Origin of the sequence: Streptomyces mobaraensis (assembly GCF_020099395.1) — a bacterium.
In the GTDB taxonomy this organism is placed as follows: domain Bacteria; phylum Actinomycetota; class Actinomycetes; order Streptomycetales; family Streptomycetaceae; genus Streptomyces.
This window is the reverse complement of sequence record NZ_CP083590.1, coordinates 6,167,725-6,279,573: the sequence shown is the minus strand read 5'-3', so window position 1 is coordinate 6,279,573 and position 111,849 is coordinate 6,167,725. Positions and strand designations below refer to the sequence as shown.

General features: G+C 72.3%; 102 protein-coding genes, 9 tRNA genes and 3 pseudogenes (1 of these 114 only partly in view). 43 read left to right on the top strand and 71 right to left on the bottom strand.

Features of this window, described 5'->3' with window-relative positions; all coding sequences use genetic code 11:
- The 5 genes from ruvX to rpsD form a co-directional block, all read right to left on the bottom strand.
- Positions 1-251, bottom strand: the 5' portion of a protein-coding gene (gene ruvX, locus K7I03_RS27815) for a Holliday junction resolvase RuvX (RefSeq protein ID WP_185946195.1). The gene continues 220 nt to the left of window position 1, outside the view; 251 of the gene's 471 nt are visible here — the first part of the coding sequence; the start codon lies at positions 249-251; its stop codon lies beyond the left edge, outside the window.
- On the bottom strand, positions 248-2,917 hold the full coding sequence (alaS, locus tag K7I03_RS27810; RefSeq protein WP_185946178.1) for an alanine--tRNA ligase: 2,670 nt from the start codon (positions 2,915-2,917) through the stop codon (positions 248-250). The genes ruvX and alaS overlap by 4 nt, the downstream gene beginning before the upstream one ends.
- Positions 2,917-3,249, bottom strand: coding sequence for a DUF6167 family protein (locus K7I03_RS27805; protein ID WP_185946177.1), 333 nt, complete (start codon positions 3,247-3,249; stop codon positions 2,917-2,919). Before K7I03_RS27805 ends, alaS begins: the two co-directional genes overlap by 1 nt.
- Before the next feature lie 7 nt (positions 3,250-3,256).
- Entirely contained in the window at positions 3,257-3,703 is a 447-nt protein-coding gene (locus K7I03_RS27800) for a DUF948 domain-containing protein (RefSeq protein WP_185946176.1), read from the bottom strand.
- A 193-nt stretch (positions 3,704-3,896) separates the two neighbouring features.
- Positions 3,897-4,511, bottom strand: coding sequence for a 30S ribosomal protein S4 (rpsD, locus tag K7I03_RS27795; RefSeq protein ID WP_185946175.1), 615 nt, complete (start codon positions 4,509-4,511; stop codon positions 3,897-3,899).
- A 188-nt stretch (positions 4,512-4,699) separates the two neighbouring features.
- Here rpsD and K7I03_RS27790 point away from each other — a divergent pair, with 188 nt between their 5' ends.
- The gene (locus K7I03_RS27790) at positions 4,700-5,401 is read left to right on the top strand and encodes a DUF2470 domain-containing protein (RefSeq protein ID WP_185946174.1); all 702 of its coding nucleotides are present in this window, start codon (positions 4,700-4,702) and stop codon (positions 5,399-5,401) included.
- A 217-nt stretch (positions 5,402-5,618) separates the two neighbouring features.
- Here K7I03_RS27790 and K7I03_RS27785 read toward each other — a convergent pair whose 3' ends face one another.
- The 4 genes from K7I03_RS27785 to K7I03_RS27770 form a co-directional block, all read right to left on the bottom strand.
- Positions 5,619-6,968: a replication-associated recombination protein A gene (locus K7I03_RS27785; protein ID WP_185943552.1), complete on the bottom strand. Its 1,350-nt coding sequence runs from the start codon at positions 6,966-6,968 to the stop codon at positions 5,619-5,621.
- An 83-nt stretch (positions 6,969-7,051) separates the two neighbouring features.
- Complete coding sequence (locus K7I03_RS27780) at positions 7,052-7,711, bottom strand: vitamin K epoxide reductase family protein (RefSeq protein ID WP_185943553.1); 660 nt, start codon at positions 7,709-7,711, stop codon at positions 7,052-7,054.
- Positions 7,712-7,769: 58 nt separating this feature from the next.
- The gene (gene hisS / locus K7I03_RS27775) at positions 7,770-9,032 is read right to left on the bottom strand and encodes a histidine--tRNA ligase (RefSeq protein WP_185943554.1); all 1,263 of its coding nucleotides are present in this window, start codon (positions 9,030-9,032) and stop codon (positions 7,770-7,772) included.
- Positions 9,033-9,042: 10 nt separating this feature from the next.
- Positions 9,043-9,762 carry an MBL fold metallo-hydrolase gene (locus K7I03_RS27770; RefSeq protein ID WP_185943555.1) on the bottom strand — a complete coding sequence of 240 codons (720 nt, stop codon included), beginning with the start codon at positions 9,760-9,762 and terminating at the stop codon, positions 9,043-9,045.
- 191 nt (positions 9,763-9,953) lie between these two features.
- Between K7I03_RS27770 and K7I03_RS27765 the strand changes: the two genes are divergently transcribed.
- On the top strand, positions 9,954-10,820 hold the full coding sequence (locus tag K7I03_RS27765; protein WP_185943556.1) for a peptidylprolyl isomerase: 867 nt from the start codon (positions 9,954-9,956) through the stop codon (positions 10,818-10,820).
- Positions 10,821-11,062: 242 nt separating this feature from the next.
- The gene (locus tag K7I03_RS27760; RefSeq protein ID WP_185943557.1) at positions 11,063-12,292 is read left to right on the top strand and encodes a DUF349 domain-containing protein; all 1,230 of its coding nucleotides are present in this window, start codon (positions 11,063-11,065) and stop codon (positions 12,290-12,292) included.
- Positions 12,293-12,353: 61 nt separating this feature from the next.
- Here the strand turns inward: K7I03_RS27760 and K7I03_RS27755 are convergent, their stop codons facing one another.
- From K7I03_RS27755 to K7I03_RS27700, 12 genes are all read right to left on the bottom strand, one after another.
- Complete coding sequence (locus K7I03_RS27755) at positions 12,354-14,888, bottom strand: RelA/SpoT family protein (RefSeq protein ID WP_185943558.1); 2,535 nt, start codon at positions 14,886-14,888, stop codon at positions 12,354-12,356.
- A gap of 154 nt (positions 14,889-15,042) precedes the next feature.
- Positions 15,043-15,609, bottom strand: a complete 567-nt coding sequence (locus K7I03_RS27750; protein WP_185943559.1) for an adenine phosphoribosyltransferase — start codon at positions 15,607-15,609, stop codon at positions 15,043-15,045.
- Positions 15,606-16,727: a protein translocase subunit SecF gene (secF, locus tag K7I03_RS27745; protein WP_185943560.1), complete on the bottom strand. Its 1,122-nt coding sequence runs from the start codon at positions 16,725-16,727 to the stop codon at positions 15,606-15,608. The genes K7I03_RS27750 and secF overlap by 4 nt, the downstream gene beginning before the upstream one ends.
- A gap of 1 nt (position 16,728) precedes the next feature.
- Positions 16,729-18,537 (bottom strand): protein translocase subunit SecD, encoded by a 1,809-nt coding sequence (secD, locus tag K7I03_RS27740; protein ID WP_185943561.1) that lies wholly within the window; start codon positions 18,535-18,537, stop codon positions 16,729-16,731.
- A gap of 147 nt (positions 18,538-18,684) precedes the next feature.
- A complete protein-coding gene (yajC, locus tag K7I03_RS27735) occupies positions 18,685-19,221 on the bottom strand; it encodes a preprotein translocase subunit YajC (protein ID WP_185943562.1) in 537 nt (178 codons plus the stop codon).
- 164 nt (positions 19,222-19,385) lie between these two features.
- On the bottom strand, positions 19,386-20,465 hold the full coding sequence (ruvB, locus tag K7I03_RS27730; RefSeq protein WP_185943563.1) for a Holliday junction branch migration DNA helicase RuvB: 1,080 nt from the start codon (positions 20,463-20,465) through the stop codon (positions 19,386-19,388).
- 174 nt (positions 20,466-20,639) lie between these two features.
- Complete coding sequence (gene ruvA, locus K7I03_RS27725; protein ID WP_185943564.1) at positions 20,640-21,254, bottom strand: Holliday junction branch migration protein RuvA; 615 nt, start codon at positions 21,252-21,254, stop codon at positions 20,640-20,642.
- Positions 21,251-21,802: a crossover junction endodeoxyribonuclease RuvC gene (ruvC, locus tag K7I03_RS27720; RefSeq protein ID WP_185943565.1), complete on the bottom strand. Its 552-nt coding sequence runs from the start codon at positions 21,800-21,802 to the stop codon at positions 21,251-21,253. The genes ruvA and ruvC overlap by 4 nt, the downstream gene beginning before the upstream one ends.
- 250 nt (positions 21,803-22,052) lie before the next feature.
- Positions 22,053-22,805 carry a YebC/PmpR family DNA-binding transcriptional regulator gene (locus K7I03_RS27715; RefSeq protein ID WP_185943566.1) on the bottom strand — a complete coding sequence of 251 codons (753 nt, stop codon included), beginning with the start codon at positions 22,803-22,805 and terminating at the stop codon, positions 22,053-22,055.
- Between the two features lie 58 nt (positions 22,806-22,863).
- Complete coding sequence (gene pdxT / locus K7I03_RS27710; protein WP_185943567.1) at positions 22,864-23,457, bottom strand: pyridoxal 5'-phosphate synthase glutaminase subunit PdxT; 594 nt, start codon at positions 23,455-23,457, stop codon at positions 22,864-22,866.
- 81 nt (positions 23,458-23,538) lie between these two features.
- Positions 23,539-24,447: a pyridoxal 5'-phosphate synthase lyase subunit PdxS gene (gene pdxS / locus K7I03_RS27705; RefSeq protein WP_004942331.1), complete on the bottom strand. Its 909-nt coding sequence runs from the start codon at positions 24,445-24,447 to the stop codon at positions 23,539-23,541.
- Positions 24,448-24,616: 169 nt separating this feature from the next.
- Positions 24,617-25,171, bottom strand: coding sequence for a LemA family protein (locus K7I03_RS27700; protein ID WP_185943568.1), 555 nt, complete (start codon positions 25,169-25,171; stop codon positions 24,617-24,619).
- 278 nt (positions 25,172-25,449) lie between these two features.
- Between K7I03_RS27700 and K7I03_RS27695 the strand changes: the two genes are divergently transcribed.
- Complete coding sequence (locus K7I03_RS27695) at positions 25,450-26,145, top strand: VC0807 family protein (RefSeq protein WP_185943569.1); 696 nt, start codon at positions 25,450-25,452, stop codon at positions 26,143-26,145.
- Positions 26,146-26,887: 742 nt separating this feature from the next.
- On the opposite strand, the gene K7I03_RS27690 is transcribed toward K7I03_RS27695, so the two are convergent.
- The 3 genes and pseudogenes from K7I03_RS27690 to pgsA form a co-directional block, all read right to left on the bottom strand.
- Positions 26,888-28,387, bottom strand: coding sequence for a glycosyltransferase family 4 protein (locus tag K7I03_RS27690; RefSeq protein WP_185943570.1), 1,500 nt, complete (start codon positions 28,385-28,387; stop codon positions 26,888-26,890).
- A 431-nt stretch (positions 28,388-28,818) separates the two neighbouring features.
- Positions 28,819-29,715, bottom strand: a pseudogene (locus K7I03_RS27685) (phosphatidylinositol mannoside acyltransferase); the annotation flags it as partial.
- Positions 29,712-30,377, bottom strand: a complete 666-nt coding sequence (gene pgsA, locus K7I03_RS27680) for a phosphatidylinositol phosphate synthase (protein WP_185943571.1) — start codon at positions 30,375-30,377, stop codon at positions 29,712-29,714. The gene pgsA and the pseudogene K7I03_RS27685, both read right to left, overlap by 4 nt.
- Before the next feature lie 351 nt (positions 30,378-30,728).
- Here pgsA and K7I03_RS27675 point away from each other — a divergent pair, with 351 nt between their 5' ends.
- Both K7I03_RS27675 and K7I03_RS27670 read left to right on the top strand, forming a co-directional pair.
- Positions 30,729-32,942: an elongation factor G-like protein EF-G2 gene (locus K7I03_RS27675; protein WP_185943572.1), complete on the top strand. Its 2,214-nt coding sequence runs from the start codon at positions 30,729-30,731 to the stop codon at positions 32,940-32,942.
- Positions 32,943-33,125: 183 nt separating this feature from the next.
- Positions 33,126-34,775, top strand: a complete 1,650-nt coding sequence (locus K7I03_RS27670) for a hypothetical protein (RefSeq protein ID WP_185943573.1) — start codon at positions 33,126-33,128, stop codon at positions 34,773-34,775.
- 16 nt (positions 34,776-34,791) lie between these two features.
- On the opposite strand, the gene K7I03_RS27665 is transcribed toward K7I03_RS27670, so the two are convergent.
- From K7I03_RS27665 to K7I03_RS27640, 6 genes are all read right to left on the bottom strand, one after another.
- The gene (locus K7I03_RS27665) at positions 34,792-36,048 is read right to left on the bottom strand and encodes a YVTN family beta-propeller repeat protein (protein WP_445195088.1); all 1,257 of its coding nucleotides are present in this window, start codon (positions 36,046-36,048) and stop codon (positions 34,792-34,794) included.
- Positions 36,048-36,836, bottom strand: coding sequence for a polysaccharide deacetylase family protein (locus tag K7I03_RS27660; protein WP_224347243.1), 789 nt, complete (start codon positions 36,834-36,836; stop codon positions 36,048-36,050). The genes K7I03_RS27665 and K7I03_RS27660 overlap by 1 nt, the downstream gene beginning before the upstream one ends.
- A gap of 96 nt (positions 36,837-36,932) precedes the next feature.
- Positions 36,933-37,493: an HIT family protein gene (locus tag K7I03_RS27655; RefSeq protein WP_185943574.1), complete on the bottom strand. Its 561-nt coding sequence runs from the start codon at positions 37,491-37,493 to the stop codon at positions 36,933-36,935.
- Between the two features lie 68 nt (positions 37,494-37,561).
- Complete coding sequence (gene thrS, locus K7I03_RS27650; protein WP_185943575.1) at positions 37,562-39,538, bottom strand: threonine--tRNA ligase; 1,977 nt, start codon at positions 39,536-39,538, stop codon at positions 37,562-37,564.
- 81 nt (positions 39,539-39,619) lie between these two features.
- On the bottom strand, positions 39,620-40,786 hold the full coding sequence (locus K7I03_RS27645) for a hypothetical protein (protein ID WP_185943576.1): 1,167 nt from the start codon (positions 40,784-40,786) through the stop codon (positions 39,620-39,622).
- Positions 40,786-41,388, bottom strand: coding sequence for a DUF4365 domain-containing protein (locus K7I03_RS27640; protein ID WP_185943577.1), 603 nt, complete (start codon positions 41,386-41,388; stop codon positions 40,786-40,788). The genes K7I03_RS27645 and K7I03_RS27640 overlap by 1 nt, the downstream gene beginning before the upstream one ends.
- A 166-nt stretch (positions 41,389-41,554) precedes the next feature.
- Between K7I03_RS27640 and K7I03_RS27635 the strand changes: the two genes are divergently transcribed.
- Complete coding sequence (locus K7I03_RS27635; RefSeq protein ID WP_185943578.1) at positions 41,555-42,280, top strand: exonuclease domain-containing protein; 726 nt, start codon at positions 41,555-41,557, stop codon at positions 42,278-42,280.
- 41 nt (positions 42,281-42,321) lie between these two features.
- Here the strand turns inward: K7I03_RS27635 and K7I03_RS27630 are convergent.
- Positions 42,322-42,393 (bottom strand) — tRNA-Val (locus K7I03_RS27630).
- Between the two features lie 339 nt (positions 42,394-42,732).
- A tRNA-Val gene (locus K7I03_RS27625) sits at positions 42,733-42,804 on the bottom strand.
- A gap of 289 nt (positions 42,805-43,093) precedes the next feature.
- Here K7I03_RS27625 and K7I03_RS27620 point away from each other — a divergent pair.
- On the top strand, positions 43,094-43,507 hold the full coding sequence (locus K7I03_RS27620; RefSeq protein WP_004942301.1) for an SsgA family sporulation/cell division regulator: 414 nt from the start codon (positions 43,094-43,096) through the stop codon (positions 43,505-43,507).
- A gap of 233 nt (positions 43,508-43,740) precedes the next feature.
- Positions 43,741-44,310 (top strand): CGNR zinc finger domain-containing protein, encoded by a 570-nt coding sequence (locus tag K7I03_RS27615; RefSeq protein ID WP_185945900.1) that lies wholly within the window; start codon positions 43,741-43,743, stop codon positions 44,308-44,310.
- Positions 44,311-44,326: 16 nt separating this feature from the next.
- Here K7I03_RS27615 and K7I03_RS27610 read toward each other — a convergent pair whose 3' ends face one another.
- Both K7I03_RS27610 and K7I03_RS27605 read right to left on the bottom strand, forming a co-directional pair.
- Positions 44,327-44,524, bottom strand: a complete 198-nt coding sequence (locus K7I03_RS27610; protein WP_185945901.1) for a hypothetical protein — start codon at positions 44,522-44,524, stop codon at positions 44,327-44,329.
- A 59-nt stretch (positions 44,525-44,583) separates the two neighbouring features.
- The gene (locus K7I03_RS27605) at positions 44,584-45,024 is read right to left on the bottom strand and encodes a hypothetical protein (protein WP_185945899.1); all 441 of its coding nucleotides are present in this window, start codon (positions 45,022-45,024) and stop codon (positions 44,584-44,586) included.
- Between the two features lie 210 nt (positions 45,025-45,234).
- Here K7I03_RS27605 and K7I03_RS27600 point away from each other — a divergent pair, with 210 nt between their 5' ends.
- On the top strand, positions 45,235-45,771 hold the full coding sequence (locus K7I03_RS27600; RefSeq protein ID WP_185945898.1) for a DsbA family protein: 537 nt from the start codon (positions 45,235-45,237) through the stop codon (positions 45,769-45,771).
- Positions 45,772-45,800: 29 nt separating this feature from the next.
- Here K7I03_RS27600 and K7I03_RS27595 read toward each other — a convergent pair whose 3' ends face one another.
- The 3 genes from K7I03_RS27595 to K7I03_RS27585 all read right to left on the bottom strand — a co-directional run bounded on the left by K7I03_RS27595 (position 45,801) and on the right by K7I03_RS27585 (position 48,567).
- The gene (locus K7I03_RS27595) at positions 45,801-46,619 is read right to left on the bottom strand and encodes a GNAT family N-acetyltransferase (protein WP_185945897.1); all 819 of its coding nucleotides are present in this window, start codon (positions 46,617-46,619) and stop codon (positions 45,801-45,803) included.
- 62 nt (positions 46,620-46,681) lie between these two features.
- Positions 46,682-47,503 carry an aminotransferase class IV gene (locus K7I03_RS27590; RefSeq protein ID WP_185945896.1) on the bottom strand — a complete coding sequence of 274 codons (822 nt, stop codon included), beginning with the start codon at positions 47,501-47,503 and terminating at the stop codon, positions 46,682-46,684.
- Positions 47,500-48,567, bottom strand: a complete 1,068-nt coding sequence (locus K7I03_RS27585) for a chorismate-binding protein (protein ID WP_185945895.1) — start codon at positions 48,565-48,567, stop codon at positions 47,500-47,502. Before K7I03_RS27585 ends, K7I03_RS27590 begins: the two co-directional genes overlap by 4 nt.
- Before the next feature lie 172 nt (positions 48,568-48,739).
- On the opposite strand from K7I03_RS27585, the gene K7I03_RS27580 reads away from it, so the two are divergent.
- The 6 genes from K7I03_RS27580 (at position 48,740) to K7I03_RS27555 (ending at position 49,272) form a co-directional block, all read left to right on the top strand.
- Positions 48,740-48,812: transfer RNA gene (locus tag K7I03_RS27580), tRNA-Gly, on the top strand.
- Positions 48,813-48,845: 33 nt separating this feature from the next.
- Positions 48,846-48,919 (top strand) — tRNA-Cys (locus tag K7I03_RS27575).
- Between the two features lies 1 nt (position 48,920).
- A tRNA-Val gene (locus tag K7I03_RS27570) sits at positions 48,921-48,995 on the top strand.
- Between the two features lie 20 nt (positions 48,996-49,015).
- Positions 49,016-49,087 (top strand) — tRNA-Val (locus K7I03_RS27565).
- A gap of 16 nt (positions 49,088-49,103) precedes the next feature.
- Positions 49,104-49,178, top strand: a tRNA-Val gene (locus K7I03_RS27560).
- Positions 49,179-49,197: 19 nt separating this feature from the next.
- Positions 49,198-49,272 (top strand) — tRNA-Val (locus K7I03_RS27555).
- A 194-nt stretch (positions 49,273-49,466) separates the two neighbouring features.
- Here K7I03_RS27555 and K7I03_RS27550 read toward each other — a convergent pair.
- Positions 49,467-49,685: a hypothetical protein gene (locus tag K7I03_RS27550; RefSeq protein WP_185945894.1), complete on the bottom strand. Its 219-nt coding sequence runs from the start codon at positions 49,683-49,685 to the stop codon at positions 49,467-49,469.
- Between the two features lie 632 nt (positions 49,686-50,317).
- Between K7I03_RS27550 and K7I03_RS27545 the strand changes: the two genes are divergently transcribed.
- On the top strand, positions 50,318-51,577 hold the full coding sequence (locus K7I03_RS27545; protein WP_185945893.1) for a protein kinase domain-containing protein: 1,260 nt from the start codon (positions 50,318-50,320) through the stop codon (positions 51,575-51,577).
- A 24-nt stretch (positions 51,578-51,601) separates the two neighbouring features.
- Here the strand turns inward: K7I03_RS27545 and K7I03_RS27540 are convergent, their stop codons facing one another.
- The 5 genes from K7I03_RS27540 to cobT form a co-directional block, all read right to left on the bottom strand.
- Positions 51,602-53,323, bottom strand: coding sequence for a nuclear transport factor 2 family protein (locus K7I03_RS27540; protein ID WP_185945887.1), 1,722 nt, complete (start codon positions 53,321-53,323; stop codon positions 51,602-51,604).
- An 8-nt stretch (positions 53,324-53,331) separates the two neighbouring features.
- Positions 53,332-54,351 carry a terpene synthase family protein gene (locus K7I03_RS27535; RefSeq protein WP_185945886.1) on the bottom strand — a complete coding sequence of 340 codons (1,020 nt, stop codon included), beginning with the start codon at positions 54,349-54,351 and terminating at the stop codon, positions 53,332-53,334.
- 144 nt (positions 54,352-54,495) lie between these two features.
- The gene (locus tag K7I03_RS27530; RefSeq protein WP_185945885.1) at positions 54,496-55,320 is read right to left on the bottom strand and encodes a TrmH family RNA methyltransferase; all 825 of its coding nucleotides are present in this window, start codon (positions 55,318-55,320) and stop codon (positions 54,496-54,498) included.
- 44 nt (positions 55,321-55,364) lie between these two features.
- Complete coding sequence (gene cobA / locus K7I03_RS27525) at positions 55,365-56,630, bottom strand: uroporphyrinogen-III C-methyltransferase (RefSeq protein ID WP_185945884.1); 1,266 nt, start codon at positions 56,628-56,630, stop codon at positions 55,365-55,367.
- A 306-nt stretch (positions 56,631-56,936) separates the two neighbouring features.
- Positions 56,937-59,282: a nicotinate-nucleotide--dimethylbenzimidazole phosphoribosyltransferase gene (gene cobT / locus K7I03_RS34530; RefSeq protein ID WP_423229696.1), complete on the bottom strand. Its 2,346-nt coding sequence runs from the start codon at positions 59,280-59,282 to the stop codon at positions 56,937-56,939.
- 2,736 nt (positions 59,283-62,018) lie between these two features.
- Here cobT and K7I03_RS27515 point away from each other — a divergent pair.
- On the top strand, positions 62,019-62,654 hold the full coding sequence (locus tag K7I03_RS27515) for a hypothetical protein (RefSeq protein WP_224347760.1): 636 nt from the start codon (positions 62,019-62,021) through the stop codon (positions 62,652-62,654).
- A 215-nt stretch (positions 62,655-62,869) separates the two neighbouring features.
- Here K7I03_RS27515 and cbiE read toward each other — a convergent pair whose 3' ends face one another.
- The 5 genes from cbiE to K7I03_RS27490 all read right to left on the bottom strand — a co-directional run bounded on the left by cbiE (position 62,870) and on the right by K7I03_RS27490 (position 67,975).
- Positions 62,870-64,108: a precorrin-6y C5,15-methyltransferase (decarboxylating) subunit CbiE gene (gene cbiE, locus K7I03_RS27510; RefSeq protein ID WP_185945883.1), complete on the bottom strand. Its 1,239-nt coding sequence runs from the start codon at positions 64,106-64,108 to the stop codon at positions 62,870-62,872.
- A gap of 142 nt (positions 64,109-64,250) precedes the next feature.
- Positions 64,251-64,907, bottom strand: coding sequence for a GNAT family N-acetyltransferase (locus K7I03_RS27505; protein ID WP_185945882.1), 657 nt, complete (start codon positions 64,905-64,907; stop codon positions 64,251-64,253).
- A gap of 269 nt (positions 64,908-65,176) precedes the next feature.
- On the bottom strand, positions 65,177-66,046 hold the full coding sequence (locus K7I03_RS27500) for a MetQ/NlpA family ABC transporter substrate-binding protein (protein ID WP_185945881.1): 870 nt from the start codon (positions 66,044-66,046) through the stop codon (positions 65,177-65,179).
- 97 nt (positions 66,047-66,143) lie between these two features.
- Entirely contained in the window at positions 66,144-66,923 is a 780-nt protein-coding gene (locus K7I03_RS27495; RefSeq protein ID WP_185945880.1) for a methionine ABC transporter permease, read from the bottom strand.
- Positions 66,920-67,975 (bottom strand): methionine ABC transporter ATP-binding protein, encoded by a 1,056-nt coding sequence (locus K7I03_RS27490; RefSeq protein WP_185945879.1) that lies wholly within the window; start codon positions 67,973-67,975, stop codon positions 66,920-66,922. Before K7I03_RS27490 ends, K7I03_RS27495 begins: the two co-directional genes overlap by 4 nt.
- Positions 67,976-68,452: 477 nt before the next feature.
- Between K7I03_RS27490 and K7I03_RS27485 the strand changes: the two genes are divergently transcribed.
- Positions 68,453-68,812 carry a hypothetical protein gene (locus tag K7I03_RS27485; RefSeq protein WP_185945878.1) on the top strand — a complete coding sequence of 120 codons (360 nt, stop codon included), beginning with the start codon at positions 68,453-68,455 and terminating at the stop codon, positions 68,810-68,812.
- Between the two features lie 2 nt (positions 68,813-68,814).
- Positions 68,815-69,240 (top strand): hypothetical protein, encoded by a 426-nt coding sequence (locus K7I03_RS27480; RefSeq protein ID WP_185945877.1) that lies wholly within the window; start codon positions 68,815-68,817, stop codon positions 69,238-69,240.
- A gap of 118 nt (positions 69,241-69,358) precedes the next feature.
- Here K7I03_RS27480 and K7I03_RS27475 read toward each other — a convergent pair whose 3' ends face one another.
- The 3 genes from K7I03_RS27475 to K7I03_RS27465 all read right to left on the bottom strand — a co-directional run bounded on the left by K7I03_RS27475 (position 69,359) and on the right by K7I03_RS27465 (position 71,816).
- Complete coding sequence (locus K7I03_RS27475; RefSeq protein ID WP_185945876.1) at positions 69,359-69,865, bottom strand: GNAT family N-acetyltransferase; 507 nt, start codon at positions 69,863-69,865, stop codon at positions 69,359-69,361.
- Positions 69,866-69,950: 85 nt separating this feature from the next.
- Positions 69,951-70,511, bottom strand: a complete 561-nt coding sequence (locus tag K7I03_RS27470) for an RNA polymerase sigma factor (protein ID WP_185945875.1) — start codon at positions 70,509-70,511, stop codon at positions 69,951-69,953.
- 99 nt (positions 70,512-70,610) lie between these two features.
- Entirely contained in the window at positions 70,611-71,816 is a 1,206-nt protein-coding gene (locus tag K7I03_RS27465; RefSeq protein ID WP_185945874.1) for a glycerophosphodiester phosphodiesterase, read from the bottom strand.
- 257 nt (positions 71,817-72,073) lie between these two features.
- Here K7I03_RS27465 and K7I03_RS27460 point away from each other — a divergent pair, with 257 nt between their 5' ends.
- Positions 72,074-72,751: a lysophospholipid acyltransferase family protein gene (locus K7I03_RS27460; RefSeq protein WP_185945873.1), complete on the top strand. Its 678-nt coding sequence runs from the start codon at positions 72,074-72,076 to the stop codon at positions 72,749-72,751.
- Positions 72,752-72,781: 30 nt separating this feature from the next.
- On the opposite strand, the gene K7I03_RS27455 is transcribed toward K7I03_RS27460, so the two are convergent.
- The 5 genes from K7I03_RS27455 to K7I03_RS27435 all read right to left on the bottom strand — a co-directional run bounded on the left by K7I03_RS27455 (position 72,782) and on the right by K7I03_RS27435 (position 78,969).
- The gene (locus K7I03_RS27455) at positions 72,782-73,618 is read right to left on the bottom strand and encodes an alpha/beta fold hydrolase (protein WP_185945872.1); all 837 of its coding nucleotides are present in this window, start codon (positions 73,616-73,618) and stop codon (positions 72,782-72,784) included.
- 218 nt (positions 73,619-73,836) lie between these two features.
- A complete protein-coding gene (locus tag K7I03_RS27450) occupies positions 73,837-75,405 on the bottom strand; it encodes an MFS transporter (RefSeq protein ID WP_224347242.1) in 1,569 nt (522 codons plus the stop codon).
- On the bottom strand, positions 75,402-75,950 hold the full coding sequence (locus tag K7I03_RS27445; protein WP_185945871.1) for a TetR/AcrR family transcriptional regulator: 549 nt from the start codon (positions 75,948-75,950) through the stop codon (positions 75,402-75,404). Before K7I03_RS27445 ends, K7I03_RS27450 begins: the two co-directional genes overlap by 4 nt.
- 303 nt (positions 75,951-76,253) lie before the next feature.
- Entirely contained in the window at positions 76,254-77,690 is a 1,437-nt protein-coding gene (gene argH / locus K7I03_RS27440; protein ID WP_185945870.1) for an argininosuccinate lyase, read from the bottom strand.
- Between the two features lie 85 nt (positions 77,691-77,775).
- Positions 77,776-78,969 (bottom strand): argininosuccinate synthase, encoded by a 1,194-nt coding sequence (locus K7I03_RS27435; RefSeq protein ID WP_185945869.1) that lies wholly within the window; start codon positions 78,967-78,969, stop codon positions 77,776-77,778.
- 159 nt (positions 78,970-79,128) lie between these two features.
- On the opposite strand from K7I03_RS27435, the gene K7I03_RS27430 reads away from it, so the two are divergent.
- The 4 genes from K7I03_RS27430 to K7I03_RS27415 all read left to right on the top strand — a co-directional run bounded on the left by K7I03_RS27430 (position 79,129) and on the right by K7I03_RS27415 (position 82,342).
- Positions 79,129-79,719: a Uma2 family endonuclease gene (locus tag K7I03_RS27430; RefSeq protein WP_185945868.1), complete on the top strand. Its 591-nt coding sequence runs from the start codon at positions 79,129-79,131 to the stop codon at positions 79,717-79,719.
- 86 nt (positions 79,720-79,805) lie between these two features.
- Complete coding sequence (locus K7I03_RS27425; protein ID WP_185945867.1) at positions 79,806-81,212, top strand: HEAT repeat domain-containing protein; 1,407 nt, start codon at positions 79,806-79,808, stop codon at positions 81,210-81,212.
- Between the two features lie 128 nt (positions 81,213-81,340).
- Positions 81,341-81,414, top strand: a tRNA-Pro gene (locus K7I03_RS27420).
- A gap of 490 nt (positions 81,415-81,904) precedes the next feature.
- On the top strand, positions 81,905-82,342 hold the full coding sequence (locus K7I03_RS27415; RefSeq protein WP_185945866.1) for a hypothetical protein: 438 nt from the start codon (positions 81,905-81,907) through the stop codon (positions 82,340-82,342).
- Positions 82,343-82,492: 150 nt separating this feature from the next.
- Here K7I03_RS27415 and K7I03_RS33935 read toward each other — a convergent pair whose 3' ends face one another.
- Positions 82,493-82,621 (bottom strand): hypothetical protein, encoded by a 129-nt coding sequence (locus K7I03_RS33935; protein ID WP_260630454.1) that lies wholly within the window; start codon positions 82,619-82,621, stop codon positions 82,493-82,495.
- Positions 82,622-83,039: 418 nt separating this feature from the next.
- Here K7I03_RS33935 and K7I03_RS27410 point away from each other — a divergent pair, with 418 nt between their 5' ends.
- Both K7I03_RS27410 and K7I03_RS27405 read left to right on the top strand, forming a co-directional pair.
- Positions 83,040-85,328: a sensor histidine kinase gene (locus K7I03_RS27410; RefSeq protein WP_185945865.1), complete on the top strand. Its 2,289-nt coding sequence runs from the start codon at positions 83,040-83,042 to the stop codon at positions 85,326-85,328.
- Between the two features lie 69 nt (positions 85,329-85,397).
- On the top strand, positions 85,398-86,006 hold the full coding sequence (locus K7I03_RS27405; RefSeq protein ID WP_185945864.1) for a response regulator transcription factor: 609 nt from the start codon (positions 85,398-85,400) through the stop codon (positions 86,004-86,006).
- A 127-nt stretch (positions 86,007-86,133) separates the two neighbouring features.
- Here the strand turns inward: K7I03_RS27405 and K7I03_RS27400 are convergent, their stop codons facing one another.
- From K7I03_RS27400 to K7I03_RS27385, 4 genes are all read right to left on the bottom strand, one after another.
- On the bottom strand, positions 86,134-87,123 hold the full coding sequence (locus K7I03_RS27400) for a glycerophosphodiester phosphodiesterase family protein (RefSeq protein WP_185945863.1): 990 nt from the start codon (positions 87,121-87,123) through the stop codon (positions 86,134-86,136).
- Positions 87,124-87,450: 327 nt separating this feature from the next.
- Positions 87,451-88,182: an NADH oxidase gene (locus K7I03_RS27395; RefSeq protein WP_185945862.1), complete on the bottom strand. Its 732-nt coding sequence runs from the start codon at positions 88,180-88,182 to the stop codon at positions 87,451-87,453.
- 146 nt (positions 88,183-88,328) lie between these two features.
- Positions 88,329-89,591, bottom strand: coding sequence for an IS701 family transposase (locus tag K7I03_RS27390; protein ID WP_185945890.1), 1,263 nt, complete (start codon positions 89,589-89,591; stop codon positions 88,329-88,331).
- Positions 89,592-89,823: 232 nt separating this feature from the next.
- On the bottom strand, positions 89,824-90,159 hold the full coding sequence (locus K7I03_RS27385; protein ID WP_185945861.1) for a hypothetical protein: 336 nt from the start codon (positions 90,157-90,159) through the stop codon (positions 89,824-89,826).
- 137 nt (positions 90,160-90,296) lie between these two features.
- Between K7I03_RS27385 and K7I03_RS27380 the strand changes: the two genes are divergently transcribed.
- The 4 genes from K7I03_RS27380 to K7I03_RS27365 all read left to right on the top strand — a co-directional run bounded on the left by K7I03_RS27380 (position 90,297) and on the right by K7I03_RS27365 (position 92,158).
- Positions 90,297-91,118, top strand: a complete 822-nt coding sequence (locus tag K7I03_RS27380; protein ID WP_185945860.1) for a helix-turn-helix domain-containing protein — start codon at positions 90,297-90,299, stop codon at positions 91,116-91,118.
- Positions 91,115-91,303 (top strand): DUF397 domain-containing protein, encoded by a 189-nt coding sequence (locus K7I03_RS27375; RefSeq protein WP_185945859.1) that lies wholly within the window; start codon positions 91,115-91,117, stop codon positions 91,301-91,303. The genes K7I03_RS27380 and K7I03_RS27375 overlap by 4 nt, the downstream gene beginning before the upstream one ends.
- Before the next feature lie 65 nt (positions 91,304-91,368).
- Entirely contained in the window at positions 91,369-91,701 is a 333-nt protein-coding gene (locus K7I03_RS27370; RefSeq protein WP_185945858.1) for a glyoxalase superfamily protein, read from the top strand.
- 67 nt (positions 91,702-91,768) lie between these two features.
- Complete coding sequence (locus K7I03_RS27365; RefSeq protein WP_185945857.1) at positions 91,769-92,158, top strand: VOC family protein; 390 nt, start codon at positions 91,769-91,771, stop codon at positions 92,156-92,158.
- A 546-nt stretch (positions 92,159-92,704) separates the two neighbouring features.
- Here K7I03_RS27365 and K7I03_RS27360 read toward each other — a convergent pair.
- On the bottom strand, positions 92,705-93,271 hold the full coding sequence (locus K7I03_RS27360; protein WP_185945856.1) for a TetR/AcrR family transcriptional regulator: 567 nt from the start codon (positions 93,269-93,271) through the stop codon (positions 92,705-92,707).
- 87 nt (positions 93,272-93,358) lie between these two features.
- Here K7I03_RS27360 and K7I03_RS27355 point away from each other — a divergent pair, with 87 nt between their 5' ends.
- Together K7I03_RS27355 and K7I03_RS27350 are read left to right on the top strand one after the other, a co-directional pair.
- Positions 93,359-94,279, top strand: coding sequence for an NADP-dependent oxidoreductase (locus K7I03_RS27355; protein ID WP_185945855.1), 921 nt, complete (start codon positions 93,359-93,361; stop codon positions 94,277-94,279).
- 91 nt (positions 94,280-94,370) lie between these two features.
- Positions 94,371-94,543: pseudogene (locus K7I03_RS27350) on the top strand (IS5/IS1182 family transposase); the annotation flags it as partial.
- A 67-nt stretch (positions 94,544-94,610) separates the two neighbouring features.
- On the opposite strand, the gene K7I03_RS27345 reads toward K7I03_RS27350, so the two are convergent.
- Positions 94,611-95,894, bottom strand: a complete 1,284-nt coding sequence (locus K7I03_RS27345) for a NucA/NucB deoxyribonuclease domain-containing protein (protein WP_185945854.1) — start codon at positions 95,892-95,894, stop codon at positions 94,611-94,613.
- Between the two features lie 194 nt (positions 95,895-96,088).
- Here K7I03_RS27345 and K7I03_RS27340 point away from each other — a divergent pair, with 194 nt between their 5' ends.
- Positions 96,089-97,363 carry a hypothetical protein gene (locus K7I03_RS27340; RefSeq protein WP_221903643.1) on the top strand — a complete coding sequence of 425 codons (1,275 nt, stop codon included), beginning with the start codon at positions 96,089-96,091 and terminating at the stop codon, positions 97,361-97,363.
- 84 nt (positions 97,364-97,447) lie between these two features.
- Here K7I03_RS27340 and K7I03_RS27335 read toward each other — a convergent pair.
- Positions 97,448-97,589 (bottom strand): annotated as a pseudogene (locus K7I03_RS27335) (BtrH N-terminal domain-containing protein); the annotation flags it as partial.
- Positions 97,590-97,662: 73 nt separating this feature from the next.
- Here K7I03_RS27335 and K7I03_RS27330 point away from each other — a divergent pair.
- From K7I03_RS27330 to K7I03_RS27305, 6 genes are all read left to right on the top strand, one after another.
- On the top strand, positions 97,663-97,974 hold the full coding sequence (locus tag K7I03_RS27330) for a DUF6980 family protein (protein WP_398858048.1): 312 nt from the start codon (positions 97,663-97,665) through the stop codon (positions 97,972-97,974).
- Positions 97,975-98,054: 80 nt separating this feature from the next.
- The gene (locus K7I03_RS27325) at positions 98,055-98,639 is read left to right on the top strand and encodes an HAD domain-containing protein (protein ID WP_185945853.1); all 585 of its coding nucleotides are present in this window, start codon (positions 98,055-98,057) and stop codon (positions 98,637-98,639) included.
- Between the two features lie 23 nt (positions 98,640-98,662).
- Positions 98,663-99,001: a hypothetical protein gene (locus K7I03_RS27320; protein ID WP_185945852.1), complete on the top strand. Its 339-nt coding sequence runs from the start codon at positions 98,663-98,665 to the stop codon at positions 98,999-99,001.
- 217 nt (positions 99,002-99,218) lie between these two features.
- Entirely contained in the window at positions 99,219-99,857 is a 639-nt protein-coding gene (locus tag K7I03_RS27315) for a DUF3800 domain-containing protein (protein WP_185945851.1), read from the top strand.
- Between the two features lie 144 nt (positions 99,858-100,001).
- Positions 100,002-102,320 carry a hypothetical protein gene (locus tag K7I03_RS27310; protein ID WP_185945850.1) on the top strand — a complete coding sequence of 773 codons (2,319 nt, stop codon included), beginning with the start codon at positions 100,002-100,004 and terminating at the stop codon, positions 102,318-102,320.
- Between the two features lie 179 nt (positions 102,321-102,499).
- The gene (locus K7I03_RS27305; protein WP_185945849.1) at positions 102,500-103,585 is read left to right on the top strand and encodes a polyprenyl synthetase family protein; all 1,086 of its coding nucleotides are present in this window, start codon (positions 102,500-102,502) and stop codon (positions 103,583-103,585) included.
- Positions 103,586-103,612: 27 nt separating this feature from the next.
- On the opposite strand, the gene K7I03_RS27300 is transcribed toward K7I03_RS27305, so the two are convergent.
- Genes K7I03_RS27300 through argC form a run of 5 tightly spaced genes read right to left on the bottom strand, consistent with a single transcriptional unit; the run spans position 103,613 to position 108,551 of the window.
- On the bottom strand, positions 103,613-104,155 hold the full coding sequence (locus K7I03_RS27300) for an arginine repressor (protein WP_004952171.1): 543 nt from the start codon (positions 104,153-104,155) through the stop codon (positions 103,613-103,615).
- A 7-nt stretch (positions 104,156-104,162) separates the two neighbouring features.
- Positions 104,163-105,422 carry an acetylornithine transaminase gene (locus tag K7I03_RS27295; RefSeq protein ID WP_185945848.1) on the bottom strand — a complete coding sequence of 420 codons (1,260 nt, stop codon included), beginning with the start codon at positions 105,420-105,422 and terminating at the stop codon, positions 104,163-104,165.
- The gene (argB, locus tag K7I03_RS27290; protein WP_185945847.1) at positions 105,419-106,378 is read right to left on the bottom strand and encodes an acetylglutamate kinase; all 960 of its coding nucleotides are present in this window, start codon (positions 106,376-106,378) and stop codon (positions 105,419-105,421) included. The genes K7I03_RS27295 and argB overlap by 4 nt, the downstream gene beginning before the upstream one ends.
- Positions 106,375-107,526 (bottom strand): bifunctional glutamate N-acetyltransferase/amino-acid acetyltransferase ArgJ, encoded by a 1,152-nt coding sequence (gene argJ / locus K7I03_RS27285; protein WP_224347239.1) that lies wholly within the window; start codon positions 107,524-107,526, stop codon positions 106,375-106,377. The genes argB and argJ overlap by 4 nt, the downstream gene beginning before the upstream one ends.
- Complete coding sequence (gene argC, locus K7I03_RS27280; protein ID WP_224347238.1) at positions 107,523-108,551, bottom strand: N-acetyl-gamma-glutamyl-phosphate reductase; 1,029 nt, start codon at positions 108,549-108,551, stop codon at positions 107,523-107,525. Before argC ends, argJ begins: the two co-directional genes overlap by 4 nt.
- A 93-nt stretch (positions 108,552-108,644) precedes the next feature.
- Between argC and K7I03_RS27275 the strand changes: the two genes are divergently transcribed.
- Positions 108,645-108,998, top strand: a complete 354-nt coding sequence (locus K7I03_RS27275; RefSeq protein WP_185945657.1) for a hypothetical protein — start codon at positions 108,645-108,647, stop codon at positions 108,996-108,998.
- Between the two features lie 31 nt (positions 108,999-109,029).
- Here the strand turns inward: K7I03_RS27275 and K7I03_RS27270 are convergent, their stop codons facing one another.
- The gene (locus K7I03_RS27270; protein WP_185945658.1) at positions 109,030-109,170 is read right to left on the bottom strand and encodes a hypothetical protein; all 141 of its coding nucleotides are present in this window, start codon (positions 109,168-109,170) and stop codon (positions 109,030-109,032) included.
- Between K7I03_RS27270 and K7I03_RS27265 the strand changes: the two genes are divergently transcribed.
- Positions 109,169-109,690, top strand: a complete 522-nt coding sequence (locus tag K7I03_RS27265) for a GNAT family N-acetyltransferase (protein WP_185945659.1) — start codon at positions 109,169-109,171, stop codon at positions 109,688-109,690. The two genes, K7I03_RS27270 and K7I03_RS27265, sit on opposite strands and share 2 nt — an antisense overlap.
- Before the next feature lie 53 nt (positions 109,691-109,743).
- Here K7I03_RS27265 and K7I03_RS27260 read toward each other — a convergent pair whose 3' ends face one another.
- A complete protein-coding gene (locus K7I03_RS27260; protein ID WP_185945660.1) occupies positions 109,744-110,652 on the bottom strand; it encodes a DUF2268 domain-containing protein in 909 nt (302 codons plus the stop codon).
- 269 nt (positions 110,653-110,921) lie between these two features.
- Here K7I03_RS27260 and K7I03_RS27255 point away from each other — a divergent pair, with 269 nt between their 5' ends.
- Complete coding sequence (locus K7I03_RS27255; protein ID WP_224347237.1) at positions 110,922-111,731, top strand: S1 family peptidase; 810 nt, start codon at positions 110,922-110,924, stop codon at positions 111,729-111,731.
- The last annotated feature ends 118 nt before the right edge of the window (positions 111,732-111,849 follow it).

Sequence of the window (111,849 nt, the reverse complement as noted above, 5' to 3'; positions counted from 1 at the left end):
TTGGCGAACGTGCGCACCTTGGCCGCGGCCGGCCCCTCTCCCCCCTTGAGGGAGCGGGGCAGGCCGACGACGACCTCGACGGGCTCGTACTCCGCGACGATCGCCGCGAGTCGCTTGTGGGCCTGCGGGATGTCCCGCCCGGGCACGGTCTCGACCGGTGTGGCGAGGATCCCGTCGGGGTCGCACGAGGCGACCCCGATCCGGGCGTCCCCGACGTCGACGGCGATGCGTCTGCCACGTCGCACGGTCAGGCCGCCTCCGCCACGAGCCGCTCCACGGCGGCGATGGCGTCGGCCACGGCCTCCGGGTTCTGGCCGCCGCCCTGGGCGACGTCCGGCTTGCCGCCACCGCCGCCGCCGAGGGTCTTGGCGGCCGTACGGACCAGGTCGCCGGCCTTGAGACCGCGCTCGCGGGCGGCCTCGTTGGTGGCGATGACGGTCAGCGGGCGGCCGTTGGCCACGGTGAACAGGGCGACGACGGCCGGGCGGCCGCCGGTGATCCGGCCGCGGACGTCGAGGACCAGCTTGCGCAGGTCGTCGGCGCCGGTGCCGTCCGGCACGGTGCCGGTGACCAAGGCGGTGCCGTGGACGTCCTTGGCACCCTGGGCCAGCCCGGCGGCGGCCTGGAGCACCTTCTCGGCGCGGTAGCGCTCGATCTCCTTCTCGGCGTCCCGGAGCTTGGCGAGCATGCCCGAGATCTTCTCCGGCAGCTCCTCCGGGCGGCCCTTGACCAGCTCGGTGAGCTGGGCGACGACCGTGTGCTCCTTGGCCAGGAAGTCGTACGCGTCGGCGCCGACCAGGGCCTCGACGCGGCGCACGCCGGAGCCGATCGAGGACTCGCCGAGCAGCTTCACCAGGCCCAGCTGGGCGGTGTTGGCGACGTGCGTACCGCCGCACAGCTCCTTGGAGAAGTCGCCGATGGTCACGACGCGTACCCGCTCGCCGTACTTCTCGCCGAACTCGGCGATCGCGCCGGACTTCTTGGCCTCGTCCAGGCTCATGACCTCGGCGTGGACGTCGAGTTCATGCGAGAGCACCTCGTTGATCCGCTGCTCGACGTCGGTGAGGACGGTGCCGGGCACGGCGGTCGGGGAGCCGAAGTCGAAGCGGAAGCGGCCGGGCGAGTTCTCCGAACCGGCCTGGGCGGCCGTCGGGCCGAGCGCGTCGCGCAGCGCCTGGTGGGTCAGGTGGGTGGCGCTGTGGGCGCGGGCGATGGCCCGGCGGCGCTTGACGTCGATGACGGCGTACGCCGAAGCGCCGACCGTCACCTCACCGACCTGGACGACGCCCTTGTGGACATTGACGCCCGGAACGGGCTTCTGCACGTCGCGGATCTCGACCACGGCGCCGTTGTGCAGCTTGATACGCCCCTGGTCGGCCAGCTGGCCACCACCCTCGGCGTAGAACGGCGTACGGTCGAGGACGATCTCGACCTCGTCGCCCTCGGAGGCGGCCGGCGACGGGACGCCGTCGACGAGCAGGCCGACGACGGTGGCCTCGTTCTCGGTGAGGGTGTAGCCGGTGAAGTCGGTGGCACCGGCGGTGTCGGCGACCTCGCGGTAGGCGGACAGGTCGGCGTGGCCGGTCTTCTTGGCCTTGGCGTCGGCCTTGGCCCGGTCCCGCTGCTCCTTCATCAGGCGGCGGAAGCCGTCCTCGTCCACGGAGAGGCCCTGCTCGGCGGCCATCTCCAGGGTGAGGTCGATCGGGAAGCCCCAGGTGTCGTGGAGCAGGAACGCCTTGTCGCCGGAGAGGACCGTGCCGCCGGCGGCCTTGGTCTCGGTCACGGCGGTGTCGAGGATGTTCGTGCCGCCCTTGAGGGCCTTGAGGAAGGCGGCCTCCTCGGCGAGCGCGACGGTCTCGATGCGCTTGCGGTCCTCGACGAGCTCCGGGTACTGCTGCCCCATCGTGTTGATGATCACGTCGAGCAGGTCGGCGACGACCGGGCCGGTGGCGCCCAGCATCCGCATGTTGCGGATGGCGCGGCGCATGATGCGGCGCAGGACGTAGCCGCGGCCCTCGTTGCCGGGGGTGACGCCGTCGCCGATGAGCATCACGGAGGTGCGCATGTGGTCGGCGACCACGCGCAGCGAGACGTCGGAGGCGTCGGCCTTGCCGTAGGCGACGCCGGTGAGCTCGGTGGCCTTGTCGATGACGACGCGCAGGGTGTCGGTCTCGTACATGTTCCGGACGCCCTGCAGGATCATCGCGAGGCGCTCGAGGCCGAGGCCGGTGTCGATGTTCTGGGCGGGGAGGTCGCCGAGGATCGGGAAGTCCTCCTTGCCGTCGCCGGCACCCCGCTCGTACTGCATGAAGACCAGGTTCCAGATCTCCACGTACCGCTCGTCGTTGACGGCCGGGCCGCCCTCGGCGCCGAACTCGGGGCCGCGGTCGTAGTTGATCTCCGAGCAGGGGCCGCAGGGGCCGGGGACGCCCATGGACCAGAAGTTGTCCTTCTTGCCCAGGCGCTGGATGCGCTCGGCGGGGACGCCGACGGTGTCCCGCCAGATCCGCTCCGCCTCGTCGTCGTCCTGGTAGACGGTGATCCAGAGCTTCTCGGGGTCGAGGCCGTAGCCGCCGTCGGCGACGGACGAGGTCAGCAGCTCCCAGGAGAGCTTGATCGCGCCCTCCTTGAAGTAGTCGCCGAACGAGAAGTTGCCGCACATCTGGAAGAACGTGCCGTGCCGGGTGGTCTTGCCGACCTCCTCGATGTCCGGCGTGCGGACGCACTTCTGCACGCTGGTGGCGCGGCTGAACGGCGGCTTGACCTCACCGAGGAAGTAGGGCTTGAAGGGCACCATGCCCGCGGGCACGAGGAGCAGCGTCGGGTCGTCCGCGATGAGCGACGCCGACGGCACGACGGTGTGCCCACGCTCTTCGAAGAAGCGCAGCCAGCGGCGGCGGATTTCAGCGGACTCCATCAGTGGTCCTCTTTCCGGGTGAGCGAGTGGTGGGGATGGGTGGGTTCGACGACGACGAGATGCGGGCGTCCGGCGGGCAGCGCCCGGGCCTCCTCCGGCTCCGGCCCGGCGGTGAGGCCGAGCGCGTCCTTGAGCGCCGCCTCGCGGTGCGCCATGCCGTCGCGGACGTCGAGCGCGAAGTGCTTGACGCGGCGGCCGGCGAGCACGGCCCGGTCGGCCGCCTGGAGCGCGAGGCTCTCGGGGGTGAGCTTGTCCAGGGTGCGGTTCACCTTGGTGGTGGCCCACACTCCGGCGGCCACCCCGGTGGTGAACCAAAAAGCACGGCGGAACATTTCCGGATCAGCCCTTCCCACGGGTACGACGGCCGCCGCGCCGGGCGGACGGCAGCTTCTTGCCGACGCTCCGGCCGGTGATCACGGTGCGCTCGGGTTCGGCGGGGGCGCCCTTGCGGCCGATCGCCCGCCGCACGCCGTAGCCGAAGGCGGCGACCTTCACCAGCGGTCCGCCGAAGGCGGAGGAGACGGTGGACGACAGCGCGGAGGCGTTGGCGGTGACCTCCTGGACGTCCGCGGCGATCGAGTCGACCCGGGCGAGCTGGGTGTGCGCGGACCGCACGGTCGCCGAGGCGTCGGCCAGCAGCGGCACGGCCTGCTCGGTGACGTCGGCGACCAGCTTGGTGGCCGCTTTCAGCGTCTGCGCGAGCCGTACCAGGACGAGGGCGATGAAGGACACCAGGATCGCCCAGAAGACGGCCACGAGGATCCCGGCCACCTCTCCACCGGACACTGCACCGCTCCCTGCTGTCGTCGCTGGTCACACGTTAGAAACGTCGGGTACCGACCTTATCGCGCCGCGGGTGGCGGCCCGTACTCCGTTTCGAGGCCCGGAGCGCCCCGGAAAACGCGGTGGCCCGCCACCCCGCCGCCACGAGGGCGGAGGGGCGACGGGCCAGGCGTGAAGGAGAGGTCCTACGGCCGGCTTAGCGGGCGTAGTACTCGACGACGAGCTGCTCGTCGCAGATGACCGGGATCTCCTTGCGGTTCGGCTCGCGGTCCAGGCGGAAGGCCAGCGCGGCCAGGTTGACCTGGAGGTAGCGCGGGGTCTCGCCGTCGGCGGCGAAGCCACCGGCGCGGGCCGTCTCGAAGAGGGTCTTGGAGCGGCTGCGCTCGCGGACCATCACGACGTCGTCGGGACGGACGCGGAAGGACGGCTTGTCGACCTTCTGGCCGTTGACCTCGATGTGGCCGTGGACGACCATCTGGCGGGCCTGGTAGATGGTGCGGGCGATGCCCGAACGCAGGACCAGGGCGTCGAGACGGCGCTCGAGCTCGACGACCAGCGCCTCGCCCGTCTTGCCCTCGGCCTTCTTGGCGCGGTCGTAGGCGCGGGCCATCTGGCGCTCGCTGATGTCGTACTGCGCGCGGAGACGCTGCTTCTCGAGCAGACGGACCTTGTAGTCCGAGTTCTGCTTGCGGCCGCGGCCGTGCTCGCCCGGCGGGTAGGGACGGGCCTCGAAGTACTTGACGGCCTTCGGCGTCAGGGCGATGCCGAGCGCACGAGACTTCTTGACCTTGGGACGCGACTGGTTAGGCACGTTCTCCAGACCTCCGAAATAGGTTAGGTTAGGCTCACCTTACTCAAGGAGATCGCATGTCTCGCCCGGGGAACACCAGTCACGTCACGGACAGCACGAAGAAGGCCGGCGCAACTGATGGCGCCGGTACGACGGAGGTCCGATCAGATCGTGGTCAGCCGCGTCCCAGCGGACTTGAAACCGCCCGGATGCCGTCAGCAGCCGAGCGCACACGAACTCTCGTACAGAGTACATGCTCCGCGGTACTGCTCGTCCCCGGCCTGGAGGCCGCCCTCCCCGCACCCCTCACCCCCGAGGTACGGACCGTCGGCCCCGACGGCGACGTATACCTCGTCCACCCGGCCGACTCCCCCGTCGTCCGCGCGGCCACCCACGCCGAGGCCGACGACCTCCCCGCCGTCCTGGAGCTCACCGACGTGGCGCCGGTCTCCGTCCCCAACCGCATCCGCGGCCGCGCCTGGCTCTCGGGCTGGCTCACCTGCGTCCCCGGCGTCGCGGAGCCGGGCCGCATGATGGTGCGGCTGGAACTCGGGAACATCTCCGTGGACGACCTCTGGGGCATCGAGACCGTCTCGCCCGACGACTTCGCGGGGGCGGCGCCCGATCCGCTCGTGGAGTACGAGGCGGAGCTGCTGCAGCATCTGCACGCGGGGCACGGGGATCAGGTGCGTTCCCTCTGGGCCCTGCTGGATGAACGGCGGGCGGGCGCGGGTGCCGCGGTGCCGCTGGCGCTGGACCGGTTCGGGTTCCGGGTCCGCTTCACCCGCGAGGGTTCGGGGTCACCGGCCGACCGCTCGTTCGACGCACGGTTCGAGTTCCCGGAGCCGGTGCGGGATGTGGCGGGGTTGCGGCGGGAGATGCACCGGCTGTTCGACGCGGCGGAGGGGTGAGGGGTGGGGGGTGCCCCGGTCCCGCCCTTTCACCGTTTCTTGCGGGGGCAAGCCCCCGCACCCCCGAAGCGCGCTGCGCGCGCTGTCCTCAAACGCCGGACGGGCTGAATAGGGCACCCACTCCAGCCCGTCCGGCGTTTGAGGACGAGCGGCGAAGCCGCGACAGGCAGGGTCTGGGGCGCAGCCCCAGGAAACGGTGAAAGGGCGGGTCCGGGGCTCACTCCCCCCGCAAACGCTCCCGCACCCGCTCCACCACATCCGCGTACCGCGACTCCGCCCCATGCCGAGTAGGCGAGTAATACCGCCGCCCATGCACCGCATCAGGCGCATACTGCTGAGCCGCGATCCCACCCGGCAGATCATGGGGATACTGATACCCCTCCCCATGCCCCAGCTTCGCGGCCCCCTTGTAATGCCCGTCCCGCAGATGCGGAGGCACCGGCCCGGCCATCCCACCCCGCACATCGGCGAGCGCCGCGTCGATGGCGAGATAAGCCGCGTTCGACTTCGGCGCCAGCGCCAACGCGATCGCCACCTGCGAAAGAGTGATCCGCGCCTCGGGGAAACCGATCATGGCGACGGCCTGTGCCCCGGCAACCGCCGTCTGCAGCGCGGAAGGATCCGCGAGCCCGATGTCCTCACTGGCGGAGATCATCAACCGCCGCGCGATGAACCGAGGATCCTCTCCCGCCTCGATCATCCGGGCCAGGTAATGGAGAGTGGCATCCACATCCGACCCGCGAATCGACTTGATCAACGCACTCGCGACGTCGTAATGCTGGTCCCCGTCGCGGTCGTACTTCACCGCGGCCCGGTCGACCGTCTCCTCCAGCGTCTCCAGGGTGATCTCGCCCTCGCCCTTGTCGAGCGCCGCCCCCGCCGCCGCCTCCAGGGCGGTGAGCGCCCGCCGCGCGTCGCCGCCGGCGATCCGCAGCAGGTGTGCCTCCGCGTCCTCGGGGAGCGTGACCGCGCCGCCGAGCCCGCGCTCGTCCTCTACCGCCCGGTGCAGCAGTCCGCGCAGGTCGTCGTCGGTGAGCGCCTGGAGGGTGAGTAGCAGGGATCGGGAGAGCAGCGGGGAGATGATCGAGAAGTAGGGGTTCTCGGTGGTGGCGGCGATCAGAGTGACCCAGCGGTTCTCGACGGCGGGCAGCAGGGAGTCCTGCTGGGCCTTGCTGAAGCGGTGGATCTCGTCGAGGAAGAGGACGGTCTCCTTGCCGTAGCCGCCGGAGGCCCGGCGGGCGCCGTCGATGACGGCCCGGACCTCCTTGACGCCGGCGGTGATCGCGGACAGCTCGACGAAGCGCTTGTTGGTGGCCTGGCTGACGACGTACGCGAGGGTCGTCTTGCCGATGCCGGGCGGCCCCCAGAGGATCACCGACGAGGGCCCGGCCGGCCCGCCGCTCGCCTCGCCGACCAGCCGGCGCAGCGGCGACCCGGGCTTCAGCAGATGGCCCTGTCCGACGACCTCGTCGAGGGTGCGGGGGCGCATGCGGACGGCCAGGGGACTGCTCGACGGGTCTTTCTCCCGGCGGTCCTCTTCTGCGGCGGTGAACAGGTCGGGTTCCACGCTCGAAACCCTATGCCACCCCACTGACAACGCCGCCGGACGGTAACCGTCCGGCGGCGTTGAAGCTGGTCAGAGAGGCAGGCTCAGGACTGGCCCGTCCAGAACGACCACCAGTTCGTCAGGATCGCCAGCCCGATGAGGCCGATCCACAGCACCGGCACCACCCAGTGGAACTCCAGCACCGCGCTCCGCACCGCGTTCGGCAGCGGGATGAAGCGGTGGCGGATGTTCTGCACGGTGACGTAGCAGAACATCACGATGGTGGCGACCCAGGCGAGGCAGCACCACAGGCAGAGCGAGCCGATGACGTACAGCGACTGGTACTGGAGCCAGGTGCAGAAGCCGACGCCGAAGAGCGTGCCGGCCTCCATGCCGAGCCAGTACCAGCGCGGGAAGCGGGCGCCGGAGAGCACCGCAAGGCCGATCGCGATGATCGCGCCGTAGCAGACCAGGCCGAGCATCGGGTTGGGGAACCCGAAGGCGTGGGCCTGCTCGCTCTCCATGATGTTGCCGCAGGCGACGACCGGGTTGAGGCTGCACCCGGGGGTGAAGGTCTTCCCATGCGCCTTGGCCTCGAGGATCTTGTTCTTGTCGATCGTGATGACCCAAGCGGCCAGCAGCCCCATGGCACCGGTGATGACGAGCAGCAGCCCGAAGGCACGACTGCCGCCCACCGCACCGGTGGCGGGGCCGTCCCGCTCCGCGCCGTCGGTGTCGGAGCGGTCCAGAGCCGAGGTCGTCATAGCGCCATAGATCCCATCAGTCGTCCGATGCGCCCATTCTGCACCAGGCAGTGGCCGATCAGCCCTGCCTGTCCCGGAGTTCACCCACGACGGCGTCGATCGCGACGGCGGTCTGCTCGCCGCTGCCCAGGTCCTTGAGCTGGACGACGCCTTCGGTCAGATCCCGTTCGCCCGCCACCAGGGCGTAGCGGGCGCCGGAGCGGTCGGCCGATTTCATGGCGTTCTTGAGTCCCTTCCCGCCGAACGCGAAGTCGGCGGCGATGCCGGCCCGGCGGAGTTCGGTGACGACGCCGAAGAGGACCCGGCGGGCCTCGTCGCCCAGTGGGACCGCGTACACCTCGGTGGCGGCGGGGAGTTCGAGCGCGATGCCCTCGGCCTCCAGTGCCAGCACTGTGCGGTCGACGCCCAGCGCCCAGCCGACGGACGGCAGGGCCGGGCCGCCGATCATCTCGGACAGGCCGTCGTAGCGGCCGCCGCCGCCGACCGCGGACTGCGCGCCGAGGCCGTCGTGGACGAACTCGAAGGTGGTGCGCGTGTAGTAGTCCAGGCCGCGCACGAGCTTCTCGTCGTCCTCGAAGGCGACGCCCGCCTCCGTCAGCAGCGCGCGCACCTGCTCGTGGTACTCCTTGCACGCCTCGCAGAGGTGGTCGCGGAGCATCGGGGCGCCGACGAGCTGCTTCTGGACGGCCTCGCGCTTGTCGTCGAGGACCCGCAGCGGGTTGATCTCGATGCGGCGCCGGGTGTCGTCGTCCAGGTCGAGGCCGCGCAGGAAGTCCTGGAGGGCGGCCCGGTAGGCGGGGCGGCACTCCTTGTCGCCGAGCGAGTTGAGCAGCAGGCGGAAGTTCTCGAGGCCGAGGGACTTGTACGCGTCGACGGCCAGGATGATCAGCTCGGCGTCCAGCGCCGGGTCCTCGGCGCCGATGGCCTCGGCGCCGACCTGCGAGAAGTGGCGGTAACGGCCCTTCTGCGGGCGCTCGTAGCGGTAGTACGAGCCGGAGTACCAGAGCTTGACCGGCAGGTTGCCGCCCTTGTGCAGGTTGCCCTCCAGCGCGGCGCGCAGCACGGAGGCGGTGCCCTCGGGGCGCAGGGCGAGCTGGTCGCCGCCGCGGGTGGTGAGGGTGTACATCTCCTTGGTCACGATGTCGGTGGACTCGCCGACACCGCGCGCGAACAGCTCGACGTTCTCGAAACCGGGGGTCTCCACATAGCCGTAGCCGGCCCGCCGCACCGGTGCGGCGATGGCCTCGCGCACGGCGAGGTAGACCGCCGAGTCCGGCGGGGTCAGGTCGTAGGTGCCCTTGGGGGCCTTGAAAGTGCTCACGAAAGCTTCGTCACATTCCTCGTCGCGGAGCCGGGGTGCCGGTTCCGGGGCCGTACGGCGCCTGGGCCACTTCCCGCAGGTAGGGGTTGGTGGCGCGCTCGCGGCCGATGCTGGTCTGGGGGCCGTGGCCGGAGAGGACCACGGTCGAGTCGTCGAGGGGCAGGCACACGCGGGCCAGGGACTCGAGTATCTCGGCGTGGTCACCGCCGGGCAGGTCGGTGCGTCCGATGGAGCCGGCGAACAGCAGGTCGCCCGAGAAGAACACCGACGGGACGTCGGAGCTCTCGGGCAGCCGGAAGGTCACCGACCCCTTGGTATGGCCGGGCGCGTGCGCGACGGTGAACTCCAGACCGGCGAGGTCCAGGGTGCTGCCGTCGGTGAGCTCCTTGACGTCGTCCGGTTCCCCCACGGTCAGCTCGCCGAGGAGCTGCGCGCCGATGGAGCGGCCGAGTGCCTTCTCCGGGTCGCTCATCATGTAGCGGTCGGCGGGGTGGATCCAGGCGGGGACGTCATGGGCGCCGCACACCGGGACGACCGAGGCGACGTGGTCGATGTGGCCGTGGGTGAGGACGACCGCGGCGGGCTTGAGCCGATGCTTCCTGAGTGCTTCCTCGACTCCCTGGGCGGCCTGGTGGCCCGGGTCGATGATCACGCACTCCTCACCGGCGGCGGGGGCGACCAGATAACAATTGGTCCCCCAGGCCCCGGCGGGGAACCCGGCAATCAGCACATTCGTCCTTAAATGTCGGCCTGCGTTGGCGTGGCAGGGATCCGGCAGGCGTGCCCGGCCGGTGCGCCGGTCACGTTTATGCCGGTTCAGAGCCTACCGGCGGCACCTCCGCCGCCGCGAACCCGTATACGGTACGGGCACGCTCGCAACAGGCGTTCCGACGGATCGATACGGCACGAGGAGACGACCCGGTGGTCACTAACGAGCAGCGGCGGCGGCAGCTCGCACGGGAGAAGTTCGAGCGGCAGCAGCAGCGCCGCGAGGCGCAGCGGCGCAAGGCCCGCAACCGGAACGCGTTGATCGCGGCCGGCCTCGCCGTGCTGATCGCCGCGGGCGGCACGGCGGTGGCCGCCGGGGCGCTGGGCGGCGACGACAAGAAGGACGACAAGGCGTCGGCGGACGCGACCCCCAGCGAGCTCCCCACTCCCTCGAAGGGTCCGGACCCGTGCGCCAAGCCCGCCGCGGGCAGCCCGGCGAAGAAGACGTGGAAGTCGGAGCCGGCGATGACGGTCGACACGTCCGCCTCCTACACCATGGACCTCAAGACCACCTGCGGGTCCATCGACCTGAAGCTGGACGCGGCCAAGGCCCCCCACACCGTCAACTCGCTGAACTTCCTGGCGGCTCAGGGGTACTTCGACCACTCCAAGTGCCACCGCCTCACCGGTGAGGCCGCGGGCATCTACGTCCTCCAGTGCGGCGACCCGCAGGGCACCGGCGCGGGCGGTCCGGGCTACACGCTCGCCGAGGAGAACCTCAAGAGCGACCTGCTCCAGGAGCCCAAGGACGAGCAGCTCAAGCAGGCGAAGATGAAGATCTACCCGGCCGGGACGATCGCCATGGCCAAGACCCAGCAGCCGCATTCGACGGGCAGCCAGTTCTTCCTCGTCTACAAGGACAGCCCGCTGCAGCCGGACTACACCCCGGTCGGCACGATCGGCACCGAGGGCCGCAAGACCCTCGACAAGATCGCCAAGGCCGGGATCCAGGGCGGGGCCCCGGACGGACCCCCCAACGCCACCGTCGTGGTGGACAAGGCGACGGTGACGAAGAGCTGATTCCGCACCCGTGGCCGAGCGGCGAAATTCCGGTCGCGGGATACGGACAGCCGGGCCACCGGTCGCCTATGTTGGCGTTGTGTAGGGTGCCTGCTCCGGCGGCTGCGAGGCACCCGAGACAGCACCGAACGCCAGTGAAATGATCAAGCCGCCGGACCGGGCGGGGCGCGGCTCCACCGGGGACAACTGTGGACGATGCGCGCGGGCCGCGAACGGCCCCCGCATCATGTGGAGGAGGCGCTGTGAGCAGCGACCCGTGGGGCCGCGTCGACGAGACGGGGACGGTGTACGTGCGTACCGCCGACGGCGAGAAGGTCGTCGGCTCGTGGCAGGCGGGGAGTCCGGAGGAGGCTCTCGCTTACTTCGAGCGCAAGTACGAGGGCCTGGTCGTCGAGATCGGCCTCCTCGAACGCCGGGTCAACACCACCGACCTGTCGACGAAGGACGCGATGACCGCCATCGACCACCTGCGCTCGCAGGTGGACGAGCACCACGCGGTCGGCGATCTGGACGCGCTGCGCGGGCGGTTGGACAAGCTCGTCGAGACGGTCGACAAGCGCCGCGAGGAGCGCAAGGCGGCCAAGGCCAAGCAGACGGACGAGGCCAGGACGGCCAAGGAGGCGCTGGTCGCCGAGGCCGAGGAGCTGGCCGCGAGCGAGCAGTGGCGCTCGGCCGGCGAGCGGCTGCGGGCCCTGGTGGACACCTGGAAGGGCCTGCCGCGGCTGGACCGCAAGACCGACGACGAGCTGTGGCACCGCTTCTCGCACGCCCGCTCGGCGTTCTCCAAGCGCCGCAAGGCCCACTTCGCCTCGCTGGACGCCCAGCGCGAGGAGGCCCGCAAGGTCAAGGAGAAGCTGGTCGCCGAGGCCGAGGCGCTGTCCGGTTCGACGGACTGGGGCGCCACCGCGGCCCGTTACCGCGAGCTGATGGCCGACTGGAAGGCCGCAGGACGCGCCCAGCGCGAGGCCGAGGACGAGCTGTGGGCCCGGTTCCGGGGCGCGCAGGACGTCTTCTTCCAGGCGCGCGGCGAGGTGTTCGCGGAGCGCGACGCCGAGCAGCAGGCCAACCTGGGCCTCAAGGAGGACCTGGTCGTCGAGGCGGAGAAGCTGCTGCCGGTGACCGACCTCAAGGCGGCCCGGGCGGCGTTCCGTTCGATCAACGAGCGCTGGGAGGCCATCGGTCATGTGCCGCGGGACGCCCGGCCGAAGATCGAGGGCCGGATGCACGCGGTGGAGCGCGCCATCCAGGAGGCCGAGGAGGCCGAGTGGCGGCGGACCAACCCGGAGGCGCGGGCGCGCGCGGCCGGGCTGACCGGGCAGCTCCAGGACGCGGTCGACAAGCTCCAGGCGCAGATCGACAAGGCGCGCGCGGCGGGCAACGAGGCGAAGGCCGAAAAGCTCGGCCGGGAGCTGGAGGGCCGCAAGGCGCTGCTGGACCAGGCGTTGAAGGGCCTGCAGGAGTTCGGCGGCTGAGCGGCCGCCCATGACGAAGGCCCCCGGCTGATGCCGGGGGGCCTTCCGTCGTTTCCGGGGCCTACGGCCTGCGGGCCGACGTCACGCGGTATACGTCGTAGACGCCTTCCACCCCACGGACCGCCTTCAGGACGTGTCCGAGGTGCTTGGGGTCGCCCATCTCGAAGGTGAACCGCGAGGTGGCCACCCGGTCCCGGGAGGTCTGCACGGCCGCCGAGAGGATGTTGACGTGCTGGTCCGACAGGACCCGGGTGACGTCCGACAGCAGCCGGGACCGGTCCAGCGCCTCCACCTGGATGGCGACGAGGAAGACGGACGACTGGGTGGGCGCCCACTCGACGTCGATGATCCGCTCGGGCTGCTGGGAGAGCGAGTCGACGTTGACGCAGTCCGCGCGGTGGACGGAGATGCCGTTGCCGCGGGTGACGAAGCCGATGATCGGGTCGCCGGGGACGGGCGTGCAGCAGCGGGCGAGCTTGACCCACACGTCGTCGACGCCCTTGACGACCACGCCCGGGTCGGCGGACGAACGCCGCTTGGAGCGGCCGCGGATGGGCGCCGACTCCTCGATGTCCTCCGTCGCCGCGTCCTCGCCGCCGAGCGCCTGGACGAGCTTCTGGACGACGCCCTGCGCGGCGACGTGCCCCTCGCCGATGGCCGCGTAGAGCGAGGAGATGTCCGGGTAGCGCATCTCGTGCGCGAGGGTGACCAGTGAATCGCCAGTCAGGATGCGCTGGATGGGCAGGTTCTGCTTGCGCATCGCGCGGGCGATGGCGTCCTTGCCCTGCTCGATCGCCTCGTCCCGGCGCTCCTTGGAGAACCAGGCACGGATCTTGTTGCGCGCGCGGGGGGACTTGACGAAGCCCAGCCAGTCGCGGGAGGGGCCGGCGCCAGGCGCCTTGGAGGTGAAGACCTCGACCAGATCGCCGTTGTCCAGGGTCGATTCGAGCGGCACCAGCCGCCCGTTGACCCGGGCCCCTATGGTGCGGTGGCCGACCTCGGTGTGCACGGCGTAGGCGAAGTCGACCGGCGTGGCCCCGGCGGGCAGCGCTATGACGTCGCCCTTGGGCGTGAAGACGAAGACCTCGTTGCGCGACAGGTCGAAGCGCAGCGACTCCAGGAACTCGCCCGGGTCCTCCGTCTCCTTCTGCCAGTCGAGCAACTGCCGCAGCCAGGCCATGTCGTTGACGGTGTCCTGGTTCTTGCCGGCGTCCTTCGGCACGTCCGTACGGATCTTGGACGCGCCGGCGACGGCCTCCTGCTTGTACTTCCAGTGCGCGGCGATGCCGTACTCGGCGCGGCGGTGCATGTCGAACGTCCGGATCTGGAGCTCGACCGGCTTGCCGCTGGGCCCTATGACCGTCGTGTGCAGCGACTGGTACATGTTGAACTTGGGCATCGCGATGTAGTCCTTGAACCGTCCGGGCACCGGGTTCCACCGGGCGTGGACGGTGCCGAGCGCCGCGTAGCAGTCGCGGACGGTGTCGACGAGGACGCGGATGCCCACCAGGTCGTAGATCTCGGCGAAGTCGCGGCCCCGCACGATCATCTTCTGGTAGACGCTGTAGTAGTGCTTCGGCCGGCCGGTGACCGTGGCCTTGATGCGGGCGGCGCGCAGGTCGGCCTGGACCTCGTCGGTGACGATCGCCAGGTACTCGTCCCGCTTGGGGGCGCGCTCGGCGACGAGCCGGACGATCTCGTCGTACATCTTGGGGTAGAGGATCGCGAAGGCGAGGTCCTCCAGCTCCCACTTGATGGTGTTCATGCCCAGCCGGTGCGCCAGCGGGGCGTAGATCTCCAGCGTCTCGCGGGCCTTCTTCTCCTGCTTCTCCCGCTTGAGGTAGCGCATGGTGCGCATGTTGTGCAGCCGGTCGGCGAGCTTGATCACCAGGACCCGGGGGTCCTTGGCCATGGCGACGACCATCTTGCGCACGGTCTCGGCCTGGGCGGCCTCGCCGAACTGCACCCGGTCCAGCTTGGTGACGCCGTCGACGAGCAGGGCGACCTGGTCGCCGAAGTCGCGGCGGAGGTCGTCGAGGCCGTACTCGGTGTCCTCGACGGTGTCGTGCAGCAGCCCGGCCATCAGCGTCGCCGGGTCCATGCCCAGCTCGGCCAGGATGGTCGTCACGGCGAGCGGGTGGGTGATGTACGGGTCGCCGCTCTTGCGCTTCTGCCCACGGTGCCAGCGCTCGGCGACCTGGTAGGCGCGCTCGATCTGGCGCAGCGTGGACGCGTCCGCCTTGGGGTCGTTCCCGCGGACGATGCGCAGCAGCGGCTCCAGCACCGGGTTGTACGGGCTCTGCCGCTGTACGCCCAGCCGGGCGAGGCGGGCCCGGACGCGGCTGGAGGAGCCGGAGCGGGCGCTCGGCGGCGGCGTGGGGCGCGGGCCGGCGCTCTCCTTGACCAGGTCGCCTCCCGGGGCGGCCTGCGGGCGGCCCCGCTTTCCGGGCTCGGACGCACCCGCGCCCTGCGGGCGGCCCGTGGGCTCGGGCGTGCCCGCGGCAGCCGCGGCGTCCGGTGCGGGCTGGTCGGGCGATGCCGCTGGGGATGCCCCCGGACGGAGTCTGGGGGAGAGCGGCTGGGCCTTGTCTGGCAAGAGCACTCCTCATGCGGGGTCCGGCCCCCGAACAGGTCCGGACTGCCATGGTATCGATCCGGGCCGGGGAGCCGCCTCCCGCCCGCCGGGGCGAGGACGCATGGAACGGGCCCCGGGGTTCTCCCCGGGGCCCGTTCCATGCGTGCGATACGGCTCAGACGCGGATCAGCGCGTCCACCGGCGCGTCGCCGAGCACCTTCTCCAGCCGCTCGCGGCCGGGGAGGAAGCCCAGCTCCATCAGGACGGCGACGCCCACGGGCTCGGCGCCGGCCCGGCGGATGAGCTGGAGCGACGCCTCGGCGGTGCCGCCCGTGGCCAGGACGTCGTCGATGACCAGGACCCGGTCGCCGGGGGCGAACGCCTCGGCGTGTATCTCGATCTCCGCCGTGCCGTACTCCAGCTCGTACGCCTGCGACAGGGTCGCGCCGGGCAGCTTGCCGGCCTTGCGGACGGGCACGAAGCCGACCCCGGCCCGGACGGCCACGGGGGCCGCCAGGATGAAGCCGCGGGCCTCCAGGCCGACGACCTTGTCGGCCCGGTAGCGGGCGCACAGCTCGGCGAACGCCTCGGTGAGGGCGGTGAATGCCTCCGGGTCGGCGAGCAGCGGCGTGATGTCCTTGAACACCACGCCCGGCTTCGGGTAGTCCGGCACGTCGTGGATGCGGGAGAGCAGCAGCTCGCGCAGGCCCTCGTCGGCGCCTTCGGCGCTCCAGGCGGTCATCGGCGCTTCCCCCCGCGTCCGCCGCGGTTGCGGCTCACCGGCTGCCGGCGCTGCCCGACCACACCGGCCGGGGAGGCGTCCTGCGGCTCGTCCTCGGCCTCGTCGGCGTCCTGGGCCCCGCCCTCGTCCTGCGCCGAGTCCGCCTTGGCGGCCTGCGCGGCGCGCTTGGCGTGGACGCGCCGGGTGAGGGCCTTCATCTGCGGGTCGCGTTCCTTGAGGTCGGCGACCAGCGGGGTGGCGATGAAGATCGACGAGTAGGCACCGGCCGCGAGGCCGACGAACAGGGCGAGCGAGATGTCGTTCAGCATGCCCGCGCCCAGGAAGCCGCCGCCGATGAACAGCAGACCGGCGACCGGCAGCAGGGCGACGACCGTGGTGTTGATGGAGCGCACCAGGGTGCCGTTGAGGCTGCGGTTGGCGATCTCGCTGTACGTCCAGCGGGTCTGCTTGGTGATGTCCTTCGCGCTCTCCTTCAGGCCGTCGAAGACGACGACGGTGTCGTAGAGCGAGTAACCGAGGATGGTCAGCAGACCGATGACCGTACCCGGGGTGACCTCGAAGCCCACGAGGGCGTAGATGCCCACGGTGATGGTGAGGTCGTGGATGAGGGCGACGAGGGCGGCCAGCGCCATGCGCCACTCGAAGGCGATGGCGAGGTAGATCACCACCAGGACCATGAAGACGCCGAGGCCGGTCCAGGCCTTGTCGGCGATCTCCTCACCCCAGCTGGGGCCGACGATGTCGGTGTTGATGTCGTTGGTGGAGACGTCGAGCTTCTTGGCCAGGGCGAGCTGCGTCGCCTGGGACTTCTCCGGGGTCAGCTCGCTGACCTGGATGCGCAGCTTGCCGTCACCGGTCTTCTGGACGATCGCCGTGTGGCCGGAGGCCTCCTCGGCGACCTGCTTGGCCGCGTCCGTCGAGACCGAGGTCTTGGTGGTGTTGAAGGTCGCGCCGCCGGAGAACTCGATGCCCATGTTCAGGCCGCGCACCGCCAGGCCGACGATGGCCGTGATGGTGATGAGGATCGAGATGCCGTACCAGATCTTCCGCTTGGCGACGAAGTCGTAGCCGACCTCGCCTCGGTAGAGCCGGGCGCCGAGGGTGCCGAGTCGTGACATCTCACGCCTCCTTCGGGTCGACAGGGGCGGAGGGACGACGGCGGGAGGCCCGCAGCGGCGGCTTGGCACCGAGCCGCTTGGGGTCGAGGCCGGACCACGGGTGACCGCTCGCGAAGAACTTGCGGCGGGCGAGGAGCGTCATCAACGGCTTGGTGAAGAGGAAGACCACGACGACGTCGAGCAGCGTGGTCAGACCGAGGGTGAACGCGAAGCCCTGGACCTTGCCGACCGTGACGATGAAGAGCACCGCGGCGGCGAGGAAGGACACGAAGTCGGAGACCAGGATCGTCCGGCGGGCGCGCGGCCAGCCGCGCTCCACGGCGGGACGCAGGCTGCGGCCCTCGCGGATCTCGTCCCGGACCCGTTCGAAGTAGACGATGAACGAGTCGGCGGTGATACCGATGGCCACGATGGCACCGCAGACGGCCGGGAGGTTCAGGGCGAACCCGATGGCCTTGCCGAGCAACACCATGATCGTGTAGGTCAGGACCGCCGAGACCGCGAGGCTGGCGAGCGCGACGAGCGCGAGACCGCGGTAGTAGACCACGAGGTAGATGACGACGAGCGCGAGGCCGATGGCACCGGCGATCAGGCCGGCGCGAAGCTGCTCGCCACCGAGCGCGGCGGAGACGGTGGTCTCCGTAGCGATCTTGAAGGACAGCGGCAGGGCGCCGTACGACAGGATGTTGGCGAGGTCGTCGGCGCTGGACTGGTCGAAGTTGCCGCTGATCTCGGCGCTGCCGCCGGGGATCGGGCCGTTGACCCGGGGGGCGGAGACGGCCTGGCCGTCCAGGACGATCGCGAACCGGTTCTGCGGGTCGGGCTTGGCGGCGAGCTTGCCGGTGATGTCGGCGAACTTCTTGGAGCCGCTGCCGTTGAACTTCAGTTGGACCTGCCAGCCGGTGGCCCGCTGGGTGTCGAGGGCGGCCTTGGCGTCGGTGACGTCCACGCCCTGGACCGCGACGGGGCCGAGGAGCAGCTTCTCCTGGCCGTCCTTGTCGCAGACGACGATGTCGTCCCCGGGCTGACCCTTCTCGCTGGCCTTCTGCGCGGCCTGGGAGCGGGCTTCCTTGGTGGAGCAGTCCAGGGCGGCGAACTGCTTCTGCAGGTCGTTGGAGGGGCCGCCCGAGGGCTTGGGGGACGGCGTGGGCGGCTTGGGCGCCTGCGGGGCCTTCAGGGCCTCCGTGACGGCCCGGCCCTGGCTGTGGGACGAGGACGGAGTGGCGGACGAGCCGGGCGCGGACGCGGTGGGCGTGCCGGAGGGCTTGCCCTTCTTGTCCTTCTCGGCGTCCTTCGCCGTGTCCTTGGGGGCCTTGCTCTTGTCGCCCTTGTCCTTGTCCTTGTCCTTGTCCTTGCCGGCGCCGGCCGACGCGCTCGGCGTGGGCTCGGGCAGCTTCCCGGCGGGCGCGGCGTACAGCACCGGACGGAAGGCGAGCTGGGCGGTGGTGCCGACCTGCTCACGGGCCTGCTTCGCGTTCGTCCCCTTGGGGATGTTCACGATGATGTGATTCTTGCCCTGCGTCTGGACCTCGGACTCGGTCACGCCGAGACCGTTGACACGCCGCTCGATGATGCCCGCGGCCGTGTTCATGTTGGTCGTGGTGATCGCGTTGGGCTGGCCCGGCTGGTTCTTCGCCTCGAGTGTGAAGCTCGTGCCGCCCGCCAGGTCGATGCCCAGGCGGGGGGTGGTCTGCCCGGAGGCGAACATTCCCCCGACGAGCGCCACCATGGCGATCAGGATGAAGGCCAGGACTCTGCCCGGCCTGCCCTGGCCGCCCGGGGACCTGCGGCCCTTCTTCGGTGCTGCCACCTTGTCGTTTCTCCCTGTCCAACCGCCCGGCGTCGGGTGTTCGCCGGGCGGCCACGAAGTTTGTGGGGACCTGCCCCCCGCCGGAGCCTAGACCGTCAGCGAACCGCGACGCACCGAGCGGTGGGTGCGTCGCGGTTCGGGGTGGGGCTACTTCGCGTCGGAGCCGCCGTCCCGCTTGCCGTCCTTCGGCTCGGCCTTGGGCTCCGCCTTGGTGGCGTCCGCGGGCTTCTCCGCCGTCACGGCCTTGTCCTCCGCGGCGGCGTCGGCCTTCGCGGGGGCGTCGCCGGCGGTGTCCTTGCCGAGGTCGATCTTCTTCTCGCCGGCCTTCTCGGCCGCCTCGTCGCCCTCGGTCAGCGAGGAAAGGTCGTCCGGGACGACCGGGGCGTCGTCGTCGGACCCCTCGATGCCGTGGATGATGCGGTTGTACTCGTCGTCCGGCAGGACGGCACCGATGGCGTTCTTCGCGTAGATCGCGTGAACGCCCGGGGCGACCTCCAGGAGGACCGAGTCCTCGCTGACCTCCTTGACGGTGGCGTACATGCCGCCGATCGTCCGCACACCGGTGCCCGGCTGCATGTGGTCGCGCATCTGCGCAGCCTGGCGCTGCTTGTTCTTGGCCGACCGGGTCATCAGGAACATGGCCCCGATGAGCACGATGAACGGCAGGAGAGTCACGATATTCACGGGACGGGATTTCCTTCACACGACCGCTTGGGGATGCGGCCTGGTCTACGGGGGTGGTATGCCGCGCCATACGGACGGCATCGGCGGAGTCTAAGCGAGTCCGCACCAATGGAACAACGCCCAGCATGGCACCCCGGTTCCTGGCCGGACCAGCCCCCGCGCCGTCACTCCGTGAACAGGGAACGCTGTCCGGGCCCGCCCTGTCCGGCCCCGCCCGCACCCCCGGCGACCTGCGGCGGCACCATCCCCAGGTGCTCCCAGGCGGCGGGCGTGGCGATCCGGCCCCTGGGGGTGCGGGCCAGCAGTCCCTCCCGGACGAGGAAGGGCTCGGCGACCTCCTCGACGGTCTCGCGCTCCTCGCCGACGGCCACGGCCAGCGTGGACAGGCCGACCGGGCCGCCGCCGAACAGTTTGAGGAGCGCGGTGAGCACGGCCCGGTCCAGCCGGTCCAGACCGCGGCCGTCCACCTCGTACACCTCCAGGGCCTGCGCCGCGATCTCCCGGGTGATCAGGCCGTCGGCCTTCACCTGCGCGTAGTCGCGGACCCGGCGCAGCAGCCGGTTGGCGATCCGGGGCGTGCCGCGCGAACGCCCGGCGATCTCGGCCGCCCCGCCGTCCTCCACGGTCACGTCGAGCAGCCCGGCGGACCGCCGGACGACGCGCTCCAGCTCGGCGGGGGCGTAGAACTCCATGTGCCCGGTGAAGCCGAAGCGGTCGCGCAGCGGGGGCGGCAGCAGGCCGGCGCGGGTGGTGGCGCCGACCAGGGTGAAGGGCGGCAGCTCCAGGGGGATGGCTGTGGCGCCGGGGCCCTTGCCGACGATGACGTCGACGCGGAAGTCCTCCATCGCCATGTACAGCATCTCCTCGGCGGGCCGGGACATCCGGTGGATCTCGTCGAGGAAGAGGACCTCGCCCTCGGTGAGCGACGAGAGGATCGCGGCGAGGTCGCCCGCGTGCTGGATGGCGGGGCCGGAGGTGATGCGGATGGGGGCGCCCATCTCGGCGGCGATGATCATCGAGAGGGTGGTCTTGCCCAGCCCGGGGGCGCCGGAGAGCAGGACGTGGTCGGCGGTGGCACCGCGCTGCCGGGCCGCCTTCAGGACCAGGTCGAGCTGCTCGCGCACCCGCTCCTGGCCGATGAACTCCTCCAGGTCCTTGGGCCGCAGGGCGGCTTCGACGGCCTGGTCGTCATGATCGGCGACGGCCCCGACGAGCCGCTCGCCGGCGGGGGGTACGAAGTCCACGGTGGAAACCTAGCGGTCGGGGGCGTTTTCAGCCCGTCCGGCGTGTGAGGACAGCGCGCGGAGCGCGGTGCGGGGGGTCCGGGGGGTCCGGGGGGCGAAGCCCCTCGGGAAACTGGGGGCACCTCCCAGCGGTAGCTGGGGGAGAAAGGGCGGGGCCGGGGCGGAACCCACCGCTCACCGAGCCCGGTTCAGCGTCTGCAAAGCAGCTCGCAACAACGAACCGACCTGCGGCGAACCCCCCGCGGCCGCCGCCTGCGGCGCCACGGCCTCAACGGCTTCCTCCGCGTCGCGCGGCGCGTACCCGAGCCCGACGAGCGCGGCGTGCAACTGCTCGCGCCAGCCGGCGGGAGCCGAGGAGACGGCCGCGGCGGCCGGCGCGGACCCGACCGGCGCCCCCAGTCGGTCCTTGAGCTCCAGCAGCAGCTTCTGCGCCCCCTTCTTGCCGATGCCCGGCACGGCGGTGAGCGCCTTCTCGTCACCCGCGGCGAACGCGCGCCGCAGCGCGTCCGGGGAGTGCACGGCCAGCATGGCCTGGGCGAGCCGCGGGCCGACGCCACTGGCGGTCTGCAGCAGCTCGAAGGTCTGGCGCTCGTCGTCGTCGGCGAAGCCGTAGAGGGTCAGGGAGTCCTCGCGGACGACGAGGGAGGTGGCCAGCCGCGCCGGCTCCCCCACGCGCAGCGTGGAGAGCGTGGTGGGCGTGCACTGGACGGCCATGCCGACGCCGCCGACCTCGACGACGGCGGTGTCCGGGGCGAGGGCGGCGACGGGGCCGGAGACGAAGGCGATCATCGGGTGCCCTTCGGGAGGCGTACGGGAGCGGTGGTGCGGCGGTGGGCGGCGACCGCCTGCTGGAGGCGGCCCGTGGCCGGGGCCCGCCAGATGTGGCAGATGGCCAGGGCTAGGGCGTCGGCGGCGTCGGCCGGCCTGGGGGGCGCGTCGAGCCGGAGCAGCCGGGTGACCATGGAGCCGACCTGCGCCTTGTCGGCCCGTCCCGAGCCGGTGACGGCCGCCTTGACCTCGCTGGGGGTGTGCAGGGCGACGGGCAGCCCGCGGCGGGCGGCGCACAGCATGGCGACGGCGCTGGCCTGGGCGGTGCCCATGACCGTGCGCACATTGTGCTGGCTGAACACCCGCTCGACGGCGACGTACTCGGGCCGGTGCTCGTCCAGCCACTCCTCTATGCCACGCTCCACGAGCACCAGCCGCTCGGCGGTGTCCGCCTCGGCGGGCGTCCGGACGACGCCGACGCCCAGCATGCGCAGCGGGCGTCCCGCCGTGCCCTCCACGACGCCGACGCCACACCGCGTCAGCCCCGGGTCCACCCCCAGCACGCGCACCGCGCCCCTCCTTCGGTCAACTGTTCCGGCAGGCTACCGGGCGGCACTGACAACGCCCCGGACCGACAGCGCGACGGGCCGACGGGAGGTGTCCCGTCGGCCCGTCGGCGGCCGCTCGACTGTCGTGCACCGGGCGCCCGTTGAAGATCACGCGCCTGCTGAGGACGAGGCGCCCACAGAGATCAATCGTCCGCAGGGATCAAGCGTCCGCAGGGACCAGACGTCCACAGCGACCAGGCATCCACTGGGATCAGGCGTCGACCTTCGCCATGACGTCGTCGGAGACGTCGAAGTTGGCGAAGACGTTCTGCACGTCGTCGCTGTCCTCCAGGGCGTCGATCAGCTTGAAGATCTTGCGCGCGCCCTCCTCGTCCAGCTGCACCTGCATAGTGGGGACGAAGTTGGCCTCGGCCGAGTCGTAGTCGATGCCCGCCTCCTGGAGCGCGGTGCGGACCGCGACCAGGTCGGTGGCCTCGCTGAGGACCTCGAAGCTCTCGCCGAGGTCGTTGACCTCCTCGGCACCGGCGTCCAGGACCGCGCCGAGGACGTCGTCCTCGGTCAGCTCACCCTTGGGGACGATGACGACGCCCTTGCGGTTGAACAGGTAGGACACCGAGCCCGGGTCGGCCATCGAGCCGCCGTTGCGGGTCATGGCGACGCGGACGTCACCGGCGGCGCGGTTGCGGTTGTCGGTGAGGCACTCGATGAGGACGGCCACGCCGTTGGGGCCGTAGCCCTCGTACATGATCGTCTCGTAGTCGGCGCCACCGGCCTCCAGGCCGGCACCGCGCTTGACCGCGGAGTCGATGTTCTTGTTCGGAACCGACTGCTTCTTCGCCTTCTGGATGGCGTCGTAGAGCGTCGGGTTGCCGTCGATGTCGGCGCCGCCCATCCGGGCCGCGACCTCGATGTTCTTGATCAGCTTCGCGAAGAGCTTGCCGCGCTTGGCATCGATCACGGCCTTCTTGTGCTTCGTCGTAGCCCATTTAGAGTGGCCGGACATCCGCCTGTCTCCTTCGCGTAACCCATACTGAACGAACGACAGAGATCCTACCGGGATCTCAGCCGCGCGAGGCGCGGACCATGTCCACGAACAGCCCGTGCACCCGGTGGTCTCCGGTCAGCTCCGGGTGGAAGGACGTGGCCAGCACGTTCCCCTGCCGCACGGCCACCGTGTGGCCGTCGTGCACGGCCAGGACCTCGACGGGCGCCCCGGTGGACTCGACCCAGGGGGCCCGGATGAAGACGCCCTCGACCGGGCCGCCCGGCACACCGGCCATCTCGACCGACGCCTCGAACGACTCGTTCTGGCGGCCGAAGGCGTTGCGGCGCACGATCATGTCGATGCCGCCCAGAGTCTCCTGGTCCTCGCGGCCGTCCAGGATCTTGTCGGCGAGCATGATCATGCCGGCGCAGGTGCCGTAGACCGGCATCCCGGCCCGCACCCGCTCGCGGAGCGGTTCCAGCATGCCGAAGACCACGGCCAGCTTGGACATGGTGGTGGACTCGCCGCCGGGTATCACCAGGCCGTCGACCTCGGCGAGCTCCTCGGGACGGCGGACCGGACGGGCCGTCGCGTCGGCGGCCGCCAGGGCCACAAGGTGCTCGCGGACGTCGCCCTGGAGGGCGAGGACACCGATGGTGGGGGTGGACACGATCGTCCTGCCTCTCGGTCGTACGGGCCGGTGGGCGGCCCGCGCCTGTGCTGCGGGCCGCCCACCGGGGACTGCGGGGGACTACCAGCCGCGGTTGGCGTACCGCTCGGCCTCGGGGAGGGTGTCGCAGTTGATGCCGACCATGGCCTCGCCCAGGTTGCGGGAGGCGTCCGCGATGACCTTCGGGTCGTCGTAGAAGGTGGTGGCCTTCACGATGGCCGCGGCGCGCTTGGCCGGGTCGCCGGACTTGAAGATGCCGGAGCCGACGAAGACGCCCTCGGCGCCGAGCTGGCGCATCAGCGCGGCGTCGGCCGGAGTGGCGACGCCACCGGCGGAGAACAGCACGACCGGCAGCTTGCCGAGCTCGGCGACCTCCTTGACCAGCTCGTACGGGGCGCGCAGCTCCTTGGCGGCGGCGAAGAGCTCGTTGTTGTCGAGGGCGCGCAGCTTGCCGATCTCGTTCTTGATCTGGCGCAGGTGGCGGACGGCCTCGACGACGTTGCCGGTGCCGGCCTCGCCCTTGGAGCGGATCATGGCCGCGCCCTCGGCGATGCGGCGCAGGGCCTCGCCCAGGTTGGTGGCACCGCAGACGAACGGGGTGGTGAACGCCCACTTGTCGCTGTGGTTGACCTCGTCGGCGGGGGTCAGGACCTCGGACTCGTCGATGTAGTCGACACCGAGCGACTGGAGGACCTGGGCCTCGACGAAGTGGCCGATGCGGGACTTGGCCATCACGGGGATGGAGACGGCGCCGATGATCTCTTCGATCATGTTCGGGTCGGACATCCGGGCCACGCCGCCGTCCTTGCGGATGTCGGCCGGGACCCGCTCCAGGGCCATGACCGCCACCGCGCCCGCGTCTTCGGCGATCTTCGCCTGCTCGGCGTTGACGACGTCCATGATCACGCCGCCCTTGAGCTGCTCGGCCATGCCGCGCTTGACGCGCGCGGTGCCGGTCTCGGGGTTGGGGGACGTGCTGGTGGTGGACACGATGCGACCTCACTATCCGGGGCGTTGATCCTGCAGCGTCATCAAAGCCGTCCGGGCCGTGGGGTGAAAGGGCCAATTTCGGGTGGGTGGCCTGTGCGGGGCGGGAGGTGGCCCGCCCGGCTCAGCCTTCCGGCGGGGCACGGGGCCGGGGCGCGCGCGCCGGCGGCCGTCAGCCGCCCGGCCGGTCGACGAGGGCCGCGGGGGGCTCGTCGTCCATCTCGAAGGCGAGCGGGAAGGGGGCGTGACCGGCCAGCCGGAACCAGCGCACCACCCGGTGCCGGCGCACGGCCCGGGCGGCGCGGACCGCGTCGTTGTGGAAGCGGCGGGCCATCGGCACCCTGCGGACCGCCTGGTCGAGCTCCACCAGGGACTCCTCCCCGCCCGGCGCCTCGCGGACGGCCGTCGTCTGCGCGGTCTCGGCGAAGACCGCGCGCAGCGCCTGGCTCAGCTCGCTCTCGGCGACCTCCCGCTGCTCCTCCTCCGCCTGCCGGGCCGCGTGCGCGGCCTGGTAGAGGACAATCGACGCGGCCGGGTCGAGGACCCCGGCGGTGGCGAGCTCCTGGGCGACCGAGGCGCGGCGCAGCAGTTGGGCGTCCAGGGCGGCGCGCGCCGCGTCGATGCGGCTGTGCAGGCGGTCCAGGCGGCCGGCGGTCCAGCTGAGGTAGATGCCGACGAGGACCAGGGCGGCCACCGTCCACACGAAGATCCAGAGAGAATCCGTCACGCCGGGTCACAGTACCCGCCCGGGCGTCGGCCGACGGCCACTCCCCCGGGCTCTCCGGGCGCCCTCCCCTGAGCTGCTCGGGCGGCCTCCCCCGCGCTCCTCGGGCGGCCTCTCCACCCAGGGGTGGACGACGGGTGGAGAGGCGTCCCGGAGGAATCGACCCGTGCTCCGATCCGTCTCCACCCGGCCCGCGCCTAGCGTCGTGAGGGACAGAACTCCCGTCCACGCGGCGGGGTTTCACCGCTCCCGGGAAACCGTCAAGGCAAGGGGGTCGCCCCATGCGACCGCACGTCCCGCGCGCCAGGCGCGCCCTGCTCACCACACCGATCGTCGTCATCGTCCTCCCGCTGGTGCTGTACTACGTGCTCCGCGCCCAGGGAGCCCCCGCGTGGCAGGCGCTGCTGCTCAGCAGCCTCCCGCCGGTCGCGCACTCCGTTACGGCGGCCGTCAGGGACCGCCGGGTCGGGTACGTCGACCTGCTGGTGATCGGCCTGCTGGTCATATCCGCGGCGACCTCGCTGGTCAGCGGGGATCCCCGGGTGCTGCTGCTGAAGGACGCGGCGCTCCCGGCGGCTCTCGGGCTGGGCATGGGAGCGACGCTGTGGACCGCCCGGCCGTTCGCCTTCCAGTTCGGCCACCAGTTCCGCTCGGGCGCGGCGGCCGAGCGGGCGGAGCGGTACTGGGCCGAGTGCCCCGCCTTCCGGCAGGCCATGCGGTCGCTCACCCTGCTGTGGGCCGCCGCGGAACTGCTCGACGCGCTGCTGAGCACGACGGAGGCGCTGCTCCTGCCCGTCGACGCGGTACCGCTGCTGGGCCGCGTCCAGTCACTGGCCGTCGTGGGCGCGGTGGCGGTCCTCAGCATCCGCCGCAGCCGGCGGTTCCGCGACCGGCACGGGATACCGCTGTTCGGCTTCCGGGAGCCGGCGGGGGCGGAGGAGGCGGAGATACGGGACCGGGCCCCGGACCCGGTGTGAACCGGGGGCTGGCGGACGCTCGGGGCGCGGCCTCGCTGGTTGGGGCTCCGAGGGTCGGGGCTCCGAGGATTGGGGCTCCGACCGCCGCGTCCGTCAGGCCGGCGGCGCGGTGCCGGGGCGGCGGGAAAGCCGCCGAAGCCGGCGTCCGGGTGCTCTCACGGCGCGACGGGAGACCGCGTGCGGCCCGGCCGTTGGGCGTCGGCGGTCTGGGGATCGGGGGCCGGTACGGGGGTCCGGCTCCGGGAACGCGACCCGTGCGCGGGAGCGCTGGCTCCGGCCCCTCGGGGCCGTCCGGGGTTGTCGCTCCGGCGCGGGTTCGAGGCCCGAGGTACAGGCAGGCGGGGTGGGAGGTGGGGAGAGACGGGGGACGGCCGCCCCCTCGAAGGCGGGCTCGGGCTCAACTCCCGCGCGCGAGAAGGGGGGCGCTCCCCAGAGGGCCGGTCACGGCCGGTCACCGACGAGACCCCAAGCCCTGGAGAAGGCGGAAAGGGACTCCCCCGGCCGATGAACCGGACGGCCGGGCCCGGGAGAAGGCGGGGCAGACCCCGAGCCGGGGCTCAGCCCACAGTCGGCACCGGGGTGTCATGCGGCACCAGGACGCTGGGCCCGGGCACCCGGGACCGGTCGCCATGAACCGGACCGGGACGGCCATGGACCCGGACCGGGACGGCCGGGGGTGATCCACTATCGATCCCGGGATCAGTACCGGTACCGACCCCGGGTCACACGCCCCGGCCCGGGTTCAGTCCCGGGCGAGGCCCAGCCGGGCCCGCAGGCCGGTCCGTTCGTCCGTGGCCACGGAGGCCGCGCCGGCGGTGACCGTCTCGTAGACGGCGAGGATGTCGGCGCCGACGGTCGACCAGTCGAAGCGCCGGACGTGCCGGCTGCCCCGCTCGCTCAGTTCCGCCCGGCGGGCGGGGTCGGCGAGGAGGCGGACGGCCGCGGCGGCCAGCGCGTCGGCGTCCTCGTTGGCGAACAGCTCGCCGGCGGCGCCCCGGTCGAGGACCTGGGCGAAGGCGTCCAGGTCGCTGGCGAGGACGGGAGCGCCGGCCGACATCGCCTCGACGAGGATGATGCCGAACGACTCGCCGCCGGTGTTGGGAGCCACGTAGAGGTCGACGCTGCGGAGCAGCCGGGCCTTGTCCTCGTCGCTGATCATGCCGAGGAACTCGACGGCGTCCCGCGCTTCGGGGGGCAGGGCGGCGACGGCCTCCTCCTCGTCGCCGCGGCCGGCCACCAGCAGCCGGGTGCCGGGGCGCTCGGCGAGGATCTTCGGCAGGGCGCGCATCAGGACAGGCAGGCCCTTGCGGGGCTCGTCGATCCGGCCGATGAAGCCGATCGTCGCCGGGCGCGTGGGGTCGGTGGAAACGTCTGGGGGGAGGGAGCTCGGGCCGGGGTCTCCCTCGCCCTCGGGAGCGGCGGCGGCAGGGTCCCCGGGGGCCGCGGCGGCGAAACCCGCCGCACCGAGGCGGGGGTCACCGGACTGGGGTGTGCCCGGTCGTCCGGTCCCGGGCTCCGGGGCAGCGGGCTCGGCGGCACCGGACTCCCGCACACCGGAAGCCGAAGGCGCGCCGGGAGTCGAGGGCGCGGCGGGAGTCGAGGGCGCGGCGGGATCCGGATTCCCGCCGGAGACCGGGCTCCCGCCCGTACGGTCACCGGCACCCGTGTCCATGTCCGTGTCCGCGCCCGTCCATTCCGGGCGCGGCTCGGCGCGGGCGAAGAAGTCGACGTCGACGCCGTTGGGGATGACGACCGCGTCCCCGCCCAGGTGCTCGACCAGGGTCCTGCGGGCGTACTCGCTCACGGCGATGCGCGCGCTGATCTTCTCCAGGGCGGGCTGGAGGATCGGATAGGCGGCGATCATCGCCCGGGAGCGGGGGTTGGAGGTGTGGAAGGTGGCGACGATGGGCCCCTGGGCGGCCCAGCAGGCCAGCAGTCCCAGCGAGGGGGAGGTGGGTTCGTGGATGTGGATGACGTCGAAGTCGCCGTCGTGGAGCCAGCGGCGCACCCGGGCGGCGGAGAGGAAGCCGAAGTTGAGGCGGGCCACCGAGCCGTTGTAAGGGACGGGGACGGCCCGGCCGGCGGAGACCACGAAGGGCGGCAGCGGCGTCCCGTCGTCCGCCGGGGCCAGGACGGAGACCTCGTGCCCGCGCCGGATGAGGTGTTCGGCGAGGTCGCGGATGTGGAACTGGACGCCGCCGGGCACGTCCCACGAGTAGGGGCAGACGATCCCGATCCTCACGGCGCCTCCGTCCCGGGGCCGGCGCCCGGATGCGGGCGGGCGTCAGGGTGTGGGCGGGCGTCAGGGCCCGGCGCCGGGTCGGAGCTCGGGCCGGCGTCGGGGTGCGAGCCCGACGCGGAACCCGCCGCCGAGTCGGTGCCCGATCGGGCGTCGGAGCGCGAGCCGCCACCGGAGCCCGAACCGGCCTCCGAGCGCGGTTCGTCGTCGGCACCTGGGCCGGCACCAGCACCTGAGGCGGCGGCTCCCGGGCCGACGGCCGGGCGGAGGCCGACGTCCGAACCCGCCTTGGCGGCCATGCCCGGCCCAGCGTCCGAGCCCGCCTTGGCGGCCATGCCCGGCCCAGCGTCCGAACCCGCCTTGGCGGCCATGCCCGACCCAACGTCCGAACCCGACCCGGCGTCCGAACCCGACCCGACAGCCGAGCCCGGCCCGCCGTCCCCCGCCGGGGACAGGTCCGCGAGCCAGAGGCGCTGGAGCATGTGCCAGTCCTGTGGGTGCTCGGCGATGCCGGAGGCGAACGCGTCGGCCAGGGACTGCGTCATGACGGCGGCCTTCTCCGGGCGGGTGCCGGTCTCCGGGACCTCGACGGGCGGGTGCACTCGCCCCTGGAGCACCGGGGAGCGGTCGTACCAGAGGGTGACGGGCAGCAGGACGGCGCCGGTCTGGACGGCGAGCCGGGCCGGGCCGCCGGGCATCTTGGCGGGTTCACCGAAGAAGGAGACCTCTATGCCGTGGGCGGACAGGTCCCGGTCGGCGACCAGGCAGACCAGCCCGCCGGACCGCAGCCGGCGGGAGAGGACGCCGAAGGCGGTGCCCCCGGCGTGCGGGAGGACCTCCATACCGAGGCCCTCGCGGTAGGCGACGAAGCGGTCGTAGAGCGACTCCGGCTTCAGCCGCTCGGCGACGGTGGTGAAGGGCACGCCGAGCCGGGTGGTGACCCAGGCGCCGGCCAGGTCGTAGTTGCCCATGTGGGGCAGGGCGAGGATCACCCCGCGCCCGTCGGCCAGTGCCTTCTCCAGGTGGTGCAGGCCCTCGGGCGCGAAGCCGGCGCGGACCCGCTCGCGGCTCCAGGCCGGCAGCCGGAAGGATTCCATCCAGTAGCGCATGTAGGAGCGCATGCCCTCCCGGGACAGCCGGGTGAGGCGGGCGGGCGAGGCGTCGGGGACGACCCGGGCGAGGTTGGCCTCCAGCCGGAGCACCCCCTTGCCCCGCCGCCGCCAGGCGGCATCGGCGATCTCGCGGCCCAGCCGCGTCGCCACCGGTTCCGGGAGCCGCTTGACGGCACCCCACCCCAGCCCGTACAGGGCGTCCGTCAGCTGGTCCTTCACCCGGTCTCTCCCCCTCCCGCCGGCAGCGCGGCGTCCGCCTCGGCCGCCTCGCGGCGGACGGTCACCACGCGCTGGATCAGTGTCACGAGACTGCCCGCGGCCACGATCCACAACGCGATCGGCAGCAGCACCTGGATGCCCGGGACGCCGAACGCGTGCAGCCCGGAGAGCCCGCACGCCACCAGCGAGATGACCAGCCGCTCGGCCCGCTCGACCAGACCGTTGACCTTCACCGGGAGGCCGATGCTCTCCCCGCGCGCCTTGGTGTACGACACCACCTGGCCGCTGGCGAGGCAGAAGATCGACACCGCGCACAGCAGGATGCTGTGCCCCTCGTAGCTCGCGTACCAGAGGGCGAGGCCGCCGAAGATGGCCGCGTCGGCCACCCGGTCCAGCGTGGAGTCGAGGAACGCCCCCCACCGGCTGGAGCGGCCGAGCTGCCGCGCCATGTTGCCGTCGACCAGGTCGGAGAAGACGAAGAGGGTGATGGTGACCGTGCCCCAGAAGAACTCGCCCATGGGGTAGAAGACCAGCGCTCCCGCCACCACACCACCGGTACCGATGAGGGTCACCGCGTCGGGACTGACGCCGAGGCGGATGAGCAGGGCGGCGAACGGCGTGAGAACACGCGTGAAGAACGCACGCGCGTACTTGTTCAGCATGGCCTTCCCGGAGGGTCGTGTGCGGGCCGCGTGGCCGAAGGGCCACCGGCTGGCCCATCGTAGCCAGGCCGCACCGGCCCGCCGCGCCCGCGTCGGACACCTCGGCCATGGCACGGATCACTCCGCGGATCTCGCCACGGATCTCCGCGCGGCCGGAGCGGGCCGGAGCGGGGCGGAGCACGGCCCGGCACGGCGGGGCGCGCCACCCGAATGGCCGCGCTCCCCCGGGGAGCGCCGACGGCGGCGCGCGCCGGGGCGGGCGGTCGCGCCACCGTGTGCGACGTATGGACGCAGCGTGACCACGGTGGAAAGCTCGAAGGATCGCAAGGTGTCAACCGGAAGGCGAGGCACATGGGCGAGAAGACGAACCACACCGGTCACCCCGGGGCCGCCGGCAGAGCAGCGGCGGCCGACCGGCCCGGCGACCTACGCAACGTGGTGCTGGTCGGCCACAGCGGTTCCGGCAAGACGACCCTCGTGGAGGCACTGGCCCTGGCCACCGGCGCGGTCACCCGCGCGGGCCGGGTCGAGGACGGCGCCGCCCTCTCCGACTACGACGAGATCGAGCACCGCCAGCAGCGCTCGGTGCAGTTGTCGGTGGTCCCGGTGGAGTGGTCGGGCATCAGGATCAATCTGCTGGACACCCCCGGCTACGCCGACTTCGTCGGGGAGTTGCGGGCCGGGCTGCGGGCGGCCGACGCCGCGCTCTTCGTGGTGTCGGCGGCGGAGGGCGGCGAGGGCGTCTCCGGCGCCACCCGCGCCCTGTGGGAGGAGTGCGCGGCCGTGGGCATGCCGCGCGCGATCGTGGTGACGCACCTGGAGGCGGCGCGGGCGGACTTCGACGCCATGACGGAGACCTGCCGCGCCGTCTTCGGCGGCGACTCCCCCGAGAGCGTGCTGCCGCTCTACCTCCCGGTGCACGGCCCCGAGGGCCCCGACGGGCACCGGCCCGTCACCGGCCTGACCGGTCTGCTGTCCCGCCGCGTCTTCGACTACGCGGCCGGCGAGCGCACCGAGGCGGAGCCGGGCCCGGACCTGCTGCCGGTGCTGGAGGAGGCCCGCAACCGGCTCATCGAGGGGATCATCGCCGAGAGCGAGGACGAGACCCTCATGGACCGCTACCTCGGCGGCGAGGACATCGACGTCAAGACCCTGATCGAGGATCTGGAACGGGCGGTGGCGCGCGGCTCGTTCCACCCCGTGCTGCCCGCCGCCCCCGCCGTGGACGGCGCCCGCCAGGGGCTGGGCACGGTGGAGCTGCTGGAGCTGGTCACCGGCGGCTTCCCCACCCCGGCCGAGCGCGAGATCCCGGCGGTCACCGGGCTCGACGGCGCCCCGCTGCCCGCGCTGTCCTGCGACCCGGCCGGTCCGCTCGCGGCCGAGGTGATCAGGACCGCCTCCGACCCGTACGTCGGCCGGATCTCGCTGGTCCGCGTCTTCTCGGGCACCCTGCGCCCCGACGAGACCGTGCACGTCTCGGGCCACGGCCTCACGGACCGGGGGCACGAGGACCACGAGGCGGACGAGCGGGTCGGCGCCCTCTCGTCCCCGTTCGGCAAGCAGCAGCGCCCGCTCCCCCAGGCCGTCGCCGGCGACATCGCCTGCGTCGCCAAGCTGGCCCGGGCCGAGACCGGCGACACCCTCTCCTCCCCCGCCCGGCCGCTGCGCATGGAGCCCTGGCTCATGCCCGACCCGCTGCTGCCGGTGGCCATCCAGGCGCACAGCAAGGCGGACGAGGACAAGCTGTCGCAGGGCCTGTCCCGGCTGGTCGCCGAGGATCCCACGATGCGGCTGGAGCACAACCGCCACACCCACCAGGTCGTCCTCTGGTGCCTCGGTGAGGCCCACCGGGACGTGGCGCTGGAGCGGCTGCGTTCCCGCTACGGCGTCCAGGTCGACGTGGTGCCGCACCGGGTGGAGCTGCGGGAGACGTTCGGCGGGAAGGCGGCCGGGCGCGGCCGGCACGTCAAGCAGTCGGGCGGCCACGGCCAGTTCGCGATCTGCGAGATCGAGGTGGAGCCGCTGCCCGGCGGTTCGGGCATCGAGTTCGTGGACAAGGTGGTCGGCGGGGCGGTGCCGCGGCAGTTCATCCCCTCCGTGGAGAAGGGGGTGCGGGCGCAGGCGGTGAAGGGCGTCGTGGCCGGCTGTCCGCTGGTGGACGTCCGGGTGACCCTCCTCGACGGCAAGGCGCACTCGGTGGACTCGTCCGACGCGGCGTTCCAGACGGCCGGCGCCCTCGCCCTCCGCGAGGCGGCCGCCGCGGCCCGGGTGCACCTGCTGGAACCGGTCGCGGAGGTACGGGTGCTGGTCGCCGACGAGTTCGTGGGCCCGGTGATGAGCGACCTGTCCGGGCGGCGCGGCCGGGTGGTGGGCACCGAGCAGTCGCCGGGCGGCCGGACGCTGATCCGCGCGGAGGTGCCCGAGCTGGAGATCGGCCGGTACGCGGTGGACCTGCGCTCGCTGTCGCACGGCACGGGGCGGTTCAGCCGCTCGTACGCCCGGCACGAGCCGATGCCGCAACAGGTCGCCGAGCGGGTACGCGAACAGCAGCAGAACGGCGCATAGTTCACAAGCCGCCCACTCCAACTCGTTCCGGAGCGGGCGGCTTTCCCATGTGCTGCGACAGGCGACGGTCCGCACCGTTACGCTGGGCACGCGGCCCTCCGGCGTCCACCGCACCGGCAACGAGCGCGGGCGGACAGCCGGTCCGGGCCGTCGCAGCAGCGGCGTGCGCCTTGGGGGGCATCAGTGACAGACGGGTTCGACTTCAGCCCGGGCGCCCAGATCCCCATCTCGGGCGGGGCGGGGCAGACCGCGGCGACGCAGGCGCTCGCCTCCGCCGCCTACCGCGACGGGCCGATGGAGGAGCTCCTCAAGGCCAACTCCGACTGGGCCACCTCCTCCGTCAAACCGCCCCGTATCTCCCTCTTCGAACCCAACCTCGGCGAGGCGTTCGCCCGCGCCGTGCAGCAGCGGATGCTCGGCGGCGGCCGGAAGCCGCTCATCCAGTCCTTCGGCACCGAACCGCAGGTCATCGTCGAGCACTGCCTCGCCGCCAGCCGCATCCGCAGACAGCGCGACGCCCGGCTGACCGTCCTCATGGTGGTCTTCGGCGTGCTCTTCCTGCCCGGCGTCCTCATCTGGCTCGGCGTCTTCCAGCTCCGCCGCACCCTCGCCGGCGCGCAGAACAAGCGGATCGGCGCCCTCGGCACCGCGCTCCTGCTGGTCCTCGCCGTCCTCGGCGCCGTCCTCATGGTCAAGATGCCCTTCCACGGCTTCCTCGGCGTCTACCTCCGCGCCATGATGGTCGCCCCCATCATCGGCTGGGCCTGGGCCAAGACCATCTGCGAACGCACCGCCAAGGACCTCCGCGGCCGCTGGACCGGCCTGCTGGACGGCGGCGGCATCGGCGCCAAGATCCCCGAGGCCGTCCCCAAGAACCCCGGCGAGAGCGCCGCCGAACAGCTCCGGCAGAACCTGGAGCGCCTCTCCGCCGAGCAGAAGAGCAACGTCGTCTTCTACGCCGGCCCCAAGGGCATACTCGGCATGGGCACCCGCTGGGGCAGCTGGCAGCTCGCCGAGGAACTGGCCCCCGCCGACCCCGACAAGGAGATCCACCCCTTCCGCAGCTGGGACATCATGCGCGCCGTCCACGACCAGCTGCGCCTGCTCGAACGCACCCCCATCAACACCGGCGGCCTGACCCCGCCCTTCGTCGAGCACTGGGTGGTCTCCCCCATCGGCGAGGGCGCCGGCGCCGTCTCCCGGCCCGCCGGTGCGGACGCCTCCTTCCAGATAAGGGGCGCCGCCCTCCAGAAGATCTGCAACGAGCAGCACTTCGGCAGCGGCGACCGCCACTACCTCGGCGTCCAGTTCGTCCTCTGGGACGGCCAGTTGGTCATCACCCTGCTCATCAACGTGACCGTCCTGCACAAGACGCTGCGCATCGAGGTCACCGGCCACGCCCTCGGCCCGATCCACCCGGTCTTCAACGGGAAGCCGAAGAACCGCACCAAGACCTTCCGCAAGGGCCTCAAGTTCTGGGAGACCTGGGAGCGCCAACTCCCCGTCGTCGAGGCCCGCGAGGTCGTCCGGCTGGCCGCCCGCGCCCCCCTGACCTGGTACCCGCCGCTGCTGGAGTACTGGGGCGGCAAGCTCGTCCTCCCCGAGCCCTTCGGCCTGCGGCACGCCTGGGCCGACAAGCCCTGGCGCCACCGCTTCATGGCCGACGACGCCCTGCGGGCCGCCACCCCCGTCCTCCGCGTGGTGCACGAGACCGCCGTGCGCTTCCTCGCCGAACACGGGGTGAACACCGAGCGCTTCAGCAGCCGCGCCGGCAACCTCAGCGGCGCCGTCCAGGACCTGTCACCCCGTCAGGCCGACGTCTACAACGCGTAGTCGGACGCGGTAGGGCTCACCGGAAGATCCCGGTGTGCCCCAGCGAGTACCGCCCGGGCTGCGGGTAGACGGCGAGCCCGTGCGGCCCCGCGCCCACGGGGATGCGCGCGATCTGGTGCCCGTCCGTGGTGTCGATCGCGTACACCTCGCTGTTGTACCGCCCGGACAGCCAGAGCACCTTGCCGTCCGCCGACACCCCGCCCATGTCCGGGCTGCCGCCGTCCGGCAGCTCCCACTTGTGCACCAGCTTGCGGCTCTTCAGGTCGAGCACGGAGATCGAGCCCTCGCCCCGGTTGGAGATGTACATCGACTTGGAGTCCCGGCTCACATAGAGGCCGTGCGCTCCCTTGCCGGTGGGCATCAGCCACGGCTCGGTGAACTTGTCCCCGTCCAGCACCCACAGCCCGTCGGCCATCATGTCGGCGACGTACCAGGTCCGCCCGTCCGAGGCGATCTTCACGTCCTGCGGCATCGCCCCGTCGAACGGCAGCTTCTGCTGCCCGATGACCTTCATCTTCTCCGTGTCGACCTTCAGCAGCTCGCCCGAGAACTCGCAGGAGACGATGAAGTACCGCCCGTCCGGCGAGAAGTCCGCGTGGTTGACGCCCAGGCAGCTCACCGGAACCGTCTTCTTCCGCTTCATGGTGTGCGCGTCCCGGAACACCAGCTCCCGGTCCATCGACGCCATCACCACCGCGTACTTGCCGTCCGGCGTGAAGTAGAGGTTGTACGGGTCGTGCACCGGCACGGTCTTGCCCGCCCGGCCCGTCGCCGGGTCGATCGGCGTCAGCGTGTGCCCCCGGTCGTTGTTGACCCACAGCGTCTTCAGGTCCCACGACGGCACCACGTGCTGCGGCTGCGACCCCACCGGGATCGTCTCGATCACCTTGTACGTCGTGGGGTCGATGACGCTGACCGTGTCCGACTCCGTGTTCGGCACGTACACCCGGGACGGGAAGTCCTTCACCACCGGGGACAGCGCGTTCGGCCGGTCCGCCGCGTACACGTCGTTCGGGTCCAGCAACGGCGGCATCCCCGGCAGCCCCTGCGGCACCCCGCGCGCCGCGCCCTGCCGCTGCTGCTCGTGGTGCGGACGGCGCCCGGCGGCCTCGTCGCTGCTGCCGCCGCCGCAGCCGGCCGCGGCCAGCAGCACCCCGCCGGCGGTGAGCACCGCGATCCTGCGGAGCCCGCGCGGCAGCCGGCGCGGGCGGGGACGGTCACCGGGGCGGAGAAGAGGACGGAGACGGGGACGGACGTGCGAGAACTGGATCATCAGGTCAGCAGCTCCGAAGTCGTCACCGCACGCAGACCGCGGCGGTGCAGGCCGTCGAGGATCGCGGGCAGCGCGGCCACCGTGCCGGCGTGCCCGAAGTGCAGACTCACCACCGACCCCGGACGCACCCCGTCCAGGACGGCGCGCTCGACGGCCGCCGCGCCCGGATCGGTGAAGTCGAGGGAGTCGACGTCGTACGACAGAAGGTGCGGGTACCCCGCCCTGCGCGCCAGCGCCACCACCTGCTCGGTGGCGAGCCGCGTCTTCGACGGCCGGAACCAGCGCCCGATACCGCCGGTCAGCCGGCGCAGCCGCTCCGCGCACTCGGTGATCTCGGCGTACGCGGCCGTGGCGCTCATCGAGCAGATGTCCAGGTGGCGCATGGTGTGGTTGCCGAGTTCATGCCCGCCGTCCAGCACCCGGCGGGCCAGGCGCGGCTGGGCGTCCAGCCAGTCCCCCACCGCCAGCACGGTCACCCGCGCCCCCGCCCGTTCGGCCTCGGCCAGGCAGCCGGTCGCGGTGCCCGCGTCGCCCCGGCCGTGGAAGGTGAGGGCGACGGCCTTGCGGTCGCGCGGCCCGTTCTCGATCTGCGCGGGCAGTCCGGCCGGCAGCGGCGGCAGGGCGGGCGGACGGGCGACGGACCCCGGCGGCGCCGCCCCTTCGGACGCCCGCGCCCCGGCGGCGGAACGGCGCTCCTCGTCACAGCCGACGAGCGGTGCCCCCGCCAGTCCGGCGAGGACACCGCTCGCGGCTGCGCGCAGCAGGGTACGGCGATGCGGGAAGGTCACCGCACCATTAGAGCCTTTTTGTACGGTTTTGTGGTGATTTCCGACTCATGGGGCCGGCGCGTGTCCCCGCCGCACCCCCGGCCGGCACCCCGGCGGCTACGCCTCCGGCCAGGCGTCGGCCAGCATCTTCCGCGTGTCGGCGAGGAGTTGGGGCAGCACCTTGGTGTGGCCGATGACCGGCAGGAAATTGGTGTCCCCGCCCCAACGGGGGACGACGTGCTGGTGCAGGTGCGCGGCGATCCCCGCCCCCGCGACGCCCCCCTGGTTCATCCCGATGTTGAACCCGTGCGCCCCGGACGCCTCGCGCAGCGCCCGCATCGCCCGCTTGGTGAAGTCGGCCAGCTCGGCCGTCTCCGCCGCGTCGAGCTCCGTGTAGTCGGCGACATGCCGGAACGGGACGACCATCAGGTGCCCGCCGTTGTACGGGTAGAGGTTGAGCACCGCGTAGACGCGCTCGCCCCGGGCGACGATCAGCCCGTCCTCGTCCGACTTCTCCGGAATGGAGCAGAACGGGCAGCCGTCGCCGGCACCGGGCCCGCTGGGCTTGTTCTCCCCCTGGATGTAGGCCATCCGGTGGGGCGTCCACAGGCGCTGGAAGGCGTCCGGGGACCCGACTCCGATCTGCTGCTCCGGCTCACTCGTCATGGTGAGCAGCATATTCCTTGGCGGGGACGCGGCGAGGGGCGGCCCTGTGGGGGCCGCCCCTCGTCACACACCGGAACCCGTCACACCTGGACGCGGCGCTCCACGACATCGAGGAGCTCAGCCAGGGCCTCGTCCTTCGGGATGCCGTTCTTCTGCGAACCGTCGCGGTAGCGGAAGGAGACGGCGCCGTTGGCCACGTCCTCGTCACCAGCGATGATCATGAACGGGACCTTGGACTTCTGGGCGTTGCGGATCTTCTTCTGCATCCGGTCCGAGGAGGCGTCCACCTCCACCCGCAGGCCCTTCTTCTTCGCCTCGGCGGCGAACTCCTGGAGGTACGGCACGTGGGCGTCGCCGATCGGGATGCCGGTCGCCTGGACGGGGGCCAGCCACGCCGGGAAGGCGCCCGCGTAGTGCTCCAGCAGCACCGCGAAGAAGCGCTCGATCGAACCGAACAGCGCACGGTGGATCATGACCGGACGCTGCTTGGTGCCGTCGGCCGAGGTGTACTCCAGCTCGAAGCGCTCCGGCAGGTTGAAGTCGAGCTGGATCGTCGACATCTGCCAGGTCCGGCCGATCGCGTCCTTCGCCTGGACGGAGATCTTCGGGCCGTAGAAGGCCGCGCCGCCCGGGTCGGCGACGAGCTCCAGGCCCTGCTTCTCGGCGACCTTGCGGAGGGTCTCCGTGGCCTCTTCCCACGCCTCGTCCGACCCGACGAACTTCTCCGGGTCCTTGGTGGAGAGCTCCAGGTAGAAGTCGTTCAGACCGTAGTCGCGCAGCAGGTCCAGGACGAAGGTGAGCGTCCGGTCCAGCTCCTCCGCCATCTGCTCGCGGGTGCAGTAGATGTGCGCGTCGTCCTGGGTGAAGCCCCGGGCGCGGGTCAGGCCGTGCACGACGCCCGACTTCTCGTACCGGTAGACGGTCCCGAACTCGAAGAAGCGCAGCGGGAGTTCCCGGTACGAGCGGCCCCGCGCATCGAAGATCAGGTTGTGCATGGGGCAGTTCATGGGCTTGAGGTAGTAGTCCACGCCCTCGTCGAGCTGCATGGGCGGGTACATGCCGTCGGCGTACCAGTCCAGGTGGCCCGAGGTCTCGAACAGCTTCGACTTGGTGGCGTGCGGGGTGTAGACGAACTCGTACCCCTCCTCCTCGTGCCGGCGGCGCGAGTAGTCCTCCATGACCCGGCGGATGATGCCGCCCTTGGGATGGAAGACCGCAAGGCCCGAGCCGATCTGCTCCGGGATGGAGAAGAGGTCCAGCTCGGAGCCCAGCCGGCGGTGGTCCCGCTTCTCGGCCTCGGCGAGGAACTCCAGGTGCGCCTTCAGCTCGTCCTTGGTCGGCCACGCGGTGCCGTAGATGCGCTGGAGCATGGGGTTCCGCTCGCTGCCGCGCCAGTACGCGGCGGCGTTGCGCATCAGCTTGAACGCCGGGATGAACCGGGTGGTCGGCAGGTGCGGGCCCCGGCAGAGGTCCTTCCAGCACAGCTCGCCGGTCTTCGCGTCCAGGTTGTCGTAGATGGTGAGCTCGCCGGCGCCCACCTCGACGTTGGCGCCGTCCTCCTGGGAGGCGGAGCCCTTGAGGCCGATCAGCTCCAGCTTGTAGGGCTCGCCGGCGAGCTCCTCGCGGGCGGCCTCGTCGGTGACGACACGGCGGGAGAAGCGCTGGCCCCGCTTCTGGATCTCCTGCATCTTCTTCTCGATGAGCTTGAGATCGTCGGGGGTGAAGGGCTTCTCGACGTCGAAGTCGTAGTAGAAGCCGTCCTTGACCGGCGGGCCGATGCCCAGCTTGGCCTCGGGGAAGAGCTCCTGCACGGCCTGGGCCATGACGTGCGCGGTCGAGTGGCGGAGGATGTCGAGGCCGTCCGGGGACGAGATCTCGACCGGCTCCACCTCGTCGCCGTCCGCGACCTCGTACGCCAGGTCCTTCAGCTGACCCGCCACCCGCGCCGCGACGATGGTGCGCTCGCCGGCGAAGAGGTCGGCCGCGGTGGTGCCCGTCGTCACCACGCGCTCTTCCCGCTCGGAATCGCGTTGGATGATCACACGGACGTCTGACACCGGACTCTCCTGACTCTGGGCACGGCAGCGGACGCTGCGCGTCTGAATCGTACCGAGCCCGGCGGCCGGGCCGCTAAACGGTCAGACGCCGCCGCCGTCCCGGGCCCCGAAGCCGTCCGGGTCGGCGTGCAGGGCCTTCAGCAGCCGCTCCCGTTCGGCGTCGTCCACCGGCAGGGGCAGCACTCCCCCGGCGCCGGCGAGCCGGCGGAAACCGCCGCCGCTCTCCAGCCGGCCGTCGAGGCGTACGGGCCGGCCCGCGAGGTGGGCATGCCCGGCGGCGCGGTAGTCCGTCTCGCCGAGGTCGGCGCGGACTTCCGCGACGTCCGCCCCGGAGAGCACCCGGAGCCGCACACTGCCGCCGCCGCCCGGGGTCTCGCGCCACAGGTGGGCCACGGTGCCGGTGAGGCGGACGGGGACGGCGGGTTCACCGTGCAGATAGCGGGCGCTCGCGGCGCGCAGGACGGGCAGGTCCCCGGGGGAGAACTCCACCGGCTCGGGGTGGGCCGGGTGTCCGGACGGGGGCCCGGCGACGGGGGCCCAGTGGAACCGGACGCGGATCCCCTCGGTCCCGGTCACCAGCGCGACGAGGGCCTCGGTCAGCTCCCGGCAGACGCCCGCCCGCACGGCGGCGGCGAACGCGTCGGTACGGCCGGTGGCGCGCTGGTAGTCGGTGGCGTCGCGCGCGGCGTACAGCGCGGTGAGCAGGGCGGCCACGGACGGGCGGCCGTAGGCCGGACCGGGGCCCAGCGGGGTGAGGACGGTCAGTTCGCGGGCCGAGCTCGCGGGACCGAGCAGCAGCCCGGCGAGGGCGGCCTCGGCCGTGCGGCGGTGGCGGGCGCCGTGGTGGCCGGCGGCCGCGCGGGCCGCGAGGGCACCGGCGGTCAGCAGGGCGCGGACGCCGGCGCGCAGCCGGTCCTGGGCGGCCCAGTCGGCGTCGGGCGCGGGGGTCCTGCACTCGCAGTGGATCTCGTCGCCGGGGGTGCCGAGGGCGAGGAGGATGTGGCGGGCGGTGGGGTCGGCGCTGCGTTCCAGGGCGGTGCGGGCCTCGGCGAGGAGGTCGGCGCCGTCGGGGAGGGCGGGGTCCTCGGGGACGAGGAGGCTGGGGCCGCCGGTGCCGTTCGGCGGGGGCGGGGTCCAGCGGCCGTAGCGTCCGGCGGTTCCGCCGCGGCGGCGCCAGCCGTGGCGGGCCAGCAGGGCGGCGAGAACGGCGGGTTCGGCGGGACGGGGTGTGTCGGCCGGCGGTCGCATCAGGGTCTCCCTCCCGCCCCGACGCGCGTCATGATCTCGCAGAGGGCGTGGTCGTCGAAGACGTGCGCGGTGGGGATCCGCACGGTGGTTCTGTGCCGGCCGGTGACCGGGTGGCCGGCGAGGTTGGTCCAGTAGCAGCAGTGCCGCACGGCGAGCCGGTCGTGGTCCGCGTGCACCCAGTCGTCTCTGGCGCGGGGCACGAGCATGACGACGAGGATGCGGTGGACGGCCACGGGGGTGCGGGCGAGTTTGACGAGGTGCTCGTTGTCGAGCGTGAAGGGGAAGGTGGCGCCGGGCGGCCGGGGCGGCACCTGGTAGGTGGCCTTGAGCTGCACCTTGATGGTGACCTCGTCATCGGTGGTGTGCCCGGGGGCGGTGTGGCTGACGTGCCAGTCGATGCCGTGGTCGGGGAAGGGCTGCGCGAGGGTGCAGCCGGCCGCCGCGGCGACGGCGTGCAGATGGCCGATCTGGAGCGTCTCCATGCAGGCGGTGCCGGCGAGGGCGCCGCGGCGGGGCGGGGCAGGGCCGTGCGGGGGGCGCCGCCCCTCGGCGCGGGGTGGCCCGCCGGTCGGAACCGCCGGTTCGGGCCGGATGAGGGCCATGTCCGAAACACCTTCCGGGAGCACGTCCACCGGTGCCTACACCGCTGTTGTCTCCACCCGAACTCCTTCGCAAACAAGGGCGGTTCGGGCCGCACTGAGACCGGGTATCACTCGACGGAGGGAGGGGATTCACGCCAAATTCCGGTCAAGCGCGAGGAGTTGTGACATGCCGAGCTGGTTCGAGGGGCCGCTCGCCGCCTTCGACACGGAGACCACCGGGGTGGACGTCGAGCACGACCGCATCGTGTCCGCCGCCCTGGTGGTGCAGTCACGGGCGGGGGCCTCGCCGGCGGTCACCCGTTGGCTGGTCAATCCGGGCGTCCCGGTGCCGGAGGGCGCCACGGCGATACACGGGCTGACGGACGTGCACCTCCAGCGGTTCGGGCGGTGGCCCGCACCGGTGATGGAGGAGGTGGCCCGGGCCCTGGCCGAGCAGTCGGCGTCGGGGACCCCCCTGGTGGTGATGAACGCGCCGTTCGACCTGACGCTGCTGGACCGGGAGTTGCGCCGGCACCGCGCCGCGTCCCTCGCGGCGTACCTGGGGTCCGCACCGCTCTGCGTCCTCGACCCCTGGGTACTGGACAAGCACCTGGACCGCTACCGCAAGGGCCGCCGGACACTGTCCGACCTGTGCGCCCAGTACGGGGTCGAGCTGACGGGCGCTCACGACGCGGCGGCGGACGCGACCGCCGCGATGGCGGTGGCCCGGGCGATAGGGCAGCGGTTCGCGGTCCGGCTGGAACGGCTGAGCGTGGCCGAGCTGCACGCGCGGCAGGCGGTGTGGCACGCGGCGCAGGCACGCGGGCTCCAGGCGTGGTTCGCGAGGAACGGCTCGGAGGAGCAGTGCGATCCGGCGTGGCCGGTGCGGGCGGAGTTGCCTTCGGCAGCATGACGAGGCCGGTCCTTCTGGTGAAGGACCGGCCTCGTGGTGTGTGGGCGATACTGGGATCGAACCAGTGACCTCTTCGGTGTGAACGAAGCGCTCTCCCGCTGAGCTAATCGCCCGGGAGTTTCTCGGGGTTGCCCCCGGGAACGCACTGAACAATACAGGTCGGAGCGGCCCTCCATCAAATTCCGGCCGGGGGGGCGGAGGGGTGTGCCCCTGTCCCGCCCTTTCACCGTTTCTTGCGGGGGCGAGCCCCCGCACCCCCGAAGCGCGCTGCGCGCGCTGTCCTCAAACGCCGGACGGGCTGATTTCAGCCCGTTGGGGGTACCCCCTCTGGGGGAGTTTGAGGACAAGGGGGTCGGGGGCGCAGCCCCAGGAGACGGCGAAGAGGTGGGACCGGGGCACGACAAAACACCCGTGGTCCACGAAGGCTTGCCTCGCGGACCACGGGTGGGATGTGGGCGATACTGGGATCGAACCAGTGACCTCTTCGGTGTGAACGAAGCGCTCTCCCGCTGAGCTAATCGCCCGGGCGCACCGCAAACATTACCGCATGTCAGGCGGCACCCAGAACCACCGCCGGGACGCCCGGGCCGGAGCCGGTCACGGGACGTCACCCTGGGTGATGAAGGGGCCGGGGCGCGCCCTTGACGGAACTCACCGGAACGGCCGTACGCGGAGCGCGACGGCTCGGCCGTACGAGGTATCCGAAGGATCCCAAAACGGTCAGAGGGGTTTACAACGGCACCGTAGGTGGCATGTCGATTTCGCCGACGTGCGAATCCCCGAGCGCACACTGAGCGAAAGGCCCTGGCGCTTATGAACACCACGGTCAGCTGTGAGCTGCACCTGCGCCTCGTTGTGTCGAGCGAATCGTCACTGCCTGTACCCGCAGGTCTGCGGTACGACACTTCCGATCCGTATGCCGTACACGCCACCTTCCACACCGGAGCCGAGGAAACGGTCGAGTGGGTCTTCGCCCGGGACCTGCTCGCCGAGGGTCTGCACCGGCCCACCGGCACCGGCGACGTCCGCGTCTGGCCGTCCCGCAGCCACGGTCAGGGCGTCGTGTGCATCGCGCTCAGCTCTCCGGAGGGCGAGGCCCTGCTGGAGGCGCCGGCGCGAGCCCTGGAGTCGTTCCTGAAGCGGACCGACGCCGCCGTCCCGCCCGGTACCGAGCACCGGCACTTCGACCTGGACACCGAGCTCTCCCACATCCTGGCGGAGAGCTGAGGCGGTCCACACCAGGAGGTCCGGTCCCTGCGCGCCGCCCACTCGGGGAGGCGGCGCGCGTCCCGTCCCGCTGACACGTCCCTCGCGCAGCCGTCGCACGGCCGCGCCGCCGCCGCGGAGACCACCGTGGCCGACGGCGCGGCCGTGTGGCGTTTCCCCCGGAGCCAGTAAGGTCGGTGCCCACCGTCGAACAAGTTGCCGCCCCGCCGGCCGGGCCAGGGAGCGAACCAACCGTGCTGATCAATCACGACACCGGGTGCGCGCTCGACGCCGTCGTCGACCTGCTCAACAGCTCCCCCGCGGGGGCGCCGGCCGCCGTCAGGGACGACGGGCTGCCGGACGTGGCCGCGCTGCGGGCCTTCGTGGAGCGGCACGACATCAGCGGGGTGGGAGAGCTGGACGAGGGCGATCTGCGGGCCGTGCGGGAGCTCAGGGGGCGTTTCGCCCGGGTCTTCGACACCGAGGGCACGGCGGAGGCCGCCGAGCTGCTCAACGCCCTGGTCGCCGAGGCGGGCACCACGCCCCGGCTCACCGATCACGACGGTTACGACTGGCACGTGCACTACTTCGCGCCGGGGGCCTCGCTCGCCGAGCACCTGGCGGCCGACGGCGGGATGGCGCTGGCGTTCCTCCTGGTGGCGGGCGAGCGCGAGCGGCTGCGGCGCTGTGGGGCGCCGGGCTGCGGGCGGGCCTTCGTGGATCTGTCACGGAACCGGTCCCGCCGCTACTGCGACGGCCGGACCTGCGGGAATCGGCTGCATGTGGCCGCGTACCGGGCCCGGCGGCGCGGCGCGGCCGACTGAGCGGGCTGCCCACGGCTCACCACCGGTAGAGGTCGTGGACCGCGGTCGCCAGGATCAGCGTCGCCACGAAGGCGAGGAACAGCATCAGGGGTGGCTGGGAGAGGGCGAAGAGGCAGCCTCGCGGTTCCTTGGCGAGGTCGCTCAGGTCGAGGTCGTTCAGGTCGGACAGGTCTGCGGTCAGTTCCGCGGTCATCTCGGCCGGTTCGTCGTTCATCTCCGGCAGATGATGGCGCAGCGCGTTCCGTCAACGGGCCGATCGTGTGGAGGTGTTCGTCAGATCCCGTGCTTTTTGAGGATTGCCTCGATGTCGTCGAACTCTCCTCCGGTATCCTTCCGCCCCTTCGTCCCGGAGCGCCCCTTCGGGCGGTCCGCCGGCCGGCCCGCGGGCGCGCCTATCGCGGGGGCGCCGGGCGTCAGGGCGTCGGGGCCGCCTGCCGGGGGCAGGTCGTGGCCTCCGGAGCGGCGCCGCTCGGCGGCCCGGCTCACCAGGAAGAGCAGGGCCGAGAGGGCGAGGACGCCGAAGCCGGCCCAGACGGTCGGCTTGAAGACCAGGTCGGTGACCCAGTCGATGATCCCGGTCATGACGAGGCCGATGGGGATCAGGGCGAAGGCCGCGATGCGGGTCGCGGCGAGGAAGCGCTTGCGGTAGGCCGTCAGCAGGGCGATGCCCAGGCCGCCCGCGGACACCGCGGCGCAAACGGTCGAGGTCAGCATCCGGTCCTCCTGCCGATGGGGGCTCCTGTGTCCATCCTGCACCGGGTGACGGTCCGGAAGCCACGACGGGGGGCGGGGATCAGGGAGAACTCCGGGTTGTCCCCTGAGGGCTCTCCTCCTCAGGGTCGACTCGGGGCCGGCTCAGGGCCGGGTGTTCCTTGGTCGGGGCTCCCCGGGCCGGTCTCCCGGCCGGGCTGGGAGACTGGGGGCATGAGCGAGTCCAACAGCCCTTCCGCCGCGTCGTCCGCCGACCCGGCCGTTCCCGCCGTTCTCGATGTCTGGTGCGACCTCCAGTGCCCCGACTGCCACGCCGCCCTGGAGGACCTGCGGGCGCTGCGGGCCCGTTACGGCGACCGGCTGGACGTCCGGCTGCGGCACTTCCCGCTGGAGAAGCACCGGCACGCCTTCGCCGCCGCGCAGGCCGCCGAGGAGGCGGCCGAGCAGGGCCGGGGCTGGGAGTTCGCGGAGGCCGTGCTGGCGCGCGCCGGGGAGCTGGGCGAGCGCGGCGAGGCCGTGCTGGTGGAGGTGGCGGCCGGGCTCGGGGTGGACGCCGAGGAGGTGGACACCGCGCTGATCGACGGCCGGCACCTGCTGATCGTCGACGCCGACCAGGCCGAGGGCAAGGCGATCGGGGTGACGGGTACCCCGACGTACGTCATCGGCGGTGAGCGGCTGGACGGCGGGAAGAGCCAGGACGGGCTGCGGGGGCGGATCGAGGAGATCGCGGACCGCTTGCTGGCCGGCTAGCCGACGCGGGCGGAGGCGCGCCCTCCGCCTCACAGCGTCTTGTGGAAGTACAGGTTCGTGGTCGCGTAGCCCAGGGACTCGTAGAGCCGCCGGGCCGGGGTGTTGCCGGCGAAGACGTTGAGGCCGATGCGGTCGTGCCCCATGGCGAGGGCCTCGCGTTCGGCGACGAGCATCAGGGTGCGGCCGTGCCCCCGGCCGCGGTGTTCCGGTGCCACCCTCACGTCGAAGACGTAGCCGATGCCGTCGTGCGTGCTCAGCCAGAGGGTTCCGACGTCGGCGCCCTCGTGGGCGAGGACGCGGAGGGCGACGCCGGGGGTCGCGCCGGCGTGCGGCAGCAGGGCCGCGTGGTCGGCGTCGCACTTGGCCTCGGCCTCGGCCCGGGGCACGCCGCGTTCGGTCAGCGACTCGACGTAGCCCTCCTTCTCCTCGGCGAGCCACGCCGGGAAGCGATCGTCGTCCATGGGGCGGGCCTCGCTCCCGGCGGGCAGGGCGGGCGGCGCGGTGAGCGCCTTGGCCATGTTCCGGCTGCGCTCGGTGTAGCCGAGGGCGGTCACCAGGCCGAGCACGGCCGTGTCCCCGGCGGGGACCCCGACGCCCACCCAGTGGCAGCCCCAGCCGCGCAGCACCTCCTCGGCCGCGAGGGCGGCGACCGTGCCGCGGCCCCTGCGGCGTTCGCCCTCCCGGACGAAGAGCCGCTCTATGGAGCCGGCCCGGGGGCCGAAGCGGGGGTGGGTGGCGAGCTCGGCGTCGCCGACGGGCCTGCCGTTGACGCAGATCTCGTAGCCGCGGCGGCGGTGGCCGCCGTCGGTGCGCTGCTCGGGTGCCGTGGGGCGCAGGGTGGTGGTCATGCCGCTGTTCTACCCATGCGCCGGGGCGGATGTCGCCGGTTTTTCCCTCGGCCGTCCCCGGTTCAGGGGTCGATGTCCGCGGCCGACCGTTCGGCGAAGACGCGCATGGCCTCGGCGGTCACCGGGCCCGGGGCGCCCGGGAGTTGGCGGCCGTCGAGGGTGTGGAGGGCTTGGACGTCGCGGAGGCTGGAGGTCAGGAAGATCTCGTCGGCGCGGTCGAGGACGTCCATGGGCAGGTCGGTCTCGCGGGCTCCGGTCCACTCGACGACGAGGGCGCGGGTGATGCCGGGGAGGCAGCCGGAGGCGAGCGGCGGGGTGTGGAGCTCGCCGTCGAGGACGACGAAGACGTTGGTGGCGGTGCCCTCGCAGAGCGCGCCGGAGGTGTTGGCGAGGAGGGCCTCGGTGGCGCCCCGCTCCTTGGCGCGGGCCAGGGCGACGACGTTCTCGGCGTACGAGGTGGACTTGAGGCCGGTGAGGGCGCCGCGTTCGTTGCGGGTCCAGGGGACGGTGACGGCGGCGGTGGCCGTGGGGCGGAGCGCGATGGGCGCGGCGGCGACGAGGAGGGTGGTGTCGGCGGCGCTGCGGTCGGAGCCGAGCGGGGAGAGGCCGCCGGTCAGGGTGATGCGGAGGCGGCCGAGGGCGAGCGGGTGGGCGTCGAGGACGGCGGCGCAGGCGCGGCGTACCTCGTCGGCGTCGGGCGCGGGGAGGCCCAGGCCGCGGGCCGAGGCGGCGAGCCGGGCCAGGTGCCGGGTGAGGGCGAAGGGACGGCCGTCGACGACCTTGAGGGTCTCGAAGACGCCGTCGCCGACCGTGAGGCCGTGGTCGAACACCGAGACGCGGGCGGCGTCCTCCTCGACGAGCTTCCCGTTGAGCCAGACGGTCACCGTTGCCTCCCGGCGGTCGGACTGTGGGTGGTCGGGCTGTGGGTGCCCGACGCTATCGCGAGCAGCCGGGCCGCCTTGAGTTCGGTCTCGGCCCATTCGCCCTCGGGGTCGGAGCCCCAGGTGATGCCCGCTCCGGTGCCGAAGCGGAGAACGGGGCCGCCGGGGGCGGTGCGGTCGATCCAGAAGGTGCGGATGCCGACGGCGAGCTCGCCGGTGCCCCGGTCGGCGTCGACCCAGCCGATGCCGCCGCAGTAGGGGCCGCGCGGGCCCTGTTCCAGGCGTTCGATGATCTCCAGGGCGCTGGCCTTGGGCGCGCCGGTGACGGAGCCGGGCGGGAAGGTGGCGGCGAACAGGTCCATCCAGCCGGCGCCTTCGGCGAGCTCGCCGCGGACGGTGGAGACGAGGTGGACGAGGCCGGGGTGCTGTTCGACGGCGCAGAGCGCGGGGACGGTCACGGATCCGGTGGCGCAGACGCGGCCCAGGTCGTTGCGGACCAGGTCGACGATCATCACGTTCTCGGCGTGGTCCTTGTCGAGCAGGTCGGCGGCGGTGCGGCCGGTGCCCTTGATCGGTCCGGACTCCAGGACGCGGCCGGTGCGGCGCAGGTAGAGCTCGGGCGAGGCGGTGACCACCTCGGTGCCGTGGGCGGGGAGGCGGACGGTGCCGGCGTACGGGGCCGGGTTGCCGGCCGCGAGGTGGGCGGCGAGGGCGTCGACGTCGGCGTGGTCCGGGTCGGGCAGCGGCGCGCTGAGGACGCGGCAGAGGTTGGCCTGGTAGACCTCGCCGGCGGCTATGTGCTCGCGGATCCGCCGGACGCCCGCGAGGTAGGCGTCCCGGTCCAGGGAGCTGGTCCACGCCTCGGGTGCGGGGCCGCGCCAGCGCCCGGGGGCGGGGAGGGGCGCGGGGCGCACGTCGCCGAAGCGGGCGCACCGTACGTCTCCCTCGAAGTCCGCGACCACGGCCCACCAGCCCCGGGAGTCGAGGGCCTCGGGGTCGCTGGTGACGTCGCGCAGATCGGTGGCGAGGAGGCCGCCGAAGCGGGCCATCGGAGGGAGGTCATGCACGTCATCGAGTCTATGGGCCGGTCCCCGGCGCTGAGCCGGGTGAAGGAAGAGGGCAGCACGCTGCGGAAACGGAATTTGAGCTGGCGCGGGAATCCGCTAGAGTTCAACACGTCGCCGGGACGCGGAAGCGAAACGGCGGGGCAGCTTCCGGATCATGGTCCGGAGGATGTGTGCGGACATAGCTCAGTTGGTAGAGCACCACCTTGCCAAGGTGGATGTCGCGAGTTCGAGTCTCGTTGTCCGCTCGAGTGGGGGATCTTCCCGACCCCCGCACTCCTGGTGGAGTGGCCGAGAGGCGAGGCAACGGCCTGCAAAGCCGTCTACACGGGTTCAAATCCCGTCTCCACCTCCAAGGACGATTAGCTCAGCGGGAGAGCGCTTCCCTGACACGGAAGAGGTCACTGGTTCAATCCCAGTATCGTCCACCAAGGTCCTCGCGGACCTTCCCGCGCGATTAGCTCAGCGGGAGAGCGCTTCCCTGACACGGAAGAGGTCACTGGTTCAATCCCAGTATCGCGCACGCAGCACACCCTCCCGGACGATTAGCTCAGCGGGAGAGCGCTTCCCTGACACGGAAGAGGTCACTGGTTCAATCCCAGTATCGTCCACCAAGGTCTTCACGGACCTTCCGCGCGATTAGCTCAGCGGGAGAGCGCTTCCCTGACACGGAAGAGGTCACTGGTTCAATCCCAGTATCGCGCACCACGATCGGCCGGAGGCCGGGGCTTCGAGCTCCGGCCTCCGGCCGTTTCCGCAGGTCACCGACGAGTTTTCCGCAAAGGACGGGCCGGGCACCTCCCCAGGTGCCCGGCCCGTCATGCCGTCCGCCGCACCCCCGTCCCCACGGGGTTATGGCCGGCCCGTCCCCGACCCGGACCGCTCTTCCGGGAGCGGAGCGCTCAGCGCCCCAGCATGCCGGCCACGGACGACGCTTGGGTGACGACGGCATCCCAGCCGCCGAAGGCGACGGCCAGGACCGCCGCGCAGGGCAGCACTATGGCCAGCGCGACCAGAGGGTGCCGGTTGTCGGCGGGGCGGCCGCCGGGGAGGTCGGGGAGGCTCCGGTGGACGTCCGTCCGCCCCGGCGCGCGGGTCGCGCGCCGTACCGCCTGGGCCATGGCGCCCCTCCCTTCCGGTCCCTTCGGACCCGCCCCCGCCCGACGCGGCCCCGCTGTGCGCGGGCCGCCGGGCGTGCCGAATGGTGACAGCGGCGGGCGTTCCGACCTCGGGGGACGAGTGTTGCGCCCGCCGCTCGGGATCCACACTAGGCGGCCGGGAGGGGGCCGGGCGTCATGCCCTCGTACCCCTTGCACCGCCTCCGCGAGGAGGAGGGAGGGGCCGGGTCGGTACTCCCCTGGGTGGAGAACAGAGGAGCGGATCTCCGGGATCGCCCGGGGGCGGGCCTCCGGGTTCTCCCCCAGGGGACCACGGTGGGGTGATCTGCCTCACGTCCGCTTCCCTTCGGCCGTGGCACCCGGACCGACGGGGTGTCAGGTGTTCGAGCGGCGGGCGGCCCGGGGGCGCCGGCCGGCGGGGAGCGGGCCGTCGGCCCGTCAAACCCCGGGTGGCTGGCGGAGCTTGGCGGTCGGCGGGCGGCGGACGGGCGCGGGGCGGGCGCCGGGGAGCGGGCGGGCGCGGGCGCGCGGCGGAAGCGGTCATCCGATCGCCGACGCATGCGCGGCCTCTCAGCACGGCCGCCCGTCAATCCGTAAGCTGTGGCTCGTCAGACGGACCGGCAGCGGGGATGAAGATGACGATGATGCGGCTCCGGCGCGAGGACCCGCGTGTCGTCGGCTCGTTCCGGCTTCACCGCCGGCTGGGCGCGGGCGGCATGGGCGTGGTGTACCTCGGCTCGGACAAGCGCGGCCAGCGGGTGGCCCTGAAGGTGATCCGGCCGGATCTCGCCGAGGACCAGGAGTTCCGCTCGCGCTTCGCGCGCGAGGTGTCCGCCGCGCGGCGCATCCGCGGCGGCTGTACGGCACGCCTCGTGGCCGCCGATCTCGACGCGGAGCGGCCGTGGTTCGCGACGCAGTACGTGCCCGGGCCCTCGCTGCACGACAAGGTGACCGAGGAAGGGCCCCTGTCGGCGGCTCAGACGGCGTCCATCGGGGCGGCGTTGGCGGAGGGGCTGCTCGCGGTGCACGACGCCGGGGTGGTCCACCGGGACCTCAAGCCGTCGAACATCCTGCTCTCCCCCAAGGGCCCGCGGATCATCGACTTCGGCATCGCCTGGGCGACGGGCGCCAGCACCCTGACGCACGTCGGCACGGCCGTCGGCTCGCCGGGCTTCCTGGCGCCGGAGCAGGTCCGGGGCGCGACGGTCACGCCGGCGACGGACGTCTTCGCCCTGGGCGCCACCCTGGCGTACGCCTCGACCGCGGACTCCCCTTTCGGGCAGGGCAGTTCGGAGGTCATGCTGTACCGGGTGGTGCACGAGGAGCCGCAGCTCCTGGGGGTGCCGGACGCGCTGGCGCCGCTGATCCTCGCCTGTCTGGCGAAGGACCCTGAGGAGCGGCCGAGCACGCTCCAGCTGTCGTTGCGGCTGAAAGAGATCGCCGCGCGCGAGGCGCACGGGCTGCCGGACGGCCGTCGGGTGCCGTCGCGGCGCGAGCCCGAGCGGCCCTCGGACCGGCGGGCCGCGGACCACGCGCACCAGCCGACGGAGCCGCGCCCGGCGGCGGCCGCGCAGGGGGGCTCCTCCCCCGCCCGGCCGCCCGCGACCCGGCCGCTGCGGCAGCCCCGCCCCGACCGGCCGGCCGCCCGGCCCGCGAGCCGGCCGCGGCCCGGTGCCCGTACGGGAGCCCGTGCCGGCGCGGCGGGGCGCCGGACCGGCGGCGACCCCCGGCTGCTGCGGCAGCGGCTGATCGTCTTCGTGGTGGTGACGCTGCTGGTGGCCCTGGGCATCGCGGCGGCGCAGGGGTGCGACGGGCCGAAGAAGTCGTCGGGGCTGGGGCGGGACCTGGGGCGGGAGCAGTCGTGCGTGGTCGCGGTGGATTCCTGCGGTACGTGAGCCCCGCCCCCTGCGTACCCGCCCTCAGCCCCGCGTGTCCGGGGGCCGCTGCGGCATGAGCGGCTGCCCCGCGCGGGCGAGGCCCAGCAGGTCGTAGTAGTCGGCACAGCGGGTGATCGACCCGTCGGGGGCGAGCGCGAGCACGGTCGCCGCGTGCACCCGGAACGGCGGTCCGGGCGGTTCCGCCACGGGAGTTCCGGTCCAGAGCAGGGTCGCGCAGGCCCTCCCGTCATCGGTGCCGAAGCCGTCCTCGATCTCGGCCGTCAGGTCGGGGGTGGCGGCGCGGGTCTCGCGGTGCCAGGCCGTGATCGCGGTCCGTCCCCGGTGGGCGCGCCCGGCCGCGACGTCGGTGTAGACGGCGTCCGGGGCGAACAGCGCGCCGAAGGCGGCGGAGTCGGGCACGGACCAGGCACGGGCCAGGCGGGTGGCGGCGGTACGGGCGTCCATGGCCGGAACCTTCGTGTGGGTGCCGGGGGTTCGTCCGGTCGGGGTGCGGGGCGTGGCCGGATCGGCGGGCTTCGTCGCGGCGTGCCGTTCCGGGGGCGCCGCCGGGGTGGGGGGTGTGTCCGGCGCGGTGGCGGGAGTGCGCGGTCCGGCGCGAGTCCGGTTCGGGGGCGCGACGGGGGCCCGAACCGCGCGGGCGGCGGAGGCGGGTTGCCCGGGGGCGGCCCGGTCGGGGGTGATGGAGAACTCGGCGTGTTCGGCGATGGCCGTACCGGGGGTCGTCGTGGGGGCGTAGGGCGCGGTGGTGGTGAGTTCGGCCGGGGTGGTGAAGCGGTGGTACGGGTGGGGGCCTGGTTTCCCGGGTGGGTCCAGGGCCGTCGGTGGGCCCAAGAGGGCGTGGACGCGGTCGTGCCAGCGGATGTCCGCGTGGCCGGAGTGGCGGATGAGGGAGACGCCGGGGTGGGGGGTGAAGGAGACCCCGGTGGCCGTGGCCGCGAGTCGTTCCGTGGCCCGGGTGAGGACGAGCAGCGGGGTTCGGCCGCCGCCGGGGGTGCGCAGTTCGGCGCAGGCGAGGGTGAACGGGCCTGCGTGCAGCCGGGCCCAGTGCCATGCGCGGAGGTCGGCGCCGAAGTCCAGGGTGCCCCAGTTCTTGTCGTGGTAGCCGGTTCCGCGCACCTGCCAGGTCCGGCCGGGCACCGACAGCCGGCCCTCCACCGTGCCCCGGGGCACGGCCACCAGCCAGCCGAGGTAGCGGCCCGGGTCGTCGGCGAGCGTGACGGTTCCGGTGCCGACGCGGGAGGGCGGGGCGGTCGAGGTGAGGGTGAGGTCCGCGGCGGCCGACGGCGTTCCGGCGCGGATGCGGTACCGGACGAGGTCGCCGTGGGCGCGGTGCGGGCCGAGGGCGACGTCGCAGTGGTCGCGCGCGGCGTGGAAGGAGGCCGGGTCGTGGCGGGTGCGGCCGGCGTGGACGCGTCCGTCGGGGGTGCGGACGGTCAGCGACAGCCGGGGGGCCAGGGGGCCGGCGGAGGCGGCGAGGGGCTTGGTCTCGAAGACGACGACGGCCCGGCTGCCGTCGTCGCACTCGGCGTCGAAGTACCACCATTCGAAGGTGCCCGGCCGTGGCGTCTCGCGGAGGCCGTCCTCCCAGGGTTCCGGTTCGCGGGTCAGGCCGGCACGGCGCAGATCCGCGTCGCTCTCCCGGACGGTCAGACCACCGGTCCGGCGGTAGGTCGCGGCGGCCGGGTCCTCGGGGGCAAGGTCTTCGCGGGCCGGGTTCTCGGGTGCCGGGTCCTCGCGTGCCATGGCGGGCCTCAGGGTGTGGTGGGCAGCAGCAGGTTCTCGGGGTAGCCGGGCCGGTCCGGGGGGACGACGGTCTCGGGGAAGTGGCGGCGGGTGTCGGCGCCCCACGCCATGTAGCCGGAGACGAGGAACTCCAGGTCGCGGGCGTACCGTTCGACGGCGGCGCGCCGCGGGGCGTCCAGGCCCAGGGTGCGGGCGAGGGCGGGGACGCCGCGCCGGAGGGCGTCGAAGCGGCGCAGCCGGTCGTTGACGAGCGCGTAGGCGGTGTCGATCGCGGCGGCGCGCGAGCGGTTCCCGTCCCGCTCCAGGACGAGGACGAGGTTGACGACGTCGCCGCGCGGCTCCTCGCGGTCCAGGGTGTAGACGTCGTTGGCGAGGCAGGGCAGTTCCTCGGTGAGCCGCCGCAGTTCGATCAGCGGCAGGCTGTGGAAGGCGACGGCCGGGACCTCGTAGCCGCCGATCCGTTCGACGAGGTCGCAGACGACGCTCATGGCGCTGACGCCGATCCGCAGCCGCAGGAACGTGGGGAAGTCGGGGACGGCGCCGGCCAGGCGGGCGGCCGATTCCTGGGCGTAGGAGGCGAAGTAGTACTCCCAGTCGTAGGCGGCGCGGGCGCGCCAGGCCGGTGGCATGCCGTCGGCGGCGCGCCGCCAGATGTCCGCGAAGGCGCGGGCGGCGGCGGTGGGCCGGGGGCCGGTGGTGCCCTGGTGGACGACGGCGATCAGTTCCTCGCAGGCGCGGGCGGTGGCGGCCGGGTCGAGGCCGAGCGGGCTGTCGAACTGGTCGTCGAAGGGGTACCAGAAACCCATGTGGTCGGTGACGAGCCGGAGGCCGGGGCCGGTGGCGTACGGGTACATGCAGGCCGAGACCCGGGCCAGGTCCCAGGAGTCGTACAGGGCGGTGGCCTCGGGCCCGTCGGCCATCCGATGGGCCCGGGCCCAGGCCCGGTTGCCATCCCGGGCCTCCTCCAGGTGCGGGCTGACGGCGAAGCGGAAGCCGGCGGGGAAGCGGATCCTGGTGTCGGCGGGCATGGGCCCTCCCGTGGTCGGTGATGCCGTAGGGCACTCTCCGTGCGGGGCCGAGCGGTGTAGCGGACGCTCCGCTTCGGGCTGTACCCATGAGGGGCCGGTGCGGAAACGATTCGCCGCACCGGCCGCCGGGCCGGGGCTCGCTTGCTACTCCGGTGTCCCCGCCGTCACGGCGTAGAAGGCGACGGCCGCCGCCGCGCCGACGTTGAGGGAGTCGACGCCGTGGGCCATCGGGATGCGCACCCACTCGTCGGCCGCCCGCAGGGCCTTGGCGGACAGGCCGCTGCCCTCGGCGCCGAGCATCAGGGCGACCCGCTCCAGGCGGTGCGGGGCGGCGGCGTCCATCGCGGTGGCCTGCGCGTCCGGGGTGAGGGCGAGGACCCGGAAGCCCGCCGCCCGGACCGTCTCCAGGTCGCGCAGCCAGTTCTCCAGCCGGGCCCAGGGGACAGAGAACACGGCGCCCATGGACACCTTGACGGACCGCCGGTAGAGGGGGTCCGCGCAGTCCGGGGAGAGCAGGACGGCGTCCATGCCCAGGGCGGCCGCACTCCGAAAAATGGCACCAATATTCGTATGATCGTTGACCGCCTCCATGACGGCGACCCGGCGGGCCGTGGCCAGCAGCCCGGCGGCGTCGGGCAGCGGCTTGCGTGCCATGGAGGCGAGGGCGCCGCGGTGCACGTGATAGCCCGTCACCCGCTCGGCGAGCTCCGGCTCCACGACGTAGACGGGTGCGGGGGCGTCCTCGATGACGTCGCGCATCACGTCCACCCACTTGGCGGAGAGCAGCATGGAACGCATGCCGTAACCCGCCTCCACCGCCCGGCGGATGACCTTCTCCCCCTCCGCGATGAACAGGCCCTCGGCGGGCTCGCGCCGACGGCGCAGCTCGACGTCGGTCAGGCCGGTGTAGTCCTGGAGCCGGGGGTCGTCGGGGTCGTCGATGGTGATGACCTGGGGGGACTGCGTCATGGGGCTCACGTGTCTCGTGGTGCGTAGGGGTGGGATACGGAGGCTCAGCCGGCGGCGTCCGAGGGGGCAGCGTTGGAGGGGGCCGCCTCCCGGCCGATCGCCACGACCTCGCCGATGACGATCACGGCCGGCGGGCGTATGCCCTCGGCCCGCACCCGCTCCCCCACCGTCCCGAGGACCGCGTCGACGCGCCGCTGGGCGGCGGTCGTGCCCTCCTGGATCACCGCGACCGGGGTGTCGGCGGACCGGCCGTGCCGGATGAGCGTCTCGGCGATGGCGCCGCACTGCTCGACGCCCATGAGCACCACGAGGGTGCCGCCGAGGCGCGCGAGCGACGGCCAGTCGACGAGGGACCTCGGGTCGTCGGGCGCGACGTGCCCACTGATGACGGTGAACTCGTGCGCGACGCCGCGGTGGGTGACGGGGATGCCGACCGTGCCGGGGACGCTGATCGAGCTGGAGATGCCGGGCACGACGGTGCAGGGGATGCCGTGTTCGGCGAGGGCCTGCACCTCCTCCTTGCCGCGGCCGAAGACGAACGGGTCGCCGCCCTTGAGGCGTACGACGGTCTTCCCGGCCTTCGCGTGCTCGATCAGGGCGTCGTTGATGGCCTCTTGCGCCATCGAGCGACCGTACGGGATCTTCGCGGCGTCGATCACCTCGACGTGCGGCGGGAGTTCGTCGAGCAGGTCGCGCGGGCCGAGCCGGTCGGCGACGACGACGTCGGCCTCGGCGAGGAGGCGCCGGCCGCGCACGGTGATCAGGTCCGGGTCGCCCGGACCGCCGCCGACGAGGGCCACCCGGCCGCCGCCCGGGCGGGTACGGCGGTGGGGCGCGGCGATCGAACCGTCGCGCAGCCCCTCGACGATGGCGTCCCGCAGGGCCGCCGTGCGGCGCGGGTCCTGGCCGGTGAGCACGGCCACGGTGACGCCCGCGCTGCGGCCCGTGGCCGGCGTCCAGGCGGTGGCCGCCTCCGCGTCGTCGCTGCGCACGGCCCAGACGCGGCGGGCCTCCGCCTCGGCGGACGCGGCCCGGTTGGCCTCGGGGTCGTCGGTGGTGATCAGCGCGTACCAGGCACCGTCCAGGTCGCCCTCGCGGTAGCGGCGGCGCTCCCAGCGCAGTTCGCCGGCCTCCGCCATGGCCTCCACGGACGCGGTCGCGGACGGCGACACGAGCAGGACGTCGGCGCCGGCCGCGATGAGGGCGGGCAGCCGGCGCTGGGCGACCTGGCCGCCGCCGAGGACGACGACGCGGCGGCCCCGCAGGCGGAGTCCGACGGGGTAGGCGGCGGGTTCTGGGTGCTCGGCCATGGGGGTTGCGGGTCTCCTCGCTGGTCAGGGGCGCTGGGCATACCCTACGTGGGCTTTGTTAGCGGGCGGTTTCGCCCCGGGCCCTCCCTTTCGCCGTCTCCTGGGGCTGGCGCCCCGCCCCGCTTGTCGCGGCTTCGCCGCTCGTCCTCAAGCGCCGGACGGGCTGGAAGTGCCCGCTCAGGCACCATCCAGCCCGTCCGGCGATTGAGGACAGCGCCCGAAGGGCGCTTCGGGGGTGCGGGGGCTGCGCCCCCGAAGGAAACGGCGAAAGGGAGGGACCGGGGCATCAGCCGCCCGCAGGGCCCCCTACCCCTTCTCCGCAACCCCCGCGCTGTCGAAGGTCGCCACCTCGTGCATGGCCCGCGCAGCGCTCTGCACGACGGGCAAGGCCAGCAGGGCGCCCGTCCCCTCGCCCAGCCGCAGGTCGAGGTCCACCAGCGGCCGCAGCCCCAGCTTCGTCAGAGCCGCGACGTGCCCCGGCTCCGCGCTGCGATGCCCCGCGATGCACGCGGCCAGCGCCTCGGGCGCGATGGCCCGGGCCACCAGAGCGGCGGCGCCGGCGCTGACGCCGTCCAGGATCACCGGCGTGCGCAGCGACGCGGCACCGAGGATCAGGCCGACGAGAGCGGCGTGTTCGAGCCCGCCGACGGCGGCGAGGACGCCGATCGGGTCGGCCGGATCCGGGCGGTGCAGCTCCAGCGCCCGGCGGACGACGTCGATCTTGCGGGCGTGCATCTCGTCGTTGATGCCGGTGCCGCGCCCGGTGACCTCGCCCGGGTCGGAGCCGGTGAAGACGGAGATCAGGGCGGCCGACACGGTGGTGTTGGCGATGCCCATCTCACCGGTGAGGAGCGCCTTGTTGCCCGCGGTGACGAGGTCGCGGGCGGTCTCGATGCCCACCTCGACGGCGCGCAGCGCCTCCTCGCGGGTCATCGCCGGGCCGGCGGTGAAGTCGTCCGTGCCCGGGCGGATCTTGCGCGGCAGCAGGCCGGGGCGGGCCGGCAGGTCGCCGGCGACGCCGACGTCCACGACGCAGACCTCCGCGCCGACCTGGTTGGCGAACGCGTTGCACACGGCCCCGCCGCCCAGGAAGTTGGTCACCATCTGCATGGTGACCTCCTGCGGCCAGGCGGTGACGCCCTGGGCGTGCACGCCGTGGTCACCGGCGAACACCGCGACCGCGGCGGGCTCCGGGATGGGCGGCGGGCACTTGCGCGACAGGCCGCACAGCTGCGCGGAGATGATCTCCAGCATGCCGAGCGCGCCGGACGGCTTGGTCATCCGCTTCTGCCGCTCCCACGCCTCGCCGAGCGCCTTGGCGTCCAGCGGGCGGATGCCGCGCAGGGTCTCGGCGAGCAGGTCGTGCGGGTCCTCGCCGGGCAGCGCGCGGCGGCCGTACGTCTCCTCGTGGACGACCCAGGACAGCGGGCGCCGCTTGGACCAGCCGGCCTGCATCAGCTCGGGCTCGCCCGGGAACTCGTCGACGTACCCGACGCACAGGTACGCGACGACCTCCAGGTGCTCGGGGAGGCCGAGTTCGCGGACCATCTCCCGCTCGTCAAAGAAGCTGACCCAGCCGACGCCGAGCCCTTCCGCGCGGGCGGCGAGCCAGAGGTTCTCGACGGCGAGGGCCGACGAGTAGGGGGCCATCTGCGGCTGAGTATGCCGGCCGAGGGTGTGCCGGCCGCCCCGGGTGGGGTCGGCGGTCACCACGATGTTGACCGGGGTGTCGAGGATCGCCTCGATCTTCATTTCCTTGAACTGCTTGGCCCGGCCCTTGGGCAGCGAGGCGGCGTACGCGTCGCGCTGGCGGGTGGCCAGGTCGTGCATGGTCCGGCGGGTCTCGGCGGACCGGATGACGACGAAGTCCCAGGGCTGGGAGTGCCCGACGCTCGGCGCCGTGTGCGCGGCCTCCAGGACGCGCAGCAGGACGTCGTGCGGGATGGGGTCGGGGCGGAAGCCGTTGCGGATGTCGCGGCGTTCGCGCATCACGCGGTGGACGGCTTCCCGCTCGGCGGCGGCGAAGCCGTCGGCCGGGGGGCCGAGGGGGACGCGGGGCTCTTCGGGCTCTTCGGCGGGCTCCGCGCCGCCGGGCTGCTCGGCGGTGCCGGGCTCGCCGGTCTGCGGCTCGTCGTCGCGGACGAGGGCGAGGTGCACGGGTGCGGGCGCCTCCTCCGCAGCGGGGGCGGCCGGCTGCGCCGCGACGGGTTCGGCGGGCTGCCCGGCCGGCTGCGCCGGTACGGGGGCGGGCTCGCCGTCCGGGGCCACGGCGGGTGCGGGCGCCTCGGCGGCGGGCTCGGCCGGGGTGGAGGTCTCGGCCGGGGCGGGGGTCTCGGCGGACGCCTCGGCGGGGGCTGCCGGGGTGGCGGGGTTCTTGGCCGTGTCGGAGGCGGCGGGCGCCCCTTCGGTCACGGCGGATACGGCGGCCGTCGCGGGGACCTCCGGCTGTGCGGGGGTTTCGGCGGGCACGGAAGTCTGAGCAGGCACAACGGTCTCGGCAGCCACGGGGTTCTGGAGGGGCGGGACGCCCTGGGCGGACATGGCGTTCTCGGCGGGCGCGGGTGTCCCGGCGGTGGCGGAAGCCTCCGCGGGGGCGACGGCCTCCGCAGCGGCGGCTGCCGCTGCGGGGACTGCCGCCTCTGCGGGGCTCACGGTTTCTGCGGGGTCAACGGCCCCTGCGGGGGCGGGAGTCTCCGCTTGGGCGGGCGCGTCGGCCTGGGCGGGTGCGTCGGCTGGAGCGCCGGGCGGGGTGGAGACGTCGGCGGGGACTGAGGCGTCGGCCGGCGCGGTGGCGTCGGCTGAGGCGGACGCGTCAGCCGGGGCGGAAGCACCGGTCGAGACGGGCGCATCGGCCGATGCAGAGGCATCCACGGGGACGGCGGCATCCGTCTGGGAAGACGAACCCGCCGGGACAGAGGCGTTGGCCGGGGCGGGAACACCGGCCACGGCAGAAGCGTTCGCCGGAGAAGGCGAACCGGCCTGCGGGGATGCGTCCGCCGGGACCGGTGCGCCGGTCGAGGCAGGAGCGTCAGCCGATACGGCGGCCTCCGTCGGGACAGGGGCCTCGGCCTGGGAGTCCGGACCGACCTGCGCGGGCGCTCCCACCGGGACGGCAGCGTCCACCTGAGAGGTCGAACCGGCCGGGACGGACGCGTCCACCTGGCCAGGTGCGCCGACCGCGGCAGAGGCATCCGCCGGGACGGAAGCGTCCCCAGGCACAGACGCGGGAGCGTCGGTCGACGCGGTGGCAACGGCCGGAATGGAGGCGCCCGTCTGAGCCGAACCGGCCTGGGCGGAAGCGTCCTCCGGGACAGATCCGTCGGTCGGGGCAGGAGTGTCGACCGGCGCGGCGGCATCCGCCGAAACAGAGGCGTCGGCCTGAGGAGACGACCCGGCCGGAGCGAAAGCTCCCCCCGCGACAGGTCCGTCGGCCGGGACAGGAGCATCGGCCGACGCGGCGGCATCCGCCGAGACAGAGGCATCGGCCTGAGGGGTCGACCCGACCGGGACGGACGCGCCTCCCGGGACGGGTGCGTCAGCCGTGGCAGGAACGCCGGTCGACGCGGAAGCATCCGCCGGAACGGAGACCTCCGCCTGAGCGGACGAACCAGCCGGGACGGAAGTGGTCCCCGGGGCGGAAGCGGCCGCCGGAACAGCTGCGTTGGCCGAGGCAGGAGCGTCAGCGGACGCGGAAGCGTCCGCCGGAGTGGTGGCATCCGCCTGCGGGGCCGAACCGGCCGGGGCGGATACGTCCCCCGGGACGGATCCGTCGGCCGCGGCAGGAACGCCGGCCGACGCGGAAGCATCCGCCGGAGTGGAGGCGTCCGCCTGCGGGGCCGAACCGGCCGGGGCGGATACGTCCCCCGGGACGGATCCGTCGGCCGCGGCAGGAACGCCGGCCGACGCGGAAGCATCCGCCGGAGTGGAGGCGTCCGCCTGGGCGGGCGCGCCCGCCGGGGCGGACGTATCAGCCGGAGTGGAGGCGTCCGTCGGAGAGGACGGACCGGCCTGGGCGGAAGCATCCCCCGAGGCCGGTGCGTCGGCCGAAGTCGCCGTGTCCGCCGGGGTCGAGGCGTCCGCCTGAGATGAGGGGCCAGCCGGGACGGGTGCGTCGGCTGAGGCAGAGGCATCGGCCGACGCGGAGACGTCCGTCTGAGAGGACGTGGACGTGGCTACCTGGGCCGGTGCGTCAGCCGGGACGGATACGGCCTGCGACGCGGACGCGTCCGCCTGGGCGGAGGCGTCGGCCCCAACAGGAGTGCCTGACACGACGGAAACGGCGTTCTCACCCGGCGCGTCAGCCGGCCCGGTCGCGTCCGCCTCGCCCGGCACGTCGGCCGCCATCGGCCCCCCGGAATGGACGGGTGCACCGGCCGCCGGGGTGGAGGCATCGGTCTGAACAGGTGCGTCAGCCGACACGGAGCCGTCACCCTGAATCGACGCGTCGGTCGGAGCGGAAGCATCAGGCTGAACCGGTGCGTCGGCCGGAGCGGGTACGCCCACCGGCACGGAGGCGTCAGCCTGTGCCAGCGCATCAGCCGGCGCGGAGACGCCCGGCTGAGCAGGGGCGTCAGCCGGTGCGGCTGCGCCCACCGGTACGGAGGCGTCGGTCTGAGCCGACGCATCGGTCGCCGCGGACGCGTCGTCCGGCGCGGGTTCGGCCCCCGGCACGGGCGCCTCAGCCTGCGTCGCAGCGTCGGTCTGCGTCGCAGCGTCGGTCTGCACGGGTGAGCCGGACACGGCGGAAGCGTCGCCCCGAACGAGCATGTCAGCCAGAGCCGGCCCGCCCTCCGACACGGACGCGTCCGCCTGGGCCGCCGCGTCGAACTGAACGGGCGTCTCCGCCGGGGCGCCGGTCGGCGCGGGCGTGGTCTCAAGCGCGGCAGTCTCGACCGCAGCGGCCTGCGGCGCCTCCGCACCCGGCGGGACGGCCGCGGTGTCGGACGGAGCATGCGTTGCGTCGGCCGCCAGTGCCTCGACCACCTCGGCCGCCTCAGCCGCTGCGGGCGTCTCGGCGGCCGCCACCGCGTCCGGTGCGGGCGTTCCGGCCTGTTCTGCGGCGTCCACCACATCCACCGGCGCCGGAACGGTCGCGTCCACCGGATCCACCGCCGCCGTCTCCCCCGGCCCCGGCGTACGGGCCGGCGGGACGGTCTCCTGCGGGAGGGCCGCGGCCTCGACGGCCTCCACCGGTGCGCCCTGGGCGGGCACCGTCGCCGCGGGCGCCGCCTCGCCTGACGGAGCGTCAGCGAACGCCGTGCCGGCGGAAGGACCGGGCGCTCCCTGCGGCGGAACGGTCCCGCCCGTGTTCTGCGGCGGAACGAAGGCCACGGGCGGCTCGGCCGCCGCCTCCGCCGCCTCCGCCGCGTCCGCGGCCTGCTCCTGCCCGTGGTGCTGCGGCTGGGCGTCCCATATGCCCGGCTGGGTCACCGGCTCCGCGTCGGCCTGCGCGGCGTCGAGGTATTCGAGGCCGGGGCCCGGGACCTGGCCCGCGGCCGGGGAGCCCGGGGGGTGCGGGACCGGGGAGCCGACCGGCTGCTGCGGGGCGGCCGGGCCGCGGTCCGCGAGGGAGCGGACGACGCCGCTGGACGACGGGTCGGGCGGGCCCATGTGGAGCGGGCGGCGGGGCGCGGCGGGGGCGGCCGGCGGCGTGCGGACCTCTTCGAAGACGGCGGCGCCGGTGTCCCGGCCGCCCGTCTCATGGGTGCCGCCCTGGGCCGGCTGCTCGCTCCAGGCGCCCTGGGCGCCCGGCATCAGGAGCAGGTCGTCCTCGTCGGCGGCGTCCGGGTCGGCGAGGAACGCGTACGTGGAGGGTCCCGTCGTGGGGCGCCCGCGGGGCGCCTGGGGGACGGCGGGATGTGCCGGGATTCCGGTGTCGGCAGGAGCCGCGGCGTCCGCGGTGAGCGGGTGCCCGGGCGTCGCGCCTGCGTTCTCCGGCTGTCCCTCATCCGGGAACCGGCCGGTGTCGGTCATGCGTACCCCTCGCCCATCGGTAGTGCTCCTTCCAACCGCTCACGCCCATAGCAAGAACGAGCGTCCAACTCTCGCGGCACGTTGCGTGCCGCCCCGGTGCCACCCTGCCCTGCGCACCGCCAAAAAGGAGGGGCGTTCCGGACATTGGTGACTGTGGTCTTTGACACCGAGCCGCCGCACAACGATCCGCCAGCCTACCTTCCGCACGGCGTGTCGGGATCACGGGTGCGGGCGGCCCGGGGTCATGGATGCGGACGGCCCGGAGGTCACGGCTGCGGACGGCGGCCGCTCAGCAGGAAGGTGACGGACCGCTCGGCTTCGGTCCAGTCGGCGGTGTCCAGGCGCACGGCCTGGAGCAGGGTGCATTCGACGGCGTATCCGCCCTCGGTGAGCGCCCGTCCGATGGCCTCGGCCTCGTCGCGGGTGACGGCGTGCGCCACGATGGCCTCGGGGCGGCGGTCGGCGCAGGCGGCGACGACGGGTGCTCCGCCGCCGCCGACGCGGACGACGTCGGGTTCGGGCAGGTCCTCCAGGACGTGCGGCGCGGTGCCGTGCACGGTCTGGAGCTGGACGCCGTAGTGGCGGGCGGCGGCGAGTGTGCGGGCGCAGGCGTCGGCGTCGCGGTCGACGGCGATGACGGCCGCGCCGAACCGGGCGGCCTCGACGGCGGCGGCGCCGCTGCCGGAGCCGATGTCCCAGACGAGGTCGCCGACGCGGGGGGCGAGCCGGGCGAGTTGGGCGGCGCGCAGTTCGGTGCCCTCGCCCTCGCCGAGGACGGTGCCGTAGGCGTCGCCGGGCAGGGCCCAGCCGCGCGGGCCCGGGAGCCGCCCGGGGTCGCGGCCGGCGATCCAGCCGCCGGCGCGCTGGCCAGGGGCGGCGGGGGCGTCGTCGGGGCCCGTTCCGGCGCCGCCGATGACGATGACGACGTTGGGGTCGCGCCAGGCGTGGTCGGCGACCTTGTCGGAGGTCAGGACGGTGACGCGCTCGCGGGCGGTGCCCAGTTGCTCGCAGATGACGAAGGTGCGGTGGACCGGGCCGAGCAGCAGGGCCAGTTCGGCGGGGCCCGCGCCGGGCGAGGTGAGGACGGCGACCTTGGGGTGGGCGCGGCAGACGTTGACGGCCCGTCGCAGGTCGCGGCTGTGGGCGACGACGATCTGGGCGTCGTCCCAGGGCATGCCGGCCCGGGCGAAGGCGGCGGCGACGGAGGAGACGGCGGGCACCACCTCCACCTCCAGGCCGTGCTCGGGGGCGCGCAGGGCGCGGACGACGCCGAAGAAGCCGGGGTCGCCGTCGGCGAGGACGACGGCGGTGCCGCGGTGCCGGGCGATGCGGCGGGCGGCGAGGTCGACGCTGCCGAGCCGGACGCGTTCGGCGGCGGGCGGGATCTCGGGCAGCGCGAGGTGGTGCGCGGCTCCGGCGACGAGGGTGGCGGCGCCCACGGCGGAGCGGGCCGCCTCCGTCAGCGGTGAGCCGTCCCATCCGATCACCGTGACCCGGTCGGCCATCGTCGTCTGTCTCCTGGGGGTGTCTCGGGAGGGGGAAGTCCACAGTGGGGGTGCCCGCTTCCGCGGCGGGCATGGTGAGAGTACCCCGGCAGGTCCGGACCACCGCCCGGAGTGAGGGGCGGATGGTTGCGCGCGGGGGGCGTCAGCGCCAGCCGGGCGACCAGCCGGGGAACGCGGCGGCGTAGCCGGTGCCGTCCCCGGTGTGCCGGTCGCGTACCTCGTCGAGGTCCTCGGGGAGCAGGCTCCAGACGATGAGGTCGGTGCGGATGTCGGTCCAGCCGCCGTCCTCGGTGCGGCTGCGCGCTATCCAGGCGTTGCGGAGGACGCCCTCGCTGATGCAGCCGATCTTCTGGGCGACCTGTTGGGAGGCGGTGTTGTCGGCGGCGGTGCGGAGTTCGAGGCGTTCGAACTTCTGGTCCCGGAAGAGCCACTGGGCGACGGCGAGGACGGATTCACAGGCGTAGCCCTCGCCGCGGGCCCAGGGGGCGGTGACGTAGGCGATCTCGCTGGAGAGGGTGTGCCAGTCGGTGTGGTGGAGGCGCACGGTGCCGACGAGGCGGTGGGTGAGGAACTCGGTGACCGCAAAGACGATTCCGCGTCCCGAGACGCGTTCGGCGGGGGCGGTCCGGAGGACCCATTCGCGGGCGTCGGCGGTGGTGTACGGGTGCGGGGCGGACGTCCACGCGGTGATGAGCTCGTCGTTCATCATCTCGGTGAGCGCGGGGACGTCCGTCGCGTCGAACGGGCGCAGCACCAGCCGGTCCGTACTGATGGAGATGTCCGGAAAGGTGGAAGTCATGCGCTGCTCCAACGCCGGAGGGGGTCCCCCGCGCCGTGCGGGCGCGGGGAGGGTGGCCGGGTTCCGTCCCGGCGGTCGCGCCGGTCTCGGGTGCACCAGCATGCAGTATGGCCACAGTGGTGCGCCAAGCGCGGCGGCCCCGCGCACGCGTGGCGTGTGCGGGGCCTGCGTCCGCCGAGACGGCTGAGAGTACCGGCGGTTCCTGCGCTGCGCAGGGCGGGCGGCGCGATCCGGCGTCCGTTTCGGCCGTGAGCCGCCCGTTCGGACCGTCAGCTCTTGGCGGGGCCGAAGGCCGGGATGACGGCCCCGTTGCTGAACTTCTCCTCGATGAACTTCTTGACCTCGTCGGAGTTGAGCAGCTTGGCGAGCTTGACGATGCGCGGGTCCTGCTCGTTGCCCTTCTTCACGGCGAGGAAGTTGGCGTAGGGGTTGCCCTCGGCCTTCTCCAGGGCCAGGGAGTCCTTGGCCGGGTTGAGCTTGGCGCCGATGGCGAAGTTGCCGTTGATGACCGCGGCGTCCACGTCGGCGAGGCGGGCCGGGATCTGGGCGGCCTCGATCTCGGTGAACTTGATGCCCTTGTCGTCCTTGATGTCCTTGAGGGTGGCGCCGGCGCCCACGCCGTCCTTGAGCTCGATGACCTTGTTGTCGGCGAGCAGCTTGAGGGCGCGGCCCTCGTTGGTGACGTCGTTGGGGACGGCGATGGTGGCGCCGTCGCCGAGCTCGGAGGTCTTCTTGACCTTCTTGGAGTAGAGGCCCAGCGGCTCGATCTCGACGTTGACGACGGGGACGATGTCCGTCTTGTTCTTCTTGTTGAACTCGTCGAGGTACGGCTTGTGCTGGAAGAAGTTGCCGTCGACCTCACCGCTCTGGGTGGCCGTGTTCGGCACGTTGTAGTCGTTGAGCTCCTTCACCTCCAGCTTCAGGCCGGCGTCCTTCGCGAGGTGGTCGCGGACGAAGTTGAGGATGTCGCCGTGCGGCGTGGGGCTGGCCGCGATGACGAGTCTTGCCTCCGGATCGGCGTCCTTGCCCTTCTTGCCGGAGGACGTGGAGGTGTCGGAGGGGGCGCTGCAGGCGCTCAGGCCGAGGGTGAGCGCGGCGGCTGCCGCGAGGGCGGCGGAGAGCTTGACGGTGGTACGCACGAAGAGTGCCTCTTTCTTGTTCTCACGAGGTGATGCCACCCGGCAAAGGGTCCGGGCTCGTGGTGTCCCCGGGGCCGTCGACGGGCCCCGCGGAGGTTCAGGGGGCGTCGACGGCCGCCTTCGGCTCGTCGGCGGTGCGCTGGGCGGGGACGTCCGCGGTGGCCTTGGGGGCCTTGGCGGTCCGCAGGCGCCACAGGCCGCCGGGCGCGGTCTGCCGGCCGGTGCGGCGGGCGAGGCGGCGGACCGCGAGGTCGCCGGCCAGCTGGACGACGGTGACCAGGACGATCAGCAGCACGATGGTGATGTTCATCAGCCCGTGCTCCTGCCGCTGGTAGCCGTAGTTGATGGCGACCTGGCCGAGCCCGCCGCCGCCGACGGCGCCGGCCATGGCGGAGTAGCCGATGAGGGCGATCACGGTGGTGGTCAGGCCGGCCACGAGGGAGGCCAGGGCCTGCGGGAGCAGCACCTTGAAGATGATCGTCCAGGTGCCGCCGCCCATCGCCTGGACGGCCTCGATCAGTCCGCCGTCGACCTCGCGGAGGGAGGTCTCGACCAACCGGGCGAAGAACGGGATGGCGCCGATGGCCAGGGCGACGACCGCGGCGCTCGGGCCGATCGACGTACCGATGACCATGCGGCTGAAGGGGATCAGCCAGACGATCAGGATGATGAACGGCACGGACCGGGCGATGTTGACCACCGCGCCGACGACCTTGTTGACGACCAGGTTGCGGAGGAGTCCGCCGCGGTCGGTGAGGTAGAGCAGGATGCCCAGCGGCAGGCCGCCGACGACGGTCCAGACCGCGGACCACCACACCATGAAGAGGGTGTCGAGACAGGCGTCGCGCAGCAGTGGCTGCATCTCGTTCCAGGTCACTTGGCACCTTCCTTAAGGAGGGCGTCGGCCGCGGCCTCCGCACCGGCGGTCACGGGCGCCACCTCGACCTGGAGGCCCTGCTCGCGCAGGAAGCCGATGGGGACCACGTTCTCCTCGAAGCGGCCGGGCAGCTCGATGCGCATCCGGCCGACCTGGCGGCCGGCGACGGTGTCCATCGCGGCGCCGAGGATCGAGATGTCGATGTTGTACGTGCGCGAGAGCTGCGAGATGACGGGCTGGGTGGCCGCGTCGCCGTGGAAGGTGACGTCCACGACCGTGCGGTCGGGGCCGGACGGCTCGCCGCCCACGGGGAACAGCTCGGCGGCCAGCTCGGAGCCGGGCGTGGCCAGCAGCTCGGCGACGGTGCCGGACTCCAGGACCCGGCCCCCCTTCATCAGGGCCGCGGAGTCGCAGATGGACTTGACGACGTCCATCTCGTGGGTGATCAGCAGCACGGTCAGGCCGAGCTGCCGGTTGAGGTCGCGCAGCAGCTGGAGGATCGAGCGGGTGGTCTCCGGGTCGAGCGCGGAGGTCGACTCGTCGGAGAGCAGCACCTTGGGGTCGCCGGCCAGGGCGCGGGCGATGCCGACGCGCTGCTTCTGGCCGCCGGAGAGCTGGCCCGGGTACGCCTTGGCCTTGTCGGCGAGGCCGACCAGGTCCAGCAGCTCCAGGGCCTTGCGGGAGCGCTCCTTGCCGGACAGGCCGAGGATCTCCAGCGGGAGCTCGACGTTGGCCTGGACGGTCCGCGAGGACAGCAGGTTGAAGTGCTGGAAGACCATGCCGATGCGGCTGCGCGCCTGCCGGAGGGCGGCGCCGGCGCGCGGGCCGCGGCCGGCGAGCGCCGTGAGGTCCTCGCCGGCGACGGTGACCGTGCCGGACGTGGGCCGCTCCAGCAGGTTGACGCAGCGGATGAGCGTGGACTTGCCGGCGCCGCTCTGGCCGATGACGCCGTACACCTCGCCCTCCCGCACGTGCAGGTCGACGCCGTCGAGGGCGGTGACCTCGCGGCCGCGTGAGCGGTAGACCTTTGTCAGGCCCGTAGTGGTGATCACAGGGGTTTCCGTCACTGTCGAGTGCGCGGCTTGTGGGGCGCCGGCGCACGGGAATTCATTGCGGAACGCGGCGTGGGACCCCGTCGGCGGCCGTCGTCGTCGACGGCGGTGGCGGGGATCCGGTGTCGCGGAGGGTGGAGAGCGGGCGGTCCGGGAGCGGACGCGGGCTCTACGGGTCTCGCTTCGGGGCGCGAGGCTCGGAACGGGGGCCCTCAGCGGTCACACATTCGACACATGCGACGAGCAGCACCGGGCGTCGTCATCGCCTCGGTCGCAGAGATGCGGGTGCTCGTCGTGGTCATGCGGGCAAGTAAAACAGACGTACGCGCGAACAGGCCAAGGTTGTCCGAATGGCGGACATCTCCGGTCACCCCGTGGACAGTGCGGGCCGGGCGCGGCGGGCGCGCGGGGGCCGTCTAAAGTCGTCCCCATGCCTGTCACGCCCCATCCGCACGCCGGTGCCGCCCGGGGGTCACGGTGATCGACGCGCTGACGCTCGCGGTCGGTGTGACCGCTCTCGCGCTCGCCGCCTGGTGCGGCCACGCCGCGTACCGCGACCAGCCGACCAAGGACTGGCACTTCATCGGCATGGCCGTCGTCTCCGTCCTCGCCCTCGCCCAGCTGGTCGTCGGCGTGGTGCAGCTCACCCGGGGCGAGCGGCCCGTGAAGGGCACCGCCCTCTTCGTGGCGTACCTCCTGGGCGCCGCCGCGTGCGTGCCGGGCGCCGGATTCATGTCACTCGCCGAACGCACCCGCTGGGGGTCCGCCACCGTGGCCGCCGGCGCCGTCATCCTCGCCGTACTCCAGGTACGGCTCTACGACATCTGGGGAGGCTGACCGTGACCGAACCCGCCACCACCGCCGAGGGCGGCGGCCTGGGCAAGGGCCCGGGCCGACTGCTGGTCTGGCTGTACGGGGTGTTCACCGTGGCGGCGGCGTCGCGGTCCATCGTGCAGATGGCTCTGCACTTCGGGGACGCGCCGTTGGCGTACGTGCTGTCGGCTGTCGCCGCCGTGGTGTACGCGTTCATCACGTACTCGCTGGTGCGGGGTGGGGAGGGGGCTCGGCGGGTGGCGTTGGTGTGCTGCGCGCTGGAGTTGCTCGGGGTACTCACGGTGGGGACGTGGACCCTCGCGGATCCTGGGGCGTTCCCCGACGCGACCGTGTGGTCGGACTACGGGATGGGGTACCTGTTCATTCCGGTGATCCTGCCGGTGACGGCGATGGTGTGGTTGCGGCGGGCGCCGGTTTCCGCTGCGCGGTGAGGTTGCCCCGGTCCCGCCCTTTCTCCGTTTCTCGCGGGGGCCGGTCCCCGCACCCCCGAAGCGCCCCAGGAAACGGCGAATGGGGGTGCCCCCTCTGGGGGAGGGACCGGGGCGACCCTCACCCAGCCGCGGCCAGCTCCCCCACCTCAGCCGACTTCTCGAGCGTCACCACCGTCAGCGCCTTACTGACCACTTCCGTCCCCACCGCCTCATACCCCCGCTTCCTGCACAGCCGCAGCGTCAACTCGCTCCGGCGCCCGACGGCGAGGCGGAAGCGCCGTACAGAGCCGTCCGCGGCGAGGCGTTCTTCGATCGCGGCGAGCAACCGGCCTCCGAGGCCGTGCCGCCGCAGCCGGGGGTGGACGATGAGGCCGCTGAGCACAGCCGTGCCGGACGCGGCGTCGACCGCGGCCCGTACCGAGCCGACGACCTCCTCTCCGAGCCGGGCCACCAGCACGCACCCGGCGGCCAGTTCGGCCCGCAGCTCGTCGAGGGTCTGCGTCAGAGGGTCGAGGGAGTAGTCCCCGTACAGCTCGGCCTCCCCCTGGTAGCAGAGGTACTGGAGCTTCAGGATCCGTTCGGCGTCGTCCTCGGTCGCCGCCGCGATGGTCACGCTCATACCCATGTGCGCATGCCTCCCCTGGTCAGTCCCGTACGTTCCGTCTGACAGGAGCCGCCGCGGTACACGTCGCCTCCGTGGCGCCTGTTGTCTACCGCTCCCTTCCCCAAGGTCCAGGAGCCGCAATCGCCGCCGTCAGCATTCTGCGCAGGCATCCCAGGCAACGGGAACGGATCGGCCCCAAAGATCCTTGTGAGATACCCAACTCTCCTGCGATTTCTCGGTAGGTCGGGTCTCCGGGGGAGAGGAGGGCGCGCATCAGGCCGGGGCAGCGGCCGGGGAGGCGGCGGACCGCGGCGCGGAGTTCGCGGCGGGATTCGGCGGCCAGGACCGCTCGTTCGACACCGGATTCGAGGGCGCCGGCGTGGTCGGCCGGTTCGGCGGCGATCGGGTCGTACGGGACTTCGCGGCGGGCGAGGCGGCTCGCGGCGCGGGCCTCGGCGCGGACGGCGGCGCGTAACCGGAGGGCGGGCGGCTCGGGGCGACGGCGTCCGCGCCGTCCGCCGGGGACGCCGTCGCTCCGGTCGCTCAGCAGTCGGACCCAGACGGCCTGTTCGAGGTCGGCCGCGTCGATGCCAGCCGCCGGCGCCTCGGCGGCGCATTCGGCGGCCAGCAGCGGCCGGAGCGAGGTGACGAGGTCGTTCGGTGTCATGCCCGGCGGGACGTGGGCCCGCGTCCCGCCGGTTGCCGACCCTCACGGGCGTCACTCGTCCGTGTGGAATCCGTCGGGATTCCCGGGGTAACGGAGGCTTCAGCCCTTGCGCCCCTTCAGGAACTCCTCCCGCGCCAGCACCGCCGTGTCGCAGTTGTCCGAGAAGATGCCGTCGATCCCCGTCGCGTAGTAGGTCTTGAAGGCGCCGATGGCGTCGCCGTACGCGTTGGGGTCGGTGCCGCGCCGGAAGTCGGCGGGCAGGAAGCTGTTTTCGTTGCGCATGGTGTAGGGGTGCAGGACGAGGCCGGCCGCGTGCGCGTCACGGACGAGCGTGGTGGGCTTGGTGAGCCGGTCGTTCTTGTCCCGGGGGATGATCAGGTTGAGCCACGGGCCGATGCCCTGGGCGAAGCCGGAGACCCACTTCAGGCCCTTGGGGGTGATGAGGTCCGCGACCGTGCGCGGGTCCTTGGCCTCGACGAAGTCCCAGGGGCGGGTGGGCAGGTCGTCCAGGAGCAGGATCTTCGGGCAGTCGAGGCCGAGCCGGCCCAGCCGCTGGAGGCTGCTCGGCTCGAAGGACTGGAGGAAGGTATACGAGTTCCGGCCCGCGCGGCCGTACCGGCGCAGCAGCTTCGCGAGCCGCTCCTCCAGGCCCAGGCCCAGCTTGCGGAAGTAGGTGGGGTGCTTGGTCTCGACGTGCAGCCAGATCCGCCGGCCGCGCTTGCGCCCCTCCTCGTCGGCCCACTTGAGGACCTCCTCGAAGGTGGGCACGGTCCAGTGGCCGTCGTAGAGGGTGTTGTGCTGCCGGACCTGGGGCAGGCGTTCCTTCGCACGCAGGGTCTTGAGCTCGGCGAGGGTGAAGTCCTCGGTGAACCAGCCGGTGTGGGACTCACCGTCGACCGTCTTGGTGGTCTTGCGGGAGGCGAACTCCGGACGGGAGGAGACGTCGGTGGTGCCCGTGATGTCGTTCTCGTGGCGACAGACGAGATGGCCGTCCTTGGTGGGGACGACGTCCTGCTCGATGACGTCCGCGCCGTTCTCCAGGGCGAACCGGTAGGAGCCGAGGGTGTGCTCGGGCCGGTATCCGCTGCCGCCGCGGTGTCCGACGACCGTGGGCACCGGCAGGTCCCGCAGGCCACCGCCGCCGTGGCCGTGGCCCGGCCGCCGGTCACCGGCCGCCGTCGCCGAAGCCGCCGAGGGGGCCGCCGCCGCCATGCCCGCGCCGCCGCCGAGGGTGACCGCACCCGCGCCGAGGGCCGCCGCGGCCCCCAGCACCGAACGCCGGCCCGGCCGCTGCTCCTGCTGCATGTACATTCGCTCCTTCGTTCCGGAGCCGGTGGTTCCGGCTCCCTTTCGGACGCGCAGATCGTAGGTGCGTCCGTCTTGCGTACAGAAGGCCATGGTCGAAACGGAGTGAAAACTCACGTCAACACTGCGTATCGAGTCGGTTAACCCGGTGTGCGGAAAGGCCGTACCCGCGAGTATCGTCCTCACCTGCCACCAGGCCGCCCGGCCGTCGACCGACCGACCAAACCGAACAAGACCAAGACAAGACCGGAGGATCCGTGTCCCGCATCCTGCTCAAGGCGTTCCTCGGACTTCTCATGCGCGTCCTGTACCGCCCCAAGGTCGAGGGCATGGAGCGCATCCCCGCTTCCGGGCCGGTCATTCTCGCGGGGAACCACGTCACGTTCATCGACTCGCTGTTCCTGGCGCTGGTGGTCAAGCGGCAGGTGTTCTTCATCGGCAAGGACGAGTACGTGACGGGCAAGGGGCTCAAGGGCCGGCTGATGGCCTGGTTCTTCGGCGCCTCCGGCATGATCCCGGTGGACCGCGACGGCGGTCACGGCGGGGTCGCCGCGCTGATGACGGGCCGTCGGGTGCTGGAGGAGGGCAAGATCTTCGCGATCTACCCGGAGGGCACCCGCTCCCCCGACGGCCGCCTGTACCGCGGCCGGACGGGCGTCGCCCGCCTCGCGCTGATGACCGGCGCGCCCGTGGTGCCGTTCGCGATGATCGGCACCGACAAGGTGCAGCCGGGCGGCAAGGGCCGCCCGCACATCAGCCCGGTGACCGTCCGCTTCGGTGAGCCGCTGGACTTCGAGCGCTACGAGGGCATGGACCGCGACCGCTACGTCCTGCGGGCCGTCACCGACGAGGTGATGAGCCACGTCATGCGGCTGTCCGGCCAGGAGTACGTGGACATGTACGCCACCAAGGCCCGGGCGGCGAAGGCGGCCTGAGCCGGGCGCCCTCCGGGCGGCCGGTGGCCGTCAGGCCCCGCCGAGGCACCGCGGCTTGAAGCCCGGGTCGGCGGGGCCTTTCCGTGCCAGGGCGTTGAGCACCCACTGGTGGACGACCGGGTCCTTGGTCGCCTGGTCGTGCATGAACGGGTCGAGCGGGCACATGTCCTGGAGGACGACGTTGGTCAGCCGCTCGGCGGGGCCGGTCAGCAGGGCGCTGGTGTAGGGGATGACGACCTCGTCGTGCCGGGTGGTGATGACGGTGTAGTCGGGCCCGGCGGGCGTCTCCTCGCCGTCGTTGAGCTTCTTCAGCAGGTCGGATCCGACGCGCTGGTCCAGGCAGGACGGGCAGAAGGTGTACCCGGCGGGGATGGCCAGCGGGTTCTTGGTGCCGTGGTTGGAGGGGACGATGCCGATGAGGTCGTCCACCTTGTCGGCGCCGCCGAGGAACTTCACGTAGTAGCGCGGCATCATGCCGCCCTGGCTGTGGCCGACGATGTCGACCTTGGCCGCGCCGGTCGCGCCGCGGACGGCCTCGACGAAGTCGCGGAGTTCGGCCGCCGCCTGCGGGATGGGGTCGGTCTCCATGTGCCCGTAGTTGAAGGCGAAGACGCAGTAGCCGTTCTCCTTCAGCTTCGGGGAGAGCTTGGCCCAGTTCTCCGCCATGAGCTTGAACGTGCCGTTGACCAGGACGACGGGCTCCGGGTGGGCCGAATCCGGCTTGCAGGACCAGTCGTTGGCGCCCTTGGGCGGGATGTCGAGCACCGACGCCGCGGCGGGGGCCGCCGTGGCGGACATTCCGGTGAGGGTCAGGGTCGCGGTGGCCGCCGCGGCGAGCAGGGCTCTCACTTTGGTGCGCAGACGCATGGGGGTTCCTTCCGCACAAGGACGACGTCGACTGAGGGCGCCGGATACTTCTCGCCGAACCGCGTTCGGCAATACCGACCGGTAGTCGCAGATCGTTCCTGCGGGTAAGGAAACCGTCAAGGGACGGAACCGCCGGAAAAAGTCACACGGGCCGGGGCTTGCCGCCCCGGCCCGTGTGCGGTTAGCTCATCCGAGCCCTCTTCCGCTCACAAGCGGTGTCAGTGCTCGACGTCCCCGTCCGCGCTGTCCTCCAGGCGCTGTCCGCGCAGCAGGAACCACGCCGCCACCGCCGTCCCCAGCAGCACCACCGCGCCGACCGCGGACGCCAGCCGCAGCCCGTCGACGAACGCGTGCTGCGCGGAGCTCAGCAGAGCGGACCCGGCGTCGGCCGGCAGCGTCATCGCCGCCTTGACCGCCCCGCCCAGCGACTCGTGCGCGTCCGCCGCGGCAGCCGACGGCACCCCGGCCGGGACGGTGAAGTCCCGGTAGACGCCGGTGACGATCGAGCCCAGCAGCGCGATGCCGAGCGCCGCGCCCAGTTCGTACGCCGTCTCGGAGACGGCCGAGGCGGCGCCGGCCTGCTCCCTGGGAACGCTGGAGAGGATGACGTCGGCGGTGACGGTGAACGAGAAGCCCGCGCCGACGCCGACGACCAGCAGGACCGCCCCGAGCAGCGGGTAGGAGGTGTCGGTCCGCAGGGTGGCGATGACGGCGAGGGCGACGCCGATCGCCGCCAGGCCGCCGCCCACCACCGACCGTACCGACCAGCGGCGGGCCGCCTGCCCGGCGAGCAGGCCGGCCGTCACCGCGCCGACGGCGGCCGGGAGTTCGGCCAGGCCGGCCTCCAGCGGGTCGCGGTCCTGCACCAGCTGGAGGAACTGCGACAGGAAGAAGACCATGCCGGACAGGCCCAGCACCGTCAGCAGGTCGGCCAGGACGGCGGCCGAGAAGCCCCGGTTGCGGAAGAGGCGCATGTCCAGCAGGGGCGCGGGCAGCCGGAGCTGCCGGCGGACGAACCAGGCCAGGGCCCCCACGCCGACGACCGCCGCGACGGCGATCCCGGCGCTGATCCCGTGCGTGGCGCCCTCCTTGATCGCGTAGACGACGCCCACGATGCCGGCCATCGACAGGACGACGCTCAGCAGGTCCCAGGGACCGGGCGACGGGTCGCGCGACTCGGGCAGCAGCTTGACGCCGACGAGCACCAGCACCGCCATGACCGGCAGGTTGATCAGGAAGACCGAGCCCCACCAGTAGTTCTCCAGCAGGAACCCGCCGACCACCGGGCCCACGGCCGCGCCGGCGGAGGCCATCGCGCCCCAGATGCCGATGGCGAGGCTGCGTTCGCGCGGGTCGTGGAAGAGGTTGCGGATCAGCGCCAGGGTGGACGGCATCAGGGTCGCGCCGGCGACGCCCAGCAGCGCACGGGCGGCGATCATCATCTCCGGGCTGGAGGCGTACGCGTTGAGGACCGACACCGCGCCGAACGCGACGGCACCGCTGAGCAGCAGCTTCTTGCGTCCGATGCGGTCGCCCAGGCTGCCCATGGAGACCAGCAGACCGGCGATGACGAAGGAGTAGATGTCGCCGATCCACAGCAGCTGCGTGCCCGTGGGCTTCAGGTCCTCGCTGAGGAACGGGGTCGCCAGGCCGAGGACGGTGGCGTCGACGGCGACCAGCAGCACGGCCAGGACGAGGACGGCGAGGGCCAGCCAGCGGCCCCGGTAGGGGGCCTCCCCGGACCCGGGGGCGTTCGAGGGCTGGGTGATCGTTCGCTGGCCGCTCATCGTTCCATCCTCCGTCGCGCGCCGCCGAGCAGCAGCTCGGAGACCATCCGGGTGCGGTCCTTGGCCGCCACCCGGCCGTCCTGGACCGCCCAGGCGCCGATGCCGATCAGCCCGTAGAGCGCCTCGGTGAGCCAGGCGGCCGAGAGGTCCAGACGGATCGCGCCCTCCTCCTGGCCCCGGGTGAAGAGCCGCTGGACGCGGGTGTCGAGCCGCTTCCAGCCCTCGTTGCCGCCGTTCTCGTAGAGCTGGTTCTCGGTGAAGAGGAACGCGAGGATGCCGGAGACCGGCTCGGACAGGGCGATCAGCCGGGCGACCGCCTCGGCCGCGTCCCCCTCCTCCGGCCGCGCCGCGTCGAGCGCCCGCTCGAACTGCTCGATCCCCAGGTCCTCCAGCGCCCGGACGAGCGCGTCACGCCCGGCGAAGTGCCGGTGCAGCGTGGCCCGGCTGATCCCCGCCGCTCTCGCGATCTCGTCCATGGAGGCCGTCGCCTTGCGGGTGAGCAGGGACGCGGCCGCGTTCAGTACGTGCTGTCGGTCGAGCCTCATGAGACGAGGGTAACCCGAATGAGACGTTCATGTCTCATTCGGGGCTGTGATGTCTCGCGCTGCGCGCGGTGAGGGTGCCCCGGTCCCGCCCCTTCACCGTTTCTTGCGGGGGCAAGCCCCCGCACCCCCGAAACCGCGCTCCGCGCGGTTGTCCTCAAACTCCCCCAGAGGGGGGACCCCCAACGGGCTGAATTCAGCCCGTCCGGCGTTTGAGGACGAGCGGCGCAGCCGCGACAAGGGGGTCTGGGGCGCAGCCCCAGGAAACGGCGAAAGGGCGGGACCGGGGCACACCCCCCGCAGGGGTCACCCCCGCCGCTTCGCGCCCGCCCACTCCCGCTGCACCACCAGCTCCGCCTTCACCTCGGCCAGCTGCGCGGCGACCGCGGAAGGCGCCGTACCGCCCCGCCCGCTACGGGAAGCGAGCGACCCCGGAACGTCCAGAACGGTCCGCACCTCCGGCGTCAAATGCGGCGAGATCGCCGCGAACTCCTCGTCCGTGAGCCCGTCGAGCTCGATCCCCCGCCGCTCACACACCTTCACGCACTCCCCCGCCACCTCATGCGCCACCCGGAACGGCACCCCCTGCCGCACCAGCCACTCCGCGATGTCCGTGGCCAGCGAGAACCCGGCAGGCGCCAGCTCCTCCATGCGCTCCCGGTGCACGGTGAGCGTCGCCATCATCCCGGTGAAGGCGGGCAGCAGGATCTCCAGCTGGTCGCAGGAGTCGAAGACCGGCTCCTTGTCCTCCTGGAGGTCGCGGTTGTAGGCGAGCGGCAGCGCCTTGAGCGTCGCGAGCAGCCCGGTCAGATTGCCGATCAGCCGCCCCGACTTGCCGCGCGCCAGCTCCGCGATGTCCGGGTTCTTCTTCTGCGGCATGATCGACGAGCCGGTCGAGAACGCGTCGTGGAGGGTGACGAAGGAGAACTCCTTCGTGTTCCAGATGATGATCTCCTCGGCGATCCGCGAGAGATCGATCCCGATCATCGCCGTGATGAACGCGAACTCGGCGACGAAGTCCCGGGACGCCGTGCCGTCGATGGAGTTGCCCACCGAGCCGCGCTCGAAGCCGAGGTCGGCGGCGACCGCCTCCGGGTCGAGGCCGAGTGAGGACCCGGCGAGGGCGCCGGCGCCGTACGGGGAGACGGCCGTCCGCTCGTCCCACTGCCGCAGCCGTTCCGCGTCCCGGCCGAGCGCCTGGACGTGGGCGAGGACGTGGTGGGCGAAGAGGACGGGCTGGGCGTGCTGGAGGTGGGTCCGGCCGGGCATCGCCACGTCCTGGTGTGCCTCGGCGAGGCCGACGAGCGCTTCCTGGAGCTCGGTGAGCAGTCCGCCGATGATCCGCGCGTGGTCGCGCAGGTACATCCGGAAGAGGGTGGCGACCTGGTCGTTGCGGGAGCGTCCGGCGCGCAGCTTGCCGCCGAGGTCGGGGCCGAGCCGTTCGAGGAGGCCGCGCTCCAGCGCGGTGTGGACGTCCTCGTCGGCGACGGTGCCGGTGAAGGCGCCGGTGGCCACGTCGGCCTCCAGCCGGTCGAGCCCGTCCAGCATCGCGGCGAGCTCGTCGGCGGTCAGCAGGCCGGCCTGGTGCAGCACGCGGGCGTGGGCGCGGGAACCGGCGATGTCGTAGGGGGCCAGGCGCCAGTCGAAGTGGACGGACGCGGACAGCTTGGCCAGCGCCTCGGCCGGGCCGTCGGCGAAGCGGCCGCCCCAGAGGCGGACATCGTCGTTGGTGCCGGTGCTCACGTGCGTGCTCCTCGTGGGTGGTGATGGAGGGCGGCCGGCCGCCGTCGGGGTGTCGGGCGGAGGGATACGGCGGCCGGCCCGTCGGTCAGACCAGGTCCCGCTTGGCGGCGATCTTCGACGAGAGGCCGAAGATCTCGATGAAGCCCTTGGAGAGCGACTGGTCGAAGGTGTCACCCGTGTCGTAGGTGGCGAGGTTGAAGTCGTAGAGCGACTTGGCGGACTTCCGGCCGGTGACGACGGCCCGGCCGCCGTGCAGGGTCATCCGGATGTCGCCGCTGACGTGCTCGTTGGCCTCGGCGATGAAACCGTCCAGCGCCCGCTTGAGCGGCGAGAACCACAGCCCGTCGTAGACCAGTTCGCTCCACCGCTGCTCGACCTGCCGCTTGTAGCGGGCGAGTTCGCGCTCGACGGTGACGCTCTCCAGCTCCTGGTGGGCGGTGATCAGCGCGATGGCGCCGGGCGCCTCGTAGATCTCCCGGGACTTGATGCCCACGAGCCGGTCCTCGACCATGTCGATCCGGCCGATGCCCTGGGCGCCCGCCCGCTCGTTGAGCTGCTGGATCGCCTGGAGGACGGTGACGGCCTGGCCGTCGATCGCGACCGGGACGCCGGCCTCGAAGGTGATGACGACCTCGTCGGCGTCGCGCGGGGTGGCCGGGTTGGCCGTGTAGTCGTAGACGTCCTCGATGGGCGCGTTCCAGATGTCCTCCAGGAAGCCGGTCTCGACGGCCCGGCCGAAGACGTTCTGGTCGATCGAGTACGGCGACTTCTTGGTGGTGGCGATCGGCAGGCCCTTGGCCTCGCAGAAGGCGATGGCCTTGTCCCGGGTCATGGCGTAGTCCCGGACGGGCGCGATGCACTTCAGGTCCGGCGCGAGCGAGGAGATCCCGGCCTCGAACCGCACCTGGTCGTTGCCCTTGCCGGTGCAGCCGTGGGCGACCGTGGTGGCGCCGTGCTTCCGCGCGGCGGCGACGAGGTGCTTGACGATCGTCGGCCGGGAGAGGGCGGAGACCAGCGGGTACCGGTCCATGTAGAGGGCGTTGGCCTTGATCGCCGGGAGGCAGTACTCCTCGGCGAACTCGTCCTTGGCGTCGGCGACCTCCGCCTCCACCGCACCGCAGGCGAGCGCGCGCTTGCGGATGACGTCCAGGTCCTCGCCGCCCTGGCCGACGTCCACGGCGACGGCGATGACCTCGGCGCCCGTCTCCTCGGCGATCCAGCCGATGGCGACGGAGGTGTCCAGGCCGCCCGAGTAGGCGAGTACGACGCGCTCGGTCACGGGATTCTCCTTACGTGCATCACATGCGGTGGTAGGCATAACTATGCAGTGCGCCGTATGTTTCGTCAAGGGCTCGAAAGGGTGAATCAAGCGGGCACGGGTATCGGCGGGGCGTTCTACGATGCGAGTATCGCGAGGCCCGAGTAGGGGAGGCAGACCATGACTGCGCAGCTTGAGCGCCCGCACAACGCGCGGATGGAGTCCCCGCACGACGCGGGGATCGAATCCATGCGGAACGCCATCGAACGCGTGTCGCCGCTGCTCAAGGGCTTCAAGATCGAGGCAGTGGGGGACCGGGTCATCATGACTCCGCAGAGCAGCGTTCGGAGCTGGACCGTCTTCGACGTCCAGACCGCAATCGTCGCGTCCGGTGTCGACAGGCAACGCGTCCTGAATGATGTGGAGTTCGGCTTCCCCGGGGAGCCCGATCGGTGCCCGGACGTGGCGATCACCGACGACGGATCGACAGACCCGTACTCGCATGAAGATCTCTTGGCCGCGATCGAGATCGTCTCGTCGAAGAACGACAAGAACGACTACGTGGTCAAGACGCGGCAGTACGCCCGCTTCGGCGTGCCCGCGTACCTCATCATCGACCCGTTCCGCGGCGAGTGCGACCTGCTCACCAACCCCAGGGACGACGCTTACGCCTCCCGGCAGACGTACAAGTACGGCGACACCATCCCGCTGCGCCTGCAGGACGGCGCCGAGATCGAGATCCCCACCGCCTCCTTCAAGCGCCGGAGCTGAGCCCGACCCGGCCCGTCCCCCTTTCCCGCCGGATCTACGATCACCTTTGGACGATCGAAACGACCGGAACGGGAGCACTCCCCTCTATGAACCGCGAGTACGGCCTCGCCTACGCGACCCTACGGGCCGCCCGCTCCGGGGACGACGTCCCGTTCGACGCCGCCGATGCGGCGGCATGGATCGACTTCGACTACGGCGTGCGCGAGCGCCTGCTCTGGGAAAACCCGTCCGTCGACTGGCTGCGCACCGGCGAGTCCGCGCCCGGCGGCGCGGCGGTGGCGGTCGCGCTGTGCCATCCCGACGGGCGGGTGCGCGAGGCGGCGCTGTGGCGGCCGGAAGCGGCCCGGTTCCCGGCGCTGGTGGTGCTGCGGTGCGCGGACTGGGCGGGGCCGGTGCGGGAGGAGGCGCGGAGGGTGCTGGCCGGGTCACTGCCCGGCACCCCGCCGAGCGTCGTGGCGCTCGTCGCGGCCACCGCTCTGCGCGCGGCCGTCCGGCAGCGGGGCGACTTCGCCCGTGACCTGGTCATGTCGTTCGTCCGGAGCCCCGAGCGGATCGACGTGCTGCTGGCGTGCCCGGACCGGGAAGCCCGCCGGCTGGGGTACCGGGTGGCCATCGAGGAGGAGCACCTGTCCGCCGCCGAGCTGGCGCGGGCCGCGGCCACGGACCCCGACGTCGTCGTCCAGGACCTGTGCGCGGACGCCGCGCTCGCCCGTACCCGGGACGGTGACCCCGACGGCGTCCTGCGCCCGCTGCTGGCCTCCCGGCAGCCGCGCGTCCGCGCCGCCGCCGTGACCGCGTTGCGGCGGACCGGCGAGACCGAGGAGGCGGCCCGCTTCCTCACCGACCGCTCCGGGCTGGTCCGCGCCTGCGCCCGCTGGGTGCTGCGGCGGCACGGCGTGGACCCGCTGCCGCTGCACCGGGCCGCCTGCGCCGGCCCCGACGTCCTCCCCGGCGCGCCCGCCGGGCTGGGCGAGACCGGGACGCGCGCGGACGCGGCGCTGCTGTGGCCGCTGCTGGGCCACCCGCGCCCGGCCGTACGGGCGAAGGCCGTCGCCGCCCTGCGCGCACTGGACGCGTGCGAGCCCGCGCGGCTGGAACCGCTGCTGGACGACCCGTCGGCCTCCGTCGTCCGCGAGGCGACGACGGCGCTCCTGCCCGCCGCCGCCCGGCTCCCCGAGGACTGGCTGTACGACCGGCTGACGGACGACCGCCCCCGGCACGTCCGCGTCTCCGCCTTCCGGCTGCTGTCCGCGCACCACTCGACCGCCCGGTTGCGCTGCTTCCTCCGGCTGTCGGACGCCGAGGATCCGATGCTGCGCGAGCGGGCCCTGACCGCCCTCGGCGGCTGGGCTCCCGCCGGCGCCCGGGCGGCCTACCGGGCCCTGCCCGGGCCCCGGCGCGCCGAGCTGGACGCGTTGCTGGAGCGGGCCGCGGCCGGGCCGGGCGAGGGGCAGGTCAAACGGGTCCGCTGGTTCCTGACGGCCTCCCGCTGACCTCGGAGGGGCCTCCCTCCCCGGCCCTCCGGGGAGCCCGCCCGCCCCCGGATTTGGATCACGGCGCGGAACAGGATATTTTCTTTCTGCACGCCCCACCGGGACGAAAACCGGAGGGAACGGGCAAACGGGACGTGGCGCAGCTTGGTAGCGCACTTGACTGGGGGTCAAGGGGTCGTGGGTTCAAATCCCGCCGTCCCGACACGGTGAAAGAAGCCTCTGATCAGCGGGAAACCGCAGGTCAGAGGCTTCTTTCGTAAGGGTCGGCAGCCGCTTCGCAGGAACGGGCGCGGGCTTTGGGACCACCTTGGGGCCAGGGGCCTCTTCGGCGGGGCAACAGCTGAGGCGGCGGCGGTCAGGTTGATTGACAAGCGGCCGGGTGCAGGTACCCCGGGTGGCGGTGATCGAACCGTGTCCGGCCATCACGCGGAGCACGGGGACGCCGGCGTCGGCCGTCCACCTCAGACCGGCATGCCGGAGGTCGCGCCGGCGGAGGTGCTCGTGGCCGAGATGGACGACGACTTCGTCCCAGCGGGTGGCGTGGCACAGGATGCCGGTGGTGGCGCGTCGCCACACGCCCGGTGAAGAGTCGGGCCATCGGGTCATGCGACAGCATCGAGGCCCGCCGCGCTTGTGCAGCGGCACGGATTCGAGCGTGCGGCCAAAGCCCACGAAAAAAAGGGGGGTACCTCGTGATCGTAACTTCCTACAGTCAAGCCCTGGCTCTTATGGTCGATGTTGTGCCCGAGACGGCGAGTCTGCTCCAGGAGGAGACCGATATGCCGCTCCACGAGGCGCTTCGTGACGAAGATTTCACGCTCGGCTACTTCAATCTCCTCGGATGGGTACTGTCCTACCAGCTTCTGATGCCTCAGATTCGTGCGGAAGATCCGGATCGCGATCTCGTGGCGCGCTGCTTCGCCTTCGTCGAGAAGCTGCTGGAGAGTCCGGAGGACGGGATTCGATCGGCTGCGTGTTTCCAGTGTTTGGAGCCGCTTCTCGACGCGACGAACATGCTGGTGACAGCGCTTCCGTTCATGGGAGAGCGAACGCGGGAAGAGGCCGCGAAGATGGTGCGGTTCTACGCCGTCGAAGTGGATGACCATACGCGCAGGGAGCTGGGGCTGTAGCTCTTTCGCGTCCCGGTGAAATGAGGGGCGGGAGCCGTCGACGGCTCCCGCCCCTCAGCTCATTCGAGGCCCGCGAGCCCCGCACCTCAGGTCGTCGGCAATGCCGGAAAGTAGTCCAGCTTGCCCCCAGCCGAGACAGGCAGCGCCCCGTCAGTCGAGCAGGGGAACTGAGAAGGCGCGGCGTACGGGGTCGGGGACGAAGGGCAGCAGCAGTACTTGGGAGGCCGGGTTCCTGGTGGCCTGCGGCACCGGCGCGGCCCCGGGGCGGGTCGCGGCCACAAGTCGGGCGTCGCGACGGTTTGGGACCACACCGGGCCGCCCGCGCGCGTCCGAGACACCGAGCCCCCCTCCCCGCCGGCCGTCGATCCGGCTGCCGTGATTCCGCTTCTGGGCCTCCGCGCCATCCACCACGACGTGCCCGGCTACCAGACCGGCGGTAACCCTGACTTTTGGTCAAGTAACACACGTTCTTTACTGCGACCCCTTACCTACGTCCCTTATGCTGCCGTCACATGTGAGACGCGTGTGATCGGGGAGGGCGGCGTCGCAGATGGGATCTCGCGATCGGTTCGGGGGAACGAGCGGGTCGGGAAACGGCGCCGAGGGGGATGGCAGACAGGGGGCCGGCGAGCCGGACGACACCCGACACCGGGAATCGACGGAGTTCCCGGGTCCTCCGACGCCCTGGCTGGCCCGCATGCTCTTCGTCGGCGTCCTGATCTCGTATCCGAGCATGTGCATGCTCAACCTCAGCGAGGTGGTGGGCCTGGGCAGGCTGTTCTGGGCCGGCGGGGTGATCGTCGTCCTCTGCGGCCTCCAGTGCGCCCACTCCTCGTCGACGATCAGGGGCCGCCTGGGCCGCTGCGCCTACCTGACGCTGGCCGCGCAAGGGGTCCTCACCTTTCTGCCGCTCACGGTCTTCGGGTTCTACTGGGTGACGATGGCCGGCCTCTTCGTCGGATCGGTTCTCGTGGTGCTGCCGCCCCGCCTGACCTGGGCGCTGTTCGGCCTGCTGGGTGTCGTGCTGCTGGCCATCACTGTCCACCACGGCTACGGGTGGGTGGAGTGCGTCTACTGGACCCTGGGGATGGAAGGCTGCGGTTTCATCGTCTTCGGCCTCTCTCACCTCTCCAAGCGCATCCGCGATCTCCGCGACGCCCGGACCGAGTTGGCCCAGGCCGCCGTGACCAGGGAACGTCTGGCCTTCGCCCGTGACGTGAACGACCTGCTCGGCAGCAGCCTTTCCGCCATCACCCTCAAGAGCGAGCTCGTCCGCCGCCTCATCCCCACCCGCCCCGACCGGGCCGTCGACGAGGTCGCCGGGGTGCTGACCGTCTCCCGGCAGGCGCTCTCCAACGTCCGTGCCGTCACCAAGGGCTACCGCGACATGTCGCTGGAGCGCGAGATCACCTCCGCGCGCGAGGTGCTCGGCTCCGCCGACGTCGACGTGCGGACCCGCGTCGCGGTGGGGACCGTGGACCGCCGGGCCGAGACCGCCCTCGCGGCGGTCCTGCGGGAGGCCGTCACCAACGTCCTGCGCCACAGCCGGGCCACCACCTGCGACATCACCGCCGCCCGCACGGAGCACGGGGTAATCCGCCTGTCGGTGACCAACGACGGCGCCGCTTCCGCCCCGCTCGCTCCCTCCGAGGGCGACGGCACCGGGCTGGGCAGCCTGGCCGCCCGGCTCCGGGCCCTCGGCGGCGGCCTGACCGCGGACCGTACCGCCGACGGCAGGTTCCGCCTGGTCGCCGAGGTGCCGGCCGAACACGCGGAGGCGCCCACCGCGCACCACCGCCCGAACGACCGCGGAAGCCTCTTCCCCACGCCGGCGTCCCGGACGGCGCTGGGCATCTCCGTCGCCGTGCTGGTGAACTACGTGGTGACCATCGCCATGAACATCCTGCGCCGGGACCTGTCCGCCACCGCCACCCTGGCCTGCCTCACCGGCCTGGTCGTGAGCGCGGCGATCCAGTGCGTCCACTTCTGCCCGCGCGCCCGCCGCCGGCTGGGCCGCCGCGCGTACGTCACCCTGGGCGTCCAAGGGGTGCTGGCCTACCTGCCGGTCGTCGTGCTCGGGCAGTGGTGGGGGTCCATGGCCGGATTCTTCTGCGGCTCGCTGCTGCTGCTCCTGCCCTCCCGGCCGGCCTGGGTGCTGTACTGGGTGGCGGGGCTGAGCCTGCCCGTCTCCGCCTGCTTCGGCGGCCAGGCCGGCTCGTGGTGCTACTACTACGGCCAGTCCACGCTGCTCTGCGGCATCGTCGTCTATGCGATCGCCCATTTCTACGACGTGATCTGGCAGTTGCACCGCACCCGCGACGAACTCGCCCGCGCCGCCGTCGCCCAGGAGCGACTGCGCTTCGCCCGCGACCTGCACGATCTCCTCGGCTACAGCCTCTCCTCCATCACGCTCAAGAGCGAGCTGGTCCGCCGCCTCATCCCGGTCCGGCCCGAGCAGGCGATGGCGGAGGCCGACGAGGTGCTGGCCGTCGCCCGGCAGTCGCTCGCCGACGTACGGACCGTCGTCAGCGGCTACCGCGATCTGTGCCTGGAGGACGAGATCGCCTCCGCGCGCTCGGTGTTGTCCTCCGCAGGGATCGCCCTGTACGTCGAGTGCGCGCCCGGTTCCGTCGGACCGGAGGCGGACACCGTGCTCGCCACCGTGCTGCGCGAGGCCGTCACCAACCTGCTGCGCCACAGCAAGGCGCGGCACTGCACGCTCTCCGTGACCCGGACGTCCGACGGCCGTGTCCGGCTGACGGTTCGCAACGACGGTGCCGCAGCCGCCCACCGCGACCCCTCGCCCGACGGCGGCAGCGGTCTCGGCAACCTCACCGCGCGGCTGGAGGCGATCGGCGGGCGGCTGAGGTACGGGCATGGGGAGAACGGAACGTTCCGGTTGACCGCGGAGGCTCCCGCGCGGTGCCCCACGCTCCCCTCCCACCCCGGGGCCCCCGTAAAGGAGCGTGCGTTGGCGGCGCGTTGATAAGATCACGGACCTTGCGGGACCTCATCGGACGCCGGTCCCGCGGCACGCTACAGACGAGGGCACCCCGTGATACGGATACTTCTGGCCGAGGACATGCACATGGTCCGCGGAGCGCTCGTGGCCCTGCTCGACCTCGAACCGGACATCGAGGTCGTGTGCCAGCTGGAGCGTGGTGACGAGATCGTCGAGGCCGCGCTCCGGCACCGGCCCGACGTGGCGGTCATCGACATCGACCTGCCGGGGACCGACGGGCTCACCGCCGCCGCCGAGTTGCGCGAGCGGCTGCCCGAGTGCCGCACTCTCATCCTCACCAACCTCGGCCGTCCCGGCACCCTGCGCCGCGCCCTCGCCGCCCACGTCTCCGGCTACCTCCTCAAGGACGCGCCGCCGGACGAACTCGCCACCGCCATCCGCCGGGTGGCCGAGGGCCGGCGCTCCATCGACCCCGAACTGGCCCTCGCCGCCTGGGGCGGTGCCGAGAGCCCGCTGACCGCCCGCGAGACCGAGGTGCTGCGCCTGGCGGCGGAGGGCGCCGAGGCCGGGGAGATCGCGTCCCGGCTCCACCTCTCCGCGGGGACCGTCCGCAACTACCTGACGACCGTGGTCACCAAGCTCAACGCCCGCAACCGGGTGGACGCCATCCGGATCGCCCGGGACTCGGGCTGGCTCACGTAGGCGACAGCCGCCCCGGCGACGGCGGAAGCCCTGTGTCCACGACCCGCCCTGAACTCGGGTCGTGGACACAGGGCGGTACAGGGCGGTATGGAGCCCGCGGTCGCTGCCTGGAGCTGCCTGAACAGCTCTACTTGAACAGGCGGTCCGCGCTGGTGGCCATCCGGTGCGTCCCGCCGTGGCGGCCCACCCAGTCGCGGATGAGCTTGATGGCGTTGGCGCACTGCCAGCCGTTGTCGTACTCGTGCTCACCGGTGAAGTGGCCGTAGCCCGCGATGATGCCGTCCACCCGCGCGTCGCCCAGCAGCTTGTCGACGTACCACGGGTCGTTGTACGTGGTCGTCCAGGACAGCGTGGCCGCGAGGCGGCCGGCGGAGCGGTCCGCGGCGCCCTTCTTCAGTTCGGCACAGGTGTTGTAGGAGGGTTCCGTACAGTTGCCGAAGCCGTTGGGGATGTTGGTGTCGCCGTAGTCCATCACCCGGCGGCCGTTCGGGAACCCGGCGCCGGACCGGTTGAAGGCGTCGATCACCTTGTCGCGGGCCCCGGTCGTCGTGATGCCCTCCAGCTTGCCCAGCTTTCCCTCCAGGCTCTTCCAGCCCCGGCCGCCGACGTCCGGGTTGCTGCCGCCGTGGTACTCGTAGAAGCCGTACAGCACCTGGATCCCCGCGGCCGTCAGCCGCTGCGCCTTGTCGCGCAGCCCGGCGACGCTGCAGGTGCGGTTGGGCTGTTCGCCGCAGTAGTTGGGGTCCTTGATGTCCAGCCAGACCAAGGCCAGCCGGCGCCCCGCGTTGGCGTTGGAGAGGATGCGGTCGATCATGCTGTCGAAGCTGGGGCCCCGCCGGTTCTCGCCGGCCGAGGAGCAGTCGTGGTAGGCGCGCCATTCGTTGGGGTTCCACCAGGCGCAGACGTCGATCTCGATGGCGTTGGCACCGTGGTTGAGCGCGGCGTCCACGCCTTCCACGGTGTCGACGCGGTGCGCGATGGCGTAGATCGCGTGCCGCTGGTCGGCCGCCGCCGCCGGCGTCGGTCCGAGCGCGGTGGCGCCGACGATCCCGCACAGTGCCGCCAGCAGCGCGAGCACCGCCCGCGGGCCGGTGGTGCGTCGAAGGTGAGTGGTCAAGGAAGGCGCTCCTTCACGTGTCACGTGGGTCCCGTCCTGAACGTGTGATCACCCGAGCTTGCGGGACAACGCCGTCCGGCCGCCATGCGGACCGGCTACTTCGGGACACGGGAACGTGAACGCGGGCCACAGGCAGGGGAGACGGGGTCCGCCTGGAACGCCGGGGTGGGACGCCGAGGTGGAACGGCCAGCGGAACGCCCGGAGCTTGCGCGCGGGGGGGCGGACGAGTCGCGTGAGACGCGGGTGGCGGGAGAGCTGCGGGTGAGAGGGGACGCGTGCCGCGACGGACAGCCGGGACGGCCGCGGGACGGTCGCGCGGCACACCCTCACCCCACCCGCAGCCTGCCCCGCTCCCCCGCCGGCGCGAGCATCTCCGCCGCGGCCAGATAGGCCAGAATCTCCTGGGTCATCTCCCGCGGCAACGGCAGCCCGGCGGACGCCGCTTCGGGCGTCACCGGCCAGGCGAGCATGCCGAGCACCCACACGGCCTCCGGCCGGTGCAGCACCACGCGGTACCGGGCGTCGGCGCGTTCCAGCGTGAACCCGGACCGCCAGGGCGTCAGTACGGCGTCGGCCGGCAGCCGTACGGGGGTCTCCTCCGGGAGCCGGGCCGGTGCGAACGAGGCGGTCCTGGCCACCGGGGAGACGGAGAGTAAAGGGCCCTTGAGGTCGTCCACGCCGAGCGTCCGCACGATCAGGTGCGACAGCCGGCCCACCACCCGCATCATGATGACCCGGCCCGGGTCCGGCCCGTCGCCCCGCCGCCGCCCGCGACCCTGACCGGGGCCGGAGCCCTGACCGGGGCCGGAGCCCGGCCCGGAGCCCGGAAGCTGCCCGGGTCCGCCGCCGCCCCGCTTCCCCGTCTCTACGTTCGCCAGCAGGACCGGCCCCAGCTCCATCCGCCGCAGCGCCTCCCGCACCGCGGGCACCGGCCGGTCGATCCACTCCGCCCCCCAGCGGCCCCTGATCACCATCGCACCGCCGGCCCGGTGCTCGACCACCACGTCCTCGCTCAGTGACCACAGGTGCAGCACGCGGTGCCCGGTGCCGATCTGCATCGTCCCTCTCCCCCCGGCCCCCCTGTCGCGCTCAGTATGCGATCAGTCGCCCATCAGGTGACAGCCATACGGTCATCCCGGTGGTGTGAAGTTTTCACATGACGCGGTCTCTTTCAGATGACACGTTCTTTTTCACCGGCCGCTTTTCACCGGCCGCGGCGGCCCGCACCACCCGGGCCTGAATCCCTGCCCGGCAGGCACGCACCGTCGTCGCCCGCCGGGTCGGCCGGCGGGGTCAGCAGGGCGACGGCGTGGGCGACGGACGCGAGCGTCGTATGCCGGTGCCAGCCGCCGAACGACCGCCCGGTGAAGTCCCGGATGCCCACCCGGTCGGCGACGCACGTGAAGTCGCGGTCCACCCGGTGCAGCAGTCCGCTCAGCCGGACGAGCGTGGCCGGCGCCACGTTCACCAGGTCCGTCAGCCACAGTTCGGCCGGCCAGCGGTCCGCGTTCTCCCCCATGCCCACCAGCAGCATCTCCCGCAACCGCCCCCGGCCCGCGCCTCCCTGCGCCACCGGCAGCCCCACCCGTACCCCGGCGGTGAGCGACGTGCCCAACGCGTCCGAGCCCGGGTCGTGCCGCCAGATCACCGGCCGGCGCAACTCCCGCGCGCCCGCCATCACCAGCGATGCGGGCACCAACCGCGTCTCGCGCCCCGACAGCGGCGAGTCCGACACCGCCAGCCGCAGCGAACCGCTCACCCGCGCCAGTACGGGCACCCCGCAGGCGCGCAGCCGGTGCAGTGCCGCCAGCGCGTCCGGCTCCCGCGCGTCCAGCACCAGGGGGCGCACCGGCAGGCCCCAGTCGCGCATCATCCCGGCGTACGCCTCCACCGCGCACTCCCCCGGCGTCTCCGTCCGCACCGCGTCCGGGATCGCCGCCTGCCCGCGCCGCACCGGGTCCCCCAGCCACGCCTCCGACAGCAGCAACCGCCAGTTGACCGGCGCGCTGCGGTACGCGGACGCCGCCCAGACACCCACCGCCTGCTGGGCGTTGAGGACCTGCCCCGCCTCCGCGAAGAACCGCCGCTCGACCCCCACCGAGTTCTCCCCGGCCTTCGGTATCACCATCGGCCGCACCACCCACGCCTGCGGCGCGAGTGTCCGTACGAGGTGGTGCGCCAGCGCCTGCCGCATCGGCCGCCAGTCCCACGGCGAACTGGAGACGAAGTGGTGCAGGCTCTGCTCCGGCGCCGCCCCGCCCGCCAGCCCCGCGATGTTGCGGATCGACTTCCGCCCCCGCGCCCGCAGCAGCCCGCGCAGGTACGCCTCGCCGTGCCGCCGCTGGTCACTGCGCGCCAGCGTCGCCAGCGCGACGCCGCACAGTTCGGCCAGCACGTCGTCCTGCGTGCGCGTCCGCGCCTGTGCCCGCGCCCGGAGCCGGGGCCGTGTCCCGTCCCCGGTCGGCATCACGGCGGGCCGCACGCCCCGCTCCGTACCCGGTCTCAGGGCAATGGCAGCACCGCTCATGGGGATCCCTCACATCCGCTGTACGAACACCCGCCCGGGTTCCCCCGGTGACGGTGTCGACGGTCCCAGGTAACAGGTGCGGCCCGGCAGTGAGCCGGGCACGAGTTGAGGGATGAATGCGAGCAGGCCCCGGGTATGTTTTTTTCATACCCGGGGCCTGCTGGGCCGCCTGTTACGCGTGCACCAGGCGGAGATGGACCCCCATGGCCTCGGTCAGCTCCACCGCCGTCTTCAGGTCGTTCGCCGCCAGCGCGAGGCTGCGCCTCCGCTTGATGTCCCGGCACTCCGCGCACCGCGACGGCCGGTACACCCGCCACGCGTCCTGGTCCGTCGCCGGCCGCACATCACACGGCAGCGCCTCCCACGGCTCCCCGCCCGTCGGCGGCCGCAGCCGCACCCTCCCCTCACCGGTCCCGGTGACCTCCCCGACGCGCTCACGCCGCGCGTCGACCACCAACTCGCCCACGGCGGGCGCCCGCTGGTGCTCTGGACTGGGTGGCTTGTCCATCCTGGTGTTCCTCTCGCGGGATCTTGCGATTCGATTCCCAGCATCCCCGCGTGGCGGTACCGTGACCAGGAGTAACTGCTGTAGGAAGGCCGCTCCCGTTGCAGGGATGCCCGGCTTCAACGGAGGGGCGAACAACTGTGCCCGCACCAAAGCGGATCGAACCCACCAATTTGAATGAGTGGTTCGGCGACAAGATCCGCAATCTACGCAAGGCCCGCGGCTGGTCCCAGGTCCAGCTGGGCGAGGTGGTACGGCTCTCGGGGAGCCGCATCGCCCAGTTCGAACGGGCGGAGGACGTTCCGCCTCAGGACATCACGGAGTTGCTCGACCGGGAGCTGAGGGCGGGCGGCCAACTGGTCGAGATGCGGCCGTTTCTGGCGCGCAGCTGGGACAAGAAATGGCCCGAGGAAATCGAGGGGATCGAGGTCCAGGCCACCCGGATCCAGCTCTACACCCATGTGGTTCCTGGGTTTTTCCAGACGAAGGAGTACGCGACGGCCCTGCTCGGAGCCGGCATCCCCTTCTTCGGCGGAGACCTTGACGAGAAGGTCGGTCTCCGTATGGCCCGGCGCAATGTCGTCGACGGGCCGCACTACCCGTGGGTCCGCTGCGTCCTGGACGAATCGGCGCTCTACCGGGCCGTCTGTCCCCCGCACGTCATGCGCGACCAGCTCCTTCACCTGCTGGAGGAATGCGAACAACCGCACGTGGTGGTTCAGGTATTGCCCTTCGCAGCCAACCGGGCCGTCATCCCCGGGCTGGCTTGGGCCACCATCTGGACACTCGCCGACGGGCGCACGGTCGTTTACCAGGAAACGATGAACAACGGGTACTTCGTGACGAAGCCCCGCGAGATCGGTATCTACGTCAACCTCTACGATCAGTTGCACGCGGATTCCCTGTCCGCCGAAGCGTCCAAGGCCCTCATCCGCCGAACGCTTGAGGACAGATACTCATGAACTGGCGTAAGAGCAAGCACAGCGCGACTTCCAATGACTGCCTGGAAATATCCGGTTCCCCCGACGACCTCATACACATACGCGACAGCAAGCGGACCGCCGCCCCCACCCCGATCCTCACCACGCACCCCGCCGCCTGGACGGCGTTCCTCTCCTCCCTCAGGCGGGGCGCCCTCCTCCGCTGACCCGCCGCCGGTGGCTCAGGCACGAGCGGGATCCGAGGACCGGGACGGTCTGCGACGATGGGCGCATGGACGAGGAAGTCATCCCCATTCTCCGCGTCGAGGACGCCGCGGCGGCGGTCGCCTGGTACGAGCGGCTGGGTTTCGCCAAGCAGTGGGAGCACCGCTTCGGACCAGAGTTCCCCGCGTTCGTCGAGATCGCCCGGAACGGGATGCGGTTGTTCCTGTCGGAGCATGAGGGTGACGCGCGCCCTGACACGTTGGTCTATCTCCGCGCTCGCGATGTCGAGGCCATCGCGTCCGAGTTCGGCGTGCGGGTGCGGGACGCTCCGTGGGCGCGCGAGACCGAACTGCGCGATCCCGACGGCAACCGGCTCAGGATCGGCACACCGACGGAATAGTGAGGTGTGCCTGGCAGCGGGCTTTAAAGGGAGTTGGGAAACAGCGCCCCCTTGCTAGGGTGACCGAATGACATCGGTCAAACAGTTCCAGGTCACCTTCGACTGCGCGGAACCCGTGCGCGTCGCCCGCTTCTGGTCCGAGGCGTTGGGGTACACCGTCACGCTGCCGCCGGACGGTCAGGACGCATGGGCCGCATGCGCCGATCCCTCAGGGGCGGGCCCGCGGATGTACTTCCAGCGCGTTCCCGAGGGGAAGGTCGTCAAGAACCGGGTGCACCTGGACGTCCGGGTCGGCACCGGTCTCGTCGGCGAAGAGCGCCTGGCCGTACTGGAGGCCGAATGCGCACGGCTGGTCGCACTCGGCGCGACCCGCGGACAGTTGCTGCTCGCCGATGAGGAGAACGAGTCGTGCCTCGGGATGCAGGACGTCGAGGGCAACGAGTTCTGCCTCGACTGAGTTCGCGTGCGAAGCAGCACAGGGCGGCGGACCGGGCCCCGACGCGGTTGAGCCAGGGGCTGTCGGTCGGCGTGTAGGCGAATGCGACGGTGCCGGCCACGGCCCGGTCGCCGACGCGGGTGTCCTTCTCCGCGATCAGGTGCGGGGAAAGGCCGGCGGCACGATCACATCGGTACGCATCATTGACGCGGCGCCAGTCGAGTCGCGTGTGCGCCTAACTCGGCGGCAAGGGCTTCGGCGATGCGCTCGTACCGCCTGATCCGGTCGGTCCACTCCGCATCGACACCGGACGCCCCTCGCGCGCGCCCCACCCGGCCGACAGCGTCGGCCAAGCCCGGATCGTCCCGGGGCCGGCAGCCGCACCGGCGCGTAGAGCGCCACGGTGTGCGGCGGCACGAAGCACTCGTCCGGCAGCGTACTCGTCCGGCAGCACGGTGCGCGCGTGGACGAGCGCGCCGACGGCGACGACCGGACCGGCCCCCGGCCGCGCGCCCCGCGGGCCCCGCGCGCTCCCGGCGGTCGGTCCGCCGGGCGGGCCGGCCTTCTTCAGGAACCCAGTACCGCGCGTACTTCGGCGAGCGCTTGCCGTGCCAGCGGCCCGAAGTCCTCGCCGCTGCCGGGGGCGATCCACCGGTCGTAGGCGATCTCCCAGACGAGCATGCCCAGTTTCGCGGCCACGCGCGCGGTCGGGCCCGGGACTCCGCGGCGGTCGAGGGCTTCGATCGCCGAGGCGGTGAGGTCGGTTCTCTTCAGGGCATCGCGTTCGCGCAGCTCCGCGTGGGCGTTCAGCACGGCCTGGCGCCGGCGGCTGAACTCGCGGCGGTCGGCGGTGAAGAACGTCCGGCCGAGCGCGTCGAGGGCGTCCGCCACCGCGTCGAGCGGTCCGGACGCCGGCGGCGCCGAGGCGATCCCCTCGGCGAGCAGACCGGTCACCGTGCCCCCGCCGAAGAGCACCTCGCGCTTGTCCGGGAAGTGCCGGAAGAACGTGCTTTTGGTGAGCCCCGCGCGCTCCGCGATCTCGATCACGGTCGTGTTCTCGTAGCCGCGCTCCTCGAAGAGGTCGAGGGCGGCCGCGGCGAGTCGTCCTGGTGCGTCGGGTTGCCAGCGAGCCATGGGAGCAGTGTACGGGACTTCGTCCCATCACTGGTGTACGGTCATTGACGAGACCAAGTCCCATCACTGCCCCTTGAGAGGTCGCTGATGAGCAGAGCTGTCCGATACCGACGATTCGGCGGTCCCGAAGTGCTCGAACTGGAGGCGATACCCGAGCCGCACGCCGCACCGGACGAGGTGCGCGTCCGGGTCACGGCCGCCGGACTCAACCCGATGGACTGGCAGATCACCACACAGCCCGGCATGGCGGCGCGGTTCGGCATCGCCTTGCCGGCCGGCTTCGGCAGCGACTTCGCCGGAGTGGTGGACGAAGTGGGCGCCGACGCCACGGGATTCACGGCCGGTGACCGGGTGTACGGAGCCGCGATCGGCCGGTCCGTCGCCGATTTCGTGCTGGTCAAGACCCCCGCGGCCACGCTGTGGCCCACCCCGGACGGCGTCGGCGACGAGGTGGCGGGCACGCTTCCGGTGTCCGGTCTGACGGCCACCGCCGCGCTCGCCGCGATCGGGCTCCGCGCCGGGGACACCGTCCTGATCGGCGGGGCGGCGGGCGGCGTGGGCATCTTCGCCGTGCAGCTGGCGAGGCTCGCGGGCGTCCGGGTGCTCGGCACCGCCTCGGAGAGCACGTTCGCATTCCTGCGCGGGCTCGGCGCCGAACCCGTGGCGTACGGCCCCGGCCTGGCGGACCGGGTACGGGCCCTGGCGCCCGAGGGGATCACCGCCGCGGCCGACCTGTTCGGAAGGGAGACGGCCGAGACCGCGCTCGAACTCGGCGTGGCACCCGAGCGGATCTGCGTCGTGGCCGACGGCCCCGCGCCGCCGCCCGGTGTGCGCACGGCGGGCGCCCTCGACGCGGCCCCGGGCTCCCTGGAACGCATCACCGAGGCGATCCGGTCCGGCGGGATCACGGTGCCGATCGCGGCGACCTTCCCGGTCGAGCGGATCCGCGAAGCCGTGACGATGCAGGCGGAGCGGCACGTCCACGGAAAAATCGTGATCGCGCTCTGAACCGGCGCGCGAGTGGGCGACCACGGGCCGCCGAACGCCGAACCCCCGGCAAGGCGAAGCAGGTTGCGGTACTAGGTCCTGCCTGAGCCGGGACGGCCGGCCCATCGGCTTCGAGAAGGGCCGCTACGTTCGCGGAAACGAAGCGGAGCGACCCATCGGGAAGTTGAAGACCGACCGGGCGGTAGCCACGAGGTTCGACAAGCGGGCCCATGTCTTCTACGGCACGTAACCGTTGCCGCCATACGCCTGTGGCTTCGTGCATGACACGTCAGACGGAACCTGACCAGCCCATGGTCTGCCCCCCCGGGCGCCCGGAGAGGCAGGTTCCCGCCTATGGGGTGATGATCACCTGGTAGTTCTCACCGATGAGGATGCGGTCGGACTGCACCGCCCGCCCGAGCTCGCCCCCCGCATTGGTGTTGTCTCTGTTGTCGACATGAGCCCGGATGCAGGGCGCGTCGGGCGGGGTGCCCCGGTCGACGGTGACGCCGGCGACGTCCCATACACCGCCGATCTGGCGCGGGGTGATGTCGATGCAGTGTTCACCGTCGTTCCCACCCTGCACGGACCTGGCGAAGGGGTACTCGTCACAGGAATCGTTGGGGACACCGGTGGCGCCGTTGACGAATTTGAACTTCCCCCGGTAACAGGTCGCCGCACGCCTGTCCCTGGCCTCCGGGTCGAGCGGGTCGTAGAACCGGGTCAGCGGGTGGGTGGCGTCGCCGTAATGGCCCAAGAGGTTCTTCTGCGCCCACTCGTAGGCGACGGCCGCCCCGTGGAATTGCGATTTCGAGAAGGTCACGTTGGCCATGTGGCCCGTGACGATGCAGCCGGAGGTGGCGCCTACCGACTGGTCACAGCGCAGGAGGGGCCCGAAGAAGACACCGTCGTTGGTGATGGGGCGCGCGCCGATGGTCTGCCCGTGCACGTGGTAGGACAGCTGAACCTCAAGGCTCAAGTCCTTGGGGGTGTTGGAGGTGTAGGTGAGGCGTCCGGTGGCGTCGGCCCCGGTCTCGCTCCCTGCCGGGCCCAGGACCAGGGCCGCGCCGTTCCAGGCCGGTCCGCCTGTGGAGCAGCCGCCGCTGCAAAAGGAGTCGAGGGACATTTCCACGCCCTCGGTGCCGGGTGTCATCTCTTTGGTTATGGCGGTGATGTGCTCGGTCCAGCGCCCGCCCGACTCGGAGTTGGGCATACCCATGATCAGGAGCGCGACCAGGGTGTATCCGACCTGATGTCCCTCACCGTCGGTGACCGGGAACTCGACCCGCTCCCGTACGCAGTAGGCGAGCCGGGTGGAGACGACCGGATCAGCGGATTTGTCGTAGCAGAGTTCCGCCGGGGTCGGCCTCTCCGGACTGCGCTCTGCGGCAGGACCGCGCACGGTGGCGGGTGCGGGGAGGTCGGGCACGGGGCCCGGGGATACCTTCATGCAGGACCAGGCCGCGCCCTGGCGGTGGAGTGTGGAGCCGGGGGCGACGGGCTGACAGGTGCCTTTCCCCTGAGGGGGCACCCGGCTTGCGGGGGAGGCCGTGGCCGGTGAAGCGCCCACGGCGAGCAGGGTCGCGGTGAGGGCGAACGAGGCTATCGCCGCCAGGCCGCGTCTGACGCGGTTCACAAGGTGATCCCTTCCTTCGGTGGCCCCTGTGCGGGCACATCGAAGGCATGGAACCGGTCAACTCCCTTGCACGCCAAGCGAGAACACGACAGTTCTTGATTTTATTTGGCCAGTTGTGATATCGCCCCACCATCCCTGGCGGCGCTATTTTCACTCACACTCGCCTCACAGATCGCATACAGGGGGAAGCAGCGATGCGCCGCACAAGAACCAGCCTGGGCAGAGGGCTCGGAGCGCTCTTAGCCACCGCGACGGCCGCCGTGGGCCTGGCCACCGCCACACCGGCCGCCGCCACACCGGCCGCCTCCGGGCAGACGGTCCAGCCCGGCCAGACCTGTACCGCAGCCGATCTCGGCACCCGCCACCCGATCATCAAGAGCGCCGAAGTCACCCCGACCATCACACACTTCAAGGGCTGGTACGTCACCGAAGGCTCGACCGGCACCCAGAGCGTCAGCACGAACACCACGGAGACCATCTCCGTCTCCGTCGGTCTCAACGGCACCGTCCAGGGCAGCTTCGCCGTCGAGGCCCTCGGCTCCGTCGGCGCGAGCCTGGGCCTGAACGTCCAGGTCAACTACACCCACACGTCCAGCACCTCCAAGTCGATCTCGTGGAACTTCCGCCAGCCCGGTTACTACGGCCTGTACGAGGGAACGAAGAAAGTCACCGGCACCTACGGCAGCCTCAACTGCAACCGCTCGGACGCGGGCGGCCTGAAGTGGGTCGAGGGCCCCGACACCGGCAGCTACACCACCTACACCACCCTCGAAGAAGGCGCGGTGCGCTGCGAGGACAAGGTCCCCGCCAACAGCATCATGCGCAGGGCGCAGGTCCTCCTCGACTGCGGCTCCGCCACCGCCACCGCGAAGCACCCGGCCGGGCCGGTCCTCTCGGAGAAGGCCGCCAAGGCCGAGAAGGCCGCCAGAGCCGCCAAAGCGGCCAAAGCGGCCAAAGCCGAGAAGAGCGTGAAGGCCACCCAGGCCACCCGGGCCGCCAAGCCCGTCACACCGGCCGCCCTGAACTGCCAGAACGCCGTCTACAAGATCGACGTCCCCGGCAAGCCCCTGAACTGGAGCGCACCGCTCCTGGGCAACGACGGCATTCGCCTGCGCGAATCGAACTGGACCAGCGCCCACCTGGACAACTGGCGGCTGTGCAACGTGACCGAGCGCAACGGCGTCATCGAGGCGTCCCTGTGGAACTGGGGCAACGGCGGATGCGCGACCATCCCGGCGGACATCGCCAACCAGGAGCAGGCCTACCTCACGACCGCCACCTGCGGTGAGGACGACCTCCAGCGGTTCTACATCTACCGCGACGTACCCGGCAGCCCGAAGATCGGTCTGCAGAACAAGTACACCGGCTCCATGCTGGGCCACGACCGGTACGCGGACGGCGAGCTCATCCGCCAGTACTCCAGCGGCAGGCAGGACGGCACGGGTACGTACACCCTGACCGCAGTCTGACGGCCCCTTCTCCCGTGAGCGCGGCCCCGTACGTGAACCCCCGGACTCCCGGTTCCGTGCGGGGCCTTCCGCGTCTCCACCCCCATAGATGAAGGACACCCCGGAGCCGAGCCCGAACAGCATGGGCTCGGACAGTTCGAGCCCCCTCAGACCGCAGCAGCACGCCCAACGCCGTCGTCTCGCAGTGCCGCGCGCCGCGGGCGTCGACGCCTTCGATCATGGCCATGTCGCACATTCCGCTCCCCGGTGACCGGCGGTCCCCTCCCCTCCCCCCCCGGCGCGGGTGGGAGGATCAGCCGGTGACCGAGCAACACTGCTACGAAACGATGACGCGCCGACTCAACTGGCACTGCGACACCCACGCCGACGCCTTCGCCTGCCCGGACGCCCTCGTCGTTTTCAGCGCCAGGTTCCGGGAGTACGGACTCATCGTCCACGACGGCGGAATCTCGCGCATCGGCATCGGCTTCTGCCCCTGGTGCGGACAGCGGCTGCCCGAGTCCCAGCGGGCCCGGGGGTTCGACGAGTTGGAGGCGCGGGGGATCGACCCCTGTAAGGATGACGTCGCCACCGGGTTCCAGGACGACGCCTGGCCACGATCGGCGTCCTGAACCCTCGCCGCCCCGACACCCGAACCACGAACCCGAACCACGAACACCCAACGCCCAACACCGAACAGCCGGGAGAGAACGTGAGCCGTCCCATCCTGTTCCTCGACGTGGACGGGCCGCTCAATCCCTACGCGGCCCAGCCGGAGCGGCGCCCCGACGGCTACACCACGCTCAGGGTGCCACGGGACGACGGAGCTCTCACGAGGGGCGACCAACCGTCGCTCCGCCGTCGCCCCCTACGGGTCTGGCTCAACCCGGAGCACGGCAGGGCCCTGCTGCGGCTCGATTACGAGTTGTGCTGGGCGACCACGTGGATGGCGGATGCCAACCGCTGGATTGCCCCGGTGCTCGGCCTTCCCGGACTCCCGTACGTCGACTTCGGCGAGGCCCTGTTCCGGGAGCGGCCCGACGGCGTCCACTGGAAGACCGCTCCCCTCGTGGCGTACGCCGCCGGCCGCCCCTTCGCGTGGGTGGACGACGAGCAGAGCGCCGCCGACGAGGCGTACGTGACCGCCCACCACCCCGCACGCGCCCTCCTCCACCACGTCAACCCCCGCATCGGCCTCCGGGACAACGACTTCCGCACCCTCACCGACTTCGCTCACTCTGCGGCAATCCCTCTCCTATCCCGCAGGGATGGTCGCGTTAACCCAGTACACAGTTAACTAACCTAGTACTGTACTTAGTTATGGACTTCACTGTTATCGCGAACGCGGTCGAGGTCGACCACGGCATCAAGCGCCTCTCCATGCGTTTCATCAAGAAGTACGCAGCTCCGGAGCGTTTCCGACTCAGTCCTGAGCTCTGCGAGCAGATCTCCAAGGCCCTGGAGGAGCAGGGCTTGATCACACTGCCCAGGAGGCTGCCCACAACGGAGAATGAGTTCGTCTTCGTCATCCAGAAGGACAGCCCTCTCGGCGAGTCCATCCAAATCGCCAGGTACGTCACCATCATGGACACTATGGGAACAAGCCCGATTCCTGGGCTAAAGGAGAGGTTCCCTGGGCTACTGGCGCAACTTGCGTGAGCTGACCGGCAGTTGTGCGCCAACAGACAACTTCCGGCCAGGTTGAGCCACTTGAGGCGTACTGCGACTCAACGAGCGCTATTGTCCTCGGCACTACAGTGATACGCCGTGAGCCCGAGGGTGCACCAGAGGCTCGTCGTCGAGCCGGTGCAGGGGAGTGCGGCGCATGGAAGTTGACAGGCCCACCGAAGGGAGCACTCCGCGCTATACCTATTACATGGATGAATCCGGATTCTCCGGCATGTCCGTCATTGGCTGGCTGGCCATCGCCCCGGGCACCCGGCAGACCGTCCTGGAACACTTGCTGGGGTTCCGGGAGAAGCTGGCAGCCGATCCCGTCCTGCCGATCCCGTTCGAGTGGCCGCTCCATGCCGTGGACCTCGCGGGCGGCCGGGGAGGGCCCCTGCATATGAGGCCCGGGCATGGCCCGGACACCCGCATGAAGGAGGCTTTCCGCGAGGTCATAGCGCGCGTACTCGATGAGCTGGCAGGACTGTCGGGTGTCTCCGCGGGGGCGGTCTACCGCCGACATGCCACCCGGGAGCAGCTGTATCGGGACCTCGTCCCACTGCTCAACGCCCGGCACGCCACGCTCGGCATACCCGCCCGGATCCACTTCGACGGCAACGGCACGGAGCAGGGCCTCAAGGGAGCGCATCACGGGCTGCCCCGCGAGGGACGGTACATCGACACGGAGCTCGTCCTCGAACCGTCGTGGGCGAGCCCACTGCTCCAGGCCGCGGATCTCGTCGCCTACGCGGCCTTCCAGTCCGTGATCAGGCGGGAATCCCGTCGCTTCCTCTGGGACTGGTATCCGCGGCGGCTCCCGGAGGCCGAGGGTCCGTACCCCCTGTGAGCGAGAACCCGGGCCCCGGCAGTACAGCCGGGGCCCGGCAGGCGGACCTGGTCCCCCGGATGCCCGGGCCAGGACCGCACCTCCAGCTTCCCACATCAGACCGCCCAGGACGGAGGCACTGTGCCCAATTCCATCCCGCAGCCCATGACAGTCCCGTGGGGTTCCGAACGGATCCTGATCTCCAACGCCGAGCTCGCCCTCCCGGAGCCGCCCGCCGGACCCGACCTCGACGAGGTCGTCGCGGCGGGTACCGCGAACACCACGACCGCCCTGCCCGAGGCGGCCTGGCGGGCCGTGGCACGGGGGATCACCACACCCGGCACCGCCGCCGTGCAGCTCCGGCCGGCCCCCCGGCAGCCTGCCGGGTTCCTCATGGAGGAGAACGTCGAAGGGGCGACCCTGTGGTCGGTCGTCACCCGGGTCTGGCTGAGCGAACTGCTCCCCGGCATCCAGCCGCGGACCGGGATGGAGGTCATGGACGTCCCGGACCCGCACGTCGTAGGCACCACCGCGCAGGACAGGCCCTGCGCGGTCGTCCGGTACCGGTTCCGGGATCTGGACCACCTCAGGAACCATGTCTGGCAGACGCTCAACAGCACGTTGGCGAAGAACGACTACACGTCGTCCGTCTTGGCCCGCAAGGTGACCCGCAACCTCATCGCTCATCCGGTGGAGTTCACGTTCGAGGACGGCGACGAGCCGTTCCACGCCCTCGTGGTACGGGACGGGATCACTCGGCTGGCCAGCGCCTGGAAGGTCCAGGCGGGGCCGGACGCCGACGCCGCCGAGACAGCGACCCTGGCGGTGGAGGCGTTGTTCGGCAGGTCCGGGACGTCACCGGGCGGTGACGGCGGCACCCTCGGCGAGCGGCTGGCGGCGCGGAGGGCTGCCTGGCGGGCGTCCCTCGCGGAGGAGTTCGCGACGGAGACGGCGGGCCCGGAACCAAGGCTGCGGGCTGTGCAGATCGCGCAGACCCATGTCGTACCGGCGCAGATCGCCGTCGGGGTGAAGGGTCATCGGGGGCATCTCATCGCCCCCGAGGACGTCTTCGACGACGCGATGCGGTCGATCCTGGCCTCCGTCCACGTGGAGTTCAAACCGTGGGACGACGCCGCGCAGAACGTCGAAGTCATCACGCGGGCCCTGAAGCGGGTGATCCAGCAGGGTGACGCCCTGGTGAGAAAGGACAGCCTGCAGGCCGTCTACGGCCTGGCGGTGGGCCGGATCAGCTCGGAGGAGCTGCCCCAGGAGTTCGGTGACGCCAGGATTCCCGGCACCGCGCTGTGGCGCGGCGTCTACCTGGTGCACGCCCTGACCCGGCCGGAGTTGCACGAGCGGCTCAAGGACCAGGCCAAGGCGATCAAGGGCGGCAAGCGGATGGGGCTGAAAGGGTTCGCGGAGCTGCTGGGGCCGATCGTCGACCTGCCCTGGCGCAGTCACAAACGGGCCGTGTCCAGTCAGGCCCGCAACGCCTGGAAGAACGGGGGTGTGCTCACGGCGGACGTCGTCAAGGAGTGGGAACCTGTCCCCACGGACGACTTCACCACCCTGGTCGCGTCCGCTCTGACCGGTGATGCCGATGCCCGCTGCACCCTCGCGGTAGCGGGCGGCATCGCGCTGATCGCCGACAAACAGCTGACGCGCAATGTCGGTTCGGCCCTGATGGCTCCCAAGGAGAAGGGCGGCGTTCCGTTCCGGGCGGATGTCAGCCAGATCGTCGAGGACCTGTCCCACCCGGGCAACGAGCTCGGGCTCTGGACGCTCGCACTCGCCGCCAACCGGTTCCGGGCGGACGAGTTGCCGCAGAACGCGGTGACCCTACGGCAGTTCATCAGGAAGGGAAAGAGCGGAGAGAACGAGGATCCGGCGGCCGGCTACATCCACTTGAGGGTCGACCTCGACCGGCCGGACAGGATCGCACGGAACGACCTGGGCCTGCCGGAGCCCCTGTTCCAATGGGACGTCGTCTGGGCCTCGGACAGCGCGCGCGCCGAGAATGCCTGGCGGGCGCATCTCGCCCGGACGGCTTCTTCTCCGGTGGCGGCGGTGGCGGCCCCTTCTGCCGAAGACAGCGGGAGCGATCCCGGAAGCCCGGACGGAGACGACGACACACGCATCGCAGAGGGCCAGGCGGCCGTCGGGGTGACGGAATCACCGACGCCCGGCAGCGACTTCCGCCCCGCCGCCCAGCGTGCCGTCGAACACCGGCGCACGCTGCGCCAGTCCCTGGCGACGGCACGGGACGCGCTGGACCGACTGCTGGAACTCGACGCCCAAGCGGGATCCTGGCCGCCCCTCATGGACGTCGACGAGCTGGACGGGCTGCGAGAGGGGTTGCTGAACCTCCAGACGGACGTCCAGAACCTGCGCCGGGTCATCCATGACGGCGAGGACGAGAGGCACGAAGACGAGGGGCACGTGGATGAGGCGGATGAAGCAGTAGGATCCGCCGCCGGCGTGTAACCGTCGGATCGGGGAGGCTTCGAGCCGGGAGCACCGGACCGCCGGACGGGCGGTCTCACCGGCCTGGACGGACGCCGGGCCGGGTGCCGACACGAAAAGGCGGCGCCTCGCAAGGCAGCGTGGCGGGAACGCTCGCCGGTCAGCCGCGTCCACTCCCCTGACCAGCGAAGATGGTCGCCATGAACGACACGTCCCTTGCCGCCGCCCTCGCCCGCCTCGCCTCGCACCAGCGGCGGTTCGACGACCGTTTCGCGGCGTACTTCGACGCGCTGGCGGCGGACATCGGCGCGCCGCCGGTGAGCCGGTTCGCCCCGCGCGCGCTCGAACTCCTCCGCGCCCTGTCCCTGCGGGGCGGGAAGCGGCTGCGGGTGGCGCTGTTGCACGAGGGGGCGGGGCTGGTGACGGCGGAGGACGACGTTCCGGGGCTCGCGGAGGCGGCGTTGAGCATCGAGCTGCTGCAGACGCACGGGCTCGTGCACGACGACATCATCGACGACGCGCCGGTCCGCCGGGGTGGACCCTCGACCTACTACGCCTACCGCGGCGAGTTCCCGGAGCACGAGCGGACGGCGCTGGGGCTGGCGTTGCTCGCGGGGGACCTGGCCGCCTTCCTGTCCGTCCGGGTGCTGCTGGACGCGCCGGTTCCGGCCGAGCTGCGGCAGGCGCTGACGGGCGTGCAGACGCGGGCGGCGGCGGACACGGTCGTCGGTCAGGTGATGGATCTGGAACGGGACTTCCTCCCCCGGCCCGACGCCGGTCTGCTGGACACCGTCACCGACTACAAGAGCACGCGCTACTCGGTTCTCGCGCCCCTGCGGATGGGCCTGCTCGTCGCGGGCGGGGACCTGGCGGCGCACGACGAGCGGCTGCGCCGGTACGCGGCGCCGGTCGGCGTCCTCGGGCAGTTGCGGGACGACTACCTGGACCTCTTCGGGGACGAGGAGGTCGTCGGCAAGCCCGTCGGCTCCGATCTGCGCGCGGGGCGCCGCGGTTACGTGCTGAGCGCGACCCTCGCGGCGGCCACCGGCCCGGAGCGGGAGACGGTCGAACGCGCCCTCGGCGACCCGGACTGCCCGGCCGCGGCCGTCGACCGCGTACGGGACATCGCCCGGCGCCACGGCGTCGACGACCGCGTCCGCGCCGAGCTGCGCCGGCTCGCCGGGGCGGCGTCCGCCGAGGCCGCGACCTGGCGGTCGCGGTGGCGTGCCGAAGCGGTGGACTTCTTCGAGCAGCTGCCGTTCTGGGCGGCGGAACGGGCCCTCTGAGCCCCGCGGGACGGCCGGGGCCGCCCCTTATCGTTCCTTCTGCGCCAGCCGCAGCAGGTGGTCGGCCAGCGCCTGGCCGCCCGTCGGGTCGCGGCTGATCAGGAGGACCGTGTCGTCGCCGGCGATGGTGCCGATGATCTCGTGGACGCCCGCCTGGTCGATGGCGGAGGCGAAGAACTGGGCGGCGCCCGGCGGGGTGCGGAGGACGACGAGGTTGGCGGACGCCTCGGCGGAGATGAGGAGCTCGGCGGCGAGGCGGCCCATGCGCGCCTCGGTCGCCGACTCGCCGAGAGGCGCGCGGGGGGTGCGGTCGCCGCCCTCGCCCGGGACGGCGTAGATGAGCTCGCCGCCCGTGTTGCGGATCTTGACGGCGCCCAGTTCGTCGAGGTCACGGGAGAGCGTGGCCTGGGTGACGGACAGGCCGTCGTCGGCGAGCAGCCGGGCGAGCTGGCTCTGGGAGCGGACGGCCTGCCGGCTGAGGATGTCCACGATCCGGCGGTGGCGTGCGGTGCGGGTCTGCGGCACGGCCTGCCCGCCGTGGACCGGCTCGGTCTCCTGCGCCTCGGTCATCGTCTCGTCAGTCTCCGGATCGTGGTTCTCCTGAGCCCCCCGTCAGGGCTGCGGCGGCCGCCCCTGCCTCGGCGGCGACAGCGGCGGTGGCGGCGACGGCGTCGAGGACCCCGGGGAGCACCCGGAGGAACGTCTCCACCTCATCTTCCGTGATGATCAGCGGAGGAGCCAGCCGCACCACGTCGGGCGCGACCGCGTTCACCAGGAGACCGGCTTCCTGAGCCGCCCGCTGCACGTCCGGTGCGAGGGGCTTGGAAAGGACAATACCCAGCAGCAGGCCCGCGCCACGGACGTGGTCGACGAGAGGGTGGCCGAGCGCGGCGATCCCGTCACGGAGCAGGGTCCCGGTGCGGCCGGCGCGCGCGGGGAGGTCCTCGGCGGCGAGGGTGTCGAGGACGGCGAGGGCGGCGGCGCAGGCGACGGGGTTGCCGCCGAACGTCGAACCGTGCTGACCGGGGGTCAGCAGGCCCGCCGCGTCGCCGAAGGCGAGGGTGGCGCCGATGGGGAGGCCGCCGCCGAGGCCCTTGGCGAGGGTGACGACGTCGGGTTCGACGCCCTGGGCGAGGTGCTCGAACCAGTGGCCGGTGCGGCCGATACCTGTCTGGATCTCGTCCAGCACCAGCAGTGCTCCCGCCGCCTGGGTGATCTCGCGGGCGGCGGCGAGGTAGCCGGGCGGCGGGACGACGACGCCGTTCTCGCCCTGCACCGGCTCCAGGAACACGGCGGCGGTCTGTTCCGTGACGGCGGCGCGCAGGGCTTCGGTGTCGCCGTACGGGACGTGGGTGACGTCGCCGGGGAGCGGGAGGAAGGGTTCCTGTTTGGCCGGCTGGCCGGTGAGCGCGAGGGCGCCCATCGTCCGGCCGTGGAACCCGCCCCGCGCGGCGACGATGCGCGGCCGCCCGGTCCGCCGGGCGATCTTGAACGCGGCCTCGACCGCCTCGGCGCCGGAATTGCAGAAGTAGACGCGTCCGTCGCGGCCGGCCAGCTCCAGCAGCCGTTCCGCCAACGCCACGGGGGGCTCGGCCACGTAGAGGTTGGAGACGTGGCCCAGGGTGGCGATCTGGTCGGAGACCGCGCGGACGACGGCCGGGTGGGCGTGGCCGAGCGCGTTGACGGCGATGCCGCCGACGAGGTCGAGGTACGCCGTGCCGTCGGCGTCCCAGACCGTGCTGCCCTCGCCGCGCACGAGCGGGACGCGCGGGGTGCCGTAGTTGTCCATCAGGGCGTTCTGCCAGCGCCGGGTCAGGTCGGCGTTGGTGGCGGTCATGATGCGGTACCCCCGGGCTGTGTCGGGTGATCGGTGTTCTCCGGAACGTCCGGGACGACCATCGTGCCGATCCCCTCGTCCGTGAAGATCTCCAGCAGGATCGAGTGCTGCACCCGGCCGTCGATGACGCGGGCGTTGGCGACCCCGTTGCGGACGGCGTACAGACACCCCTCCATCTTGGGCACCATGCCGCTCGACAGTTCCGGGAGCAGCGCCTCCAGTTCGCTCGCGGTGAGGCGGCTGATGACGTCGTCGCTGTGCGGCCAGTCCGCGTAGAGGCCCTCGACGTCGGTGAGGACCATCAGCGTCTCGGCGCCGAGGGCGGCGGCGAGCGCGGCGGCGGCGGTGTCGGCGTTGACGTTGTAGACGTGCCCGTCCTCGGCGCTGCGGGCGATCGAGGAGACGACCGGGATGCGGCCGTTGTCGAGCAGGGCCTGGACGGCGCCGGTGTCGATGGCGGTGATCTCGCCGACGCGGCCGAGGTCCACGCGTTCGCCGTCGATGCGGGCGTAGTGCCGGGTGGCGGTCATGGTGTGGGCGTCCTCGCCGGTGAGGCCGACGGCGAGGGGGCCGTGCCGGTTGAGCAGGCCGACGAGTTCGCGCTGGACCTGCCCGGCGAGGACCATCCGGACGACGTCCATCGCCTCGGGCGTGGTCACCCGCAGGCCCGCCTTGAACTCGGACGCGATCCCGAACCGGTCGAGCTGCGCGCTGATCTGCGGCCCGCCACCGTGCACGACGACAGGGCGGAGCCCGGCGTGCCGGAGGAAGACGACGTCCTGGGCGAAGGCGGCCTTCAACTCGTCGTCCACCATGGCGTTTCCGCCGAACTTGATGACGACCGTCTTGCCGTGGTGCCGCGTCAGCCAGGGCAGCGCCTCGACGAGGGTGCGGGCCTTCGGGAGGGCGGTGTGTTTGCGGGTGCTGCCGCTTCCGCTGGTGATCGTGGTGCTCATGAGGAGTAGGCGCTGTTCTCGTGGACGTAGTCGGCGGTGAGGTCGTTGGCCCAGATGACGGCGGATTCGCCGCCTTCGGCCAGGTCGGCGGTGATGCGGACCTCGCGGTAACGCATGTCGACGAGGTCGCGGTCATCACCGACGGAGCCGTTGCGGCAGACCCACACGTCGTTGATCGCCACGTTGAGCCGGTCGGGATCGAAGGCGGCGGAGGTGGTACCGATCGCGGACAGCACCCGGCCCCAGTTGGGATCCTCACCGTGCAGCGCGCACTTGAGCAGGTTGTTGCGGGCGATGGACCGGCCCACCTCCACCGCGTCCTCCTCGCTGGCCGCGTTGATCACCTCGATGCGGATGTCCTTGCTCGCCCCTTCCGCGTCCCCGATCAGCTGCCGCGCCAGGTCGTCGCACACCTCGCGCACGGCATCGGTGAAGACGGCGGCATCCGGGACGATCCCGGAGGCGGCGGAGGACAGGAGCAGCACGGTGTCGTTGGTGGACATGCACCCGTCGGAGTCGACCCGGTCGAAGGTCGTGCGGACGGCGGCACGCAGCGCGTCGTCCAGGCCGGGCGCGTCCACGTCCGCGTCGGTGGTCAGGACCACGAGCATCGTGGCCAGCCCCGGGGCGAGCATCCCCGCGCCCTTGGCCATGCCCCCGACCACCCAGCCGTCCCGCTCCACGACCGCCGTCTTGTGCACGGTGTCCGTCGTCTTGATCGCGATGGCGGCCTTCTCGCCGCCGTGCGCCGACAGGCTCGCCGCGGCCTTCTCCACGCCCGGCAGCAGCTTATCCATCGGCAGCCGGACGCCGATGAGCCCGGTGGAGGCCACCGCGACCTCGCCGGCGCCGCAGCCGAGCGCCTCCGCCGCCTTCTCCGCCGTCGCGTGGGTGTCCTGGAAGCCCTCCGGGCCGGTGCAGGCGTTGGCGCCACCGGAGTTGAGGACGACCGCCGCCGCCTCCCCCGACTTCAGCACCTGCTGCGACCACAGCACCGGAGCCGCCTTGACCCGGTTGGAGGTGAACACCCCCGCCGCCGCCCGCGACGGCCCCTGATTCACCACCAGCGCCACATCCGGCGCACCACTGTCCTTCAGCCCGGCCGCCACACCGGCCGCCGTGAAGCCCTTCGCCGCCGTCACACTCACGGAGCCACCCCTGTCGTGGAAAGTCCCAGCTCCTCGGCCAGCCCGAGGGCGATGTTCATGCTCTGCACCGCACCACCGGCAGTGCCCTTCGTCAGGTTGTCGATCGCGCTCACCGCGATCACGCGGCCCGCCGCGTCGTCCAGGACGACCTGGACCTGCGCCACGTTGGACCCGGTCACCGCGCCGGTGGACGGCCAGCGCCCCTCGGGCAGGAGGCGGACGAACGGCTCGTCGCCGTACGCCTTCTCGTACGCCGCGCGGACGGTCTGGGCGGTGGTGCCGGGGTGCGCCTTGGCGCTGCACGTGGCGAGGATGCCGCGGGGCATGGGCGCGAGGGTCGGGGTGAAGGAGACGCTCACCGGCCCCCCGGCGACGGCGGCCAGGTTCTGCGCGATCTCCGGCGTATGCCGGTGCCCGCCCCCGACCCCGTACGGACTCATCGACCCCATCACCTCACTGCCCAGCAGATGCGGCCTCGCCGCCTTCCCCGCACCCGACGTCCCCGACGCCGCCACGACCACCGCCTCCAACTCCACCAGCGCCGCCGCGAACACCGGCCACAACGCCAACGACACCGCCGTCGGATAACACCCCGGCACCGCCACCCGCTTCGTTCCCCGCAACGCCTCCCGCGCCCCCGGCAGCTCCGGCAGCCCGTACGGCCACGTCCCCGCATGCGGCGACCCGTAGAACCGCACCCACTCCCCCGCGTCCCGCAGCCGGAAATCCGCACCGCAGTCGATCACGAGGACGTCGGGTCCGAGCTGCTCGGCGATCGCGGCGGACTGTCCGTGCGGCAGGGCGAGGAAGACGACGTCATGCCCGGCGAGGGCGTCGGCGGAGGTCTCCTGGAGGACCCGCTCGGCCAGCGCCGGCAGATGGGGCTGCACCTCGCCGAGCGTCCGCCCGGCACTGCTGTTGCCGGTCAGCGCCCCGATCTCGACACGGGGGTGCCCGAGCAGCAGACGCAGCACTTCGCCGCCCGCGTATCCGCTCGCTCCGGCCACTGCCGCTCGTATTGCCATCGGGGTGCCTCCTCGTCGATGGCATGACTATACGAAGGAGAGAAGATTTATTCAATGGGGGGCGGTCGCGTGCGGCCGCCTACGCTGCCCGTCATGCACACCACGCTGACCGAGCACGCCCGCTGCCTCTACGGGGACGAACACCGGCCCACGCCGGAGTGCGCCGCGCGGCACGCGGAGCACTACTTCGTCGAGGAGCTGACCTTCGCCGGCGCGGACGAGATCCTCGCCATGCTGCGCGAGCTGAGCCCGTACCTGGTCGACGGCTACCTGCCGGTGTGGATACGGAACCTGGCGTACCGGCTGGTGCTGCTGCAACGGCCGGACGATCCGGTGCTGCTGCGGGAGGCGGCGGAGAGCCTGTGGCTGCACGGCCCGGACTGGGACGGCATCGCCACGGAGCTGAAGGAGCGGGCCGCCGCGCTGGAGGAGGCGGGCGGGGCTTGAGCGGGCCGCTCCGGGGGCGGCGCGGGGGCCGTCAGCCCGTGGTCCGTTCGGCCCGCCGCAGGCGGTCGGCCTGGGCACGGGCCAGGGTGAGCAGGACCTGGGCGCTGTCCTTGTTCCTGTCCGCGTCCTGGTATGTCAGCTGGGCGATGACCCCTGCGAAGATCGCCGCCATGAACGAGACGCGCTTCCGACGTGCCACCGACAGCGACGCCGACCTCACGGCCCTCGTCCGCCTGCGGGACGAGGCCGCCCGCTGGATGCTCGCCCGGGGCGTCGACGGGCAGTGGCGGCCCGGCGAGCTGGGAACGGACCACTTCCGGCGGGCCGTCGAATGCGGCGAAGCCTGGTTCGCGGAGGCCGGCGGGCGGGTGGTCGGCGCCTGGGAGCTGTGGTGGGAGGACGAGGACGCGTGGGGGCCGCGGGCGCCCGTGGCCGGGTACGTCCACCGGCTGATGGTGGACCGGGAGGCCGCCGCCCCCGGGACGGGCCGGCAGCTGCTGCGGGCGGCCGAGCGGCGCGTGGCCGCGGCCGGCCGGAACGTCGTCCGGCTGGACTGCCTGGCCGGCAACGCGCGCCTCACCGCGTACTACCTGGACGCCGGATACCGCGTCGTCGGGCACAAGGCCGGCAAGCCGCAACCGGGCGGAGCGCCCAAGTCGTTCACGCTGCTGGAGAAGGAGCTGCGGGGCTGAGCCCGGCCGTCGCCGTGCCCGGCCCGCGGTCAGGCGGACGGCCGCGCGGGAGGTCACGCCTCCGTCGCCACCCCCGCGTTGCGCAGGATCTCGCGGGCCGGCAGCGCCACGCTTTCGGCGGCGGTCAGGCCGGTGGCGGCCATGTGCGCCTCGACGATGCGCAGGCCGACGCCGTAGCCCGCGAAGTCCGGGAGCCCGACGGGCTCCTGGCCCACCAGGCGGGCGGTGGCGTCGCCGAGGACGTAGGCGAGCGCGTTGCCCATGCCGGCCACGTCGATGTCGGCGGTGATCCGCTCGTAGGCGCGGTCCAGGCGGTCGCCGGTCAGCGCCCTGGTCCAGGGGCCCAGCCCCTGCTCGCCGGCCAGCTCCCGGGCGAACGCCTCGGCGAGCCCTTCCGCGACGACGTGTTCGCCGACCGTCACGGCCACCGGATCCCAGGTCACGTTGGCGTAGCGCACGTTGTGGTGCAGCTCGTGGGCGGCGGCGTGGCCGATGTTCCGGAGGCTGGTCTCCGTGGGCCACATGACGAGCTGGATGGCGCCCGGGAAGCCGCCGAGGCCGAAGTAGCCGGAGCTGCGGACGGTGAGGTGCTCGTCGTCCGGGTTGCCGAGGACGATGACGACGTGGACGGTGTCGGCGTGCGCGACGCCGGGCACCGCCGCGTCGATCCGCTCCCACGCGGCGGTGAGCGACTCCGCGACCCGCTCCCACACCCTCGCGTCCCGCATCCGGTGCAGGGCGGCGGGGAGCCGGGGGTCGTCGCCGTCGTGGCCTTGATCTCCGCCGCCGAGTGGGAAACCGCTGCCCATGCGGTGGGTCTGGACGGGGTCGAAGTGCCCGGTGACGGACATCGGGCCTTCGAGAGGCGCGTAGATGTCCCGCAGGGCGTCGGGGCGCTCCGCCGGCGGGCGGCGGAGGAGGTCGAGGGTCGCGGAGGCGGTGTCGTGCACGATGATCTGCATGGGACGGGACCGTAGAAGTTGTCGTTGCGTCAAGGTCAAGCGCGGGGGATGCGACCGGCGGGGTGGCCGTGGGGCGGGGTCGGGGTCCCGCGGTGATGTCCACCGTTCCCGGCGGCCATTCCCGGTATGGACGTTTGCGCAGGTCAGAGCGGTAGGAAGCATTCCGGCATCCCGGATCGGGCGGTGGGTATGGCGGACGGGCGGGACGCGGCGGCAGGGTGATCGCCGTCACCACCTCACCACCGCACAGCCAGACCACGGGGGATCCCATGTCCGCAGACACGTCCATGCCCGCAAACACGTCTACGCCCGCGCGCCGTCGGCTCGCCGCCACCCTCCTGGGTGGTGCCGCCCTCGTCGCCGCCGCCGGCGTCGCGGCCCCGCCGGCCGCCGCCGTGCGCGGCGGGGCGCCGGCCACGGTCGGCGAGGCGCCGTTCGCCGTACTGATCAAGAACCCGGACGCCGCCGAGGGCCCGGACAGCACCTGGTGCGGCGGCACGCTGGTCGCACCGGACAAGGTCCTGACGGCCGCCCACTGCGTGTCCAACGCCCCTCGCCCCACCGCGCTGACCGTCGTCGGCGGCCGCACCGACCGCCTCTCGACGGCCGGGCAGGAGCGGCGCGTCACCCGCGCCACACTGGACCCGAAGTACACCCACGACCTCGTCCACGACGCGGCCGTGCTCACCCTGGACCGCCCGCTCCCCTACAAGCCCCTGCGCGTCGCGAAGGACAAGGACGCCGCGCTGTACGCGAACGGGCGCACCGCCACCGTCTACGGCTGGGGGCACACCAGCGGGGACACCCAGGGCCGGAAGCTGCGGAAGGCCACGCTGACCCTCTCCCCGCTCGCGGCCTGCGAGCCGTTCTCCGACACCACGGACACCACCCTCAAGGTCTGCGGCGCCTCGGCGAAGGGCCGGTCGGACAGCATCTGCTCGGGCGACTCGGGCGGGCCGCTGGTGGCGGACGGCGTGCTCATCGGGATCGTCTCGACGGGCAACAAGTACTGCGACGCGACGTACCCGGTGTCCGTCTTCACCAAAGTGAGCACGGTCGCTCCGGAACTGGGGCTGTGACCGGAGCCGCACCCGGCCCCGCGCGGCGACCACCGCGGAGGCAAGCCCTCCCCCAAGGCGACCGGAGGGCAGAAATCCGCGGTTATCGCACGCCGCAAGCCCGTTGGATACGCCCAGA

Excerpts from the sequence above, each read along its gene's own strand:
- alaS (WP_185946178.1), bottom strand. The coding sequence starts at position 2,917 with ATGGAGTCCGCTGAAATCCGCCGCCGCTGGCTGCGCTTCTTCGAAGAG.
- K7I03_RS27805 (WP_185946177.1), bottom strand. The coding sequence starts at position 3,249 with ATGTTCCGCCGTGCTTTTTGGTTCACCACCGGGGTGGCCGCCGGAGTG.
- K7I03_RS27790 (WP_185946174.1), top strand. The coding sequence starts at position 4,700 with ATGCCGTCAGCAGCCGAGCGCACACGAACTCTCGTACAGAGTACATGC.
- K7I03_RS27780 (WP_185943553.1), bottom strand. The coding sequence starts at position 7,711 with ATGACGACCTCGGCTCTGGACCGCTCCGACACCGACGGCGCGGAGCGG.
- K7I03_RS27750 (WP_185943559.1), bottom strand. The coding sequence starts at position 15,609 with ATGACCGCCTGGAGCGCCGAAGGCGCCGACGAGGGCCTGCGCGAGCTG.
- secF (WP_185943560.1), bottom strand. The coding sequence starts at position 16,727 with ATGTCACGACTCGGCACCCTCGGCGCCCGGCTCTACCGAGGCGAGGTC.
- ruvA (WP_185943564.1), bottom strand. The coding sequence starts at position 21,254 with ATGATCGCCTTCGTCTCCGGCCCCGTCGCCGCCCTCGCCCCGGACACC.
- K7I03_RS27715 (WP_185943566.1), bottom strand. The coding sequence starts at position 22,805 with ATGTCCGGCCACTCTAAATGGGCTACGACGAAGCACAAGAAGGCCGTG.
- K7I03_RS27695 (WP_185943569.1), top strand. The coding sequence starts at position 25,450 with ATGCGACCGCACGTCCCGCGCGCCAGGCGCGCCCTGCTCACCACACCG.
- pgsA (WP_185943571.1), bottom strand. The coding sequence starts at position 30,377 with ATGCTGAACAAGTACGCGCGTGCGTTCTTCACGCGTGTTCTCACGCCG.
- K7I03_RS27675 (WP_185943572.1), top strand. The coding sequence starts at position 30,729 with ATGGGCGAGAAGACGAACCACACCGGTCACCCCGGGGCCGCCGGCAGA.
- K7I03_RS27665 (WP_445195088.1), bottom strand. The coding sequence starts at position 36,048 with ATGATCCAGTTCTCGCACGTCCGTCCCCGTCTCCGTCCTCTTCTCCGC.
- K7I03_RS27655 (WP_185943574.1), bottom strand. The coding sequence starts at position 37,493 with ATGCTGCTCACCATGACGAGTGAGCCGGAGCAGCAGATCGGAGTCGGG.
- K7I03_RS27645 (WP_185943576.1), bottom strand. The coding sequence starts at position 40,786 with ATGCGACCGCCGGCCGACACACCCCGTCCCGCCGAACCCGCCGTTCTC.
- K7I03_RS27640 (WP_185943577.1), bottom strand. The coding sequence starts at position 41,388 with ATGGCCCTCATCCGGCCCGAACCGGCGGTTCCGACCGGCGGGCCACCC.
- K7I03_RS27635 (WP_185943578.1), top strand. The coding sequence starts at position 41,555 with ATGCCGAGCTGGTTCGAGGGGCCGCTCGCCGCCTTCGACACGGAGACC.
- K7I03_RS27620 (WP_004942301.1), top strand. The coding sequence starts at position 43,094 with ATGAACACCACGGTCAGCTGTGAGCTGCACCTGCGCCTCGTTGTGTCG.
- K7I03_RS27610 (WP_185945901.1), bottom strand. The coding sequence starts at position 44,524 with ATGAACGACGAACCGGCCGAGATGACCGCGGAACTGACCGCAGACCTG.
- K7I03_RS27605 (WP_185945899.1), bottom strand. The coding sequence starts at position 45,024 with ATGCTGACCTCGACCGTTTGCGCCGCGGTGTCCGCGGGCGGCCTGGGC.
- K7I03_RS27600 (WP_185945898.1), top strand. The coding sequence starts at position 45,235 with ATGAGCGAGTCCAACAGCCCTTCCGCCGCGTCGTCCGCCGACCCGGCC.
- K7I03_RS27595 (WP_185945897.1), bottom strand. The coding sequence starts at position 46,619 with ATGACCACCACCCTGCGCCCCACGGCACCCGAGCAGCGCACCGACGGC.
- K7I03_RS27550 (WP_185945894.1), bottom strand. The coding sequence starts at position 49,685 with ATGGCCCAGGCGGTACGGCGCGCGACCCGCGCGCCGGGGCGGACGGAC.
- K7I03_RS27545 (WP_185945893.1), top strand. The coding sequence starts at position 50,318 with ATGACGATGATGCGGCTCCGGCGCGAGGACCCGCGTGTCGTCGGCTCG.
- K7I03_RS27540 (WP_185945887.1), bottom strand. The coding sequence starts at position 53,323 with ATGGCACGCGAGGACCCGGCACCCGAGAACCCGGCCCGCGAAGACCTT.
- K7I03_RS27535 (WP_185945886.1), bottom strand. The coding sequence starts at position 54,351 with ATGCCCGCCGACACCAGGATCCGCTTCCCCGCCGGCTTCCGCTTCGCC.
- K7I03_RS27530 (WP_185945885.1), bottom strand. The coding sequence starts at position 55,320 with ATGACGCAGTCCCCCCAGGTCATCACCATCGACGACCCCGACGACCCC.
- cobA (WP_185945884.1), bottom strand. The coding sequence starts at position 56,630 with ATGGCCGAGCACCCAGAACCCGCCGCCTACCCCGTCGGACTCCGCCTG.
- cbiE (WP_185945883.1), bottom strand. The coding sequence starts at position 64,108 with ATGGCCGACCGGGTCACGGTGATCGGATGGGACGGCTCACCGCTGACG.
- K7I03_RS27505 (WP_185945882.1), bottom strand. The coding sequence starts at position 64,907 with ATGACTTCCACCTTTCCGGACATCTCCATCAGTACGGACCGGCTGGTG.
- K7I03_RS27475 (WP_185945876.1), bottom strand. The coding sequence starts at position 69,865 with ATGGGTATGAGCGTGACCATCGCGGCGGCGACCGAGGACGACGCCGAA.
- K7I03_RS27470 (WP_185945875.1), bottom strand. The coding sequence starts at position 70,511 with ATGACACCGAACGACCTCGTCACCTCGCTCCGGCCGCTGCTGGCCGCC.
- K7I03_RS27465 (WP_185945874.1), bottom strand. The coding sequence starts at position 71,816 with ATGCAGCAGGAGCAGCGGCCGGGCCGGCGTTCGGTGCTGGGGGCCGCG.
- K7I03_RS27455 (WP_185945872.1), bottom strand. The coding sequence starts at position 73,618 with ATGCGTCTGCGCACCAAAGTGAGAGCCCTGCTCGCCGCGGCGGCCACC.
- K7I03_RS27450 (WP_224347242.1), bottom strand. The coding sequence starts at position 75,405 with ATGAGCGGCCAGCGAACGATCACCCAGCCCTCGAACGCCCCCGGGTCC.
- K7I03_RS27445 (WP_185945871.1), bottom strand. The coding sequence starts at position 75,950 with ATGAGGCTCGACCGACAGCACGTACTGAACGCGGCCGCGTCCCTGCTC.
- K7I03_RS27430 (WP_185945868.1), top strand. The coding sequence starts at position 79,129 with ATGACTGCGCAGCTTGAGCGCCCGCACAACGCGCGGATGGAGTCCCCG.
- K7I03_RS27425 (WP_185945867.1), top strand. The coding sequence starts at position 79,806 with ATGAACCGCGAGTACGGCCTCGCCTACGCGACCCTACGGGCCGCCCGC.
- K7I03_RS27410 (WP_185945865.1), top strand. The coding sequence starts at position 83,040 with ATGCTCTTCGTCGGCGTCCTGATCTCGTATCCGAGCATGTGCATGCTC.
- K7I03_RS27395 (WP_185945862.1), bottom strand. The coding sequence starts at position 88,182 with ATGCAGATCGGCACCGGGCACCGCGTGCTGCACCTGTGGTCACTGAGC.
- K7I03_RS27390 (WP_185945890.1), bottom strand. The coding sequence starts at position 89,591 with ATGCCGACCGGGGACGGGACACGGCCCCGGCTCCGGGCGCGGGCACAG.
- K7I03_RS27385 (WP_185945861.1), bottom strand. The coding sequence starts at position 90,159 with ATGGACAAGCCACCCAGTCCAGAGCACCAGCGGGCGCCCGCCGTGGGC.
- K7I03_RS27375 (WP_185945859.1), top strand. The coding sequence starts at position 91,115 with ATGAACTGGCGTAAGAGCAAGCACAGCGCGACTTCCAATGACTGCCTG.
- K7I03_RS27370 (WP_185945858.1), top strand. The coding sequence starts at position 91,369 with ATGGACGAGGAAGTCATCCCCATTCTCCGCGTCGAGGACGCCGCGGCG.
- K7I03_RS27365 (WP_185945857.1), top strand. The coding sequence starts at position 91,769 with ATGACATCGGTCAAACAGTTCCAGGTCACCTTCGACTGCGCGGAACCC.
- K7I03_RS27360 (WP_185945856.1), bottom strand. The coding sequence starts at position 93,271 with ATGGCTCGCTGGCAACCCGACGCACCAGGACGACTCGCCGCGGCCGCC.
- K7I03_RS27355 (WP_185945855.1), top strand. The coding sequence starts at position 93,359 with ATGAGCAGAGCTGTCCGATACCGACGATTCGGCGGTCCCGAAGTGCTC.
- K7I03_RS27340 (WP_221903643.1), top strand. The coding sequence starts at position 96,089 with ATGCGCCGCACAAGAACCAGCCTGGGCAGAGGGCTCGGAGCGCTCTTA.
- K7I03_RS27320 (WP_185945852.1), top strand. The coding sequence starts at position 98,663 with ATGGACTTCACTGTTATCGCGAACGCGGTCGAGGTCGACCACGGCATC.
- K7I03_RS27315 (WP_185945851.1), top strand. The coding sequence starts at position 99,219 with ATGGATGAATCCGGATTCTCCGGCATGTCCGTCATTGGCTGGCTGGCC.
- K7I03_RS27310 (WP_185945850.1), top strand. The coding sequence starts at position 100,002 with ATGACAGTCCCGTGGGGTTCCGAACGGATCCTGATCTCCAACGCCGAG.
- K7I03_RS27305 (WP_185945849.1), top strand. The coding sequence starts at position 102,500 with ATGAACGACACGTCCCTTGCCGCCGCCCTCGCCCGCCTCGCCTCGCAC.
- K7I03_RS27300 (WP_004952171.1), bottom strand. The coding sequence starts at position 104,155 with ATGACCGAGGCGCAGGAGACCGAGCCGGTCCACGGCGGGCAGGCCGTG.
- K7I03_RS27295 (WP_185945848.1), bottom strand. The coding sequence starts at position 105,422 with ATGACCGCCACCAACGCCGACCTGACCCGGCGCTGGCAGAACGCCCTG.
- argB (WP_185945847.1), bottom strand. The coding sequence starts at position 106,378 with ATGAGCACCACGATCACCAGCGGAAGCGGCAGCACCCGCAAACACACC.
- argC (WP_224347238.1), bottom strand. The coding sequence starts at position 108,551 with ATGGCAATACGAGCGGCAGTGGCCGGAGCGAGCGGATACGCGGGCGGC.
- K7I03_RS27275 (WP_185945657.1), top strand. The coding sequence starts at position 108,645 with ATGCACACCACGCTGACCGAGCACGCCCGCTGCCTCTACGGGGACGAA.
- K7I03_RS27265 (WP_185945659.1), top strand. The coding sequence starts at position 109,169 with ATGAACGAGACGCGCTTCCGACGTGCCACCGACAGCGACGCCGACCTC.
- K7I03_RS27270 (WP_185945658.1), bottom strand. The coding sequence starts at position 109,170 with ATGGCGGCGATCTTCGCAGGGGTCATCGCCCAGCTGACATACCAGGAC.
- K7I03_RS27260 (WP_185945660.1), bottom strand. The coding sequence starts at position 110,652 with ATGCAGATCATCGTGCACGACACCGCCTCCGCGACCCTCGACCTCCTC.
- K7I03_RS27255 (WP_224347237.1), top strand. The coding sequence starts at position 110,922 with ATGTCCGCAGACACGTCCATGCCCGCAAACACGTCTACGCCCGCGCGC.